Here is a 112,754-nt window from a genome sequence, read left to right as displayed (position 1 = left end):
CGTCGACCAGCAGGTCGGGGGCGTCGTGGGCGGCCCAGTGACCACCCCGGCGGTCCATGAGTTCGGCCCACGCGTCGGCGGTACGGGCGGCGTTCCAGCCCTTCGTGCGGGTGCGACCGGAGAAGCCGAAGCCCGGAAGGGAGGGGATCACCACGTCGAAGGCGTCGGCCGGGTCGCCGCCGTGCGCGGCCGGGTCGGTCAGGGGGCCGATGAGCTCCAGGTACTCCACGAAGGTGTTGGGCCATCCGTGGGTGAGGATGAGCGGCGTGGCCTCCCGCTCGGCCGAACGGACGTGCACGAAGTGGATGGTCTGGCCGTCGATCTCGGTGGTGAACTACGGGAAGGAGTTGATCTTCGCCTCCCGGGCCCGCCAGCCGAAGCCCTCGAGCCAGCGCGCCACCAGGTCGCGTACGAAAGAGAGGCCATGCCGTCGCGCCTGCGCGGCCGGATCGGCACGTTGCAGGCCGCCATGGTGGCCGTGCCCAGGGACCGCCGGGGACCGGTGGTGGACCCGGACGTCCTGACGGCCGTGGCCCCGGCCTGCCGCGCCCACGAGCGCCTCCGCTTCGACTACACGGCCCATCCCGGTGCCGCCACCCGCCGCGAGGTCGAGCCGTACCGCCTGGTCAACTGGGGTCGCCGTTGGTACCTGCTGGCCTGGGACCTGGGCCGCGCCGACTGGCGTACGTTCCGCGTCGACCGCCTTCGGCCGCGCGTGCCCACCGGCCCCCGCTTCACCCCCCGCGACCTTCCCGAGGAGGACGTCGCCGAGCGCGTCACCCCGGCCGTCGGCACCGTCGAGTCCGTCGACGACCACACCTGCGTCCTGCACACCGGCGCGGACGCCATCGAGACTCTCGCCGTCTACCTGGGCATGCTGAACGCCGACTTCCACGTCGCCGACCCTCTGGAGCTGGTCGCCCACCTCCGGACCCTCGCCGCCCGCTACACCGCCGCCACGCCGTGAGGGCCGGTACGGCGAGGAACGCGCCGGACGTGGCGGGCGATCTACGCCTACTCTTGGCGCGTGAGGGATTTCTTCGCCGGCGTGCGCTACTTCGCCCGCGGTCTCGGCTGGGTGGCGCGGCGGCCGGGGCAGTGGCTGTTCGGCCTGATTCCGGCGCTGATCGTCCTGGTGCTGTACGTCGTCGCGCTGACGTTCCTCGGCGTCTACCTCTCCGACCTGGTGAAGGCGGCCAGCCCGTTCGCCGACCACTGGTCGAGCGGGCTGCGCGACACCGTACGCCTGCTGATGGGCGTCCTCGTCTTCGCCGCCGCCGTGATGCTCTCGATCGTCACGTTCACCGGCGTCACGCTCCTGGTCGGCGAGCCGTTCTACGAGAGCATCTCCGGCCGGGTCGAGGAGTCGGCGGGCGGCCGGCCGGCCGAGGTGGACGTCCCGCTGTGGCGGCAGCTCCTGCGCGGTCTCGGGGACGCGGTCGTCGTCGGGCTGATCACGGGCCTGTTCGCGGTGCTCTTCTTCGCGCTCGGGTTCCTGCCGGTCGTCGGGCAGACGGTGGTGCCGGTCGTGGCGGCCCTCGTGTCGGGGTACTTCCTCACGCTGGAGCTGACCTCGATCCCGCTCGAACGGCGTGGCCTGCGCCGACGCGAGAAGTTCGCGCTGCTGCGGCGTGAACGCGCGCTCTCCGCCGGCTTCGGGGCCTCGGTTTTTGTGGTGTTCCTCATTCCGCTGGGCGCGGTGCTGGCGATGCCCGGTGCCGTGGCGGGAGGCACGCTACTCGCCCGGGAACGCCTCGCTCACCAGGACGTTCTCGCACGTCAGGGCGTTTCTTCGGTCGATGTCGGGTGAGACGGCCGTAACCTGAGGGGCACGCGGGGGCTAAGAAGCTGTGGCCTGAGCGTAATTAGTGACGTAAGCGAGAAATGTTGATCTTCACGTACCCTGTGCGGCATGTCGGATCAGGGGGACGCCGGGACGTGGCGCCCGGCCACCAGCCAGAACGACCAGAATTCCGCGCCTGAGGAGACGACCGGGCCGCTACCGAAGATCTCTAAAGACGAGTCCGGCGGCCAGGGCTTTCCGTCCGTGAAGGGTTCGTCGTCCGGAGGCGGCACCTCTCCGTCGTGGTCCGCCGCGGATGACGAGGCGTCGACCGGGGGCTTCCCGGCCGTCTCGCCGTCGGATGAGCCGCCGGCTCCGGCGTCGCGCTCATCGCGCTCGCCGTTCGAGCCCAGCGAGAGCCCGCGCGAGCCCGTGGAGGAGATCGAGGACCCCGGGCCGAACGGCCCGACGCCGAAGTTCGGCACCGAGGTGCCCGACCCGAGACCGGGTGCGCGGCCCTACGGATCGTTCGACGACTCCTCCTCCTACGGCGACACCTCCTCCTACGGCGACGCCTCTTTCCGGAACACCTCCTTCAGCGACGCGTCGTTCGGCGACACCTCCTTCGACAACAGCTCCTTCGGCTCCTTCGGGTCCGGGTCGTTCGGCCCGACGAGCTTCGACGACAAGCCCGGCGGCGCCGCCGGATCCTCGAACGAAGCTCCGTACGGGCGCGAGGCGTTCTCCGCGGAGTCCTCCAACGAGTCCCCGTACGGGCGCGAGACGTTCTCCGCGGAGTCCCCGAACGAAGCTCCGTACGGGCGGGAGAGCTTCTCCGCCGAGTCCGCCGCGTCCCCGGGCGCCGGGGCGCCGGAGGGTGTCTCCTCGTCCACCGGCTCCTTCTCCCTGCCGCGCGCCGAGAAGCGCCCGACCGCCGCGGACGAGGCGGCCGAGGAGGACTTCTTCGCCCCCGACGACCACCCGCCCATGTGGGACAAGGTCGTCGCGCCCTCCGGCCCGCCGCCCAAGCCCGGTAAGCCGAGCAGCGGCAACCTGCGGCTCCCGGAGTGGATGCGGGAGGAGGGCGCCGCCGGCGGCGGTGGCGGAGAAGCGGGCGGCGCGCTCATCTCCTCCTACGAGGACGAGGACGGCCACTCCCGGCGTCCGCTCCTCATCGGGGTCGGCATCCTGGTCGCCGGTCTCGTCGCGGTCGCGGGCGTGTACTTCATGAAGAACAACGGAGGCAGCAAGGCCTCCACCGCGGCGGCCCCCACGACGGCGAAGACGCCCTCGCAGGGCCCGTCCCAGCCGGCTCAGGAGCAGCAGCCGGCGCGCAAGGCGCTCCCGCGGTTCAGGGGCGTGCACACGAAGGCTCTCGGCCGGGTCACGGACGTGCGGTCCGGCCTGTCGTACGCCCGGCTCTCCAAGCCGTGGGCCGCTGCGGCGAAGAACAGCCCGATGAACGAACTGGGCTTCACCGCGAGCCAGTTCGCCGTGACCGAGAAGGCCGGCGGGCAGCCCAAGCACTGGGCGCGGCTGATGAGCGCCGAGCTCTCCGGCGCGGCCAAGGACGCTTACACCGGCCCCGGCACCGAGCAGACCGCCGCGGCCGAGGCCGCGCGGGTGTACGAGGCGCGGATGTTCGGGTTCCAGCACAAGAAGCGGGTCCTGGCCAACCAGCCGCTGACCGTCGGCGGCCACAAGGGCTGGCTGGTCAGCGACTACCTGACGTACCGCCGTCCGGGAGTGAAGGCCACCGGTGACATCGTGGCCGTAGCCCTGGTCGACACCGGGAAGAAGACTCCCGGGATCGTGTTCATGACGCTGCCCAACACCAACAAGAAGCTCTGGCCGGACCTCAACTTCGTGGTCCGCTCACTGCGGGTCGGCTGACTCTCGCTCTGATACGCCCCGGTGGTCCTCCGCGACCGCCGGGGCGTTCGCGTGCGCGGCCGGACCCCCGTGAACCGAATCGCGTTCGTATCACACCGAATGCCATTCCAATACCCGCCCGGCGGCCTCTAGGGTAGGCCTCAGAGGACGTCGCGAATGGGGTGTTTCACATGGGGATCGGGCTGACCGAGGAGCACGAGGCACTGGCCGACGCGGTGCGCGGCTGGGCGATGCGTTACTCACCCGTCAGCGTCGTACGCGCGACGCTCGACGCCGAAGAGGAGACCCGCCCCGGCTTCTGGGCCGGCCTCGCCGAGCAGGGCCTGCTCGGGCTGCACGTCCCGGAGGAGTTCGGCGGGCAGGGGGCCGGGCTACTGGAGCTCGCGGTGGCCGTCGAGACCCTCGGGCGCGCGATGGTGCCCGGGCCGTTCCTGCCGACCGTGCTGGCCGGCGCGGCCCTGCTGCGGGCCGACGAGTCCGCCAAGGCCCGCGCGGAGCTGCTCCCCGGCCTCGCCGACGGCAGCGTGATCGGCGCCCTCGCCCTGGCCACCGGCCTGACCGGGCACCGTACCGACACGGGCCTGACCGTCAGCGGCACGGTCGAGCCGGTTCTCGGCGGCGCCCTGGCCGACGTGATCGTGGCGCCGGTGAGCACCGACGACGGCGAACGCTGGGTCGCCGTGGACGCCTCCGCGCTGACCGTGACCCCGCTGGCGAGCCTGGACCGTACGCGCCGGGTGGCCCGGGTCGAGGCGGCGGACGTGGCCGTGCCCGCCGACCGGGTCCTGACCGGGCTGGAGGGCCAGGAGGTGCTCGACCTCGCCGCCCTGCTGCTCGGCGCCGAGGCGGCCGGCATCGCCGCGTGGTGCGTCGACACCGCCTCGGAGTACGCCAAGGTGCGTGAGCAGTTCGGCCGGCCGATCGGGCAGTTCCAGGGCGTCAAGCACAAGTGTGCGCGGATGCTGATCGAGCTGGAGAAGGCCCGCGCGGTCGTGTGGGACGCCGCCCGCGCCTCCGACGACCCCGCCGATGAGTCGGGCTTCGCGGCGGGCGTCGCCGCGGTCATCGCCCCCGACGCCGCGCTCCGCTGCGCCCGCGACTGCATCCAGGTGCTCGGCGGCATCGGCTTCACCTGGGAGCACGAGTCCGGTCTCTACCTGCGCCGCGCCTCGACGCTGCGCGTCCTGCTGGGTCCGGCGAAGGACTGGTCCGGCTCCGTCGCGACGCTCGCGCTCGACGGCGTACGCCGCGCGGTCGAGGTCGAGCTGGACGAGGACACCGAACCCCTCCGCAACCGCATCCGCGCCGAGGTCGCCGAGCTGGCCGCGATCGAGGACAACACGGCACGGTTCGCCCGGATGGGCGACGAGGGCTGGGTGTTCCCGCACCTGCCGAAGCCGTGGGGCAAGGCGGCCTCGCCGATGGAGCAGGTGCTGATCCTGCAGGAGCTGCGCGCCGCGAAGGTCAAGGGCCCGCAGCTCGGGATCGGCGCGTGGGTGGTCCCGTCGCTGGTCACGTACGGCACGCCCGAGCAGCAGGAGCGGTTCCTGGCCCCGACGCTGCGCGGGGAGATGGCGTGGTGCCAGCTGTTCAGCGAGCCCGGCGCGGGCTCGGACCTGGCGTCCCTGCAGATGAAGGCGGAACGCGTCGAGGGCGGCTGGAAGCTGACCGGCCAGAAGATCTGGACGTCGGTGGCCCGGCAGGCCGAGTGGGCGATCTGCATCGCCCGCAGCTCGAACGAGCCGAAGAAGCACGACGGCATCACGTACTTCATCGTCGACATGAAGTCCGAGGGCGTCGACGTGCGCCCGCTGCGGGAGCTGACCGGCGAGGCGATGTTCAACGAGGTCTTCCTCGACGGCGTGTTCGTCCCCGACGACCGGGTGGTCGGCGAGGTCGGCCAGGGCTGGAAGGTCGCCCGCAACACCCTGAGCAACGAGCGCGTGCAGTTGTCCAGCGGCTCGGGGCTCGGCGCCGGTGTGAAGGAGCTGCTGAACTTCTTCGGCGCCCGCGAGCTGGACCAGGTCAAGCGCGCCGAGCTGGGCGAGTACCTCTGCGAGGGCCAGGCGATCGACCTGCTCGGCCTGCGCCTGACGCTGAAGCAGATCTCCGGCCACGAGCCGGGCGCGGAGGCGAGCGTCCGCAAGCTGCTGGGCGTGCAGTTCAACCAGCAGGTCGCCGACTTCATCTGGGAGTCCCAGGGCGCCGTCGCGGCGGTGGAGGACATGACCGGCGCGACCGGCCTGTGGGCGCGCTACATGCTGTTCAGCCGCTCGATGACGATCTACGGAGGTACGACGGAGGTCCAGCTCAACGTCATCGCCGAGCGCATGCTCGGGCTGCCCCGTGACCCGGAGCCCGGCAAGTAGTTCGACGCCCGGCCCGTACGGAACCGGCCCAGGATGGGCGAATGCCGGGAATTCGGCCGCCGCTCGTATCATCATGTTCCCGGAACGCGACGGTTGCCGGCAGCGTCGGATCAACGGTCGCGCAGGGCGGTGAGCGGGAAGGGACGGCGGTCGATCGGGGATGCTGACGCGTGTGATCGCCGGCTTCCGTAAGGAGGTTCCGGCCCGGACGCTGGAGTCGATCCAGCGGGCCGGTGTGGGGGTCTATCGCGCGCTCGACGACGCCGAGGCCGTACGCCGCGAGCTGGCCGGCCAGGGAGTCAGCGCCTGGCGCATGCCCGCCGCGGCGGCCGCACAGCAGCTGTACGCCTGGAACGCCTACGTCCTGCAGACGCTGGGCGACAAGATGATCGACGCGGACTACCGTGGCGACTCCCGCACGGCCGGCTACCTCCCCAAGGTCACGGCCGAGCAGGTGTGGGCGTTCTTCGGCCAGGTCGAGCGCTGGCTGTCGCTGAGCCGCCAGGCCGCGGCCAACCCCGGCTACCGGGTGGAGGAGCCGAGGTACCTGCCGGCCGACCTGCCCGGCTGGGTGGAGATCGAACCCTGCCCGGCCGCCCACCTGGAGGCGATGATCGCGGCGTGCGCCTCCGTACGGGAACACGCCGAGGTCGCGCTGGGCACCTTCGAGATCACCGCGTCCCAGGACGGCCGTCACGCCGAGATCGCCCGGCTGCGCCAGCTCGCGGCGGAGGCGGCCACGTCGTCCGACTACGCCATGCAGGCGTTCGACCGGACCGCCGGCCGGCGGTTGCACGAGGTCGTCGAAGAACGCCTGCGGCGAGCGCTGGAGATCTACTACCACCTCGGGCAGCTCATCGCGATGCCGATCCTGCTCAAGACCTACGGCCGGGGTCACGGAGCCGGGCCGATGGCCGGCCGGCTGCCGCTCCCGGGAAGCGGCGACTTCGACCCGTGGTGCCTGACCGAACGCGACGCGGTCCGACGCTGGCAACGCGATCCGCAGGCACGCCGGGTCATCAACGACCTGTGGCGGGGCGATCCCGATCCGGCGGCGACCCTGGCGATCCAGGAGCAGCTCAACGCCGCGCTCCGGCGCGACGACATCAGGCGTACCGGTGCCATGTACTACGCGCCGCCGTGGGCGCCGATCTATCGGGCGCAGCGCCCCGTGGTGATCGGCCGGCGCTGGTTGCAGCCCGGGCAGGACTTCACCTTCGAGGTCTCCGCCGAGCCGCTCCGCTACAACCGCCCCTTCCTCCGCCAGATCGTCACCGGCCCGTTCCACCAGGCCCGCCGGTAAGGCCTACATGCTCAGGGTTGACGATCTTCTGGGCGGACAAGGCCGGGAAGCTCAAGCCGGACGCTTCGCGGGACGTTCTTGAGCACCTTGTCGGCAAGCTGTTGGTCGTGACCAGCGGGCCGATTTCTTCGTAAATCTTCTTTAATGCCTGCTGCGCCTTCACCGACAGTGTTCAGGTCGACCATGAAGCGGTTGGCCATGGTCTGCAATTCCTGGTGACTGACCTCAAAGCCATTGGCCATATTGCCATCCTCGCCGGGCCAATTGTGCGTATCGATAGGCGCGATGCTGCCGTTTTGAGCCTGGGCGGGGCTTCGCCTTCGAGGTCTCCGCCGGGTCCCTCGGGGTGTCAGCACAGTAAGTAAAGATGCGATAACGCTGTGCGACGAACCGCTCTCCTGGGCCGTACGACCAGGAAAGACTGCTATCCGGCAAAGAACCGTCATGCTTGAGGGGGCTGATCGTGCCTTCGTCACGGCCGAAGCGGATCGGCGCACGGCGGCGAGCGGCGAGAACGGCTGTGCGGAAGCCTTGGTACAAGCGGGCGACCACGCGACTATTGGCCGCTGCGGGGGCAATAGCGTTGAGCGTCGCCACGTCTGTGATCACCGGCGTCGCGCAGAAGTTGGTCGATGGCGACTCTCAGGCCTCGCCCGCGACGTCGCCGGCGCGCTCGGCGGCCAAGATTCCGCTGGTCACCGCCGCGGCAAGGGTGCTGGAGGACCTCGACCAGGACATCTGGGTGGCGGGTTCGCCGGTCGAACTCACCCCGGCCCGGATCGCCCGCATCCAGCAGGCGAGGAACAGGGGCGGAACACAGGGCGACCTCCACGACTACCTGTCCAGCATGACGCAGGTGGGAGCCGTCAAGTCCGATGGCATCGCCATCGATCTCAACTTGGCCACCCGGGCGGCGAGCCAGGTGCGCGTCGACCGGATCAGGCTCGCGTCCCAGTGCCGGGATCCGCTCGCCGGAACCGTCTTCTACTCTCCGCCCGCCGGTCCGGCGATGCCGATCGGCAAGATCGGATTCGATCTCGACAGTCCGGCGCCGGTCGCTCGCAAACTGGTCGACGGTGACTCCGGGCAGCAACTGGGTGCCGACTATTTCGCCGACAACGTGCAGTACCTGAAAAAGGACGACGGGTTCGCCTATCGCGTCGTCGCGCGGACCAGCAAGCACTATTGCGAGTTCCGCATCCTGGTGGACGCGAGCGCCGATGGGGTGTCGCAGACGACGACCGTGGACGACCAGGGCCGGCCCTTCCGGGTGTCCGCCCTGGTCTGCGGCGACGGGCCGGTCCCGTGCCCGAGGTTCTCCGCCTACCGGCGGGTGTACTCGGGTGGCGTCGCGAACGCCGATGGAAACGGCTCCTGGACGGCCAAGGATCCGAAGACCTACAACGGTCTCTAGAGGTCGCGAGGCCCGCGATCAGGCGGCCTCGATCCGCAGGAGGGTCCGGCCGCTCTGGAGCACCACCTCGGCCTTGATGACGCCGGGGACGCGGACGGGCTGGACCCCGATGACGCAGCTCCTGCCGTCCAGGGCCATCACGGGGGGACTCACGGCCGCGATGCCGTGTCTTGTCTTCAGCCAGCCGTTCACGGTCTGGCACGCCGCATACGTGGCAGAGGTCGGGCATCCCGCGCCGCACGTGTTCTCGGCGGTGAGCGTCACCTGCGCTCGGCCGCCCCCGGTGTTCTTCTCCGACGTGCGGGTGTAGCCGCTGGGCGCGCCCAGGTCCTTGGCGATGCGCAGGTTGTGGTCGTAGGTGGAGTCGGCGCCGGTACGGAACACGAACGCGAACGCCGCCGCGGCCACCACGAGGGTCACCGCCGCGACGGCCAGTACGGGCCAGAGACGCCGGTCGCGCCGGGTCGAGGGTGGCGGAGGCGGCTGGTGGACGGGCGCCTGGCCGTGTGCCGGGTGACCGGAGACGAGCCCGGTCAGTGCGGCGTGGAGCTGGTCGCCGGTCGGGCGTTGAGCCGGATCCTTGCGCAGCAGAGCGCTGATGACCGGTTCGAGGAGGCCGGCGTGGACGGCGGTGGCGGGGTCCTCGGTCGCGACGGCGACGAAGGCCGCTCCGGAGCTGCTGCCGCCGAACGGGGGACGGCCTTCCACGGCCGTGTAGAGGGTCGCGCCCAGCGACCACAGGTCGGAGGCGGGGCCGGCCGGCAGGCCGCGTACCTGCTCGGGTGACATGAAGGCGGGGGTCCCCATGATCTCGCCGGAGCGGGTCAGGGTGGCGTCGTCGTCGACGGCGGCGATGCCGAAGTCGGTCAGGACGACTCGATCGCCCTCCAGCAGGACGTTGGCGGGCTTGATGTCGCGGTGGGTGACGCCCACCTGATGCGCCGCGCGAAGGGCGTCGAGGATCCGCAGGCCGATCCGGGCGACGCGCTGAGGCGGCAGCGGTCCTTCGGTCTTGAGGAGGTCGTGCAGGGACCGGCCATGGACCAGTTCCATGATGATCCAGGGCCGTTCGTCATCACCGACGACCAGGTCGTGGACGGTGATGATGCCGGGGTGTTTCAACCGTGCGGCCGCGCGTGCCTCGCGGTCCAGCCGCGCGATCCAGGTCTGCCGCTGGGCGGCGCTCAGATGCTCGGGGAACCGGAGCTCCTTGACGGCGACTTCCCGGTTCAGCTGCTCGTCGCGAGCGCGCCAGACGGCTCCCATGCCGCCCTGCCCCAGGAGATCGGTGAGCCGGTATCGGTGAGCGAGGAGCCGGCCGAGATCGTTCACGCGCCGACCCTAGCCGTCCCGCTCTCAGATGGACAATTGTGTATGTCAGCCCGCGGGGGTGCCGTCGTGCGGGAGGCGGAACAGGGCGATCGTGATGAGCGCCAGGCCCGCCAGGCGGAGGGTCAGGTCGGCCGGGTCCGGCGGGAGGTGTTCGCCGAACATCGGGGTGCCCGCCACCACGGTGTAGAGCGTGGAGACCACGGTCGACACCGGAGCGACGATCGACGCGCGTCCGCGCTGCAACGCCGTCTGGAAGACGACGAAGCCCGTCAGGGTCACCGGCACCAGCAGATACAGGTACGGCGAGGCCAGCGCCGAGGTGACGATCGGCGCCGGGCCGTGGAAGTCGATCGACGCCGACAGGCCCTTGGAGACCATCCCCGCGACGCCGTACACGATGCCGGCCGCCAGGCCGTACGGCACGTCATCGGCCGGGCGGGGCCGCGCCCGCCCGCGCGCGAACACCGCCACCCCGGCCAGCGTGGACGGCACCGCGACCAGCAGCACGCGTACCAGGTGGCCGCCCGTCCCGGGGACGTCCGTGCGCGGGTCCAGCGACGCGATGACGCAGGCGACCCCGGCCGCGATGCCCGCCAGCCCGGTCCACTCCCGCCCGGTCAGCCGCTCGCCCAGGACCGTCATGCTCAGCAGGAGCAGGAACACGATCCCGGAGGCGAACACCGGCTGCGCCACGGTCAGCGGGACGCGTGTCAGGACCACGAGCTGACCGGCCAGCCCCGCGAGGATCAGCCCGAACCCGGCCAGCCAGCGGGGGGCGGTCACCAGCGCCCGGACCAGCGTCAAGGGCAGCCGCACGTCCAGTGGCGGCAGCGCGGACAGCGCGCCCTTCTCCAGTACGAACCCGGCGTTGTAGGCGAGCGTGGCGACGAGCGCCAGCACCACGCCGAGGATCACGGTCGTTCCGGGCGCCGCGCCTGGACGAGCAGGATGCTGGCGGCCGACGGCCACCGGCACAGGAGCAGGTCCAGCGGGCGCAGGACGCCGGGCACGACGTGGGACGGCGCGCCGTCCACGCGCTCGCAGACGAAGCCCCGCGCGGTGAGGAACTCCGTCAGCGCCCGCTTGGTGAACATCCGCAGGTGACCGGCCACCTGGCGGCCCGGCCGCCCGTACACGCCGCGCATGCTGACCTCGGAGAAGATCGGCTGGACGCCGAGGGCGAGCAGGCCGCGGTTGTACCAGGCGGCGAGGTTCGGCGTGGAGAGGAGGAGCCGGCCGCCGGGGCGCAGCACGCGGTGGAGTTCGTCGACCGCGGAGTCGGTGTCGACGAGGTGCTCGATCACCTCGCTGAAGATGACCAGGTCGACGCTGCCGTCCGCCAGAGGAAGGCCGGGCGCGTCGAGCCCGCCGCGGATGAGCAGGAGGTCGTGGCGCCGGGCGGTCCGCAGCGCCGTCATCGACCAGTCGACGCCCACGACCGTGTGCCCGAGCCGCCGTACCAGGCGGGTGGCCGCGCCGTCGCCGCAGCCGACGTCCACGATGACCTGGGGCCGGTCCGCCCCGGCGAGAACGGCCTCGACCATCCGGAGCTGCCGCCGGGCCCGGCCGGCGCCGGAGCTGAGGGGAACGCCCGGGTCCTCGTAGAACCGCTGCAGCGCGCCGTCGCCGGTCGTCACCCTGACCGCTCCCTCCCGCGCACCTGGGCGGTCTCGTCGCGGATCGATCGAGCCGTGGACCGATTTGCGCCATTCTGTGGCGGTTATCATCCACTGTCAACGCCGTCCCTCCACCCCCACCGGCCTCGACAGGAGAGAGCGCATGGCCGCACCCCGGACGCTTCCGCGCCGGCCGGTCGGGTCCGTCGCGCCCGGCCGGTTCCGCTCGTTGCGGCTGTTCCGCGGCTTCCTCGGTGAGCAGTCCGACCCGGACGGCTTCTACGCGCTGCTCGCCGGCGACGCGGTACGGCAGATCGAACGCCACGTGGACCTCGCGGGCCGTACGGTCCTGGACGTCGGCGGCGGCAGCGGGTACTTCACGGACGCCTTCGACGCCCGCGGCGCGCGCGGCCTCCTCGTCGAGGTGGACCCCGGCGAGCTGTCCGGACGCGGTGGCCCCCGGCCGGGCGCCCTGGTCGGCGACGGCTGCCGGCTGCCGCTGCGTGACGCCGGCGTCGACGTCAGCTTCTCCTCCAACGTGCTGGAGCACGTGCCGGATCCGGCCGCGTTCATCGACGAGCTGGTGCGGGTCACCCGGCCCGGCGGCATCGTCTACCTGGCGTACACGCTCTGGCTCTCGCCCTGGGGCGGTCACGAGACCTCGCCCTGGCACTTCCTCGGCGGGGGGTACGCGGCGCGCCGCTACGCCCGGCGGCACGGGCATCCGCCCAAGAACCGGTACGGCACGAGCCTGTTCGCGGTCGGCGCGGGGCGGGTGCTGCGGCTGGTCCGCGCCCGCGACGACGTCACGGTGCTGGAGGCGCGGCCCCGCTACTACCCGCGCTGGTGCGGCTTCCTCGTCCGGCTGCCGGGGCTGCGCGAGCTGCTGACCTGGAACCTCCTGCTCATCCTGCGACGCGAGCCGTGACGGCCACCGAGCCCCGCCGCGAGGAGGCCGCCACGCTCGACGCCCGGCTGCTCCCGCTGCTGGCGTGCCCGGTGGACAAGGAGGCGCTGCTGTACTTCCCCGGCGACGGCCTGCTCTACAACCCGCGCCTGCGCCTCGGGTACCGGGTCGAGGACGGCATCCCGGTCCTGCTCGCCGGCGAGGCCGAGCAGGCCGGCGCCGAACGCCACGCGACGCTGACCGCCCGCGCCCGGCGCGGCGAGGCGGCGGCCACGCTCGGACGGGGCGAGACGACCGGACGCGGCGAAAACGGCATCGAATAGCATTTCCCTCGTACGTACCGTTCCCTTGACGACGGTCGCCGATGTTCCGAGCACCTGACGCCTGGATCCTCGCGTGCGCCGCGGCCCTGCTGGCCGGGTGCTCGCCGGGCGGAGGGCGGCCCGCGGCGGTGCCGGACCGCGCGGTGAACGCCCAGTGGCGGCGGGCCGGTGACAGGGCCGGGCCGGGGCAGTGGGACGGCGCCGACGGCACCACGTCGGTACGGCTCCCCGACGGCCGGATCGCCTGGTTCTTCTCCGACACCTACCTCGGCCCGGTGAACGCCGACGGCTCGCGGACCTCAGCCCGCCTCGTCCACAACTCCGTCGTCGTGCAGGGCCGTGACGGGTTCACCACGGTGTCCGGCGACAGCCCGGTCAACCCGCCGCCCGGCGTCCCGGGCTGGTACTGGGCCGGGGACGGCCGCGTGCGGAACGGCAGGGTCGTGGAGTTCTACCACCGGCTGAACGGCTCCGGCGCGGCGTGGGACTTCACCGAACAGGGCGTGGCGGTCGCGACGTTCTCGCTGCCCGGCCTCCGGCTTGAGAGCGTGCGCGAGCTGCCGGCCGGCCCGGTCCCGCCCGGGCGTACGCCGGTCATGTGGGGTGCGGCGTTGTCCGACGACGGGCCGTGGACCTATGTCTACGGCTACCGCGGCCATCTCGACCGGCCCGGCCGGCCCAAGTGGCTGTACGTCGCGCGCGCCCCGCGCGGGCGGCTCGCCGACCCGGCCTCCTGGTGGTACGACACCGGGCCCGGCTGGTCGGCGGACCCGGCCCGCGCCGCCGAGCTGCCGACCCGGGTCGACAGCGGGTTCGGGATCGCCCGGGTCGGCGACCGGTACGCGCTGGTCACCCGCCGCCCCTCGGCGGACCTCGGCGACGGCGACATGGTCGCCTACCTGGCCGGCTCGCCGGCCGGCCCGTTCCGCGCCGCGGACAGCGCGGTCGTCTACCGGGCGCCGGAGACCGCCTCGGGCTGGTTCGTCTACCAGGCGCGCGTCCATCCGGAGCTGAGCGGGCGGGGCCGCGTCGTGTTCTCCTACAACGTGAACACCTCGCTCGTGGACCGGCGGTGCGTGCCGCAGAACCTCCGGCAGGCGTCGGTCTACCGGCCGAGGTTCGTCTCCGCTCCGCTCGGCGTCTTCCGCCGTGGTTACTCCGCACCACCCGCGCGTCCGACGTCGATCGCCCCCGGCTGGTACCGCGCCTGCTGAGGACCGAATGGCATTCGGATTTGATCTATCGTGGGCGCATGGGCATAGGACTGACCGCCGAGCACCAGGAACTCGCCGCATCCGTACGCGCCTTCGCGGCGCGGCACATCCCGCGCGAGGCCGTCCGCGCGGCCCTCGGCCCGGACGCGAACGGGCGGCCGGACCACTGGAGCGCGCTCGCCGGTCAGGGCCTGCTCGGCCTGCACCTGCCGGAGGAGCACGGCGGGCAGGGCTTCTCGCTGGTCGAACTGGCGGTCGCCGTCGAGGAGATGGGACGCGCCCTCGCCCCGGGCCCGTACGTCCCCACCGTCTGGGCGAGCGCGGTGCTGCTCGCGGCCGGGGCCGGCGACCTCCTGCCCGGCCTCGCCGACGGCACCCGCTGCGGAGCGGTGTCCCTGGCGGGCGGCCTGACCGGGCGCCGCGACGGCGGCGCGCTCGTCGTGGACGGGGTCGCCGAGCCGGTGCTGGGCGGCCTGGCAGCCGACCTGTTCGTGCTGCCCGTCGCGACCGGCGACGGCGAGGAGTGGGTCGTGATCTCCGCCGCCGAGGTCGCGGCCGAGCCGCTGGAGAGTCTCGATCCGGTACGCCGGGTGGCGCGGGTCCGGCTGGACGGCGTGCCCGCCTCACGGGTGCTGACCGGGCTCGCCCGGCCGGACGTGCCGGCGATCGCCGCCGTGATACTCGGCGCCGAGGCCTGCGGCGTCGCCGGGTGGGCGGTCGACACGGCGGCGGCCTACGCGCGGACGCGGGAGCAGTTCGGCCGCCCGATCGGGCAGTTCCAGGGCGTCAAGCACAAGTGCGCCCGGATGCTGGTCGAGCTCGAACGCGCCCGCGCCGCCGTCTGGGACGCGGCGTACGCGGCCGGCCACGACTCCGGCGACCAGGTGGCGTACGCGGCCGGAGTCGCCGCCGCGCTGGCCCCCGACGCGGCCGTCTCCGCCGCCCAGGACTGCATCCAGGTGCACGGCGGCATCGGCTACACCTACGAGCACGACGCGCACCTGTACTACCGGCGGGCGCTGACCCTGCGGGCGCTGCTCGGCCGCGCGACGGAGCACCGCGCGTCGGTCGCCGCCCTCGCCCGGTCCGGCGTGACCCGCGACCACGAACTCGACCTGCCCGCCGAGGCGGAGCCGTTGCGGCGCGAGATCCGGGCGGAGGTCGCGGCGCTTGCCGCGCTCGGCGAGGCGGAGCGGGTCGAGGCGCTGGCCGCGGGCGGCTGGGTCCAGCCGCACCTGCCCCGGCCCTGGGGCCGGGCGGCCTCGCCCCTCGAACAGGTCGTCATCCACCAGGAGCTGCGCGTCGCCGGAGTACGCCCGCCCGCTCTCCTCATCGGCGCCTGGGTGGTGCCCTCGCTCGCCGCGCACGGCACGCCCGAGCAGCAGGAACGCTTCCTGCCTCCGACCCTGCGCGGGCAGATCGTCTGGTGCCAGCTCTTCAGCGAGCCGGGGGCGGGCTCGGACCTGGCCGGGCTGCGCACCCGCGCGGAACGAACAGAGGGGGTGGCGGGGCGTAGCCACGGGGGTGAGACGAGCGGCTGGAAGATCACTGGGCAGAAGATCTGGACGTCGCTCGCCCAGTACGCCCAGTGGGGCATCTGCGTCGCCCGTACCGACCCGGACGCGCCCAAGCACCAGGGCATCACCTACTTCCTGGTCGACATGGCGGCGCCCGGCATCGAGGTGCGCCCGCTGGCGGAGCTGACCGGGGAGCAGATCTTCAACGAGGTGTTCCTCGACGAGGTGTTCGTGCCGGACGCGATGGTGGTCGGCGCGGTGAACGCCGGCTGGCAGGTCGCGCGCGGCACCCTCACCGCCGAGCGCGTGAACCTGTCCACCGGCTGGCAACTCGGCGCCGACGTGCCGGGCCTGTTCGCGCTCGCCGAGGACCTCGGCGTCGCCGAGGACCCGGTCGTCCGCGACGCCCTGGGCCGGTTCGCCGCCGACGCGCACGTGTTCGCGCTGCTCGGCGACCGGGCCGTCCTCAAGCAGCTGTCCGGCGTGGAAGCCGGGGCGACCGCGAACGTCGGCAAGCTCGTCGGCATGGAGCACGGCCAGCGGGTGACGGAGTACGGCTTCGGGCTGCTCGGCGCGGAGGGTGCGCTGACCGGCCGGGACACGGACGGGCGGCGAAGGCACTGGACCCGCCTGCTCCTCGCCTCGCGCGCCATGACCATCGGCGGCGGCACCACCGAGGTCAACCTGAACGTCATCGCCGAACGCCTGCTCGGCCTGCCGCGCGACCCGTGAGATCCGGGCATTGTGCTCAGATCGGACGCACTCGCGTGTTTGGATGGCCGGGTGAGTAACGAATGTTTCCGGCTCATCGACCCCCTCCCCATGGCTGAGGCCGCGCCGGCCTGGGCGCCGCATTTCGAGCAGTTCGACATCGTCGTCGGTTACTCGGATCTGGGCCACGTCTTCATGGCAGGCCGCGACACCGGCGAGCACGGCGTGCTGCACCCGTACCGGTCGGCGGCCAAGAGCTACGGGGAGTTCGCGGATACGACGGAGTTCGCGAACACGATCCTGCGCGAGCCGGGCTTCGCGGAATACGTCCTGCGCCCCGACCACGTCCAGGAGATCCGCGACCGCCTCGGCTCCCTCGGCCCGGACCAGGTCTACATCGCCACCCCGTACCCGTTCGTCGGCGGCACCGAGGCCCCGGAGACCTACGACATCGGTGACGTCTGGGTGTTCCTCGACCTCGTCGCCCAGTTCCAGGCTCAGGTCGGCGGCTGAGCCGGCACACGGCGGTCGCGGCCGGCGCCGGGCTCCTGCTCGGCGCGCTGGCGCTGGGGCCCGCGCTCGCCCCGGGGTTCGTGCTCGCCTACGACATGGTCTTCGTGCCGCGGCCGGCCCTGTCCGAGGCGACGTTCGGGCTGACGGGCATGCTGCCGCGGCACGTGCCCAGCGACGCCGTCGTGGCCGCGCTGTCCCATCTCGCGCCGGCGGACGCGGTGCAGAAGGCGATCCTGCTGGCGATCTTCGTGCTGGCGGGCGCGTCCGCGTCCACGCTGGTGCCCGGCGACCGGCTCCTGCCCCGGCTCGCCGCCGGTGTCGTCTACGCCTGGAACCCCTACGTCGCCGAGCGCCTCCTGCTCGGCCAGTGGGCGCTCCTGCTCGGCTACGCGGCGCTTCCGCTCGTCGTGACGGCGGCGGCGCGCGGGGATCACCGGCGGCTGGCGCTCGCGCTGCTCCCGGCCGCGATCGGCGGCTTCGCGGCGCTGGCCGTGTCCGGCCTGGTCGCGCTCGTCGTCGCGGTGGCGCGCCGCCGGGGCGTCCGGCCGGTTCTCGCCACGGCGGTGATCCTGCTCCTGCTCGCGCTGCCGTGGCTCGTGCCGAGCCTGCTGCGCGCGTCGAGCGCGCCGGCCGACCCGGCGGGTGTGGCCGCCTTCGCCGCGCGCGCCGACACGCCGTTCGGCACGCTCGGCAGCCTGCTGCTGCTCGGCGGCGCCTGGAACGCCGAGACCGTGCCGGGCGGCTACGGCGGCGGGCTCACGGCGGCGATCTGGCTCCTCGTGGTGGTCGTCGCGATCGTGGCGTACGCCCGTGGCCGGCGGATTCCCGGGCTCGCCGCGGCCGCCGTGCTGGGGTTCGCCCTCGCGGCGCTCGGCGCGGTCGTGCCCGGCGTGCTGCGCGGCGCGATCGGGCTGTGGCCGGGCTTCGCGTTCCTGCGGGACGGCCAGCAGTACGTCGCGCCGCTGGCGGTGCTGGTCGCCGCCGGGGCGGGCCGGGCCACCGCCCGACTGCCCGGCTGGACGGCGCCCGCGCTGCTGGTCCCGCTGCTCCTGCTGCCCGGACTGGCCTGGGGCGCCGGCGGGCGGCTCCACGCGGTGCACTACCCGGCGGACTGGGCGCGGGCCCGTACGGCGGTGGCCGCCGACCCCGGCGACGTGCTCGTACTGCCCTGGGCGGCCTACCGGAGCTACCCGTGGAACGGCGGGCGGCGCGTGCTGGACCCGCTGCCGCGGTACCTGCCCGCCCGGGTGATCGTCGACGACGGCGTGAGCGTCGCCGTGTCCGGCGGGCGGGACCTCGGCCTGGCCGCCGAGGAGCCGCGCGCCCGCGAGCTCGACGCCCTCGTGCGCTCCGGCGACCCGCTGACCGCGCCGCTGGCCGCGCACGGCGTGAAGTACGTCGCCGTCGACGCCGGAGCGCCGGACGGCCGGCTCGCCGGCGCCGAACGCCTCGTCGCGGGCCCGGGCCTCACGCTGTACCGCCTCCCGGGCGCAGCCCCGGAGGATTCGTCCCACGTACCGCGATTGCCGGTCTACATTGCGTGGTTTATTACGTTTGCGACATTTATCTGGTCCGGGCGAGTACCGACTAGTAACCTCGAAAAACGATCAATTCCGAAGGAGTCATGATGCGGATCGCCGCCGCCGTGCTCGCCGGAGCCGTCCTCGCCCTGCTGACCTCTTTCGGCGTCGTGCGGGTCGTCACGACGTCCGAGAAGGATCCGGTCGCCAAGCCGCTGTACAACTACGGCACGCGGTGACCGGTGGGTCCGCGTCGCCGGCCCACTGAGGGAGCGCTGGACGTCGTCATCCCGGCGAGGAACGAGGCGGCGCGGCTCGCCCATGGCCTGGCGACCCTGTCCGGCGCCCTCTCCGAGCTCCCCGTGCCCGCCACCATCACCGTCGTGGACAGCGCCAGCACCGACGCCACCGCCGAGATCGCCCGGCGATGGTCCGGGCCGGTGCCGGTGCGCCTGCTGCGCTGCCCCCGGCCCGGCAAGGGCGCGGCGGTACGGGCCGGGCTGCTCGCCACGACCGCGCCGTACGTCGGCTTCTGCGACGCCGACATGGCCACCGGCCTGGACGTCCTCCCGGACGTGCTTGCCATGCTCCGCTCCGGCACCGAGGTGATCATCGGGTCCCGTCGCCATCCGGAGTCGGACGTGGAGATCTACGGCCGCCCGCTTCGCCGCGTCGGCGCCCTCACCTTCAACCGGCTCTGCCGCGACCTCACCGGCGGCGTCACCGACACCCAGTGCGGCTTCAAGTTCTTCGCCGGGCCGCTGGCCCGGGCCGCCGCCGCGGAGCTGCGCACGGCCGGGTTCGCCTTCGACGTCGAGCTGCTGGTGCACTGCCGCCGGCGCGGCGCCGCCATCACCGAGATCCCGGTGACCTGGCGCGACATGCCCGGATCGACGTTCTCGATCACCCGGCACGCGGCCGGCTGCCTGCGGGACCTGCTCCACGTCCGCGCGGCGGCACACCGGCCGGTGGCCGCGCCGCCACTGGTCCCGATCGCCGACGAACTCCGGGCCGGATGAGACGGGCGAAGAACCGGAACAGTGTCGCGGTCGTGAACTGGCGCGATCCGTGGCACCCGGCGGCGGGCGGCGCCGAACGCTACGCCTGGGAGCTGGCCCGGCGGTTCGCCGCGGACGGCAGGCGGGTCGACTACGTGACCGGCCGGGCGCGCGGGCAGCGCCGCCGGGAGACGGTCGACGGCGTCCGGATCGTACGCCTCGGCGGCCGGTTCACCATCTACCCGCTGGTGCTCGCGTGGATGCTGGCGCGGCGCCGGTCCTGGGACGCCGTGCTCGACTGCCAGAACGGCATCCCGTTCTTCACCCCGTGGGTGCTGCCGCGCGGCGTGCCGGTGTTCTGCGTGGTCCACCACGTGCACGACGAGCAGTTCGGCATGCACTTTCCCGCCGGGCCGGCCCGCGTGGGGCGGTTCCTGGAGGGCCCGGTGGCCCGCCGCGCGTACCGGCGTCACGCCTGCGTCGCCGTCTCCCCGTCCACGGTCACGGCCATGCGGGAGCGCCTCGGCTGGACCGGCCCGGTGTACGTCGTGCCGAACGGCGTCGTCCCGCCCGCGTCGCCGCCCGCGCCCGGAGACGGCGCCGGGCTGGTGTGCGTCAGCCGGCTCGTGCCGCATAAGCGGCTCGGCCGCCTCCTCGACCTGGCCGAACGCCTCCAGACGCCGGTGCACATCGTCGGCCGCGGACCCGATGAGGACCGGCTGCGGGCGGACGTGGCCGCGCGCGGCCTCGGCGACCTGGTGACCCTGCACGGCTACCTGCCCGAGGCCGAGAAGAACGCGCTGGTCGGCCGCTCCCGCCTGCACCTGAGCACGTCGCGCGGCGAGGGCTGGGGCCTCAGCGTCACCGAGGCGGCGGCGCTCGGCGTGCCGACCGTGGCCTACGACGTGGACGGCCTGCGCGACGCGGTCCGCGACGGCCTGACCGGCTGGCTCGTGCCCGCCGGGGAGGACGTCGAGGACACGGTCGAGCGCGCCCTGAAAGAGCTGGCCGACCCGCGGCGGCGCCGGGAGACGGCCGCCGCCTGCCGCGACTGGGCCGGCCGGTTCGACTGGGCGCGCAGCGCCGCGCGGATGGCCGCGCTGGTCGACGCCGCGGTCCGCCGCGGCACCGCGCACAGCGCCCGGCCGGAGGCGATCGTGGTCCGCGACGCGGACGGGGAGCGGGTCGTGGAGGGGCCGGTCCGCGACGAGGTGCTGGAGCGGTGCGAGGCGGAGCCGGTCCGTACGGCCACCGAGCTCGAGCGGCTGCTCGGACGGGCCGGTGGATGGCCGCGGTGACGCAGACGGCGGTCGCGGAGCGGCCGTCACGGGAGGAGGCCGGCGAGCCGGATCCGGTGCTGCGCGAGCGGCTGCGCGTCCTGCTGTGCTGCGCCTGCCTGTGCCTTCTCGCCACGGCCACGCGGCCCGGAAAGATCATCCCGGACACCAAGATCGACCTGCCCATCGACCCGGCGCGGTTCCTGGGCCGGGCGCTGCACCTGTGGGACGTCGAGCAGTTCGGGCAGCTGCAGAACCAGGCGGCCGGCTACCTGTTCCCGATGGGGCCGTTCTACGTGCTCGGACACCTGATCGGCCTGCCGGCCTGGATCGTCCAGCGATTCTGGCTCGCACTGCTGCTGTGCGCGGCGTTCCTCGGCACGCGGCGACTCGCCGAACGGCTCGGCATCGGCTCGCCGGGCGCCCGGCTCGCGGGCGCGATGGCGTACGCGCTGAGCCCGCACGCGCTGGCCGTGATGGGCATCAACTCCTCGGAGTACCTGCCCCTGGCGATGCTGCCCTGGATCATCGTGCCGCTGGCCACCGCCACCCGCCGCGACGGCGGCCGGATCCGGGCGGCGGCGCGGTCGGGACTGGCGGTCGCGTGCTGCGGCGGCATCAACGCCACGGCCGTCCTCGCCGTCGTGGTCGTGCCCGCGCTGTTCGTGCTCACCCGGCCGCGCGGCACCGCGCGGGTCCGGCTCCTCGCGTGGTGGGCGGCGGCGGTCGTGTGCGCCACCGCGTGGTGGTCCGTGCCGCTGGTCCTGCTCGGCCGGTACGCCTTCTCCTGGCTGACCTACACCGAGAAGGCCGTCACCACGACCTCGTCCACGAGCCTGGCCGACATCCTGCGCGGCACCGAACGGTGGACGAACATGCTCCTGGTCGATGGGAGCCCGTGGCTGCCGCTCGGCCACCTGTTCCTGAGCCGGACCCTGCCCGTCCTCGCCACGGCCGCGGTGGCCGCGCTCGGCGTCGCCGGCCTTTCGCGGCGCGGGCTGCCGGAGCGCACGTTCCTGCTGGTCACGCTGCTGCTCGGTGTCACCGTCATCGTCTCCGGCCACGCCGGGCCGTTCGCGGGCGAGGTCCGGCAGTGGATCGACGGGCCGCTGTCGCCGCTCCGCAACCTGTACAAGTTCGACGGCCTGGTCCGGCTGCCGCTCGCCCTGGGCCTCGTCCACCTGCTGACGCCGCTCGGCGGAGAGAGACGCCGGACCCGGCCCGTGGCGGCGGCACTCGTCGCGCTCGCCGGGGTCGGCGTGTCCGCGCTCGGCACCGGCCTGTCCGTCAGCGGCGACTTCACGTCCGTGCCGCCGTACTGGCGTCAGGCCACGTCCTGGCTCAACGCCCACGCCGGGAACCAGGGCGTGATCACGGTCCCCGGCTCGCGCTTCGCCGAGTACCTGTGGGGACGGCCGCTCGATGAGGTCACCGAGCCGCTGATGACCGCCCGGTGGGCCGAGCGGCAGATCGTGCCGGCCGGCTCGGCCGGGCTGACCCGTCTGATGGACGCGATCGACCAGCGGCTCACCAGCGGCCAGGGCTCGGCCGGGCTCACCGAGGTGCTCGGCCGCATGGGCGTCCGGTACGTCCTGGTGCGCAATGACCTCAAGCGTGACGACCTGCGCGGAGCGTGGCCCGCCCGCGTCCACGAGGCGCTGTACTCCTCGCCGGGCATCAGCCGCGTCGCGTCGTTCGGTGGCGCCGCGGGCACGACCCTGCCCGGCGACGCGGTGAACACGGTCGACCAGCCGTACCCGGCCGTGGAGGTCTTCGAGGTCGCGGACGCGGACGGCGTCGTCGGCATGACGGGTGTCGACCAGGCGCTGCGGCTGTACGGTTCGCCGGAGGCCATGCTGACCCTGGCCGACAACGGGCTGCTGGACGGGCGGCCCGTCCTGCTGGACGACGACGGCCCGGGGGCGCCGGGACGTACGGCCGTGTCCGACTCGCTGCGCCGCGTCCAGCGCAACTTCGGTGAGCTGCGCGGGCAGACCTCCCCGACCATGACCGCGGACGAGAGACCGGGCCGGCCGGGCGACGAGCGCGACTTCATGGAGAACGCCTGGGACCGCTACTCGACGGTCGCCACGTACACCGGAATCAAGGACGTCACCGCGTCCTCCTCCGCCTCCGACATCGACTCGATCGCCCAGATCGACGACCCGGGCGCCCTGCCGTACGCCGCGATCGACGGCAACCCCTGGACCCGGTGGGAGACCGGCGGCTGGAACGGCCCGGTCGGGCAGTGGCTCAAGGTCGACTTCGGCCGGTCGGTGACGCCGAAGAACGTGACGGCGGCGTTCAGCCAGGACTCCTGGCTCGGACCGCCGCCCAGCCGGATCGAGATCCTGACGCAGAGCGGCCGGGTCGAGCAGAACGTCGCGCGCACCTCGGCCGCCCAGCCGCTGGCGGTCGCGCCCGGCCCGACGACGTGGCTGCGCGTCCGCGTCCTGGCGCTCGCCGAGCAGCCGCTCGTGCCGTCCGGGGCGCGCGTCGGCCTGTCCGAGCTGCACGTCGACGGCGTCCAGGCGCTCCGCCAGTACCGGCTGCCCGCGGTGACCGGCGGCGGCACGGCCGTCATGACCCGAGCCCCGGGTCGGGTGCCCGCCTGCATGCCGGGACCGATCCGCTGGGTCTGCTCGCCGCAGTTGCAGCGGCAGGACGAGGAGGGCTTCGCCTTCGACCGGACCTTCACCGCGCCGGCGGCGGCCAGGGCGCGGCTGACCGGCACCGCGGCGCTCACCGACACCGCGCTGATCCAGCGGTACATGAGCACCGATCCCCGCGTCACGGTCGCGGCCAGTTCCGCGGCCACGAACGAACCCGCCGGGATGGCGCGCTCGGCCTTCGACGGCGACCCGGCCACCACCTGGATCCCGGCCGACGGCGACACCGACCCGGCGCTGGCCCTGAGGTGGCGGCGCGCGACCGTGGTGCGGAAGATCACGATCAGACGTCCGCCGGGCGCGAGCGGCCTGCTGACGGTGCGCGTCGAGGGCGACCGCGGCCAGTGGCGGGAGGGCGTGATCGGCGCCGACGGCGTGCTGACCATCGCCCCGATGCGCACGGCGCGCCTGACCCTGCGGTTCCCGGGGGAGACGCCGCAGGTCACCGACATCGTCATCCCGCACGTGCCGAACCTGCGGCGGCTGCCGGCGGCGAACCTGTCACTGCGGTGCGGACTCGGGCCGAAGCTCCGGGTGAACGGGAGGACCGTGCCGACGCGTGCGAGCGGCGGTTTCGCCGACGTGCTCGCCGGGCGGCCCCTGCGCTTCACCGCGTGCCGCACCGTGCGGCTCAGGGCCGGCGCGAACACCCTGGACCCGGCCGCCTTCGACTCCTTCCGCATCGACTCCGCGGTCGTGGACCCGGCGGCCGGCATCGCCTCGGTACCGCCCGCACGGCAGTCGTACGTGCGGGTCACGCGGTGGACCTCCCAGGCCCGCACCGTGGAGGTCGACGCCGAGGAGGAGTCGTACCTGACCGTCGACGAGAACTACAACGCGGGCTGGCGGGCGACGGTCGGCGGGCGGACGCTGCGCCCCGTACGGCTCGACGGCTGGCGGCAGGCGTGGATCGTCCCGCAGGGCACGGCCGGCACCGTCCGGCTCACGTACGGGCCGGACCGGGTCTACCGGGCGGCCCTGTTCTCCGGGATCGGGCTGTTGCCGCTGCTCCTCGTCGCCGCGCTGTGGCCGATCCGGCTCACGCCCCGTACGGTCGTGGCCCGGCGCCGAGTGGGCGGGCGCGCGGGTGAGGCGGCGGCGGTGCTGGTCTCCGCGGCGATCGGCCTGTGGTCCGGAGGGGTCGTGGGCGTGTGCGTGGCGGCGGGCGCGGCGGCGGCGTTCGTGTGGACGCCCCGGCGGTGGCGGGCCTGGCCGCTGTCTCCGTGGGCGGCGGGCGGAGCGCTGTTCGCCGCGAGCGTGGTCGCGCTGGCCGGGGCACGGATGGACGGCCCGCACGCGGAGGTGTTCGCCGAGCTGCTGCCCCGGCTACTGTGCCTGGCCGTCGTCGCCCGCCTGGCCGTCGGGCTCAGCGGTGCTCCCGACCGGAGCGGCGCGCCACCGCCGCGAGGCGAGCCGGAGGATCGGCCGCTCGATGAAATAGAAGGAGACCGTCGCGACCGCGACGGTCAGCAGGGCGACCACGGGGAACTCGGTGACGAAGTGGCCGGTGAAGGGAGTGTGCCCGACGAGCTCGCTCCAGCCGATCAGGACGGGCACCTGCCAGAGGAAGACGCCGTAGGAGACGCGGCCGAGGAAGCGCATGACGCGGTTGCCGAGAACGGCGCGCATGACGGGATCGCCGGCCGGGGCGAGGGCGACCGGGCCCACGGCGAAGACGGCGACCAGCCCGTACAGCAGGAGACGGAACTCCGACGTCCAGACGGTGTCGATGGAGGTGAGGTCGGCCGGCCCGGTGAGCGGTGACGCGGCGATGCCGTACAGCACCGCGGCGATGAGCCAGCACGTGCCCCACGACCGCGCGACGGTGCGCGCGAACCGCGCCGCGCGGGCCGACCCGGTGCGGGCCCGTACCGACACGACCGCCAGGGCCATGCCGATCGCGAACCACGCGAAGTAGCGCGGCAGCCAGGCGCCGAGCAGCGGCCGGTAGGCCGGGTGGAACATGAGGACCGAGTAAATGAGCGACAGCGCGGCGTAGGCGGCGATCGCCCACAGCAGGCGCCGGGCCCGCCGGCCGGCGTCCGGCGCGCCGCGCTCGCGGAGCCGGGCGTACCACCCGAGGACGGCGGCGGTCACCGGCAGCAGGGCGTACCAGGCGACCTCGACGGTGAGGCTCCAGATCTGCCACAGGCCCTCCGGCCCGAGGCCGTTGCCCCACCACGGATGCGGGGCGTAGGTGTAGGTGAGCGTCAGCAGCCGCAGCCAGGTCCACACGTCGCCGAGGTGGGCGCCCAGGTAGACGATCATCACGTACAGGACGAGCGTCCAGTACGCGGGCAGGATGCGCAGCGCCCGGCGCCGGTAGTACCCGCCGACGCTCACTCCGCGGTCCGTGGCCACGTCGAGCGACCGCACCGCCCACGGGCGGTAGAGCAGCAGGCCGGAGAGCGTGAAGAAGATCGTCACAGCGATCGCGCCGCCGGACAGCAGCCACGCCCCGGCGTCGTGCCTGAGCGTGCCGCCGGTGTCGGCCCCGATGTGCAGCACGAGCACCCCGAACGCCGCGACCGCGCGCACGCCGTCCAGCGCGTCGTAGTGCTCCTCCGGCCCGGGACGGCCGGTCGCGCGCACGCCGGACGCGGACGGTGCGGGAGCTGTCACGGACCACCTCCGGGGACGAAAAGGGTAAGCCTACGCGTAGGTAACATGATCGTCACGAAGGGCGGCCCGTCTGCCGACAAATGCCGCATTCCCCTATGATTCAGGCAATTTCCCCTTGGAGGTGCGCGGTGCGTCGCAAGGTGGGCTTGATCCTCATCGGGGCCGGAGCGTTCTTTCTCGCACTCGCCCCGCTGGTGCGCTTCTACGTCGCGCGGCAGGTCGTCGCCGCGCCGCTCAACGTGTACGAGAAGACCACGCTCCGCGCCGACAACGCCACGTATCTGGACACCTCCAAATGGCGGATCCAGAAGGGCGCCACCGTCACCGCGACCAACACCACCCGCGGCGACGTCCGCGCTGGTGACGGCAAGATCGCCGTCTGGGACTCCTTCACCTCCATCGAGGACCCGGCCGGCAACGCGAAGATCGAGACGCAGTCCCAGCGCGCCGTGTTCGACCGCCGCACCGCCGAGATGCGGAACGGCCGGGGAGCCGCGGTGAACAGCGACTCGGGCGTTCGCCAGTCGGGCGTCGGCCTGTTCTGGCCTATTGGCGTAAAGCGGAAAACCTATCCCTATTTCGATATCACTACGAAGCGCACATGGCCGATGACCTACGAGGGTGAGGAAAAGGTCCACGGCATCACGACCTACCGCTTCGTACAGCAGATTCCGCCGACCATCACCGACTCGATCAAGCCCGGCGTGCCCGCCTCGCTCCTCGGACTGCTGGCCAAGCAGGTCGCGCGACTGCCCGGCTACGACAAGAAGAACGACGCGGTCGCGGTGAACCGCGTCTACCAGGCGACCACCACGGTCTGGGTCGACCCGCGCACGGGCGCCCCGGTCAACCAGGAGCAGAAGGTCACCCAGACGCTGCGCACGAGCGACGGCGTCGACCGGCTCACCGTCGCCGACCTGGACCTGAAGATGGTCCCGAAGAGCCAGCAGGATCTCGTCGACCTGTCCGGTAGCGAGGCCGACAAGATCGCGCTGGTCAGGACCTGGCTGCCGTACGGCGGCGGCACCCTCGGCATCGTCCTGCTCGTCTCCGGCCTGGCCTTCGCCGTCTCCGGCCGCCGCGAGCCCGCACCGGGGGAGAGCACGGACGCTCCCCGGCCCGCCGGCGAGAAGCCGTCCGCCTGACCGCTACCCGGGCACCCGGCGCGGGGCGTCGCGGCCGTACGGGGTCAGCGCGCGCAGGCCCGCGCCGCGCATGGGTGTCTTGTCGCTCAGCTTCGTGGGGTCGATGCCGAGCGGCTCGTCCGTGTCGATGCCCTTGGTCGGGTCGGCGTCGCCCCAGTCGTCGTTCTGGGTGACCTCTCGCTCCCAGATGATCTCGCCGTTCTTGGCGCAGGCCCACGCGGCCGTGCCGCCGTAGCCGCGCCCGGCGAATCCCCACGCGACGCCGAACCGGTCGCTCAGCCGCCGCAGGGCGTCGCGCGTCCGGGCATACCACTCGTCGTCCCACGCCGGGTAGCACCAACCGCTGACGACGAGCGTCCAGCCGTCCACCTCCGGCGTCACGAACGCCTCGGCGCGCTCCTCGTGCTCGACCTTCGGCACCGTCCACCACGATCCGCTCGCGACGGCCAGCCCCAGGTCGAAGTACATCGGACTGGCGTCGGAGAAGTCCAGGATCTCCAGGATGGCCTGCTGGTCGCCGCCGGGCACGGTGACGCAGCTGTTCTCCCAGATCTCCTGGGGACGGTCGGCGACGGCCTTCGCGCCGAGGTGGCGCCGCCAGAGCTCCTGGTCCTTGCCCGACAGGGCCGCCGGCCCGCCGATGTTCATGATCGCGCTGAAGGCGTTGGCGCGATACGCGCCCGGGCCGGACCTCCGCACCTCCCGCAGCGCGTCCAGCGTCCCGGGCCCCAGCTCCTCCAGGGCCCAGATCGCCCGCTGCTGTACGTCCGGGTCCGGGTCGCCGAACAGCCGGATCAGCGCGCCGGTCGCCGGCAGCGCCTCCGCGCCCATTCTCTGCAGGCACAGGGCCGCGCACTCCCATACGTCGGCCGAGGGATGTTCCAGGGACTCCAGGAGACGTTCCCAGTACTCGCCGAAGAAGCCGCCGAACGTCCAGCGGGCCCTACGGGCCGGCTCTTTCGGCAGGTCGGCGGCGACCGCGTCACGTATCGCGCAGAACGCCGCGTCGCCCAGCTCTCTCAACAGGAAGCCCGCCTGGGCCCAGTCGAGCGGCGACTCCTCATCGAGGAGCTCCGCCATCAACGCGGGAACCCCGGCGTCCCGAGCTCCTTGAAGGTGCTCCGGGCCGGCCTCCAGATCGCCTCGTCCGGCGACGCGAGGTCGCTGATCAGTCCCTCGAAATCCATTGCAGGGATCATAGGGAGCGGCTCCCCGCCGCCGTGACGGGGAGCCGCGCCGCGGACCGCTCCGGTCAGCCGTCGATGCGGTGCTGCGTCCAGAACGACGTCAGGTCGGTCGTGGTCAGGGACTGCGCCGCCGCCTTGAACTCGGCGGTCGTCGAGACGCCGTACCAGTGCGACTGGGCGTAGTCGTGGGTCAGCTTGGTCATGGCCGTGGTGCCGAGCACCCGGCTCAGGTCGTGCAGCGCGCACCTGCCGTAGCCGTACACGACCGTGGAGTACCGGCCGGAGTGGGCGTCCCAGTACGCCATCGAGTTGGTGATCTTCTCGGCCGACGACGCCCAGGACACGCTGTTCCAGCAGCCGTTGCCGGTGTTGCCCTGGTACAGGTCGGTGGCGTAGTCGGCGAAGGACTCATCCAGCCAGGGGCTGTTGTACTCGTCGTCGCCCACGATGCCGTACCACCACTGGTGCGCCAGCTCGTGCGCCAGTGCCGTGGAGCTGACCAGGTCCAGCACGAACCCGGGGTACTCCATGCCGCCGAACCAGAAGTTGTTGTCCAGGACGACGTCGGCCTCGCCGTACGGGTAGGCGCCGAACCGCTGAGCGTGCGCGTCCAGCGCCGCCGTGGCCGTGTTCAGCATCGACGTGGCCGAGGTGGAGGAGATGCCGCTCACCCGGTACACGTTGACCTTCACGCCGCCCGGTGAGGTGCCCGACGTCACCGCGAACGGCCCGGCCGCCCACGCGAAGTCACGTACCTTCGCCGCGGTGGCGGTCGTCACCGTACGTCCCGACGTGCCGGCCCGGTCCGTGGAGGTGCCCGTCGCCGGGACCTTCAGCGAGGTCGGATGGTCGAGCGTGACGGTCCAGTCGCTCGCGAGCGAGTAGAAGGACTCGCCGTTGTTCGTGTACGGGTCCAGGTGCCAGCCCGACGCGTCGCGCACCGCCAGGACCGGCAGCGCGTTGCCGAGGAAGTAGTACGACCCGTCGTGGCCGAACCGGTCGGCGCCGCTCGGCACGACGATGCTCAGGTCGAAGCCCACCGTCCCCGACGCGCCCTGGGCGAGCGGCGCGGGCAGCGTGATCTTCAGGGCCGTGCAGCCGACCTCCAGCGCGCCGGCCGTGCCGCCGGTCACGTTCGTCACCGTGACCGGTGTGGACGGGCAGCTCCCGTGGTAGTTGTCCCACAGCCGCAGGTAGACCTCGGTCAGCGGCGTGGCGGCGGCGTTGGTGAAGCTCACCGACTCGTGCCCGGTCCAGGTGCCGCCCGTGGCGTTGCCGGTCAGGCTGACCGTGTACGACGGGGAGGCCGGCGTACGGGTCGGGTCGGCGGCGGCCTGGTGCGTGGTGGTCGCGACGCTCACGGGGCTCGCGGCGCGCGCGGCGGTGAGCGGCGCCATCGCCGCCACGACGGCGGCGACGATCGCGATCTTCGTTCTCAACATGAACTCCCGGGGATGCGAGGGGCTGGGGTGACAGTGCGTCCGGAGCCCTGCCGGATTACGGTCAGGACGTGTTCACCGTGACGCTGTGGTGGGCGAGCGACTCCCCATGTGTTGGTGGGGCGGGCCGCGGCCGGCCAGGGGACCCCTGATGCGGTGCCGTGATGGGGGGACTGCCTGGGGCCACGCCGGGACCGTCCGGCACCGAGCAGGTGCCCGGTCGTGGTGTCCAGCTCCCCGAACGTGCCCGGGCCCGCCGCCGACAGCTCCCGGCACAAACCCGCCGAGACCAGCGACCCGAAACACCGCCGTCGCCGCCCGGTCGAGACTCGCAGACCGACCTGGGCGGTCCGCGGCACCGCCCGCCCACCATCAAGAGCATCGTCACGTCGAGGCACCAGGTGATTACAGCAGGTGTCCACGACGAAACCAGCCACGTCGAGGTCCTCTCTCGGCCACATCTGATCGAGAAGGCCCGGTGAGCCGCACCGCGGCGACTCGCGCGCGGCTCACCGGGCCGTTCGTCCAGGGCCCTTCAGGCCGTACGGGTCAGGACGCGTTCACCGCGACGTCGTCGAGGACGAAGCTGGTCTGCAGGGACGAGTCCTCGGTGCCGCTGAACGACAACGTGACCGTCTGGCCGGCGTAGGAGGACACGTCGAAGGTCCTGGCCGTGTAGCCGGAGGCGGCGTTGGCGTTGCTGTAGGTGGCGAGGGTCGTTCCGCCGATCTTGACGGTGAACTTGTCGTAGGCGGTGGATCCGGATTCGCTCGTGTCGATGTGCAGGTAGAACGTGAGCGATGCGTGGCATCCGGACGGGATGCTGATGGATTGGGTGGCGGTGTCGGTGTGGGTGGTGCCGTAGCCGTCGAACCACGCGAAGTAGCCGCCCGAGTGGGCGCTCTCACCGCTGCCGTTGGCCGAGACGACTCCGGAGCTCGTCGTCCACGGCGACGTGCCGCTCTCGAAGCCGCCGTTGGTGACCTTGTTGCCGGTCGAGGAGCAGCCGCCGCCGACCGGGTTCACCGTCCACGTGAACGTCGTCGAGCCGGTCGCGTTCGAGGTGTTCTTCGCGGTCACCGTCACCGACGAGGTGCCCGCCGTGGTCGGCGTGCCGGAGATCAGGCCGGTCGAGGCGTTGATCGACAGGCCGGCGGGCAGGCCCGTGGCGCTGTAGGTGAGCGTCTGGCCGCCCGGGTCGCTCGCCTGGATCTGCAGGCTGACGGCCGTGCCGACCGTGCTCGTCTGGCTACCGGGGTTGGTCACCGACGGGCTGCCGGGCTGGCCGGGGCAGGTGCCGGGGACCGGGTCGGTGCCGGTGACGCTGACGGCCGCCCAGGCGGCGTCCACGGTGTTGTACTCGGTGCAGTGGGTGCCGTACAGGTCGGCGGCGGCCTTCAGCGAGTCGGTGCGCGCGCGGGAGTAGTTCTCGCTGCTGGTCGCGTACGAGGCGAGCGCGCGGTACCAGATCTTGGCGGCCTTGTCGTTGCCGATGCCGGTGACCGTCGAGTTGTTGCAGGTCGGGCTGTTGCCGTACCCGTGGTTGCCGCTGCCGACGGCCAGCAGGAAGAACCAGTGCGCCAGCGGACCGAGGGAGTAGTGCGGGTCCAGCGAGCCGTTGCTGCTCGTGTAGCAGTTCGGCGACGCGCCGTCGAGCGAGGGCTGGTACATGTACCGCAGCGGCGTGCCGTCACCGTTGATGTTGATCAGCTCGCCCATGGTGTAGTCGGGCGTGTCGTGGGAGTTGTTCGCGTAGAACTCCACCATCGTGCCGAAGATGTCGCTGGTGCCCTCGTTCATGCCGCCGGTCTCGCCGGTCTCGTCCCAGCCGGTGAGGGCGCCGCTGACACCGTGGCTCATCTCGTGCCCGGCGACGTCGATCTCGACGAGCGGACGGGCGTTGCCCGAGCCGTCGCCGTACGTCATCTGCGAGCCGTCCCAGAAGGCGTTGACGTACGCGTTGCCGTAGTGCGTCCGCGACGGCACGCCCGCGCCGTTGCCGAAGATGCCGTTACGGCCGTGCACGTTCTTGTAGTAGTCGAACGTCTCCGCGGCGCCGAAGTGCGCGTCGACGCCGGCCGACGCGGCGTCGCTGTTGGTGCCGTTGCCGAACGTCCCGGTGCTGTTGCTGAAGATCGTCCCGGTGCCGCTCGTGGAGTGGTTCAGGTTCGTGGTGTACCCGTTGCCGTGCGACGGGTCCTTCATCTGGTACGTGCTGCCCGACTGGGTCAGGTCGATCGGCACCGAACCGCTGTAGATCGAGTTGCCCGTGCCGGCGACCAGCGGCGTGACGCCCCTGCGCGCGGCGGCGGCCTTCTGCTGGGCGGGCGAGAGCAGGGTGTCGACCTCGTCCCGCTGCGTCACGACCTTGCCCTTGACCGCGTCGACCAGGACGTGCAGGACGCTCGGCGTCTGGTCGGCGCGCACGCCGCGTACGACGGTCTCCCAGACGAGCTGGGAGGAGCGTCCGGTGGCCCAGACCGCGAGGTGCGGCCTGCCGACCGAGGCGACCGTGCCGTGCAGCCGCGCGCGGGACGTGCCGGCGGCGGCGGACGCGGCGACCTTCGGGGTGGTGGACACCGAGGCGGCGGGCGTCGCGATGTTCAGCGCACGGTACGAACCGCCGGGCTTCAGGTGGACGACCAGGTCGCCGCCGTACACCGGCAGGCCGTGGAAGGTCCGGTCGAAGCGGACGTCGGCGGCCCCGTTCTTGGCGACGACGACCGTACGGGGCGTGAACGCGTCCCCGGACTTCACGTGGGCAGTGCCCTTGTGCGCCGAGAGAGCCTTGCGCGCGTCGGCGATCGCCTGCTTGCGCGTACTCGCGGACGGATCGGTGGTGAAGTCGTCCGGCGTGAACGCCGAACGGCCCGCGTTCGGCTTGGGCGCGGCGGGCCGCTGCGGTGAGGCACCGGCGGCCGGGGTGGCCAGTAGCGCGGCCGCGACGGTGAGTACGGCGGTCGCCGACACCATCGCGATGCGAGGTCTGGACATGGGCGGAGGGTTCCTTTCGCCGTTGAGCGATGCGCCCGCGGTGGCGGGCAGACGGAACGGAGCAGGGGCCGGCGGCCGTCCCGGAGGACGGCCGCGGTGCGGGGCCTGGCGGTCCTGCCCGATCCGGAGGGCCTTGGCGGGGAAGGTCCACGGGAGCGGGCGCCGCGGCGGCGACCCGGACACCACCCGCGACCCCGGCGCGCGATCCGGGCCCGGCGGGCGTGTTCCGGCGGCGAGACCTCCTTCCGGGTTTCGGCGAAGTGTCGCTTTCGCCGCCTCCTGGTCAGGAGTTTCCGTACGAAGGCCGGGCGGGTGAACCCCCTCGGGAGAGCCGTAGGGATATCCCTACGGCGGAGGGACCGATGCGGACGGCCGGGGTCAGGCGCCGGAGTGCGGGTAGGCGGCCCACAGCGAGGGGGTGATGGGGAGCGGGCCCACCTGGAGCGGCGACCGCATCACCTGGAGGATCGTGGAGACGGTGAGGTGACCGGCCACATGGACGACCAGCGGGTGATCGGCGTCGACGGGTGCGCGGGCGGATGGGTGGGCATCGCTCTCGACGGCGGTCGTCCGGCCGCGTACTTCGCCACCGGCATCGAGCGGCTCCTCGCGGACGCGGTACGAGACGGACCGGTCGCGGTCGTGGGCGTCGACATGCCCATCGGCCTGCCCGACCGCGGGCCACGGCAGGCGGACCTGCTCGCGCGCGAGTACGTCGGCGCGCGGCGGGCCTCGGTGTTCATGACGCCCGTACGGGCCGCCATCGAGGCGGAGACGCATGCCGAGGCCGTCCGGATCAACCGCGGTCTGGGCGGTGCGGGAGTGTCGGCGCAGGCGTTCGCGCTGGCAAGGAAGATCCTGGAAGTGGACGTATGGGTGCGGCAGGTCTCGTTCCGCGTCGTCGAGGTGCATCCCGAGGTCTGCTTCGCCCGCATGGCGAACCGCCGTCCGCTGGCCCGCAAGATGACCTGGGCGGGCGCGGAGACCCGCCGGGAGCTGCTGGCCGACGACGGCGTCGTCCTCGCCGGCGACCTCGGACCGGCCGGTGCGGCCGCCAAGGTCGACGACGTCCTCGACGCCGCCGCGGCCGCCTGGACGGCACGGCGCGTCCTCGCGGGAACCGCCGAGAGCCTGCCGGGCACCCCGGAGGTCTTCGGCGACGGGCTCCCGTGCGCCATCTGGGTCTGAGCGTCCGCGCTGTCGTACCCCCGGGATAGAAATGGAGTCCGGGGGGCGCCGGCCGCCCGTGTCGAGACCCGAGGTGGATGCGCCATGGCCTACGTCACCGATCCCCGCGTCGACGCCTACATCGAGGCCCTGCCGGGCTGGCAGCAGGCCGTCTGCCGTGAGGTCCGCGAGCTCGTCCACGCGGCCGACGAGGAGGTGGCCGAGACGATCAAGCGCACCGACCGGCCGTACTTCGTGCTGCAGGGCAACATCTGCGCGCTGCTGGCGACCAAGGACCACGTCAACGTCTTCCTCTACGACGGCGCGATCGTGCCCGACCCCGAAGGCATCATCACCGGCGGCCACGACAACAAGACCGCCCGTACGGTGGCCTTCTACCAGGGCGATCCCATCAACGCGCCCGCCCTCACCGCCATGTTCAAGCAGATCATCGCCAACAACCGGGCGGGTGGCTGGCGCAGGCTCAAGCGCGAGGGGCTGACCCGGTCGTGACGGTGGAGAGCGGCCCGTCGCGGGGGTAGCGTCGGCCGCGTGCGTACGGTGACGCCGGTCACGGCCGGGGACGGGTTCCGGGTCGAGCGGGTGGTGATCCGGGCCACCACCGAAGACTGGACCGACCCGGATCCGCCGTCCGGTCACCGGCTGACGCTCGTGTGCGGCGGCGTGTTCCGGGCGAGGGTCGGCGGTCACGCGTTCCTGGCCGATCCGGTCACCGCCTATCTCGGCGGGCCGGCCGACGAGCAGAGCATCGCCCACCGCGTGGGGGCCGAGGACGTCTGCACCGTCCTGTCGCTGTCGCCGTCATTCATGATCGAGCTGACCGGCGGCGTCCCGGTACGCCCGACCGCCGCGGTGACCGGCCGCCTCGCCGTCACGCACCGGCTCCTGCTCGCCCGGGTCCGCCGCAGCGCCGACCCGTTCGCGCTGGCCGAACTCACCGCGGACCTGGTGGGCGGCCTGTTCGACGACCGGCGGGCGCACGTGGCCGAGCCGTCCACCCGCCCCGCCACGGGGGCGGCGCGGCGCGCCCTGGCGGACGCGGCACGGGAACTGCTGACCCTCGACCCGGTCGCGCTCGGCCTGCGGGAGACGGCACGGCGCCTCGGCTGCTCGCCGTACCACCTGAGCCGGGTCTTCCACCGGCAGACCGGGCTGACCCTGAGCGCCTACCGCACCCGCGTCCGCGTGCTGCGCGCGCTGGACGCGATCGAGGCCGGCCGTGCGGACCTGGCCGGCCTCGCCGCCGACCTGGGGTTCGCCGGCCACGCCCATTTGACCCGCACCGTACGCGAGGAGTGCGGCCACACGCCGCGTGCGCTGCGCCGACTGCTCGTCGCGGACTGAGCAACCATCTTCAAGCGCCGCTCTCGCGCGCGGGCCGAGACTCGTCGGCAGACGGCCCGTACGAGAGGAGAAGGCGCGGCATGATCGCACGCATCTGGCAGGCACGGACCCGCGGCCCCGAGGACGCCGAACGCTACCGCGAGGTCTTCACGACGGAGGTGCTCGGCCACCTCCGCGGCCTGGAGGGCTTCCGCGGCGCGTACCTGCTCGCCCGCGAACACGACGAGGCGATGGAAATCCGCACGCTGACCCCGAGGATGAGAACGGTCACCCCGATGCCCGCACCGGCTTGCCGATCCTCACTCTTCGCACCGCCGTGTCAGGCCGGACGGTCGCCGGTGCGGTGGGCGGCGGCGAGGCGGGCGAGGTCGACGCGGGAGCGGATGCCCAGTTTCCGGTACGTCCGGGTGAGAGCGGCCTCCACCGTCTTCACGCTCACGAACAGGCGGGTCGCGATCTCGCGGTTCGTCGCGCCGTCGGCGACCAGCATCGCCACGCGTCGTTCGACGCCGGTCAGTGTGTGCAGCGCGTCCGCCTCGGCCGCCGGCCTGGGGGCGCCCACGTCCAGGTGGTCCAGTTCGGCGGTCACCGCCGCCACCCACGGTGCGGCCTTCGCGCGGGTGAAGACCCGGTGCGCCGCGCGCAACGACTCGCGTGCGGGCGCCGGGGCGTCCATCCGGACGCGCAGGCGGCCGAGTTCCAGGCGGGCGCGGCCCTCCTCCAGCGGGTACGGCGAGGCGGCCAGCGTCTCCACGGCCCGGGTCAGGCCCTCCACCGCGCCGTCCAGGTCGCCGCGTGCCGCGGTCACCAGGGCCGACGCGCGTTCCAGCACCGCCAGCACTCCGCGCCGGCCGAGGCGTACGGCGTCGCGCCGGGTCTCCTCGATCACCTCGGCCGCCTCGCCGGACGCGCCGGTGGCGACGAGTGCCTCGGCCAGGTCGGCGTGCCAGCGGCGCATCGCCGGTTCGACCAGGCCCTGCCCGCGCTCCAGCCGGCGGACGCGGCGCAACGCGTCGGCGGCTCCGGCCGCGTCGCCGCGCAGCAGCCGGATGTGCCCGGCCGCGTGCAGCGAGTGCGGCAGGAAGAGCAGGTCGCCGTCGTCCTCGCTGTGCGCGACGGCGCGCTCGGCCGCGGCCAGCGCGCGGTCGAGCGCGCCGCCGGCGGCCTCGGCGAAGGCCACCGCGCACCAGGCCGGCCCCCGGCTCAGCTCACTGTCCTCGGCGAGCCGCAGGCACTGCTCGGCCAGGTCGATCGCCCGGTCGCAGCGGCCACGGAAGATCTCCACCTGCGCGGACCCGTACAGGCACATGAACAGGTCCTCCACCGCGCCCCGCTGCCGCACCGCGTACGTCAGCGAGCGCAGTTCCGCCCGCGCCTCCTCCAGCCGGTCGTGCAGCAGGTGATGCCGGTGGCGGAGGTACACCGGGCCGTTGTGGTCGAACCGGATGGCCGGGTCCTGCGGGCCGCTCAGCGCGCGTTCGAGGGTCCGTTCGGCCTCCAGCCGTCCGGTGTGGAACTCCGCGAGGGCCTGCTTGGTCAGCGCCAGCACCTCGGTACGGCGGTCGCCCGCCTCGGCGGCGAGCCGGGCCGCGGTGGCCGCCTCGTCGCGCGCCCGTGGCGCCGAGCCCTTCACCAGCCACGCCCGCCAGGCGAGCCGGTAGCGCAGCGGGGCGAGCAGCGCGGGGTCGTCGCGCGCGTCGGCGAGGGCGCGCGGGAAGACGTCGTCCAGTTCGGCGAGTGCCTGGCCGCCGGAGTCGAGCAGCACGATCCAGGCCCGTACGCGCTCGGCCGGGATCGAGGCGTGGGCGAGGACCTCTTCGGCGATGCCGCGGGCCAGCGCGAACTCACCCGAGGCGAGGGCGTCCTCGGCGGCGGTGAGCCGCAGCCCGGTCTCCTCATCCGCCCGCGGCGTACGGTCGGCGGCCAGCAGGCCGAGCCGCGCCGCCGCCGCGGGGGCGCCACGCCGCCGGGCGGCCGCGGCGGCCTCGTCCAGCGTGGCGGCCACCTCCGCGTCGCGGCCGGGCGCGACGAGGGCCAGGTGGCGGGCCCGTTCGACCGGGTCGGTGACCACGTCGGCCAGCGCGGCGTGCACGGCGAGCCGGTCGCGTTCGGGCGCCTCGGCGTACAGCACGGCCGCCAGCAGGGGATGGGTGAACCGCACGACCTCGCCCGGCGCGACGATGCCGGCCTCCCGCGCCTCGGCGAGGTCGGCGTCCGCGTCGGGGCGCCCGGCGCCGCGCAGCAGGGCCAGGGTCGGGCGGGCCGCCGCGCAGGCGGTGAGCAGGGTGCGCCGGGCCCCGGAAGACAGGGCCAGCAGCCGGCCGAGCATGAGGGAGCGCAGGCCGTCGGGTACGGGCAGCGGCGCCGCCGGGTCCAGCGGCCCGTCGTGTTCGGCGAGCGCGCGGCCCAGCTCGACCGCGAAGAACGGGTTGCCGCCGCTGGCGCGGTGCACCTTCGCCAGGACGGCACGTGGCAGTTCGAGCTCGCCGAGCAGCCGCGTGACCTCGGCCGCGGTCATCGGCGGCACGTCGAACGCGCGAACCGGCGGGGGACACAGGCGGGGCTCCGGCCGGGAACCTCCCGCACCGGTGCGCTGCCCGACCAGGGCCCGCAGCGGCAGCCCGTGGGCGCGGCGGGCGATGAACGCCAGTAGCTCCGCGCTGGGCGCGTCGAGCCACTGGGCGTCGTCCACCACGATCAGCACCGGGCCGCTCGCGCACAGGGCGCGGAAGGTGGCCAGCACGGCCATCCGCAGACTGAGGCCGTCGCGTTCGCCGACCGGGTCGGTGCGCCGGAGCAGCGCGGACTCCAGGGCGGCGCGCTGCGGCGCGGGCAGCGTGTGTAGGATCTCGTCGCCGGTGTCGGCCAGCAGGTCGATGAGGCCGAGGAACGGCAGGTGGTGCTCGGTCTGCGACAGCGAGCAGCGCAGGATCCGGTGGCCGGTGACCTCGGCGGCCAGCGCGGACAGGAGAGTGGACTTGCCGATGCCCGCCGGGCCGGTCAGCAGCACGCTGCCGGCCGCGAGCTGTGCGCGAGCCGCCTCCAGCAGCGGTCCGCGGCCCACGAGGGCATGCGCCGAGAGCTCGCCGACCGGTCCCGCCACCTGCGGGCCGGCTCTGCCCCGGACCACTCCGATCGCTTCGGTCATCCGCGTCGGCCCTCCGGACGCCGCACTCTCAGCGAGAGCCCAGGCGCGAAAGTTAACAACGGGTCATACCGCCGTCAACACCCCAGTTGCGGACAGATGGCGCATAGGTTTCTGGTACGTGTTCCACCTGGCCTACGGGCGCACGCTCCGGCTGGCCACGATTGGAACTAGAACACGTTCCACTTCTGTGTGTATTGTCGGAGACGTGCGGACACGAGTCACCGAGCTCTTCGGCATCGAGTATCCGATCTTCGCGTTCAGTCACTGCCGCGACGTGGTCGCGGCGGTGAGCCGCGCGGGCGGCATGGGCGTCCTCGGCGCCCTGTACTTCACCCCCGACGAGCTCGAGACCGAGCTGGCCTGGATCGACGAGCACGTGGGCGGCCGGCCGTACGGCGTCGACGTCGTCATGCCGGCCAAGTACGAGGGCGCGGACCTCGGCGACGCGGGCGAGATGCTCAGCGGGCTGCAGAGCATGATCCCCGAGGGGCACCGGCGATTCGTCAACGACCTGCTCGAACGGCACGGCGTCGCCCCGCTCACCGAGGAGGGCGTCGGCCGTTACCTGCTCGGCTGGACCGACGCCACGGCCCGTCCCCAGGTCGAGGTGGCGCTGAAGCATCCGATCGCGCTGCTCGCCAGCGCGCTGGGCCCGCCCCCCGCGGACGTGGTCGAGGAGGCGCACCGCCACGGCGTGACCGTCGCCGGCCTGGCCAGCAGCGCCCGGCACGCGCGCAAGCAGGTCGACGTGGGCGTCGACGTCATCGTCGCCCAGGGCACCGAGGCCGGCGGCCACACGGGCGAGATCTCCACGATGGTGCTGCTCCCCGAGGTTGTCGACGCCGTCGGCCCGGACACGATGGTGCTCGCCGCGGGCGGCATCGGGCGGGGCCGTCAGATGGCCGCCGGGATGGCGCTCGGCGCCGACGGAGTCTGGACCGGCTCGGTCTGGCTGACCGTCGAGGAGGCCGACACGCCGGAGGCGTCGCGCGACCGGCTTCTCGCCGCGACCTCACGCGACACCGTACGCTCGCGCTCCTGGACGGGGAAGCCGGCGCGGATGCTCAGGACGGCGTGGACCGACGCGTGGGAGTCGCCCGAGTCGCCCGGCACGCTTCCGATGCCGATGCAGTTCATGCTGATCTCCGACGCGCTCCAGCGCATCAACCGCGCCGGCGCGGGCGATTTGACGACCTTCCCGGTCGGCCAGATCGTCGGCACCATGAACCAGGTGAAGCCCGTCTCACGGGTGATCTACGAGATGGTCGAGGAGTACATCGAGACCATGGAGCGCCTCCGCGCGTTCACCGAAGACTGACCTGTCGACTGCCCGGGTTATTCGTCATTGCGAGATATCCCACCAAATGCGTGACTGGCGTCGTTAGCATGATCCTTTTCAGGATCGGGTCGGCCTCCGCTGCCGCCCGCCCGGCAGAGATGGAACCGATGGGCAAAGCTTCCGAGCGCCAGGACTCGCCGGTCACCGGGACCGCGGCCGACGGCATGGTCCGCGTCTCCTTCGGCGCCGACGGTCTGATCAAGTCCGTGACCATCGCTCCCCAGGCGAAGCGCCTCGCCATGGGCGACCTCGCCGACGCCGTCCTCGAGGCGCTGTCGGCCGCGCAGGAGGAACTCCTGCGGCGAGTCGCCGACGGCAGACGCGAGGCGGATCAGGAGGCGGCGCAGCGCCTGTCCCGCGAACTCGAGGAGATCAACGCCGAGTACCTCCGCCAGACGGCCGTCTACCAGCAGATGGGCGCCGAGATCCTCAAACGAATGGACGGTTGACGCAATGGGAGATCACGGGCGGTCGTTGACCAACGACCCGGAGATGCTGCGGAACACGAGCGACGCGGTGATGTGGGGGGTGGACGGCAACTACCTGGAAAATCAGAACGACCTGCTGGCCATCGAGATTCCGTACTATCCCGAGTCGAACACGGAGTTCGCCTCCGACAAGGACGCCAGGACGCAGAATTTCTCGCAGGCCTACAGTCGTCTCAGCTACAGCCTTTTCCGGGCCGATCAGATTCTGACCATCAATGAGCGGCTGGAGATAAAGGACTGCTTGGAAAAGATGGCGAAGATCTTCGAGGCCACCGAAGACGACAATAAGCGTGATGTCTTCAATGTGAAACTCCCGCCGAGACTGGACGGCTGAAGGGCTGCCTGATGATCAAGATGCCGGATGATCTCGTCGAGACGGCACGTCTCGTCGGATACACGCCGATCGCCATCAACGAGGACAAGCTCACGTCTCTGGCCAAGAGCTGGGGTGTGGCCGAGAAAACGTTCAAGAACATGGTGGATCAGCCCATGAAGGCGCCCGGGAGTGTTTGGGACCCCACCACCACCTGGGAACGAGGGAACGATCGCCCGCTCGACGCGTTCACCGATTTCTGGGAGAACTACCCGCGTAAGCATTTCCACACCGTCGCGGCGCAGGGGCCGGTGGTGGCCGGAGCACTGAACAACATCGCCGGTATCATCGCCGGCCACAAGAAGGCCGCGTACGAGACGCTGAAGTCCACCAAGGACGTGCTCTCTCGCGGCGGGCACATGCTGGGCGGCGCCTACCACACGGTGCTCTTCTTTCACGTCAAGGGCGAAAGCGAGTCCGACGTCGACACCGACTCGGCGGCGATCAATGCCGCGATGGACTCGCTCAAGAAGCTGAATCAGCACACCCAGGACCTGATCGACGCTCAGGTCAAAATCATCACCGCCGCCACGAGCGCCCTGGACGGGGTCTCCGACAACGCCACGAAGACGACCGGTGCGCTTCCCGGCGGATCCGACTACGCGAAGAGCACGCCTGACGACTACCAGTACTGGGTCTCCTCCGGCGGCCGTTAGCGGCCGTGCTCCACCCAGTGCTCGTAGCTGCTGGGAACGCCGGACGAGACGTACTCCGGCCCGTTCGGCAGTGGGGCGGTCGCCTTGGCCGCGTTGTCGGCGACCCGGTCGAGCGCCGCGCCGGCCTGGTCGATGATCTTCACCTGCGCGTTGATCGACTGTTGCGTCTGCTGGTTCAGCCGCCCGAGCTGGTCCTTCAGGGCGTCGACCGTCCCGAAGTCCTCGTCGACGAGGTCGCTGTCCTCGCCGGTGAGGCCGGGAAGGTAGAGGTGCATGCCGAGGACGGTGACGTACTTGGCGCCGAACATGTGGCCGTCGCGGGAGAGATTCTTCCGGGCGGCTTCGAGGGCGGCGTAGGCGGCCTTCCGATGGTTGAGGATGATCCCGGCGATGCTGTTCAGCGCCCCGGCCACCGGCCCGGTCTGGGCGGCGACGGTGTGGTAGTGCTTGCGCGGGTAGTTCTCATAGAAGTCGACGAACGCGTCCAGCGGCCGGTCCTTGCCGCGTACCCACGACGTGTTCGGATCCCACACCGTTCCGGGCTGCTTCATGGGCCAGTCGGCGTTCGCGGTGAAGTCACCGGCCGCCGACGTCCAGGCCGTGGCGAGCCCACGCAGGATGTCCTCGTCGACGCCCGGAGGCTGGTACCCGGCGAGTTTCGCCGTCTCCGCCAGTTCGTCCGGCATCTTCAGCACCGCGTCCTCCTCAGTCGGTCAGCTTCGGCGGCAGCGGCACGTCGAACACGGCGCGCAGGCTCTGGTCCTCGGCCGCCGTGTACCGGGAGCCCATCAGGCGAAGGCTGTCGGCGGTGATGAATCGTTCCTGGAAGATCCGCTGGTCGGCCCAGTAGAGGCTGTAGAGCAACCGGCTGTACCGCTGGGAGAAGTGCTGCGTACGGAAGTCGGGGTCGGACTCCCAGGTCTCGGTCCCGTATCCCTTGTGAGTCGGCAGAGCGGCGCGGGTTGCGGGGTCCTCGATGGTGGTCAGCGCGACGTGCGCGTCATAGGTCCCCTCGGGGGTGCTGCGAAGCGCCCATTCGGTCTTGCCGAGCATGGTCTGGTCGGCGGTGAGCGTCCGCTGGTCCTCTCCCATCCCGTCAGCCCTCCATTCGCTTGAGGATCTCGGTGCCGAGAGCGTCGTAGACCGCCGTCCTGCGCAGGTACTCGGCGTTGATGTGGTCGAACTCCGCCGACAGGCGCTCGGCCGCGTCGCGGCTCGCCTCGCGCCGCGCCTCGGCGGCGCGGCGGAGGAGCTCTTGCTGCGCCGTCGACACCGCCTCCACGATCGCGTCGGCGAGCTCGGTGACGGGAAGGCGCTTCACCTGCGGGGCGAGCTTGATCGCCTGGACGCGGCCGTCGGTGCGCAGGGCGACGCGCACGAGACCGCCGGCCGCGGTGGCGGTGATCGATGAGTCGCTGACGGCCTCGGCCACGGTTCCATCCCGGTAGGTCGGTGATTGGAGGTGACGCTAGCGACGTATCCGGGCGGACAGTGACATTTCAAATTTTCTTCGGGCATCCCGGCTCAGGGGGATGCCGGCCTCACTCCGCCCCGGCGGCCTCACTCCGCCCCGGCGGCCTCGATCGGCCCGGCGGCCCGTACGGCGTCCAGCTCGTCGAGGATCGCCTGCTTGCGGTCTTCGGCCAGGAACGACGCGCGTACGGTGTTGCGTGCCAGTTCGGCCACGCCGTCCGCGCCGAGACCGAGGTCGCGCGCGGCGACGCGGTACTCATTGGTCAGCGTCGTGTTGAACATCGGCGGGTCGTCGCTGTTCAGCGTGACGTACAGCCCCTCCTCCAGCAGCCGGGGGAGCGGATGCGCGGCGAGGGAGGGCACCTGCCGGGTGCACACGTTCGAGGTCGGGCAGACCTCCAGGGGCAGCTGCGTCTCCCGCAGGTGGGCCATCAGCTCCGGGTCCTCGACGCAGCGGATGCCGTGGCCGATCCGCTCGGCGCGCAGCTCGCGGACGGCCTCCCAGATGGTCTCCGGCCCGCTCATCTCGCCGGCGTGCGGCACGCTGTGCAGACCGGCCGCGACGGCGGCGCGGAACGCGTCGCGGATCGCCTCCTCGTGCCCGGCCCGGTCCTGCTCGACGCCGCCGATCCCGAAGCCGACGAGGGCGCGCGGCGGATGGGTGAGCGCGTGGTCGATCGTCGCCCGCGCCGCCTCGTCGCCGTACTCGCCGGGGATGTCGAAGACGTACGCGACCTCGATCAGGTCCGCGACCTCACGGGCGGCGATGTCCAGTGCCTCGGTGACCCCGGTCGCCGGCATGCCCATCGTGACGACGTGCGTGTACGGCGTGACGGTCAGCTCGAAGTAGCGGACGTTCTGCGCGGCGAGGTCGCGGGCCGCGCCGACGACGAGGGCGGCGACGTCCTCCGGCTCGCGGATGAGGCCGTTGACCGCGAGGTAGACCTGGGCGAAGTGCGGGAAGTCGCGGAACTCATAGAACCTCCGCAGCGACTCCTCATCCGTCGGGATCATGTGGCCGGTGTGCCGGCGGGCCAGTTCGAGCACGGTCGGCACTGAGGCGGAACCGACCAGATGAACGTGAAGTTCTACTTTGGGCAGGGCGTCGATGAAGGCGTCCAGCGCCGTCGCGGGCGCTCCCTCGCTGGCTGTCATGGAATCCGAAGCTAACAGCGGCAAATCCGCCTAGGCGAGGGAAAAGCGCCCTATCTGACACAAAGATGGCAGATTCCCGGAGGCGGAGATCAGTCGAGCTGCCGGACCTGCTCGATCATCTCCGGGGACCCCTCGTTGGTGCGCTTCAGGTAGTCGAGGATCACCGCGAGGTGCTCGTCGGAGTAGGACTCGAGGAGCTTGCCGTACTGCTCGGCCACCGGCGCGAAGCGGGCGCTCAGCGCCGCGGTCGCGCCGCCCTCGGCCGCCTCCACGATGACCCGGCGACGGTCGTCCTCGTCGCGGCGGCGGCGCACCATGCCGGCCTTCTCCAGCCGGTCGATCACCGCCGTGATCGCCCCGCCCGTGGTGAGGAACATCGCGTCCGCCAGCTGCCCCGGCGTCATCGGGCCGCGCAGCTGGAGCAGGTTGATGCACTGCATGTCGGTGACGTTGATCCCCGACCTGCTGGCGATGGCGTTGTGGAGCAGAACCGTCCACAGGGTGCTCGCGCGCGCTTGGTGGCCCAGCTCTTCGATGAGGCGCTCCCGGTCGGGCGCCGGCATGGGACCCACCTCGTCTCTCGGAGATAGAGAGTGTCGCCTTCGAGTTTACCGGCGTGCGGACCGCTCCGAGTGCACGCGCCCGTACGGTGCGTCGCCCTCGCAACCGTGGTCTCTGACCCCGCTCGGGTCACGCTGTCGGCGGAATATCCGCAGGTCAGTGCCGGTTATGTTAATTAGGCTGCCTAACTGAATCGAGGTGCGTCGCATGACCCGACCCATCACCCTCACCGACGATGTGACGTCCGCCACCTGGCTGCCCCTGAACGGCGTCGAGCCCGGCAAGCGCGGTGCCGTCTCCGTCACCGTCACCTTCAACGGCCCCGCCGACGCCGGCGTCGCGATGTACTCCCAGGGCGACGCGACCGGCCCCCTCGCTCAGCGTCTGCGGCTCTCCATCTTCGAGAGCACCCCGTCCCTCATGCCGTTCCCCGTCTTCACCGGAACCCTGGCCGACTTCACCGGCCGGACGTGCTACGACCAGGGCGTCGGCCGCTGGACCGGCCACGGCGACGGCCGCGACCACACGGTGACGTACGAGGTGATCTGGAGCCTGCCGAAGGACGCCGACGTCCCGGACGACGAGCCGAAGCTCGGCCTCGTCTGGGAGGCCCGCGCCGCGGAGGCGACCGCCGCCTGAGCGCCGGCCCCCGGTTCAGGCCGGTGGCACGAGGCGCCCGGCGATCGTGGCCAGGCGCTCCAGCGCGGCGTCGACCTGGTCGAGTGGAACGCCGGGCACCGGTCCGGCCCAGGTCCACGTCAGGATGGCCGTACCCGAGATCCGCCACGCGGGCCCGTCGAGCAGGACCGGGGCCAGGCCCCGCAGTGCCGAGCCCGCCCACGCGGGGTCGTCGGTGTGGACGTGGAACCGCTCGTCCACGCGCGGATCGCCGATCGTGACACCCGGCCGCGCGGGGAGCACCGCTGTGCGCGGCGTCACCTGCAGGCGTGGTACCGGAGCCGGCAGGTCCAGCAGGGCGGCGATCCAGTGACGCGAGTGCTCCCACCCGCGGCGCCCGAAGCCGTCATCGAGGATCTCCTGCTCACGCGTGTACGCGAAGACGACCGCGGACCGGTCGCGGTACGCGCCGCGCATCACGTCCGACAGCCGGTGGCGATGACGGCCGGGCACCGGGTACGGGAACGCGTCCGGAGGCCACTCGGGCGGGTGGAACGGCTCGCCCCGCAGCTGATCGAGGAGCACGCCTTCGTCCGCGCCCGAGGCGGCCAAGGTCCAGCCGCGCTCCGCCGCGAACGTCCGTGTCGCGCGAAGTCTCCGGCCGAAGCCGTCCATGCGTCCCCGTCCACTCGCGGTGTCACGCCTCTTCGGCGACCTTACGGGCCCAGCGGTAGTCGGCCTTGCCCGCGGGGGAGCGTTCGATCCGCTCCACGAAAGCGTACGTGCGGGGGACCTTGTAGCCCGACAGCCGGGCACGGCAGTGGGCGTCCAGGTCCGCCGTCGCGGGCGCCTCGTCGTACGGCTGGACCACGGCGGCGACGCGTTCGCCGAAGCGGTCGTCCGGTATCCCGGTGACGACCGCGTCGAAGACCGACGGGTGGCCCTTCAGCACCGCCTCGACCTCTTCGGGGAAGACCTTCTCCCCGCCCGTGTTGACGCACTGCGACCCCCGTCCGAAGATCGAGATCGTCCCGTCGGCCTCGACCGTGGCGATGTCGCCGGTCAGCAGCCAGCGCGTGCCGTCGACCTCCACGAACGTCCGTGCCGTCTTCTCCGGGTCGTTCCAGTACCCCAGGGCGATCGGGCCGCTCTTGGCGACCTGTCCGATGACGCCCGAGCCGGGCGCGACCGGGCGCAGGCTCTCGTCCAGCACCTGAATATGCGCGTTGTTCGGCCGGTATCGCAGGCCCGACTCGGGCGTGGAGCCCTCCACCCCCGAGGCCGTGTAGCCCGACTCCGACGAGCCGAAACTGTCGATGATCATCACGTTGGGCAGCAGGGTCTGCAGCCGTTCCCGTACGGCGCCGGACAGGATCGCGCCGGTCGAGCTGATGGCCGCCAGCGAGGACAGGTCGTACTCACCCGTGGCGATCTCCTCGGCGAGCGGCCGGGCCATCGCGTCGCCGGTGATGCCGACCGTGACGACCCTCTCCCGCTCGACGGTCCGCAGCGTCTCCGCGGCGGTGAACCGGCGGTTGAAGACCATCGTCCCGCCCATCCACCAGGTCAGGAACGTCGTCATCTGGGCCGCGCCGTGCATGAGCGGCGCGGTCGTCATCATGGTCACGCCGCCCGAGGCGCGCGCGGCGTCGATCACCTCCTGCGGCGTCGCGCGGGGCTCCCCGTACGGGTTGCCGCCGCCGAACGCCATGAACAGGTCCTCGGACCGCCACATCACGCCCTTCGGCATTCCCGTCGTGCCGCCGGTGTAGATGATGTAGAGATCGTCGCCGCTACGCGCCGCAAAGCCGCGCGCGGCGGACGACGAGGACAGCGCGTCCGCGTACCGGACCGCCGACGGCGACGACCCGCCGCAGACCACCCGGTGCCGCAGGGTCGGTGCCTCCCGCGCCGCGGCGGTCACCCGGTCCTCGAACACCGTGTCGTAGACCAGCGACACCAGCGACGCGTCCCGGTACAGGTACGCCAGCTCCGCCTCGACGTACCGGTAGTTGACGTTGACCGGCACGGCGCGGATCTTCAGGGCCGCCAGCACGGTCGCGACGTACTCCAGCCCGTTGTACAGGTGCACGCCGACGTGGTCGGCGGGGCCGACGCCCGCCTCCGCCAGATGGTGGGCCAGCCGGTTGGCGTGCGCGTCCAGCTCGCCGTAGGTCAGGCGGACGACGCCGTCCGCGGCGTCCGGCCGACCTACGGCGACCAGAGCCGTACGGTCCCCGATCGCGTCCGCGAGTCCCTCGAACAGGTCGGCGTGGTTGAACTCCATCGCGTCCTCCGCCGGTCGCTCAGGGCCGGTCCGAACCGACCACCCACATCGCGTAGAACTGCGCGCCGCCGCCGTACGCGTGGCCGAGCGCCCGTCGCGCGCCGTCCACCTGGTGCTCGCCGGCGAGCCCGCGCACCTGCTGCGCCGCCTCGGCGAAACGGATCAGCCCCGACGCGCCGATCGGGTTGGAGGACAGCACGCCGCCGGAGGGGTTCCAGGGGATGTCGCCGTCGAGCGCGGTCGCGCCGGCCTCCGTCAGCTTCCAGCCCTCGCCCGCGCCGCAGAAGCCGAGGTTCTCCAGCCACATCGGCTCGTACCAGGAGAACGGGACGTACACCTCGGCGCAGTCGAGCTCGTAGCGCGGGTCGGTGATGCCCGCCTGGGCGTACACGTCGGCCGCGCAGTCCCGTCCGGCCCGCGGGCTCACCGTGTCGCGCCCGGCGAAGAAGATCGGCTCGGAGCGCATCGCCCCGCCGTGCACCCACGCGGGCGGGTTCGGCGCGCGGCGCGCCGCGTCCGCGGAGGCCAGCACCATCGCGGCGGCTCCGTCGCTGGACGGGCACGTCTCCAGGTAGCGGATCGGCTCCCACAGCATCGGCGTCGACTCGACCATCTCACGTGAGATGCCGGGGATGCGCAGATGGGCGTACGGGTTCTTCAGCGCGTTCTGCCGGTCCTTGACCGCGACGAGCGTGCCGATGTGGGCGGGCGCGCCGGTGCGCCGCATGTACGCGCGGATGTGCGGTGCGAAGTAGCCGCCGGCGCCCACGACGATCGACGGCGTCAGCGGTGGATGCGTCGACAGCGCCCAGGTGGCGTTCGACTCCGACTGCTTCTCCCACGCGACGACGAGCACCCGGTCGTGCACCCCGCCCTGGACCAGCCCGGCCGCGACCAGCGCGGTGGACCCGCCGACCGAGCCCGCCGTGTGCACGCGCATCATCGGCTTGCCCCGGGCCCCGAGGGCGTCCGCGAGGTAGGACTCGGGCATCATCACGCCCTCGAACAGGTCGGGCGCCTTGCCGACCACGACGGCGTCGATGTCGCCGAACGTCAGCCCGGCGTCCTCCAGGGCCCGCAGCGCCGCCTCCCGTACGAGCCCGGCCATCGAGACGTCATTGCGCCGCGACCGATAGTGGGTCTGCCCGACGCCGATCACGGCGCACGCCTCACCCATGGTTCTGCGCCTCCATCACGCACACGAGGTTCGACTGCAGGCAGGGTCCGTGCGACGCGTGGGCCAGGACCCGGCCCGCCTCACCGCTCCGGATCCGGTTCGCCGCCTCGCCGATCCGGATCAGGCCCGTCGCCATGACCGGGTCGGCGGCCAGCGGCCCGCCGGACGGGTTGACGCGCACGTCGTCGCCGAGGCCGAGCGCGTCGCGCAGGATCAGCTCCTCGTGGCTGAACCGCGCGTGCAACTCGGCCACCTCCACGTCACGGGCGCCCGCCCTCTCCCCGGCGCGCGCGGCCGACTCCGACCGGGCCAGGTCGCGGGCGCCGAACGCGTGCGCGTCCGTACGGTGGTCGATCCCGCGGATCCAGGCGGGCCGTTCGCACAGCTCGCGGGCCCGGTCGCCGGCGGCCAGCACGATCACGGCCGCGCCGTCGGTCACCGGCGGGCAGTCCGACGGACGCAGCGGCGCGACCTCGTACTCCTCCTCACCCGGCTCGGCCAGGTCGAGCGCGTACGGGTTGGCGCGCCCGGCGGCGCGCGAGCGCACGGCGACGGCGCGCAGGTCGTCCTCCTTGTGCCCGGCGTCGAGGTACGCCCGCGCCTGGAGTGCGGCCAGGGAGGTCTGGTCGGGGCCGAGCGGCGCCAGGTAGTACGGGTCGAGCTGGAGCGTCATGAGCTCCGGCAGGCCCGATTCGCCGTCCTCGCGTACGACCTGCGAACACTTGCCGAACCCGTACAGGAGCGCGGTGTCGACGTCGCCGTGCCGCAGCCGCACCCATGCCTCGTACAGGGCCCAGGCGGCGTCCATCTCGACGTGGCTCTCGGAGATCGGCGGCCACGCGCCGACCGCGTCGAGCGCCGAGACGAACGAGAACGGCGCCCCTGCGAGGTAGTCGAGCGACCCGGAACAGGTGAAGCCGAACCGGCTCAGGCCGGTGCTCTGCTTCACCTCGGTGATGACCGGGGCGAGCAGCTCGACCTCCGACAGCCCGGAGTCCTCGCCCTGGTGCTCGGTCTGCGCGAACGCCACCACCGCGATGTCCCTCATAGATGGTCCTTGATGTCGTCGAACGGGACGTCGGGTTCGCCGGTGGGTTCGAACCACTTGATGTTCGCCATCGTCTGGCCCCACTCCTCGCGCGGGCGCCACGCGGCGCGTACCCGCATGCCCATCCGCACCTCATCGGCCGGTAGGCCCGCCACCAGTGCGACCATCGCGATGTCGGAGCCGTCGAGGAGGACGTACGCCGACACGAACGGCACGTCGGGAGCGCGCGGGTCGGGGATGTTGTTGACCGCGAACGTCGTGACCGTGCCGGTGTCGGGCACCTCCACCTCCTCGGTGGTCGGTACGCCGTCGACCGGGCACATTCCCTTCATCGGCACGTAGACCTTGCCGCAGACCCCGCAGCGGTGGCCCAGCAGGCGGCCCTCGGCGACGCCGCCGAGGAACCGGCTCAGCGCCCGCCCCGCGCTCAGCCGGTAGTCCGCGCGGACCGGAGCGTTGATCATCGTCACGTCGGGGCGGAAGGACTCGATGTCGCCGACCGTGCCGGTACGCTCCGCCCGCCACTTCGGGCGCACGCGCAGCCCGGCGCGCAGCGTCTTCGGCGGCTTCGCCCCGGCCTCGAAGACGCCGAGGTCCAGCACGTGCAGCATCGCGGTGTCCGCGCCGTCCGGGGTGATCAGCGCCCACGCGAACGGCCGGTCGAGGGGATGACCGGGGCGCGGACGCGGCACCCAGGCGTACGCCCCGACCGTGCACTCGGGCCCGACCTCGACGAACTCCCCGGTGACCGGAGTGCCGTCGGTGTCGTACTCCACGGGCGGGAACAGCACCCGGCCGCCGGCCGTACGGACCCCGACGAGCCGCCCGTCGCGCAACTCGGTCAGGAACCGCCCGATGACCGGCCCGACCGAGCGCGTGTAGCCACCGGGGAATTCGAGCGCGTGATCCGCGGTCAGCGAGTCAAATTGGGGCATCCCGATCCTTCCAGTACGGATCGCGCAGGCGGCGCTTGAGGAGTTTGCCGTTGGGTTCGCGTGGCATGTGCTCGACGAAGTCGAACGATCTGGGCCACTTCATCCGGGCCAGCCGTCCTTCGAGCGAGGCGAGGATCTCCTCGGCCAGCGCCGGGCCGGGCGGTACGCCGGCGGCCGGCTCGACCACGGCCTTGATCTGCTCGCCCCAGTCCTCATCGGGGATGCCGAAGACCGCGACGTCGGCGACCTTGGGGTGGACCATGATCTCGTTCTCGATCTCGGCCGGGTAGATGTTCGCCCCGCCGGAGATGATCAAGTCGGCCTTGCGGTCGGACAGGAACAGGAAACCGTCCTCGGTGAGATGGCCGATGTCGCCGACGGTGAAGTGGTCCTTGAGCCGGCTCGCCCGCGTCTTCTCCTCGTCGCCCTTGTACTCGAACTCGATCCCGGCCATCTTCATGTAAATCGTCCCGGGCGTCCCGGTGGGCACCTCGGCGCCGTCGTCGTCCACGATCAGCAGTTCGCTGATCGGCCACGCCTTGCCGACGGTGCCCGGATGCTCCCGCCAGTCCTGCGGGCTCGCGATGGTGCCGCCGCCCTCGGTGGCCGCGTAGTACTCCCAGACGCAGTCGCCCCACCAGTCGAGCATCGCCTGCTTGATCGGTACGGGACAGGGCGCGGCGGCGTGGATCGCCCACCGCATCGAGGAGACGTCGTAGCGCTCCCGCACGTCGCGGGGGAGGGACAGGAGCCGCTTGAAGTGGGTCGGCACCATGTGGGTGCTGGTGATCCCGTACCGCTCGATGAGCCGGAGGGTCTCCTCGGCGTCCCACTGGTCCATGTAGACGAGCGTGTGGCCCATGTGCAGCGCCGAGCCGCCGAACTGGGTCACCGCCGTGTGGTAGTTCGGCGAGGTCACCAGGTGCGCGTTGGGCGGGCCCGGAGTGAAGCCGAAGAACGTCAGCAGGAACGTCATCAGCTCGGCCGCGTCGTCGGGGTCGATGCCGGACAGCGCCCGGCGTACGCCCTTCGGCCGTCCGGTGGTGCCGGAGGTGTAGTGCATGGTCGCGCCGGCCGTACGCCGGTCCGGCGGCGTGTCGGGCCGTCCGTCGACCAGGTCGTCCAGCGGCCGGAACCCCGGCAGCTCACCCGCGATCGCGAACCGGCTCTCGATCCCGGCCGCGCCGGATACGCCCTGGGCGGCGTAGCGCGTGTGCACGAAGAAGGCCTTGGCCTCGCTGTCGGCGACGATGTACTCGATCTCGGGCCCGGTGAGATGCCAGTTGATCGGGGTGTAGTACCAGCCGGCCTGGAGCGCGGCGAGGTAGAGGACGAGACCGTCGACGCCGTTGGGCACCAGACCGCAAATGCCGTCGCCGTCTCTCAGGCCGAGGCCGCGCAGGCCGTGGACGAGGCGGTTGGCGCGCGCGAGGAGCTCTCCGGCCGTGTACGTGGTGCCGTCCGGATCGACCGCCGCGACCCAGCCGGGATCGTTCGCGGCCAGCCGCCAAAAGCCCAGCGAACCCATCGAATCCCTCCCACGCGTGGAGGTGCCTGGAACCGCAGTAGATCACGTTCTCGTTTTGGTGAGCAAGGCCTGTTCGATGCGCATGCCTAATACTAGAATCCGTTCTTGTTTGCCGGGCGGCGAAGGAGACGGGCATGGCCGAGCTGCTGCCGATCAGCACCGCACACTGCACCGTCGAACGCGATGGGCACGTGGTCACGGTGACGATGCGCCGCCCCGAGGCGCGCAACGCGCTCAGTACCGAGATGCTCGTGGGCATGGCCGACGCCTGGGCCTACATCGACGCCACCGACGAGGTACGCGTCGGCATCCTGACCGGCGCGGACGGCCAGTTCTGCGCGGGCGCCGACCTGAAGGCGATGGGAGAGCCCCCTGCGGACGAACGGGTCCGCCGGCGGGCGGCGGAGCTGACCGACTTCCACTGGAAGGGCCTGCTGCGCGACACCCGGCCGGGCAAGCCGTTGATCAGCGCGATCGAGGGCCACGCGGTGGCCGGCGGCACCGAACTCCTGCTGGGCACGGACATCCGCGTGGTCGCCGAGGGCGCGACGCTGGGGTTGTACGAGGCGAGACGCGGCCTGTTCCCGATGGGCGGCTCGGCGGTGCGGCTGCCGAGGCAGATCCCGTACACGTGGGCGATGGACATCCTGCTGACGGGCCGCTCGGTGACCCCGGAGGAGGCCTTGAGGATGGGCCTGATCACCCGCGTGGTGCCGGCCGGGGAGGCACTGCGGGTGGCGCGGGAGGTCGCGGACCAGATCGCCGCCTGCGGCCCCCTGTCGGTCCAGGCGATCCTGCGCACCCACCGCCGCACGGAGGGCCTCGACGAGGACGCGGCCCTGAAGATCTCCGACGAGATCGGCTGGCCGGTCTTCGCCTCGGAGGACGCCAAGGAGGGAACCCGCGCCTTCCGCGAGAAACGCCCACCCGACTTCAAAGGCCGGTGAACGCGAGGGCTATTCGACCCTGGAAAGGGTCGCGATATGCGACCGGCCGCCCATGGCCGGCCCGGAAATCCTCGCTACGCGCCAGTCCGCACCGGCGAATTCGAAGACATCCCCTTCGTGCCGCCGGATGCTGCGTTCTCCGGCATCATCCTTGATGGCGAGACGGATCTCCAGCCGGCCCTCATCGTCAACATAGGTGTCCCCGCCAATGACAACTCCACGCCCGAGCCGGTCTGGAACGGTTTCGCGAAGTTCGATCGTGTCAGGCAGATGATCGGTCATCATCGCTCATTTCAGTGTCGTGTAGTTGCCATCGCGAGTGCCGTCGGGGTTGTATCCACGGTAGTACTCCCAGAAGGTCTCCGGAGTCATCGGCTCCGGGTGATCAGAGCCCCAAGGATTGCGCACATGGATCCTGCCGTTCTCCACTTTCGTCACTTCGTACGCGTGGCCGGCGATGATCCCATCCGGCAGTCGCTCCGTGGCCGCGCGTCGGTTTCGCGTACCGACGAGCACGGGTTTGCCCGCGTCCAACTGGTTTCCGAAGGCTCCCAGCAGCGCGTCTTCGCCCTGCCGTTCGCCGGGGATCGGGCGTACTTCGGCTTCTTCGCCGGTCAGCCTGGTGAGAAGGTCGGCGCGTTCGTAAGCGGTCGAGCCGATGTCGAGACGGTTGTACCCCGTCGGTGCCTCGTCGGGGGCCGGGCCCAGTCCGGCCTCAGCCCGGTCCCGATCGACCGAGAGCTTGTGCCATCCGGTCCACGCCTGATCCCAGTCGTCTTTCTTCGGCGGGTCCCAGGTCTGATCCTCCGCGGCGATCACCTTCTCCATCAATGCGGGCCATCCGCATGACTCCACGTCGATTCCGGCAGGCGGCCGAGTGGAGCGGTCGGTCCTGACGGGGAGTTCGTCGTTCACCAGAAAGGTTCTCGTTCGCCCGGCGGGCCGGGCGACGGGATCGCCGGGAGTGGCTTCGGCTATCTCATGCAGAGTGATCTCGTACGTACCTTCACCGATCTGCTCAATGGCGTTTCTGATCGCCTCAGGCCGGTGCGCGGCCACCGCACCGATGGTGGCGACGACGCCGCAATCGCCGACCTGGCCTTGGATGACTTGGTCGCGTGACGGGTCGCCGTCGAACAGCGGCACCGGGTTCAACTGGTCGCGGACGAAATAGCGGTCCTGCGCGGTGGGCGGTATCTCCGGGTAGTAGTCACGGACGATCTCCGGAGGCTTGACCTCGTACGGCTCGTCGGTTCGTTCCAGGGGCCGATCTTCAGCCCGGGCGTCCGGCGGGCCTCCTGGGGCCGGCCGGTCGTTTTCTCGGCTCACGCCCTCTGCGGCGGCCAGGGCTCTGCGGGTCTCCCGCCGGGAGGGGACGCCTTCTGGTTCTTGGCCGGGGTGATCTGGTGGGGGCGGTGGGCGATCGGCTGCTTTGCCGTTTTCGACCTGCTCGGCGTCGGTGGTGCCGTCTGTCGCCGCCATTTCTCCCCCGGGGGTACGAATGGAGCGGGACACCAACGTAAGTGCACCGGCCCCGGGTCGTCACCCGGCCGGGGACCTTCACGGGTGCGGGAGTTCGGCCGCGGCGGCGTACCGGTGGGCCAGGCGGGCGAAGGCGTCCTTGAGTTCGGGTGGTCCGACGACCTCGATGTCGGCGTCGAATCTGCCGATGGCGGCGGCCAGGCCCGGCCAGGACCACGAGCCCAGGATGAGCCGGCAGTGGTCCGGACCGAGTTCCTCCACGACTCCGTCGCGGACGTAGGGGGACACGTCCGCCGCGGGGAGGCCGAGGATCACCTCGCCGCGGCAGGGCGAGCCGCCGGAGTCGTGGGAGCCCTGGAATCTTCCGGCCACGAAGGCGGCCACCTCTCCTCCGGGCAGTTCGCGTGGAGTGAAGCGAGGGCCGGTGGGAGTGCGCGGGGTGATCCGGTCGGCGCGGAAGGTGCGCCAGTCGTCGCGGTCCAGGTCCCAGGCGACGAGGTACCAGCGTCCGCCCCAGGTGACGACATGGTGGGGCTGCACCCGGCGCGGGGGACCGTCGGCGTCGTCCTCGCCCGCCGGGAACGCGGGGGCGTAGTCGAAGCGCAGCACCTCGCACGCGTGGACGGCGGCGCTGAGCGCCATGAGAACCCCGCTGCCGACCTGCGGACGGGCCGCGGGCCGCTCGACGGCGGTGACCCTGAGGGTGTCGATCCGCCGGCGTAGCCGTGCGGGCATGACCTGCCGGACGGTGGTCAGCGCGCGCGCCGCGGCCTCCTCGATTCCCGCGCCGCTCGTGGTGGCGACCTGCAGCGCGACGGCGAGCGCGACGGCCTGCTCGTCGTCGAACAGCAACGGGGGCAGATCCGTGCCGGCGCCGAGCCGGTACCCACCGTCGGGGCCTTTCGCGGCCACGATCGGATAGCCGAGTTCGCGCAGGCGGTCGACGTCGCGGCGCACGGTACGCGGGCTGACCTCCAGCCGTTCGGCCAGCAGCGCCCCCGGCCAGTCGCGGCGCGCCTGGAGCAACGAGAGCAGTGACAGCAGGCGGGCTGAGGTCTTCGGCATGTCTCCGATATTGCCGCGAGTAGCGGCCACACCCTGTCCTCTTCCCCTGCGATCGTCCTCTCGTGCCGGACAACGACAACGACCAGAAGGAATCGATCATCATGGACGCCGAACGCACCGACCTGCTCGCCCAGCTCGCGACCGCGCGGGCCGCGCTGATCAACACGACGCGTGGGCTCGATGACGAGCAGGCCGGCGAGCGCCCGACGGTCAGCGCGCTGTGCCTGGGCGGCCTGATCAAACACGTCGCGTCCACCGAGGAGGCCTGGACACGCTTCGTGCTGGAGGGCCCGTCGGCGATGCGCTACGACCTGCCCTCAGGTGTCACCTGGGCCGACATCGCAGCCGGTACGGCACGCGAGTTCCCGCAATGGATGATCGACCACCAGAACGAGTTCCGGATGCTGCCCGGCGAGACGCTGGCCGGGATCCTCGAGCGTTACGAGCAGGTCGCCGCCAGGACCGAGGAGGTCATCGCCACCGTCCCCGACCTGTCGGCGGCGCACCCGCTGCCGGAGGCCCCCTGGCACGAGTCCGGAGCGGCACAGAGCGTACGCCGGACGCTCATGCACATCATCGCGGAGACCGCCCAGCACGCCGGACATGCGGACATCCTGCGCGAAACGCTCGACGGGCAGAAGTCCAGCTGACCGGAAGGACGTCACCGTGAAAACACGCGCGCTGGGACGGACCGGCATCCAGGTCAGTCCCTACTGCCTGGGCACCATGATGTTCGGGCGGTCCGGCAACACCGACCGCGACGCCTGCGTCCGCATCATCCACCGGGCACTGGACTCGGGGATCAACTTCATCGACACCGCCGACGTGTACTCCTACAGCGAGTCCGAAGAGATCGTGGGCGAGGCCCTGAAGGGACGGCGCGACGACGTCGTGCTGGCCACCAAGGTCAACGGCCCGATGGGCGAGGACCCCAACCGCGGTGGCAGCTCACGGCGCTGGATCGTCACCGCCGTCGAGCACTCGCTGCGGCGCCTGCGGACCGACCACATCGACCTCTACCAGATCCACCACCCCGACCCGCGGACCGACATCGAGGAGACCCTCTCCGCCCTGACCGACCTCGTGCGCAGCGGCAAGGTACGCGCCATCGGATCCTCGAACGCGCCGGCCGCGGAGATCGTCGAGGCGCAGTGGGTCGCCGACCGGCGCGGACTGCAGCGCTTCCGCACCGAGCAGCCCACGTACTCGATCCTCAACCGGGGCATCGAGCGTGAGGTCCTGCCCACCTGCCAGCGCTACGGCATGGGCACGCTGGTGTGGAGCCCGTTGGCGATGGGCCTGCTCACCGGCCGCTACCGCAAGGGCCGGACGAACCCGCGGAACGCCCGGATGAACTGGGTGCCCCGGCACCTCACCGACGAGCGCAAGCTCGACGCCGTCGAGCGGCTCATCCCGCTGGCCGAGGAAGCGGGTCTGTCGCTGACCCACCTGGCGATGGCGTTCGCCATCACCCACCCCGGTGTCTCGTCGGCCATCATCGGGCCCCGCACCATGGAACACCTCGAGGATCTCCTGGCCGGCGCCGCGACCACCCTCGACGATGAGGTCCTCGACCGGATCGACCAGATCGTGCCATCCGGCACCGACGTCGGCCCGATCGACGTGTCCTACACACCGCCGGCCATCGAACGCCCCGCACTACGCCGGCGACCGCCCACCGACCGCGCCGCGACGTGACCGAGCGGAGCGAGGGAGCCGGAGGGCGTGGTCTGGTGGCTTCCGTCGGTGGGGGTGGGCCCGTGACCGGGCGAAGCCCGGGAACCGAGGACACGCCCCCGGCGGAGGAGGAGCCGTGACCCGGATTCTCGATGCACGGACGCTGGGGCGGGCGACGCTCGCCCGGCAGTTGCTGCTCGACCGCGCCGACGTGCCGGTTCTCGACGCCGTCGCGCGTCTCGGGGGACTGCAGGCGCAGGAGCCGCAGGAACCGTTCGCCGGGCTCTGGTCGCGGCTGCGCGCGTTCGACCCGGTGGTCCTCTCGGACCTGCTGATCCGGCGGAGGCTGGTGCGGACCCACCTCATGCGCCGCACCGTCCACCTCGTCACCTCCGAGGACGCCCTGGCCTGGCGCGCCCGCCACGACGCCATGCTGCGGCAACGGGTGCTCGGGAACCATCGCCGCGAGCTCGACGGGGTCGACCTCGACGAGCTCGCGGCGGCGGGCCGGGCGGTGATGGCCGACGGCGAGCCCCGCTCGATGGCCGAGCTCGTACGGGAGCTCGCCGGGCGCTGGCCGGCGCCGGCGCCGCGGGCCCTGGGCGAAACGCTGGTCGCCGCCCTCGTCCCGGTGGCGCAGGCGCCGCCGCGCGGGCTGTGGCGCACCAGGGCGGGAGTGCGGAACGTCCTGCTCTCGTCCTGGCTGGGGCGCGAGATCGACCCGCCGGCCCCGGACGGATCCGACCCGGTCGGCCAGGCGCTGGTACGGCGCTACCTGGCCGCGTTCGGCCCGGCGACCTCGGCCGACCTGCGCGCTTGGTGCGGCCTGGCCGGACTGCCGGCCGCGGTGACCGCGCTACGCGAGGAGCTGGTCACGTTCCGCGACGCTCGCGGCCGTGAGCTGTTCGACCTGCCGGACGCGCCACGTCCGGACGCCGGCACGCCCGCCCCGGTGCGGTTCCTGCCGGCGTTCGACAACGCGATCCTCGGGTACCACGACCGCGGCCGGATCATCGACGACGCCTACCGCGGCCTCTCGGTCGCCGGCGAGCGCGTCGTACTGGTCGACGGCCGGGTCGCCGCGACCTGGCGCGTCGACGCCGGGACCGTGGCCGTCACCCCGTTGCGCCGCCTTTCCGGCGCCGACCGCGCCGCCGTGACCGTGGAGGGGCGGGAGCTGGCGGGGTTCCTCTCCGACGGTGAGAGCCACCGCGTGCGAGTCGCCGTGTAACGGCTACCTGACGAAGGCGCCCGCTCGGGCCGCCTGCTGGGAGTTCGCCCCTTCTCTCGGTGACCGGACCACTACTGCGGTCACGCTCTCTGGCCGAGAAGGGCAGAAGGTCTCGGAGCTGATCCTCGGGGAACCGCCACGGTTCGGCGGACAGCATCGGCACCGCCAGATGATTCCTTCATCCGTCGCCAGGCGTCCTTGCGGATCTGATCCCACCGGGAGGGGCCGAGCATCTGCCCGCTGTGCCCGAGCGAGCTGAAGGAAGTGCGCAAGAAGCTGAAGGCCAAGACGGCCGAGTGCGCTGACTATCAGGGTTCGTAATTATCTCAGAGTGCACTATTCTCTTGTTGAGTGTGATCGATGACATCTCCAGATGCCGAATGCTTCTCTTCTTCTGGACCATGGGGAGCGTTGGCGTGATCGATGGAACTTAGGATCTGACTGTATTTCAAGTTCACTGATGTTAATGTTGCTAGGTATTCTGTGAGGAGAGCATCTGCTTCTGGTTCTCTGGAGAGAGCCCCGGACTTTTTTCCTGGGCCTCCGAGGAGGACTCTCTGTGCTGCTTCTGCGATTTCTGCGATTTCCTTGAGGCGACGTGATTCTATATTGGCCTGAAGGTCGGCTACGGCTGCGACGAGCATCGCGGCTGAAGCGGACACGAGTAGGATCATCGGCGGGATTTGATGGACAGTTAGGAAACTGATGAATATCCCGGCCGTCAGCAGTGCGCTTGTTATCGTACGATGCCGCGAGAGGCATTTCCGGGCCGATCGGTGCAGCTTCGACACAAAAACCATCGAAACGCCGACTTCCTCTGAGGGGGCTTCGGCCTCATCGAGTTGCTCGGTGGACGGCGCGAATTCTTCCCGTCGTGCTTTCTGCTGGCTGGACTGCGGAGTGCCCGGGTCCTCTCCCTCCATCCAACTTCCAAGCCGGCCGAGTTCGACGTCGACGTCATAGGGTGTTGCGGTCTCGGAGAAGTGATCGTCCAATTGCCGGTAGAGGGCTGACATGGGCACCCTTTTGGCTGCCTTGCCGGCATCGTGGTGCTCGCTGTTCATCACGCTCCCCCTTCCCGATACTCGTCTTCGTCGTCCGGCTCGTCGACAAAGATGATCTCTTTGCCGACCTCCTTATTTAACTTGTCGCGGGCGTTTTTCAGATGTACTCGCACGGTGGACTGGGAGATTCCAAGCTCGGTGGCGATCTCTTTCGTCTTCCACTCTCTATTCCACTTAAAATATGCGGCTTTTTGCTGCATAGGGGGCATCTTCTTGATCACCTCCATGCAGTGATCTATTACAAGCTTCGACAGAACGGTGCTCTCGGCGCTCGGTGAGTACTGATCATCCGGCATGTTCGCGGCCAAGTCCAGGCGCCTTGTTTTTCGGAAGTCGTCTATCCGCTTGTTGATCACCGCTCGGCAAAGCCACGCTGTCTTTTTCTCCACACTCCAGTTACGTGCCGTGGCCCACGTAAGCGCGATCGCCTGAAATGCCTCCTGAACGAGGTCTTTGGCTCTTTCTTCGTCACCGTTTGTGATGGACACCGAGAAACGAAACACTATTGCGGCCACATTCCGGAACAGTTGCTCTACCTCGGCGGCGTGATCTTCCGGAACCCGTCTTCCCATCAGTCGCCGAGCCGATGGACATAGGGCGGCGAGATCTGCCGTGGACCGTGTCCGATCTGCACCCACATCGCAGGTCCCCCCACGCCCCGTTCCTGCACAACGACCGTCCCGCCAGGCGCATGCTGGACCAAAGCGATCAAGGTCCTCCGGCGCTGCCACTCAGCCAAGCACCGGGCACCGATCCCGGCCAGCAGCATCATCGCCACCGCCCCTACGGTGGCCCAGGAGACCAAGTTCGGCAGCAGGCCCGGCATCCAGTCCGGCCAACTGTGCCCCCAGTGTTTCGCGGTCATACCTCTAACTCGTGGCGCCGGCCGAAACCGTTTAGCCGGACCCAGCGCGGCAACCCGTGGCCGTTACCCCGTTGCGCCGCCTCTCCAGCGCCGGCCGCGCCGCCGTGGCCGAGGAGGGGCGGGAGCCGGCGGGGTTCCTCTCCGAGGGTGAGAGCCACCGCGTCCAAGGCGCTGTGTAACGGTCACTTGACGAAGGCGCCCGCTCGGGCGGCCGCCACGGCGGCGTTCGCCGCCTGGTCGGCGGTGGCCTCGTCCAACGGGCCGCCGGCGGCCAGCAGGCGGTAGTACAGCGGGGCGGAGACCGCCCGGACGACCTCCTCGGCGTCCGTGCCCGCCGGGAGTTCGCCCCGGTCGATCGCCTCCTCGACACACGGGGCCCACTCGCGGACGCGCGTGTCGTAGAAGCGGTGCAGGGCCTCGGTCGTACGGGGCTCGCAGGTGGCCGCCGCGATGACGGCGCGGAACAGATTGCCCTGGCGTGGGTCGGCCAGTGTCCGTTGGACGAGGCGGGCGTTCGCCCGCAGGTCGCCTTCCAGCGAACCCGTCCGCGCCCGGGGCAGGGACTGGTCGGCCATGTCGGTGAGCAGGTCGGCGACCAGGCCGGTCACCGTGCCCCAGCGGCGGTAGACGGTCGTCTTGCCGACCTCCGCGCGGCGGGCGACGTCGGTCAGGTCGAGGTGGGCGAAGCCGCGCTCGGCCAGGATGTCGCCGGCCGCGCGCAGCACCGCCGCCCGGACGCGGGCCGTACGGCCGCCGGGGCGGATCGAGCCAGGTTCCTCCATAACGGGTCCATAGTTCCATTAAGAGCCTCCTCCGTGCTACCGTCCAGCGTTAACGGGACCAGAGAACCGTTAAGGGAGAAGACATGGAATATCGACGGCTGGGTGCGTCCGGGCTTCAGGTGCCCGCGCTGAGCTTCGGCGCGGGCACGTTCGGCGGCCGGGGTGAGCTGTTCGGCAACTGGGGCGACACGGACGCGCGGGAGGCGCGGCGGCTCGTGGACATCTGCCTCGACGCGGGCGTCACGATGTTCGACACCGCGGACGTCTACTCCGATGGCGCGTCGGAGGAGGTGCTCGGTGCGGCGATCAAGGGCCGCCGCGACCAGGTGATCATCTCCACCAAGACCGGCCTGCCGATGGGCGAGGGCCCGTACGACGCCGGCACGTCGCGCTCCCGGCTGATCAGGGCCTGCGAGGACGCGTTGCGCCGGCTCGGCACGGACCACATCGACCTGTTCCAGCTGCACGCCTTCGACGCCGGCACCCCGATCGAGGAGGTGCTCGCCACGCTGGACGACCTCGTACGCGCGGGCAAGATCCGCTATTCGGGCGTGTCCAACTTCTCCGGCTGGCAGCTGATGAAGTCCCTCGCGGTCGCCGACCGCGACGGCCGTTCCCGGTACGTCGCCCACCAGGTCTACTACTCGCTGGTCGGGCGCGACTACGAGTGGGAGCTGATGCCGCTCGGGCTGCGGGAGGGCGTCGGCGCGGTCGTGTGGAGCCCGCTCGGCTGGGGCCGGCTGACCGGCCGGGTCCGCCGGGGCCGGCCGCTGCCGGAGGGCAGCCGCCTGCACCGTACGGCCGACTTCGGGCCGCCCGTGGACGAGGAGCGGCTGTACGACGTCGTCGACGCGCTCGACGAGATCGCGGAGGAGACCGGCCGGGCGATCCCGCAGATCGCCATCAACTGGCTGCTCCGGCGCCCGACCGTGGCGTCGGTCCTCATCGGCGCCCGCGACGAGCACCAGCTGCGCCAGAACCTCGGTGCCACCGGCTGGTCCCTGACGCCGGACCAGGTCGCCCGCCTCGACCGGGCCGGCGCGACGCCCGCTCCGTACCCGTACTTCCCCTACGAGCGTCAGGAGGGCTTCGCCCGCCTGAACCCTCCGCTCATCGGCGGCGGCACCCGCTGAGCGCGGCCCGTCAGGCGGAGGGGAACCCGCCGGTCGCGGCGCCCGCCTCGGCCAGCGCGTCGAGCAGGGCGACGGTGGCCGGGGGCTCGGGCGGCTCGCCGTACGTCGCGGCCAGCACGTGGCGGGTCGAGCCGGGCAGCACGGCCGTGTGCACCGCGTCGTTGCGGGCGGCCAGCAGCGGCAGGCCCGGCAGGGTCGTCACGCCCAGGCCCGCGGCGACCATCGCCTGGACGGCGACGAAGTCGTCCGTCGTGAACGACACGCGTGGGGTGAACCCCGCCCGCGCGCACATGGCGAGCAGGTGGGTGCGGCAGCGGTCGCAGCCGGCGATCCACTCCGCGTCCGCGTGGGCCGTCAGGTCCGGCGTGGTCTCCTCCGCCGTGACCAGGTAGCTCGGCTCGTCGAGCAGCCGGCGGGCGGTGATGCCGTCGTCCTCCTCCTCCCGGTCGTACCGGAAGATCACGGCGACGTCGACGTACCCGGCCCGCAGCATGCGGACGGCCTCCGGCGGCTCGGCCTCGCTCAGGCTCAGCCGCAGGCCGGGATGGCGGCCGGCCAGCAGCGCCGCCGCCCGTGGCACGAACGTGCCCAGCGCCGACGGGAACGCGGCCAGCCGTACCCGTCCCTGGCTCAGGCCGACGTGCGCGGAGAGCTCGGCCTCGGCGGCGTCCAGGCGGCCCAGGATCTCGGCGCCGCGCTCGGCGAGGGTGCGGCCGGCCTCGGTCAGCCGGATGCCGCGGCCCGCCCGGCGTACGAGCTGCGCGCCGGTCTCGGCCTCCAGCCGGGCGAGGTGGTGGCTGATCGACGGCTGGGAGTAGTGCAGCTCCTTGGCCGCCGCCGTCACCGACCCCGTACGGGCGATCGCCACGAGCACGCGAAGGCGGGAAACATCCAGCACAGAGCCAACATATCAATCATGTCTATCGTTCGGCCCGGATGTTGGCATTGGACCGATGATTGGCCGTGGAGGGACTATGAGGTGAAGAAGGAGGTGTCCGAAATGGCAACCCTGGTGCGCGGAGACGTACGGCCCGGACTGCGGGACCTCGTGACGGGCGTGCGCGGCGCCGTGGACCGGCACGTCGGCTGGCGGGAGACCGCACTGATCGTCGGCGGCGAGCTGCGTCGGCACCTGCCCACGCCCGACGTGCTGACCGCCGAGGAGCGGATCGGCGACCCCGACCAGTATCAGTGTCACACCCTGTACGCGGCGCCCGACGGCGCGTTCTCCATCGTCGGGCTCGTCTGGCGCCCCGGCCAGATGACGCCCATCCACGACCACGTGACCTGGTGCGTCTTCGGCGTGCTCCAGGGCATCGAGCACGAGGAGCTGTACGTCCACGAGGGCGACCACCTGCTCAGCGCCGGCGTGAACGACAACCTGCCGGGAGACGTCAGCGGCTTCGCCCCGCCCGGCGACATCCACCGGGTGCGCAACTCCGGCGACACCACCGCGATCTCGATCCACATCTACGGGACCGACATCTCCCGCATCGACTCCAGCGTCCGGCGCGTCTACGAGCTCCCCGTACGCGGCTGAGCGCGCGAAACGATCAGGCGTCGAGGCGTATGAACCGCTTGGACTCGGTCAGCTCGTCCAGGTAGTCCATGATCGGCTCCACTCCGAGCCCGGGCCCGGACGGTACGGTCATCAGGCCGTCCACCAGCCGGAACGGCTCGGTGATGTCCCGCGTGTAGTAGCGCTCGGAGGCGGAGACGTCGCCGGGCAGGGTGCATCCGGGCAGCGCGGCGAACGCCAGGTTCGCCGCGCGGCCCAGGCCGGTCTCCAGCATGCCGCCGCACCAGACGGGCACGCCGTGCGCGGCGGACACGTCGTGGATCCGGCGCGCCTCCAGGTAGCCGCCGACCCGGCCGGCCTTGACGTTGACGATCGAGCACGCGCCGAGCGCGAGCGCGTCCGCGGCGGCGCGCGCCGACACGATCGACTCGTCCAGGCAGATCGGCGTGGTCAGGAGAGAGGCGAGCTTCGCGTGCCCGAGCAGGTCGTCCTCGGGCAGCGGCTGCTCGATCAGCAGCAGCCCGAACGGCTCCAGCTCCGCGAGGTGCCGCGCGTCGGCCCGCGTGTACGCGGTGTTCGCGTCCACCTGTAGCAGGATGTCGCCGAACCGCTCGCGTACCGCCCGTACCGGCTCGACGTCCCAGCCCGGCTGGATCTTGAGCTTGATCCGCGCGTACCCCTCGGCCAGGTAGCGGTCCACGTGGTCCAGCAGTTCGGGGATCGAGTCCATGATCCCGACCGACACCCCGGCGGGCACCCGGGCGACCGTGCCGCCGAGGTAGGTCGCGTACGACATGCCCGCGGCGCGCAGCTCCGCGTCCAGCACCGCCATCTCGACCGCGGCCTTGGCCATCTCGTGCCCCTTGACCGGCGCGAACGCCGGACCGAGCGCCCCGGCGGTGACGTCCGCGGGCAGGCGGGGCAGGAGGAAGTCGCGGATGACCTGCTCGGCGCCGTCGACGTACTCGGGGGAGTACAGCGGCTCGGTGATGGCCACGCACTCGCCCCAGCCCTCGGTCTCCGTCCCGACGACCCGTACTAGCAGGATCTCCCGCTCGGTCTCGGTCGCGAAGGATGTGCGGAACGGCGAGACCAGCGGGAGACGGATCCGCCGCAGCTCGACGCCGGAAAGCTTCATCGGGAGACCTCCAGCAGGTAGTGGCCGGACCGGTCGAAACCGGTCACGTGGTATCCGGCGTCCAGCGCCCCGGCGAGCGCCGTCCGCTGGGCCCGCCGCCACGCGAGGGCGAGCGGCGGATCGCCGGCGCGCAGCGCGGCGATGTCCGCGGGTGTGCCGACCGCGATCCGGGTCACGCCGCCCGGGTCGCGCTCGACCGGTCGGCCCTCCGCGTCGTCGGTGAGCGCGGTGACCTCGGCGGGCTCCGGCTCGGCCGGCGGCCCGCCCTTCATGGCCGCGGCCACCTCCGGGGCGTCGAGGTCCCAGGAGAGCAGCAGGCGGTCGCTCGGATCGCCCGCGTTCAGCTCGTCCGGCATCTCGCCGTAGAAGTCCGGCAGGTACTCGGTCGGCCGCGCCGCCAGCTTCGCCAGGTTGAAGTACGCGTTGCGCCGGACCAGCGGATCGAACGTCCAGGTGATCGTCCGGATCCCGTGGGCGAGCGCCCACTCACGCTGGTGCCGTTTGATCGCGAAACCGGCGCCCCGGCCGCGGGCGGCGACGCCGGTGATGTGGGAGTGCAGGCTCCCGTCGGCCGCCGGGAAGGCCGCGCAGGCTCCGACCATCGCTCCGCCCTCGAACACCCCCGAGATATATCCGCCCAGGTGCTGCAGGACGCGCATCATCTCGTACGGCATCGGGTCGGTGGGCCGCCAGATCCCGGCGAGCACCTCTGAGGCCGTGCGCAGGTCATCGGGCGTGGTCAGCTCGCGTACGTCCATAACCCGATCGTGCCGCGTCAGCGGATCGAGCGCACGACCGGGCTCACTTGTTGGCTTCCTCCCCCTCGTGAACGTGAACGAGGGGGATTCCTACGGCTCGCGCCGTAGGGTTTCCTGCTTCCGTGCCGACAGCCCCGACGGGAGGAGTCCCGTCCGAGGTCTTACCGCGGCTCCACAGGCCGACACCGCCCGCCCGGCGGCCAGAATGTTCTTCGCCGCGTTCACGTCTCGATCGTGGGTCGTGCCGCAGTCGTACGTCCAGGTGCGGGCGTTGAGGGGCATCGCCTCGGCCACGGTTCCGCAGGCCGAGCACAGTTTGGAGGAGGGGAACCAGCGGTCGACCACGATCACCTCACGGCCATACCAGTGCGCTTTGTACTCCAATCAGCGGCTCTGCCATCTTGGCGAGGGTGAGTGTCCCCTCCCGGAACCGGAACCCGCTGGCGGTGTATTCGGCGGATTTTCGGGACTTCGGCACTGGACGCCGGATCGCCGTGACGGCGATCCGGCTAGCCATGCCCTGATCCGCAGGGGTCCGATTCGTCCCCGCCCTGAACTGAACGGCGAAGTCTCCTCGGAGGATTCACTTGATGATGGGCAGCGGGTTGCCGTCCGCTGGGCTGGACGGGCGCGGAGTGGCCGTGGACCTGCTCTTTCCGCTCGACGCGCCGGGGAGCTTCACCGACGCCGGCAGCGGGATGAGGTTCTGCAGGTAGACGTCGAACCAGCGCCCGGTGCCGGTGAAGTCGGCCACCTCACCGGTGAACGGCGCCATCGCCTTGAGGCTCTTGTCGAGGTTCTCCTGGTTGCGCGTCAGGATGTTCACCGTGCGGTGGAGGTTCTTCAGCGCGGGGCCGAGCGTGGCCTGGTTCTCCTGGATCGTTCCGGTGATCTGCTGCGACAGCGTCACCGTGCCGGCCAGGAGCTGGCTGATCACCTGCCGGCGCTGGTTGATCTCCTGGAGCAGCAGGCCGCCGTCGCTGACGAGCGCGGCAAGGTCGCCGCTGCGGTCGGCGAGCAGCTTGGTCACGTTGTTGGAGTGCTGGAGCAGCTGGGACAGCTCGTCGTCGCGGGAGGCGACCGCACGCGAGATCTTCTGCAGCCCCGCCAGGGTGCCGCGGACGTTCTCCGAGGACCCCTGCATCGTCTGTGACAGCGTGTCGAACGACTGGGCCAGCTGCTTGGTGTCGATCTTGCCGAGCTGTTGGCTGGCGTCCTGGAGGGCGGGCACCACCTCGTACGGCGCGGTGGTGCGCGACACCGGGATCTCCCGGCCCGGCGACTGGCGTCCGGGACCCTTCGGCTCCAGCGCCAGGTAGTGCGAGCCGAGCAGAGTCTTGATCTTGATCTGCGCGCGGGTGTCGGTGCCGAACGACCGGCCGCTGGTGAACTTCACCTTCACGTGGTCGCCTTCGAGGCCCACGCTCTCGACCTTGCCGACCTTGACGCCCGCGATGCGCACCTCTTCGCCCGACTTGAGCCCGGCGGCCTCGCTGAACGCGGCGGAGTAGGTGGTTCCCCCGGAGAAGTGCTGGAGATTGAAGGCGAGCGCCGCGAGGACGCCGACGGTCGCCAGTCCGGCGATACCGATCGGCAGCGGGTTGCGTTCACGGAAGGGACGCATGCGGGGGCACCTCGCGTCGATTCTCAGAGCCAGCGACGCGGCGGGGACCCGCCCGGTGACGTGAGCCCTTCACGCCCCGTCGCGGTCACCATCGCGTCCGTGAACCCTACTGACGCGTATTTTCTCACGACAAGGACGCGAGCCAGGAAAAATGCGAAAGAAAGTGAGGGCGCGGCGTTCGTCCAGGTCAGCAAGCCTTTACTGGCATAGGGAAGTGATGGACATCACGCTCGTCCGGCCTCCGACGCGACCGTGTCCGGCGTTCGCGCCCGGCTCCCACCGGCGGAAACGCGCACTCCCAGCGCCGCGACGAGGGCGACCGCGAGCAGCGCCACCCCGTACCCGACGGTCGCCGGCCAGTGTCCGTGCTCGTACGCCAGGCCGCCGGCCGAACCGCCGACGCTGCTGCCGAGGTAGTAGGCGAACAGGTAGAGCGCGGACGCGTGGGCCTTCGCGGCGGCCGCGCGGCGCCCCACCCAGCCGCTGGCGACCGTGTGCCCGGCGAAGAAGCCGGTGGTCATGATCAGGAGACCGGTGGCCACCACCGGCAGCGAGTCCGGCAGGGTCAGCAGCAGCCCGCAGGCGGTGAGCGCGCACGCGCCGAGCAGCACCCGCCGCCGTCCGATCCGGTCGGCGAGCGAACCCGCGGCGGGCGAGCCGAACGTGCCCGCGAGGTACATGACGAACACCAGCGCGACCACCGACTCCGGCAGGTCGAACGGCGCCGCGATCAGGCGGTACCCCAGGTAGTTGTAGACGGTGACGAACATGGCCATCAGGACGAGCCCCACCACGTACAGGCGGCGCATGCCCGGGTCGGCCAGGTGGCGCGCCAGTCCGCCGAGGCCCGGCCGCGACGGCGTGAAGAAGCGCGAGCGCGGCAGCAGGGCCCAGAACGCCACGGTGAGCAGCGTCGCCGCGACCGCCGTCGCGGCCAGGCCCCAGCGCCAGCCGGCCAGATCGGTGACGAAGCCGGGCAGCAGCCGCCCGGCCAGCCCGCCGACGGTGTTGCCGGCGATGTAGCGGCCCATCGCGCCGCCGAGCGCCTCCGGATGGACCTCGTCCGCCAGGTAGGCCATGGCGACCGCCGGGACGCCCGCGAGGGCGACGCCCTGCACCGCGCGCACCGCGGCCAGCGCCGGGAACGACGGGCAGAGCGGGATCAGCAGGCCCAGCGGTGCCGCGATCGCCGAGGAGACCAGCATGACCCGCGTCCGGCCGAACCGCTCCGACAGCGCGCTGACCGGGATCACCGCGAGGGCGAGCGTGCCGGTGGTGAGGGAGACGAGCAGGCTGGAGGTGGTCGGGGAGACGCGGAAGGACTGGGAGAGGGCCGGCAGCAGCGCCTGGGTGCAGTACAGCGACATGAACGTCGTCAGCCCGGCGACGAAGAGCGCCAGGTTGACGCGGCGCAGCCCGGGGGAGCCGCGGCGGTGCCGTTCGCGGGGTTCGTCGAGGCGGAGGGCGGGAGACGAGAGCACGTCCTCCACGGTGCGGCACTCAGGGTTGATGCGTCCAATGAAACTTCTTCCGGAAAGCTATGCTTCGTGCGCATGGATCTGGTCACCGTTCGCTGGTTCCTCGCCGTGGCGGAGATCGGCAACGTCACGCGGGCGGCCGAGGAGCTGCGCATCTCCCAGCCGGGCCTGTCCCGCGCGCTGGCCCGGCTCGAACGCGAACTGCACGCCCCGCTGTTCGACCGGGAGGGCCGTACGCTCCGGCTCAACGCGTACGGCGAGATCTTCCGCGCGCACGCCGAGCGGCTCGTCGACATCGAGAAGGCGGCCCGGCGGGCGCTCGCCCAGGCCGCCGACCCCGAGCACGGCGAGGTCGGCCTCGCGTTCCTGCACACCCAGGGCACCGCGCTCGTCCCGGAACTCCTCCGCGCCTACCGGTCCGCGCACCCGAGGGTGGGCTTCCGGCTGACCCAGGGCAGCGCCGAGCACCTTGAGGCGGAGGTCGTCCAGGGGCGCGCGGACATGGCGATCACCAGTCCACGCCCGGAGGGGCTGGCCTGGCACCCGCTGACCGTCGAACGGCTGCGCCTGGCGATGCCCGCCGGTCACCGGCTCGCCGAGACGCCCCGCGTGAGCCTCGCGGAGGTGGCGGAGGAGCCGTTCATCGCGATGCGGCACGGGTACGGCCTGCGCTCCATCGCCGATGCCCTGTTCCGCGAGGCCGGGATCCGGCCGGAGATCGCCTTCGAGGGCGAGGAGGCGACGACTCTGCGCGGCCTGGTCGCGGCGGGCCTGGGCGTCGCGCTGGTGCCGCCGGGCGACCCGGTGGCGGGGGTGGTGGAACGCGAGATCCCGGGCGCGCGGCGGACCATCGGCCTGGTGTGGGTGGACGGGCGCACCCGTCCGCCGGTGGTGGAGGACTTCCGCCGCTTCGTCATCGAACGCTCCGAGCAGGCGCGCCCGGCTACCGGGTGAAGTAACGCCGCGGGTTGTCGACCAGCATGGTGTCGATGTCCTTCTCGCTCACGCCGGCCTCGCGCAGGGCCGGCAGGACGTCGTCGTGGATGTGCTCGTAGTGCCAGTTCGGCATCAACTGGTCCCGCATTCCGGTGAAGTCCTCGCCGAACCAGTCGATCCAGCACATCGCGTCGTGACTCAGCACCATCCGCTCGGCGTAGCCGCGCTCGCACAGGGCCGTGATCGTCTCGACGCGTTCGGGTGTCGTGCGGAACACGTCGAGGCCGAACCGGTCCATGCCCAGCAGCGCGCCCGAGTCGGCCAGCCACGTCAGGTAGTCCAGGTCGCCCGAGTCGCCGCTGTGCCCGATGACCACCTTGGTCAGGTCGGCGTGCTCGGCGCGGAGCAGGTCCACCAACCAGCGGCCGGTCTGCCGGTGGGCGTTGGTGTGCACGGTGATCGGCGCGCCGGTCTCCCGGTGGGCGTACGCCACGGCGCGGCAGACGCGTTCGACGCCCGGGGCCGGGTCGGGGTGTTCGACGGCGCACTTGAGGAACGCGGCCCTGACCCCGGTGTCGGCGATCCCCTCGGCGATGTCGCGGACGAACTCCCGGCCGAGCGGGTCCGGCGTCTCGTCGAAGAGCAGGCCGGGCCCGCGGTTGGAGAACTGGATCGGCGCGTCGGTGTAGTGGTAGTAGCCGGTCGCGGCGATGATGTTCAGCTCCGGGACCTGCTCGTTGATCCGCTGGATGCGGGGGATGTAGCGGCCACCGCCCCACACCGTCGGGTCCACGAACGTACGGACGCCGCGGGCCGCCACCGACCGCAGGCGCTCGATCGCGTCCGCGACCCGCTCCTCCTCGTCCCACCAGCCGGAGCCGTAGTTCTGTAGATACTCCGTGCCGACGAAGAACACGTGCTCGTGCATGAGCGTGGGCCCGAGCTCGGCGACGTCGACGGCTCCGCGGACGGTCTCGACCGTGGGCATGCGGCCTCCTTGATCCAGAACTACTCCCGATTCTGGACTCCGGCCACCATTCTGCGAAGGCCCGCGAGCCAGCGATCGTGGTCGGAGGCCTTCCGCCGCACGTACTCGGCCACCTCCGGATGCGGCAGGATCAGGAACCGCTCCGCCTCCAGCCCGGCGATCACCGCGTCGGCCACCTCCTCGGGCTCGAGCACCTTGCCCGCCGCGGCGACCGCCTTGGCCGCGAGGTGCCCGTCGAGGCCGCCGGTGAGCAGCGGCGTCCGCACGCCCTGCGGGCACAGTGCGCTCACCCGTACGCCCTGGTCGCCGTACGTCAGCGCCAGCCACTCGGCGAACGCCACGGCGGCGTGCTTGGTCACCGCGTACGGCGCGTCGCCCGGCTGGCTCAGCAGGCCCGCCGCCGAGCACGTGTGCAGCAGGTACCCCTCGCCGCGTTCGAGCATCGCCGGCAGCACGGCGCGCGCGGCGTAGACGTGGGCCTGGACGTTGACCGCCCACGCGGCCGCCCACTGCTCGGCCGTGGCCTCCAGCCCGGCCCCGGTGCCGATGCCCGCGTTGGAGCACAGGAGGTCGATCGGGCCCAGTTCGCCGGCGGCGGCCTCGACCATGGAACGCACCTGGGCCTCCTCGCCCACGTCGGTGCGGCACACGACCGTACGGCATTCCAGCCCGGCGGCGACCCGCGTGGCGGCGTCCTCGTCGAGGTCGGCGAGGCAGATCCCGGCGGCGCCCTCGGCGGCGAACCTCCGGGCCAGCGCGGCGCCGATCCCGCTCGCGGCGCCAGTGATCACGATGTTCTTCCCAGTCACCCGCATGGCAGGAACGTAACATTTGTCACTAGGCTGAACCCGATTCGGGTATCAGCCTGAGAGGCCTGAAGCGAGAGGGCGGAAGCATGGGACTGGAGACCGGCCTGGCGGGCAGAACCGCGCTGATCACCGGGGCGTCACGCGGCATCGGCAAGGCGACCGCGGTGGCGCTCGCCGCGCAGGGGTGCAACGTCGTCCTGTCCTCGCGCAAGCAGGACGCGCTGGAGGAGGTCGCGGCGGAGATCCGGGCCGCGCATCCGAACGCCGGGGTGCTGCCCAAGGCCGCCCACGTCGGCGACGAGGACGCCGCGCGGGCCTGTGTGGGGGCCGCCGTCGAGGAGTTCGGCGGCGTGGACATCCTGGTCAACAACGCGGCCACGAGCCCGTACTACGGCCCCATGGTCGACCTGGACGCCGCGCGGGCGGCCAAGACCGTGGAGGTCAACCAGTTCTCCATCGTCCTGTGGACCCAGCTCGTGTGGAAGCTGTCGATGGCCGAGCGCGGCGGGTCGATCGTCAACATCGCCTCGGTCGGCGGCATGGTGACCGAGCACGGCATCGGGTACTACAACGCGACGAAGGCCGCCGTCATCCACCTCACCCGGCAGTTCGCCATGGAACTGGCGCCGAAGGTCCGCGTCAACGGCGTCGCCCCCGGCCTCGTACGGACCCACCTGGCCAAGGCGCTGTGGGAGGAGAACGAGGCGCAGATCAACAAGTTCATGCCGCTCGGCCGGATCGGCGAGCCCGAGGACATCGCGAACGCGATCGTGTTCCTCGCCGGGGACGCCTCGGCCTGGATGACCGGCCAGACCATCGTCGTCGACGGCGGCGGCACGGTCCGCCCCACGATCGCCTGAGGAGGCCCCGCATGTCGCGATGGGGACTGACGATCCCGCTCACCGGCGTGCCGCTCGCGCGGCACCAGAAGATCGTCGCCGAGCTGGAGGACCTCGGCTACACCGACGCGTGGTCGGCGGAGACCAACGGCGCCGACGCGTTCACGCCGCTCGCGCTGGCCTCGCAGTGGGCGCCCGGGCTCCGGCTGGGACCGGCCATCGTCCCGGTGTACACCCGCGGCCCCGGCCTGCTCGCCCAGCAGGCCGCGACGCTCGCGGGCCTCGCGCCGGGCCGGTTCGTGCTCGGTATCGGCACGTCCTCGCCGGCGATCGTGCAACGGTGGAACGGCATCCCGTTCACCGAGCCGTACCAGCGGGTGCGCGACACCCTCCGGTTCCTGCGCCGCGCGCTGGCCGGGGAGAAGGTCACCGACGAGGCCCTGAACGTGAAGGGCTTCAAGCTGGACAACGTCCCGGAGACCCCGCCGAAGATCGCACTCGCCGCGCTGCGGCCCGGCATGCTGCGCCTCGCCGCCCGCGAGGCCGACGGCGCGATCACCAACTGGCTGTCGCCGGCGGACGTACGCCAGGTCCGGGCCGAGGTGGGCACGGAGAAGGAACTGCTCGCACGGATCTTCGTCTGCCCGACCTCGAACGCCGACGAGGCGCGGGCCCTCGGCCGCTGGATGATCGCCGCGTACCTGACGGTGCCCGCGTACGCGGCCTTCCACGAGTGGCTCGGCCGTGGCGACCGCCTCGCGGCGATGAACAAGGCGTGGGCGGAGGGCGACCGCAAGGCGGCCCTGGCGGCCGTGCCGGACGACGTCGTGGACGAGCTGATCGTGCACGGTCCGCCGGAGGCCTGCCGGGAACGGGTCGAGGAGTACGCCGCGGCGGGGCTGGACACCCCGATCCTGGCCGTCCTACCCGCCGAGGGCGTCGACATGGTCGAGGCGGTGCGCGCGCTCGCGCCACGAACGTGAACCCCGTCACTGATTACGGGGAGGATTCCGACGTTTGCGGGTCGTGATGCGGGGCATGGCAGGCGCAAGCACGGCCCCGGTCGTGTAGCTCACGAAATCGACCAGAAGGAGCTGTTGACAGTGCTGACTCTGACCGACTCGGCGGTTCAGGTGATCCGTACCGTCACAAGCCAACCCGAGCTCTCTCCGCAGACCGGGCTGCGGATCGCGACACAGTCCGAGCCAGAGCAGGCGGGCACACTGGCCCTCGCGGTGGCCGAGGGACCTCAGGCGGGCGACGAGGTCGTCGAGGAGCAGGGCGCAAGGGTCTACCTGGAACCGGACGCCGCGTCGATCCTCGACGAGATGACGCTCGACGCGAGCGTCGACGAGCAGGGAGACGTGACGTTCCGCCTCGCCGACAAGGCCGTCTGACCGAAACGGAGCCGATCGCCCCGCACCGCCGCAGCGGTCCGGGGCGATCGGCTTTTCCCGGCCGTTAGGAACGCGTCAACGATGGGCCCGCGGGCGTGAAGGACCCGTACGCGGCCGTCTGATCTGCCGGTTTCGTCCCTAACGTCGAGCGCATGGACGTCATGGGACCGCCGATCACGCTGGAGGCGCTGGTCCGCGTACGGCTGGTGGGCGGCGCCGAGCACGAGGTGTTCGAGAAGCACCTGCGCGCCGAACCCGCCGTCGTGGACGCCTGGCGCCTCGCCGGCGACTGCGACTACGAGGTACGGCTCACCTGCCGGGCCCTCGCCGACCTCGACAGCGCCGTGAACGAGCTGCGGCACGCCGGCGGTCACACGTCCACCACCCTGGTCCTGCATCGCGTACCCCTGGACGACCGATGAACATCTGGCCCCTCACCGCCGAGCCCGCGCGGTCCGTCGGCGGCATGCCCCTCACCGAGATCGCCGAGCGCTTCGGCACGCCCGCCTACGTCCTCGACGAGGAGCACGTACGGCACCGGTGCCGCGAGTACCGCAAGGCCCTGCACCCGCACCGCGTCGCGTACGCGGGCAAGGCGTTCCTGTGCCGGGCCATGGCCCGCTGGGTGGATGAGGAGGGCCTGTGGCTCGACGTGTGCTCCGCCGGCGAGCTCGCCGTGGCCCGGTCGGCCGGCTTCCCGGCGGACCGGATCCTGCTGCACGGCAACGGCAAGACGCCGGAGGACCTGACCGCCGCGCTGGAGTACGGGGTCGGGCGGATCGTGGTCGACTCGGCGGGCGAGGTGGCGCGCCTGGCCGCGCTGGCCGGCGGCCGCCGTCACCCGCAGAAGGTCCTCCTGCGGGTGACACCCGGCGTCGACCCGCACGTCCACCGCGCCGTGGCGACCGGGGTCGAGGACCAGAAGTTCGGCCTGTCCCTCGCCTCGGGGGCCGCCGCCGACGTCGTACGCCGCGTGCTCCTGCAACCCTCGCTCGTCCTCGCCGGACTGCACTGCCACATCGGCTCCCAGATCGGCGAGCCGGACGGGTACGAGACGGCGGCGCGGCGGCTCGTCGCGTTCATGGCGGAGTTCGGCGGCCTGCCGGAGCTGGACCTCGGCGGCGGTCACGCGGTGGCGTACCGGCCGGAAGAGCACGGCCTGGACGTCCCGGCGTTCGCCGACCGCGTGGAGACGGCCGTCGCGGAGGAGTGCTCCGCACGCGGGATCCCCGAGCCGTCGCTGACCGTCGAGCCCGGCCGCGCGATCGTCGCGGCCGCGGGCGTGACGCTCTACCGGGTCATCGCGGTCAAGCACGGCGCTCGGACGTTCGTCGTGGTCGACGGCGGGATGAGCGACAACCCCCGGCCCGCCCTGTACGGCAGCCGCTACTCGATCGCCCGGGTCGGACACCGTACGGGCGCGGCCGAGACCCCGGTGACGGTCGTCGGGCGGCACTGCGAGGCGGGTGACGTGATCGCCGTGGACGTTCCGCTGCCCGCGGACGTGCGGCCGGGCGACCTGCTCGCGGTGCCGTGCACCGGCGCGTACCACCACTCCATGGCGTCCAACTACAACCAGGTCGCCCGCCCGCCGGTCGTCGCCGTACGCGGCGGACGCGCCCGTCCGCTGGTCCGCCGCGAGACGCCGGAGGACCTGATGCGCCGCGACGTCGGCTGAGCCGGGGCCGGAGCGGCGTGAAAAGATCGTTGGAGCCGAAGGATGAGGTGAGAGGAATGCAGCTGACCAAGCTGGGCCACTCCTGCGTGCGCCTGCGCAAGGACGATCGCACTCTCGTCATCGACCCCGGCGGCCTCACGCCGGAGGATGACGCGATCACGGGAGCCGAGGCCGTGCTGATCACGCACGAGCACTTCGACCACCTGGAGGCCGAGCGCCTGCGCCGGGCCCTGGTCGAGGATCCGCGTCTCACCGTCTACACGTGCCGGGCCGTCGCCGACATCCTGAGCGACGTCGGCGACCGGGTCCGCACGGTGGGGGAGGGCGACGCGTTCACCGCCGCGGGCTTCGACGTGGCCGTCGTCGGGCAGAAGCACGAGATCGTCCACCCCGACGTACCGCCGGTGGAGAACGTCGGCTTCCTCATCGACGAGGAGGTCTTCCACCCGGGTGACGCGTTCACCGTCGTACGGGCGCCGACGCTGCTCGTCCCCGGCCAGGCGCCGTGGATGAAGGCCCCGGAGATGATCCAGTACCTGCGGGAGGTCTCCCCGAGGCGTGCGTACGCGGTGCACGACGGCCTGCTGAACGATGCCGGCCTCGGCCTGCTGGAGAGCCAGCTCTCCGGCGAGGGCAAGCAGCAGGACGCGGAGTTCCGCCGCCTGAAGCCGGGCGAGTCGGTGCCGCTCTAGCCCGGGGTCGCCGGGGTTCGTTCCGTGCCGGGCGCGAGCGACGCCGGCGTCAGCGTCCGACGGCCAGCACCGTCTTGGGTGGCGCGGAGCGGTTCTCCAGCGCCCGGTGGACGCCGGCCACGTCCTCCAGCCGTACCACCGACGGAGCCGGCTCGCGGAGCACGCCTCGGTGCGTCGAACCGACCACGGCCGAGATCGCCGTCTGGACCTGTTCGGGCACAAGGTGGGCGACCGTACCGAGGCTGAGCCCGATCAGCTGCCGGGTGCCGTGCCAGACCGCGTCGCCCGACAGGGCCGGATCCCGGCCACTGGCGTTGCCGAGTACGAGAAGACGGCCGAAGGGAGCGAGCCGTTCGAACGCCCGGGTGCGCAGTTCGCCACCGACAGGGTCGACGACGACGTCGACACCACGGCCATCGGTCAGTTCGTCGACGGCCGCGGCGAGATCGGCTGCCACGATCACGTCGGTGCACTCCTCGGCGGCGGATGCGCGTCTGGCCTCACTGCCGACGACGCCGATCACCCGGCGGGCCGGACGCACCGCGGCCAGGCGGCTGATGGTGTTGCCGAGCCCACCGCTCGCCCCCAGCACGAGCACATCGTCGTCAACGCCGAGGCGGGCCAGGTCGTGCAGGGCCATCCAGGCGGTGACACCGTTGACCAGGACGCCCGCGACGCCCGCGAGGTCGGCGCCCTCGGGAAGGGGGACCGCCATCGAGGCGTGCGCGACGGCGATCTCGGCGTAGCCGCCGGCCCGTGGGCCTCGGCCGAAGTCGTTGAGCAGCGCGCCGACCGGCTGCCCCACCGCGAATCCGGTCACCCCGGCGCCGACTTCGCGTACCCGCCCACTGACCTCGATCCCCGGGACGAACGGCGTGGGCAACGCGAACACGCCGGCGCGGAACAGGGTGTCGACGAAGCCGACTCCGGCGAATTCCACGTCGATCGACAGCTCGCCCTGGGCAGGGACGGGATCCGGCACGTCGACGATCTCAAGCGACTCGGCCGGGCCGGGCGTCTTGACGACGGCAGCGCGCATCATGCTCCTTCGATACTGATCAGCTCCCGATGACCGCAACTCGCATCGGCCCCCAACGATTCCTGCCGGGTGGCCCTGATCCGTGCCCGGCGGTGGGCGGTTCAGGCGGCCTCCCGGCCCGTGGCGGGGAGTCGCTCGGTGTGGATGAGGACGCGTCGCAGCACGCCCGCGCGGGTGGCGTTCTCGCGGAGGCGCGGCGCCCACAGCGTGAGCGCCGCCGTGACCGCGGCGGTCAGGCCGTACGCGACCAGTGCGGCGACGAGTCCGCCCGCCAGGACCAGAACGGCCATGACCGCGCCGGTCAGCGCGACGAGCGGGGGAACGGTGAGCCGGGGCTCGGCCGAGGCCCGCCGGGTCCGCGGGTCGGACGGGCCCCAGGGATCGTCGCCGAGGGCGGACACGAGAGCCCGCAGCCGGGGAAGGCCCCACGCCAGAGTCACGGTGGCGGGAACCACCAGCAGCGGCGCGGCGGCCAGGGCGCGCGGCGTCGACACGAAGGCGCTCGCGACGGCGGTGAGCGGCCCGGCGGCGGCCGCGGCGAGCAGCGTCGCACGAGCGCGGGAGGCGTTCCGCCGCACCGCCATCCGGCCCCGGCGTACGGCGAGCGAACAGGTCTGAACGGCCGCGACCGCCCAGAGCGCGGCGACGGCCCACACGGCCGTGATCAGCGCGGACATCGAACTCATACCCTGAGAGTGAGCGCGCCCGGTGACGCGGGGAAGACGTTGAGGCTCATGTTAGGGAAAGCTAAGGGCTCGTCCCGGAGAAGTCGCTGGGGGCCGCCCCCCGATCCGTAGTGCGGCTACCTCCACCCCGGCTCGCGGAAACTTCGAACCTTCGCTGCGGGGACCGTGCTCGGCGGGCCGTTGGGCGGAGGTCAGGCTTCCGGTGGGAGGCGCCAGACCTCGGGGAGGCTCTGGTCGGCGTCCGAGTAGTCGTGGATCACGTCGAGGTAGCCCGCCATGCGTGCCTGCCAGGCGACGTTGACCGGGAGGTTCTCCAGGGCGGCGAGCATGGCCGCGTAGTCGTCGCAGTCGATCACGTGGAACAGGTCCAGGCCGTCGCGCCAGATCGTCCAGTCGTGGGCGCCCGCCGCCCTGATGGCGGCCACGAGTTCGGCCGGCACCGACCGGTGGGCCTCTTCGTACTCCTCCTCACGCCCCGGTGCGAGGCGTGTGTGCAGCGCGATCCGCAACGATCCTCCTTCACTCGGTCTCTGACGGGTCCTCGTTCGCCTGGCGGCGGGCCCATTCCTCGACCGCGCCGATGTGGACGGCCGCCGCGACGCGGGCGCCGTCCGGGTCGCGTTCGGCCAGGGCGCGGTAGATCTGGTCGTGCTCGTGGAACGTCCGGGGGAACACGCCGTCCTCCCGGTACCCCCGCCAGACCCGGGCGCGGAACGTACGGCTGTTCAGCCCGCCGAGGATCGCGGCCAGCACCGGGTTCGCGGCGGCCTCGGTGATGATCCGGTGGAACTCCAGGTCGTGGCCGACGATCTCCTCGGCGGTCGTGCCGCGCTCCATGGCGTTCATCTCGGCGCGGAGGCGGGCCAGGCCGGTCTCGTCGATGCGCGCCGCCGCGGCGGCGGCCGCCGCCGGTTCGAGGATCTTGCGGACCTGGACGAGGTGCAGCAGCGTCGAGCCCCGCGAGATCTCCGCCACCACGCCGAACGTCTCCAGCAGGTCGCCCGGTTCCAGCCGGGTGACGTAGATGCCGGCGCCGTGCCGGGCCTCCAGTACGCCCATGACGGTCAGCGCGCGGATCGCCTCGCGCATCGAGCTGCGCGACAGGCCGAGTTCGGCCGCGAGGTCGCGTTCGGTCGGCAACCGCTGCCCAGGTTCCAGCTCCCCGGTCGCGATCTTGGCCTTGATCTCCTCGATCGCCCGCTCGGTAACCGTGGTCCTGGCGGCGGTCTCATCCGGCACTCGCTCCTCCGTTCCTGCGCCTGATCTGCATTCTGTACGAGCGTGACAGATCCGACCAATCCGCACAATGTAACAAGTCAGTAACGAGGTATTGCCAGAAGATCGGCGGTTGATGGTGTCATGTCCGTATGAATGGTCCGATGACTCGGTCAGAGGTCGGACCAGTAACCGATCCAGGAAGGACGGCTCCGTGAAGCTGCTGCGTGTCGGACCGGAAGGTGCCGAACGGCCCGCGATCCTGGCCGAGGACGGGACGCTCCTCGACCTGTCCGGCGTGACCCGCGACATCGACCCCGCCTTCCTCGCGACCGGCCTGGACGACCTGCGGGCCGCGTACGAGGCGGGTGAGCTGCCCCGGATCCAGAACACCAAGCGGGTCGGCGCCCCCGTCGCACGGCCCGGCAAGGTCGTCTGCATCGGCCTGAACTACCGCGACCACGCGGAGGAGACCGGCGCCGAGATCCCGGCCGAGCCAATCATCTTCATGAAGGCCGTCAACACCGTCGTCGGCCCCGACGACGACGTCCTCATCCCGCGCGGCAGCACCAAGACCGACTACGAGGTCGAGCTCGCCGTCGTGCTGAAGGGCCGCGCCCGCTACCTCGACTCGCCGGACGAGGCGCGCGCCCTCATCGCGGGCTACGCGATCGCCAACGACGTCTCCGAGCGGGAGTACCAGCTCGAACGCGGTGGCACCTGGGACAAGGGCAAGTCGTGCGAGACGTTCAACCCGCTCGGGCCCCACCTCGTCACCGCCGACGAGGTTCCCGACCCGCAGAACCTCGGCCTGCGGCTCTGGGTCAACGGAGAGCTGCGCCAGGACGGCAACACCAAGAACATGATCTTCGGGATCGACCACCTGATCTGGTACCTCAGCCAGTTCATGGTGCTCGACCCCGGCGACGTCATCAACACCGGAACCCCGGCCGGAGTCGCGATGGGCCGCCCCGGCACCTCGTACCTCCGCACGGGCGACGTCGTCGAGCTGGAGATCGACGGGCTCGGCCGGCAGCGGCAGAGGCTGGCATGAAGGTCACCGCGCTCGACGTCCACGACGTCCGGTTCCCGACCTCGCGCCGGCTCGACGGCTCCGACGCCATGAACCCCGACCCCGACTACTCCGCCGCGTACGTCGTGCTGCACACCGACACGGGCGCGGAGGGTCACGGCTTCTGCTTCACCATCGGGCGCGGCACCGAGCTGTGCACGGCGGCGATCGAGGCGTACGCGCCCCTCATCGTGGGCCGTGAGCTGGACCCGGCCGACCTTGGGGAGTTCGCCCGGCGGCTGACCCACGACTCGCACATGCGCTGGCTCGGCCCGGAGAAGGGCGTCGTGCACATGGCCGCCGCCGCCCTGATCAACGCCGCGTTCGACCTGGCCGGGCGCGTGGCGGGCGCGCCGGTCTGGCGGCTGCTGGCGGACCTGTCGCCCGAGCAGGTCGTCGACCTGGTCGACTGGCGGTACCTCACCGACGCACTGCGCCCGGACGAGGCCCTCGACCTGCTCCGGACGGCACGGAACGGTCGGGCCGAACGCGAGGCCGCGCTGCTCGCCACCGGCTACCCGGCGTACGCGACCACGCCCGGCTGGCTCGGCTACACCGACGACAAGCTCGTCCGCCTCTCCCGCGAGGCGGTCGCTGAGGGCTTCACCCTGATCAAGCTCAAGGTCGGCAGCGACCTGGACGACGACCTACGCCGCATGCGCCTGGCCCGCGAGGCGGTCGGCCCGGACATCCGGATCGCGATCGACGCCAACCAGCGCTGGGACGTCGAGCAGGCCATCGCGTGGGTCAGGGCGCTCGAACCGTACGACCCGTGGTGGATCGAGGAGCCGACCAGCCCCGACGACGTCCTCGGCCACGCCGCGATCCGTACGGGCGTGCGCCCGGTGCGGGTCGCGACCGGCGAGCACGTCGCCAACCGGGTGATCTTCAAGCAGATGCTCCAGGCCGACGCGATCGACTTCCTGCAGCTCGACGCCTGCCGGGTCTCCGGCGTCACCGAGAACGTCGCGATCCTGCTGCTCGCCGCCAAGTACGGCGTGCCGGTCTGCCCGCACGCCGGCGGCGTCGGCCTGTGCGAGGTCGTCCAGCACCTGTCGATGTTCGACCATCTCGCGGTCAGCGGCTCCACCGAGGACCGCGCGATCGAGTACGTCGACCACCTGCACGAGCACTTCACCGACCCCGTACGGGTGCGCGACGGCCACTACCTCGTGCCGGACGCCCCCGGGATGTCGGCCGAGATCAAGGCCGAGAGCCGAGCCGAGTACGCCTATCCCGACGGCCCCGTCTGGAGGTCATGACGTGGAGTTCACCGGCATGAGAGCGCTCGTCACCGGAGGTGCGTCCGGCATCGGGCTCGCCACCGCGCAGCTGCTCGCCGAACGCGGCGCCTCCGTCGCCTGCCTCGACCTGTCCGGCCCGCCCGAGCCGCTGTACGGGGTCAAGGCGGACGTACGGGACGACGCGCAGGTCCGCGCGGCGGTCGAGGACGCGGCCGGGCACCTCGGCGGCCTCGACGTCCTCGTCAACAACGCGGGCATCGGCGCGCAGGGCACGGTCGAGGACAACGACGACGACGAGTGGCGCAACGTCTTCGACGTGAACCTGTTCGGCATGGTGCGGGTGAGCCGGGCCGCCCTGCCGTACCTGCGCCGGTCCGAGCACGGCGCGATCGTCAACACCTGCTCGATCGCGGCCACCGCCGGCCTGCCGAGCCGGGCGCTGTACTCGGCGACCAAGGGCGCCGTGCTGTCGCTCACCCGCGCGATGGCTGCGGACCACCTGCGGGAGGGGATCCGCGTCACCTGCGTGAACCCCGGAACGGCGGACACACCGTGGATCGGCCGGCTGCTGGACGCGGCCGACGATCCCGAAGCGGAACGGGCCGCGCTGGCGGCCCGCCAGCCGACCGGGCGCCTGGTCAGCGCGCAGGAGGTCGCCGCGGCGATCGCCTACCTGGCCAGCCCGCTCGCCTCGGCGACGACAGGAACGGCGCTGGCGGTCGACGGGGGCATGGACGGCCTGCGACTGCGACCGGACAACTCCTGAGAGGAATCGCGATGAAGCGGAAGACCCTCGCGGCCTGCGCCTCGCTCGCCGCCGCCGCGTTGCTGGTGTCGGCCTGCAACGACAACAGTGGGGGCGGCGGAGGCGGCAAGATCGTCGGAGTCGACTACCCCCGCTCGGACACCGACTTCTGGAACTCCTACATCAAGTACGTTCCGCAGTTCGGCAAGCAGCTCGGCCTCGACCTGAAGACGACCAACTCCGAGAACGACATCGCCAAGCTCACCGCCAACGTCCAGACGCTCATCGGCCAGGGGGTGAAGGGCGTCGTCCTCGCCCCGCAGGACACCGCCGCGGTCGCCCCCACCCTCAGCCAGCTCAAGCAGAAGAAGATCCCCGTCGTCAGCGTCGACACCCGGCCCGACAAGGGCGACGTGTACATGGTCGTCCGCGCCGACAACGTGGCGTACGGGCAGAAGGCCTGCAAGTTCCTCGGCGACACGCTGAAGGGCAAGGGCAAGGTCGCCATGCTGGAGGGCGACCTGGCCTCGATCAACGGCCGCGACCGTACCGACGCCTTCAACCAGTGCATGGCGCAGAACTACAAGAACATCAAGGTCATCGGCCTGCCCACCGAGTGGAAGGGTGACGTCGGGGCGAACAAGCTGCAGACCGCGCTCGCCGCGAACCCCGACATCAACGGGATCTACATGCAGGCCGGCGGCGCGTTCCTCGCCCCCACGCTGAACGTGCTCAAGCAGAAGGGCCTGCTGGTCCCGCCGGGCGACCCCAAGCACATCGCGATCATCTCCAATGACGGCATCCCCGAGGAGATGAAGGCGATCGCCGCCGGGCAGATCGACGCGACCGTGTCCCAGCCCGCCGACCTGTACGCCAAGTACGCGCTGTTCTACGTGAAGGCCGCCATCGCCGGGCAGAAGTTCGCCCCCGGCAAGACCGACCACGGCTCGACGATCGTCGCGCCGCGGCCCGGCGTGCTGGAGGACCAGCTGCCCGCGCCGCTGGTCACCAAGGACGGGTCCTACCCGGGCTCGCTGAAGTCCACCGACCCCTCGCTCTGGGGCAACCAGATCAAATGACGGCTCCCGAAGGCGCCCCGGCCGGCCGTGCGGAGACGACACGGCCGGTCGCGGCGGCACACGCGATCAGCAAGCGGTTCGGGGTGACCGTCGCGCTGGATGAGGTGTCGCTGGAGGTGACCGGCGGGCAGGTGCACGCGCTCGTCGGCCGCAACGGCGCGGGCAAGTCGACGCTCGTGTCGGTCCTGACCGGCCTGGTGCCGCCGGACTCCGGATCGGTGGAGTTCGGCGGCGAGCCCGCGCCGCCGGTGGCCGACCGCGAGGCGTGGCGAAGCCGTGTCGCCTGCGTCTACCAGCGGTCCACCGTCATCCCCTCGTTGTCCGTCGCCGAGAACCTTTTCTTGAATAGGCAGGGCTTGAACAGGCAGGGGTCGGGGCTGATCTCCTGGGGCGGGCTGCGCCGCCGGGCCCGCGAGCTGCTCGACGCCTGGGAGGTCGACGTCGACGTACGGGCCCCGGCCGAGCGGCTCAGCGTCGAACAGCGCCAGCTCGTGGAGATCGCGCGGGCGCTGTCGCACGGCTCCCGCTTCATCATCCTGGACGAGCCGACCGCGCAGCTCGACGGCAGCGCGATCGAGCGGCTGTTCACCCGCATGCGGTCGCTGCGCGAGGCCGGGGTGACGTTCCTGTTCATCAGCCACCACCTCGACGAGGTGTACGAGGTGTGCGACACCGTCACGGTGATGCGCGACGCGCGCCACATCGTCACCTCGCCCGTGGCCGAGCTGGACAAGCCGGCGCTCGTCGCCGCGATGACCGGAGAGGCGACCGGCCTGATCGAGCCGCCCGCCGAACGCCCGGCCCCGCCGGAGGGCGCCACACCGGCGCTGCGGGTCGACGGCCTCGGCCTGCCGGGCGCCTTCCACGACGTGTCCCTGACGGTCGCGGCCGGCGAGATCGTCGGGCTGGCCGGGTCCGGCGGCTCGGGGAAGATGGCCGTCGGCGAGGCCATCGTCGGCCTGCGCCGCGCCGGGTCCGGCACCGTCGAGATCGGCGGCGTACGGCCCCGGCCGGGCAGCGTGCCCGCCGCGCTGCGGGCCGGCGCCGGGTTCGTCCCGCAGGACCGCCACCGCGAGGGCCTCGTCCCGGAGCTGTCCATCGCCGAGAACGCCACGCTGACCGTGCCCGAGCGGCTCGGCCGGTTCGGGTTCGTCGGCGCGCGGCGGCGCGACCGGCTCGGCGCCGAGGCGATCGAGCGGCTGACCATCAAGGCGGCCGGCCCCGGGCAGCCCGTCGCCGCACTGTCCGGCGGGAACCAGCAGAAGGTCGTCATGGCCCGCGCGCTCGCGGGCGACCCGACGGCGCTGGTGCTGCTCCAGCCGACCGCCGGCGTCGACGTACGGGCCAAGGAGACGCTGCTCGGCGCGGCCTCGGACGCCGCCGGGCACGGCGCCGGCGTGCTCGTCGTCTCCGACGACCTCGACGACCTGCGGCCGTGCGACCGGGTGATCGTCCTGTTCAAGGGCGAGATCGTCACCGAGATGCCCCGGGGCTGGGCCGACCACGAGCTGATCGCCGCAATGGAGGGCATCCGTGACGGAAACTGAGACGGTCGTCGCCGCACCGGCCGGGAGCCGGATCGCCGCGCCCCGGCTGGCGCGCCTACGTGACCTCGCGCTGGTGCCGGCGATCATCGTGATCGCGATCGTCGGCTACTTCGTCAGCCCGGTGTTCCTGCACTGGGACAACCTCGTCAACGTGCTGCAGCAGCAGTCGGAGATCTCGCTGCTGGTACTGGCCGAGGCGCTCGTGCTGATCTGCGGGCGGATGGACCTGTCGCTGGAGTCGACGTTCGGCCTCGCGCCGGGCATCGCGGCGTGGCTGACGCTCGCGCCCGGCGTCGCCCACGGCCTCGGCTGGCTGTCCGGCGCCTGGTCGATCCCGCTGACGCTGGTCGTCGGCGCGGTCATCGGCACGGTGAACGGCCTGCTGATCGTGCGGTTCCGCCTCAACGGCTTCATCGTCACGCTCGGCATGCTCATCGTGCTGCGGGGCCTGCTCACCGGCATCACCGGCGGCAAGACGTTCTTCAACCTGCCGAGCTCGATGATCTACCTGGGCAACGCCGTGTGGATCGGCCTGCCGGCCTCGGTCTGGATCTGCCTGATCCTGTACGCCGTCGCGATCGTGGTGACCGGCTACACGCGGTTCGGCCGGTCGCTGTACGCCGTCGGCGGCAACGCCGACGCATCGCGCGCGGCCGGCATCCGGGTCGACAGGGTGCTGTGGTCCACGCTCGTGCTCGGCAGCGTGCTCGCCGCGCTCGGCGGCCTGCTCCTCACCGGCCGTCTCGCGTCGGTCGCCGCGAGCCAGGGCAACGGCGCGATCTTCACGGTGTTCGCGGCGGCGGTCATCGGCGGCGTGTCGCTGAACGGCGGGCGCGGCACGGTCTTCGGCGCCTTCACCGGCATCCTGCTGCTCTACATGATCCAGAACGTGCTGACCCTGGCCGGTGTCCCGGCCCAGTGGATCAACGCGCTGAACGGCGCGATCATCCTGATCGCCCTGATCATCAGCCGGATCACCTCGGGCCAGGCGCAGGAGTAGCGATGGAACAGCGCCGACTCGGTGACACGACGGTCGAGGTCAGCGCCTTGGGCCTCGGCGGTGCCGGGATCGCCGGCCTGTACCAGGGGGTCTCCGACGCCGAGGCCACCGCGACCGTACGGCGGGCGTACGAGCGGGGGATCCGGTACTTCGACACCGCGCCGCACTACGGCGCCGGGCGGAGCGAACGCCGGCTCGGCGCCGCCCTGCCCGGCGACTGTGTGATCTCCACGAAGGTCGGGCGGCTGCTCGTCCCGCTGGGTCCCGGCGAGCCGCCGGAGCCGGAGGGTTTCGCCGACCCGCCGCCGCTGCGCCGCGTCTGGGACTGGAGCGCCGAGGGCGTCCGGCGGTCGCTGTGCGGGTCGCTGGAGCGCCTCGGGGTCGACCACGTGGACGTCGTCTTCCTGCACGACCCCGACGACCACGAGGAGGAGGTGTACGCCTCGGCGTACCCGGCGCTGGCGGCGCTCCGTGAGGAGGGCGTCGTCCGCGCCATCGGAGCGGGCATGAACCAGTCCGCGATGCTGACCCGGTTCGTCGAACGCCTCGACCTCGACGTGGTCCTGTGCGCCGGCCGCTACACGCTCCTGGACCGGTCGGCGCTGGAGGACCTGCTGCCCGCCTGCGAGCGCCGCGGCACGTCGGTCGTGGTCGGCGGCGTCTACAACACCGGGCTGCTCGCGGGCGGCACCCAGTATGACTACCACCCGGCCCCGCCCGAGGTGCGGGCGCGGGTGGCCCGGCTGGAGGAGGTCTGCGCCGGGTACGGGGTGCCGCTGCGCGCGGCCGCCCTGCGGTTCCCGCTGCGGCATCCGGCCGTGGCGTCCGTGCTGGCCGGCTGCCGGTCCGCCGCCGAGGTCGACGACAACGCCGACCTGCTCGAACTCGACATCCCCGACGCCCTCTGGGACGAACTTTGATTGCTGTGGACGCGCATCACCACCTGTGGGACACGGCCGTACGGGACTACTCCTGGATGGACGGGCCGTGGGCGGACCCCATCCGCGGACGCTTCGACCTCGCCCGCTACGCCGAGGCCGTCCCGGCCGCGCGGAGCGTCGTCGTGCAGGCGGTGGCGGACGAGGCCGAGACCCGTGAGCTCCTGGCCGCGCCCGTGGCGGGCGTCGTCGGCTGGACCGACCTGACCGCGCCGGACGTGGCCGAGCGCCTCGCGGAGCTGAAGGCCGCCGGGCCGCTCGTCGGCGTCCGGCACCTGGCGCAGGACGAGCCGGACCCCGAGTGGCTGACCCGCCCGCCGGTGATGCGCGGCATCGCGGCCGTCGGCGCCGCCGGGCTCGTCTACGACCTGCTGGTCAGACCGCCGCAGGCGGCCGCGGCCCTCGCCGTGGCGCGCCGGCTGCCGGAGGTGTCCTTCGTCCTCGACCACGCCGGAAAACCGGACATCGCGCATGGCATGTGGGAGCCGTGGGCGGGCTGGATCGCCGAGATGGCGGCCCTGCCGAACGTCACCGTCAAACTGTCCGGCCTGGTCACCGAGGCGGCACCGGGCTGGGAGCCGGCCGACATCCTGCCGTACGCGCGTCACGTGCTGGCCGCGTTCGGCCCGAGCCGGACGATGTACGGCTCCGACTGGCCGGTGTGCACACTGGCGGCCACGCCCGCCCAGGTGACCGCCCTGGTCGAGGAGGTGATCTCGGCCGACGAGGCGGCCGAGGTCATGGGCGGAACCGCCCGCCGCGTCTACCGGCTAGGTTGATCTCATGCGCGTCGCGCTCTTTCTCACCTGCGTCAACGACACGCTGTTCCCCGAGACGGGGAAGGCGGTCGTGCGCCTGCTGGAGCGGCTCGGCTGTGAGGTCGACTTCCCGGCCGGCCAGACGTGCTGTGGCCAGATGCACTTCAACACCGGCTACCGCGACGACGCGCGGCCGATGGCCCGGCGTTTCGTCTCGACGTTCGGCGGTTACGAGGCCGTCGTCGTGCCGTCCGGCTCGTGCGCGGCGATGGTGCGCGAGTGGTACCCCTCGCTCGGGGTCACACCGCCCGGCGGGGTGTTCGAGCTGACGGAGTTCATCGTCGACGTGCTCGGCGTGACCGACGTCGGCGCGTACTTCCCGCACACCGTCACGTACCACCCCACCTGCCACTCGCTGCGCTCGCTGAAGGTCGGGTCGCGTCCGCTGGACCTGCTGGCCTCGGTGCGCGGGCTGACGCTCGTGCCGCTCGGCGGGGCGGAGGAGTGCTGCGGCTTCGGCGGGACGTTCGCGCTGAAGAACCCCGCCGTCTCGGCCGCGATGTGCTCCGACAAGGTGCGCGGCGTCCTCGACACCGGCGCCGAGGTGCTCTGCGCGGCCGACAACTCCTGCCTGATGCACATCGGCGGCGCGCTGTCGCGGCAGCGTACGGGCGTCCGAGTAATGCACCTCGCGGAGATCCTCGCCGCCACCGAGGAGGCCTCGTGAACACCTTTGTGGGGATGCCCGCTTTTCCCGAGGCGTCGTCGGCGGCCGTGTCGGACGCGCAGCTGCGGTACAACCTGCGCAAGGCCACCCATACGATCCGCGCCAAGCGGGCCGCCGTCGTCAGCGAGCAGCCCGACTGGGCCGCCCTGCGCGCGGCGGGCGCCGCGATCAAGGACCGTACGCTCCGGCATCTGGACGTGTACCTGGAGCGGCTGGAGGCCGCGGTGACGGAGGCGGGCGGCACCGTGCACTGGGCCGCCGACGCCGCCGAGGCCAACCGCATCGTCACCGGCCTGGTGCAGGCCACCGGCGAGACCGAGGTCGTCAAGGTCAAGTCGATGGCCACCCAGGAGATCGGCCTGAACGAGGCGCTGGAGGCGGCGGGCATCCGGGCGTACGAGACCGACCTCGCGGAGCTGATCGTGCAGCTCGGCGACGACCTGCCCTCCCACATCCTCGTCCCCGCGATCCACCGCAACCGCTCGGAGATCCGCGAGATCTTCCTGTCGAAGATGGCGGCGTGGGGAAGGCCGGCGCCGGCGGGCCTGGCGGACGACCCGCGCGCGCTCGCCGAGGCGGCCCGGCTGCACCTGCGCGAGCGCTTCCTGTCCGCGAAGGTCGGCATCTCCGGGGCCAACTTCGCCGTCGCCGAGACGGGCACCCTCGTGGTGCTGGAGTCGGAGGGGAACGGGCGGATGTGCCTCACGCTCCCCGAGACGCTGATCTCGGTGGTCGGCATCGAGAAGATCGTGCCGACGTGGCGCGACCTCGAGGTGTTCATGCAGTTGCTGCCGCGCTCGTCCACCGGCGAGCGGATGAACCCTTACACCTCGACGTGGACCGGCGCCACCGAGGGCCAGACGTTCCACCTCGTACTCCTCGACAACGGGCGCACGTCGGTGCTCGCCGACGAGGTGGGGAGGCAGGCGCTGCGGTGCATCCGCTGCTCGGCGTGCCTCAACGTCTGCCCGGTGTACGAGCGCGCGGGCGGCCACGCGTACGGGTCGGTCTACCCCGGCCCGATCGGCGCGATCCTGACGCCGCAGCTGCGCGGCATGGCGAGCCCTCTGGAGGAGTCGCTGCCGTACGCCTCGACGCTGTGCGGAGCCTGCTACGAGGTGTGCCCGGTGGCGATCAACATCCCGGAGGTGCTGCTCGACCTGCGCTCCAAGGTGGTCGCGCACGGGCACGTCGGGCAGCGGGTCGCGATGGGTGCGGCCCGGCGGGTGCTGAACTCCCCGCGGTGGCTGTCGGTGACGCAGCGCTCGGCGGGCCGCCTGCGCCGCTGGACGCCGCGTCGTCTTCCCGGCCCGCTGTCGGCCTGGTCCGACACCCGGGACGTGCCCCGGCCGCCGAAAGAATCATTCAGGCAGTGGTGGGCGGCGAACCGATGAGCTCTCGCGACCGCATCCTGGCCCGCGTACGTTCGGCCCTGTCGGACGTACCACGCGAGGAGAATCCCGGCGACGTGCCGGTGCCGCGCGAGTACGAGCGCTCGCGGACCGGCGTGGACGTGGTCGAGCTGCTGGTGGACCGGCTGACCGACTACCGGGCGCAGGTGCACGAGGTTTCCGACGTCGCGGCGGCCGTGGCGGAGGCGCTGACCCGCCGGGAGGCGCGGCGGCTGGCCGTACCTCCGGGCGTGCCGGACGCGTGGCTCGGCTCCGTCGAGGCGATCCACGACGACCCGCCGCTGCCGAACGTGGAGCTGGACGGCCTGGACGGCGTGCTGACCGGCTGCGCCGTGGCCATCGCCGAGACCGGCACCATCGTCCTGGACGCCGGCCCGGACCAGGGCCGCCGCGCGCTGACCCTGGTGCCGGACTACCACCTGTGCGTGGTGCGCCGCGACCAGATCGTCCGCACCGTCCCAGAGGCGGTCGGACGCCTCGACCCGTCTCGCCCGCTGACCTGGATCAGCGGTCCTTCCGCGACCAGCGACATCGAGCTGAACCGCGTCGAGGGCGTCCACGGCCCGAGAACCCTCGAAGTCCTCATCGTGTGACGCTCAGCCGGTCTGCAGCGCGCGGAACTCGTCGGCCCAGGTCCGGTTCTCTCCGATTTTTCCGTACTCGTCGGGCTGGACCGTGTACGGGCAAAGGAGGCTGTTGAGGAGCCACGGCGTCGACTCGGGGCCGAAGTCCTTCGCCATGGCGGAGTCCTGGGCCATGCCGTAGGCGGCCACCGCGAGCCGTCCCGTCGCGCGGAATCTCGTGACCTGGTCGGACAGGAAATTCTTGTTTTCGGCGAACCACGGACACGCCAGCAGGAAATCGTTCCATTTCCGCTGCGGGAACGGGCGGGCGACGGCCTGGCGGATGACCTGCCACACCGGGATGCCCGGCCGCATGCCGTAGCGGCGGGTGAACTCCGGCGGGGCGGCGTCGCTCAGGTGCTTCTTCCAGAACAGGACCAGGGAGAACTCGGTGGCCAGGAAGCTCTGGTCGGCGCGCATGCGAGGGAGGACGTAGTCGAGGTAGGCCCGGCCGGCCCGCGGGGCGGGCAGGTGCGGATGGATGTCGACGCCGTCGACGGCCGGGGTGCCGCGCACGAACTCCATCCAGCGGTCGGTCGCGGGTGTGCGCCAGGCCGGCCGGTCGAGGTGGTTGAGCGCCCCCATGTAGATCCGGGTCCTGCACCGCGCGCCGAAGTGCCGGTTCCGGTGGTCGATGATGTGCCGGGCGAGCGCCTGGTAGAAGGCGTTCAGACGGCCGTGGTCCTCGACACGGCTCTCGATGAACGGCTCATTGCCGACGGCCAGGATGTCGACCTTGTTCATCACGGCCGGGAGCAGCCTGTCCAGGCGCCCGAGTTCGGTGTTCATGGCGGACCCACCGGGCGACGGGAGGGGCCGGTGGTTGTAAGGGAACTTCAGCGACAGGACGGTGCCGTAGCCGCGTTCGCCGGCCGTCAGCAGGTTCCGGATCGCGGCCTGCCCGGCCGGGTCGCTCCGGTCGGCTTCGGGCATCGGGAAGAAACCCCGCAGCCATGTCGCCGACACGTCCCGCAACGCGGCGAGGTTCACGCTGCCGAGGGTCCCGTTGACGTTCGCCGCGAGGACGCCGCGCGCCGCCGGTGACGGAGCGGCGGAGCCCTCCTTCCGGGAGGCGCATCCCGCCGCGAGACCGGCGGCTCCGGCCAGACCGAGCAGCCGGCGCCGCGAGAGCCCGGGTCCGTCCGGCCGTACAGTCAAAGCGCCATTTCCTTCCCGTGGGCTGCCCGGCCGTCACGTTACCCATGTGACGGCCGTGATCTCGAACCGGTCAGCGCAGCCCGTGGCGGTCGGCCCAGGCGGACAGGGCCAGGGCGATCTCCTCCGGGCGGTCCTCGGCGGCGTGGTGGCCCGCCTTGCCGCAGTGGACGGTCTCCAGGGCGGCGATGGTGTCCGCGCACCAGCCCGCCATGTCCTCGCCGATCAGCAGGGTGGGGGAGCCTTCGAAGGTCATGAGCAGTTTGGGCACGTCCGGGCTGGTCGCCAGCCACCTGTCGTACGCCTCGATGCGGGACACCAGCTCGGCCGGTTCTCCGCCGAGCGGCATCTGGCGGGCCCAGGCGAGGATCGGCCGGCGGCTCTCGCGGGTCGGGTACGGGGCGAGGTAGCGCGCCAGGTCCTCCTCGCTCACCGGGTTGAGGACGCCGCCGGTGAACGCCTGGCGGACGAAGAGGTTCTGGTCGAGCACCAGTTCCTCGCCCTTGCCGGGGGTGCGGATGGTCTCCGAGCGCTGCCGTGCCTGCGGGGAGAGATCCTCCCAGGCCATCGGCTTGACGATGCTCTCGAAGAACGCCAGGCCGGCGACCCGCCCGGGATGCCGCGCCGCGTGGTCGAAGGCGAGCGCGCCGCCCCAGTCGTGGCCGACGAGGACGACGCGATCCAGGCCGAGGGCGTCGAACCAGGCGTCGAGGTAGCGGGCGTGGTCGGCGAAGAGATAGGGGATGTCGGGCTTGCCGGAGCGGCCCATCCCGATCAGGTCGGGAGCGAGCAGCCGGCCGCCGCCCACGGCGGGCAGCACCTTGCGCCACAGGTGTGAGGAGCCGGGGTTGCCGTGGAGGAACACGAACGTCGTCTCCCCGGCACCGGAGTCTTCGTAGTGGATGGTCGAGTCGAGCACATTGATCTCGGGCATGAGGGGTCCTCTCGTCAGAGTGGGGCGTCCAGCAGGGTCTCCAGGTCGCGGACGAACTGTGCCGCGCGCGGAGCGTCCCGGCCGCCCAGCGGTCGCAGGAGCCGGTCCAGCAGCGCCTGGACGGTGCCGATGGCGGGGGTGACGGCCTCCCGGCCGCGAGCGGTGAGGCTGAGCCGTACGGTGCGCGTGTCGCCCGGGTCGCGGGCGCGCTCGATCAGGCCGTCGGCCTCCAGCGCGCGGGCCAGCTTGGAGATGTAGAGCGCCTCCAGGCCGGTGTGGTCGGCCAGTTCGCGCTGGCTGGGCCGCGCTCCGGCTCGCTCTCTGCCGTACAGCGAGGCGAGCAGGACGTACTGGGCGTGCGTCAGCCCCAGGGGGGCCAGCGCGCGGTCGACCGCGACCCGCCACCGGATGGAGAGCCGCCAGACCAGGTAGCCGGGCGTGGGTCCTTCGGACGTCATGGCCGATACTGTACATGGCTATAGTAGCCATGGCTACTAATTAGGCCGTCACGACGACCGCAGGTCGGAGAGCAGGGCCGGGAGCAGCCACTCCTCGCGGGCGGCGCGGCGTTCGCGGGCCATCGCGTCCGCCAGCCCGGGGTCCCAGGGGGTCGTCGTCCGGCTGCCCGCGAGGGGCTCCCCGCCGCCGGCCGCCAGGGCGTCGGCGTAGTCCCCGGCGCCCATCCGCCACGGCGTCGCGGCGTACCGCTCCGTCGCGGCGGCGGTCATGCGGACGCCCGGCCAGTCGAAGTCGTTCCGCCAGTGGATCCGGGCGCCCTCCGCGGCGCCGAGCAGCCGGTCGCAGGCCGCCGACGGCCGGCCCTCCGTGCAGACCAGCGCGGCGCCCGCGCCGCCCGGCTCCGCCGCCGCGCGCACCACCGCGGGACTCTCGCAGACGAAGATCAGGCGGTCGCGCGGGGTCACCGGGGCGGCCATCAGCTGCTGCAGAGTCAGCCGGAACGGCATGCCCGCCGCGGCGGCGTCGTCCAGCCACCGGGCGACGGTGTGCTCCTCCCGCGCCCGCAGGCCGAGGACGAGCACCTGGCTGGCCAGGTCGTCGGGGACCACCCCGGCGTCGCGCCAGATCCGGCGTTCGTCCTCGCGACCGGCCGGCGGCGGCGCGCCCTGCCAGAGCACGAGAGCCCGCATCACCAGGCTCGCCAGCGGCGTGCCGGACAGCGCGGCGGCGTCGCCGGTCGCCCACTCGGCGAGCACCGGCAGCGGTACGTCACGCGCGGGCAGCCGGTCGAGCACCGCCGCCGCCCAGCCGGGCAGGTCGCCCCGCCCCTGCCGCACCAGCCGCCCGACCGTGCCGTCGCGGGTCAGCGCGCCGAGCCAGGCCGCGAACCAGCCCTCCGCCGCGTGCCGGCAGCGCATCGCCGCCGCCAGCGCCGCCCGTACGTCCTCGGGCCGGCCGGGACCGTCCAGCCACGCGAGCACACGGCACAGCCCCGCGCCGTACGCTCGGCGCAGCGCCCCGTCGAGCTCGCGCAGCGACACGACGGCTCGCCGGGAGGACTCCCGCCGCCCGGTGATCCGCGTGACCACACGGGACTCGGCGTCGGAGGGGTAGGCGAGCGTGACCGAGCCGGTCACCTCGCCGCCGGTCTTGGCGAGCCTGCGGCGTGCCGCGGCGAGCAGCCGCCGCCACTCGTCGCCGCGCAGCTCGTCCAGCCCCGCAGGTCCGCGAGGCGACGGCGTGTCGTCACCCGGTTCCGTGCCGCCGGCTGCGGCCGCGTCCCGAGCCTCGTCGTCCACGCCGCGTCCGTACCCAGGGTCCGCGCCCGCCAGTCGCCGGTTCCGTGGCACCATCGAACCCGGACCACGGGAGGCGACCATCGCGGCACGACACCAGATCCGGCCCCTGGCACCCGCCGCGGCCGACGACGACGCCATCGTCACCGCGCTCACCGGCCTGGTCAACGAGGTGTACGCGGAGTCGGAGAAGGGCCTGTGGGCCGACGGCGCCGTCCGGACGACCGAGCGGGAGCTCGCCGGGCTCGTCCGCGCCGGCGAGATCGCCGTGGCGCGCCTCGACGGCCGGATCACCGGCTGCGTCCGCGTCCACCGGCTCGACCCCGCGACGAGCGAGTTCGGGCTGCTCGCCGCCGACCCGCGCCATCGTGGCCTCGGCGTGGGCCGGGAGCTCGTACGCTTCGCCGAACGCCGTGCCCGCGCACAGGGCGCGGGCCGCATGCGGCTCGAACTCCTCGTGCCGCGGGAGCGGCCGCACCCGTCGAAGGAGTTCCTGGCGGCCTGGTACGGCCGTCTCGGCTACGTGGTGGCCGGCAAGGGCACGATGGAGGACTCCCACCCGCACCTCGCGCCGCTGCTGGCCACACCCTGTGACGTGATGATCTACGAGAAGGACCTGCGGGCGGGGACGCCGATCGACGACCTCGCCGCCCGCCTGCGGGAGTTCGCGGCGGACCGGGAGTGGGAGCCGTTCCACACGCCGAAGAACCTCGCCATGGCCGTGGCGGGGGAGGCGGGCGAGCTCCTGGCGGAGTTCCAGTGGCTGACCCCGGAGGAGTCGGCCGCGGTGATGACCGACCCGGCTGCCGGCGCCCGCGTACGCGGGGAGCTGGCCGACGTGATGACCTACCTGGTCCGCCTGGCCGACACCCTGGGCGTCGACCTCGTCCAGGCCGCCCACGCCAAACTGGATGAGAGCGAACGCCGCTACGACCCGGAGACCTACCGCGGCACGGCCCGTAAGGCCCCGCCGCTGCCCTGAGGTCTCATCAGTCGGTGATCAGCTCGTAGGTTCTGCCCTTCGCGGCGTGCGCCGCGGCGAGGGCCTCGGAAAGCGGCGTGTAGTACGTCTTCTGGTCTTCGGCCTTGACGCACGGGCCGGTGTCGTCGCCCTCCACCGCGCTCTCGATGCCGTACGCCTTGTGCGTGGACTGGTCGAACAGTGGTGATCCGCTGTCACCGCTCTTGGCGCAGATGTTGGTCTGGATGCCCCCGGCCGGCTTGTCGGTGATCTCGCCGCAGCGGGTGCCCGGCTTGACGTCGCCGATGCGCGGGCTGGCGCCGGCCATGCAGACCACGTCGCCCTTGATCATGCCGCCGTACGGCTTGATGCCGGTGATCCGGAAGGTGGGGTCCTCATTGCGCGTCTTGCACTTCTTCGGCTGCGGCTCGGTGCTGCACTTGAAGTAGAGCGCGTTCTTCGAGTGGCCGGACGGGAACCAGATGCCCGGATCCGTCACCCGGGCGAACGCGTAGTCGAGGCGAGGGGTGCGGGTGTTCGCGTAGACGGAGCGGTCGTTCTTGATGTCGCCGATGATCGCGTGGTCCTTCGCGCTGACGATCGTGGCGGGCTTCTTTCCCTTCCGCTCCAACTCGGTGAAGCAGTGGCCGGCGGTGGTCGTGTAGAGGCCGCCGTCGTCGTCCTTGAGGTTGAAGGCGGAGGAGCAGTAGTCCAGGCGCCGTCCGCTCTTCTTGCCGATCCCGATCGAGATCCCGGCGCGCATCGGCGGGTCGCATTCGAAGACCGAGCACTCGGTCAGGGTCTCCTCCGGCTCCGTACGGACCACGACGGGACCGAGCCCGGTCAGCGCGCGCGTGACGCGGGCCCGGTGGGCGGTCCACACCTCGACCCGGTTCGACGCCTCGTTCACCTGGGCGTACGCCTCCCTGCCGGTCAGGGCGGCGGCGCGGTCGCGGACGCGCGCCAGGTCGCGCAGCGAGTACGCGGCCGGCACGACCTTGATCTCGTCGTGGTGCTCCAGCCCGTGGACGACCCGGCGGGCCCGGGCCGGCCGGGTGGCCGCCACGACCAGGACGCCGCCGTCGCGCTGATCGATCCGCGCGCCCGCGTACTCGTCGGGCAGCGCGGCCGAGAGCCGCCGGATCAGGCCGTCACCGGCCGCGGCCAGCCGCAGCCGCCTCATCGCGTCGGCCGCGCTGACGTGGTACGCCGCGGTGAGATAGCCGACGGACTCGCGGATCCCCGCCGGAACCGGGGCGTCCACGGTCCGGCCGGCGGGTGCGCAGCCGGACGCGAGGAACGCCGGGAGCGCCAGGGCGAGTCCGGCCGAAGAAACGGCGCGGACCCCCGCGCGGCGGGTACTTGTGATCATCGGCCTTCTCCCCTTCACGGCTTCACGGTCGAGTGCGACGCCCGATGAGTAAAAGCGATGACCAACGTCCTGCGGAGCACAAACGCGCTGGTGGGGCGCGTGTCGCTGCGCGATGCCGGTAATGGGGCGATAGGCCGGGGCCGCCGGTGCGGTGCGCGGGAGTCGTGGTGGCCGGCGCCTCCGGCCCGCCGGACGCGGCCGTGTACGCCCGCGCGACCACCACGGACACCGAGTCCGCGGCGGAGATCGAAGACGTCTCACCGGACGGGACCGCGCGGCCGCTGACCGAGGGCGCGCTGCTGGGGTCGTTCCGCGCCGTGGCCGCGGCCAGGAGCTGGACCGGCGGCGACGGGCACGATCTGATGCCGTACCACCCGTACACGAACACGTCCGCGAGGCCGGTCGTGCCCGGCGCGGTCACCCGTTACGACATCGAGATCTTCCCGACGTTCGCCACGATCGCCGAGGGCCCCTCGCTGCGGGTGACGCTGTCCACCGCGGACGTGCCGCACCTCCTGCCCGACCTCGCGCAGATCGGGCGTCGGGTGGGCGGCGTCTACAGCGTCCAGCGCGGTGGTGGCGCGGCGTCCGCGCTGGAGGTGCCGCTGCAGCCGTCGACGTAGCCCCCGGGCGGGGCCGGGTTACTCCTCGTCCAGGGAACCGTCCCACGCCCAGGCGAGGGCCCGGGGCAGGCCCCAGCGGCCCAGAGGTGTCAGGCGGCGGTGTTCGTCGAGCGCGCCCAGGGCCTCCCAGATCGGCACCATCAGCTCGAACGCGAACTCGATCGGCTCACGGTCGTCGTCCTCGTAGGAGCCCTCGATCTCCGGGCACTTGTCGGCCAGCTCGAACAGGTCTCCCGGCCAGGCACGCGTGCCCACGCCCGCCCGGGCCAGGCCGATGATCGCGCCGGCCCAGTCGGCGTGCTGGAGGGCCATCAGCGAGCTCTCCTCGTGGCTGCCCAGCCCGGACTCGCCGTGCATCGACACGAGCGCGCCGGCGGCCTGGACCCAGAGGGTCTCGTCGTCGGCCGGGAGCCGGCGGCCCCAGTCGGCGGCCGAGGCGAGGTGGCGGTACGGCCAGTCGGTCAGGTGCTCGCGGACGCGCTGGACCGCCGTGGCCAGCGCCTCCTGCGGCGCGGTGGCCTCGACGACGTCCGGCAGCGCCTCGCGGATCAGCTCCACCGCGGTGCGGTCGGCTTCCTGCCACTCCTGCAGGAATCCGTCGGCGTCGAAGTCTTCGAGGTCGTCGTAGCCGTCCAGGTCGGCGGCCGGCGTCGGTGTGACGTTTCGCTCAGAGTCACTCACGCCTGACGACTGTAGTGGCGTCCGGGCCGTGCTGCGTGCGGTCGAACCTCAGGATCCCGGCCGAGTCAGGGGGAACGCGATGGTGTCGCGGATGTTACGGCCGGTGAGCGTCATGATCAGCCGGTCGACGCCCATGCCCATGCCGCCGGCGGGCGGCATGCCGTACTCCAGGGCGCGCAGGAAGTCCTGGTCGAGGTCCATCGCCTCCGGATCGCCGCCGGCGGCCAGAAGCGACTGCTCGGTGAGGTTGCGCCGCTGGACGATGGGGTCGATCAGCTCGGAGTACGCCGTGCCGAGCTCGAGGCCGAACACGATCAGGTCCCACTTTTCGGCCAGTCCCGGCGTGTCGCGGTGCGGCCGGGTCAGCGGCGAGGTGGCGGCCGGGTAGTCGCGGACGAAGGTGGGCGCCCGCAACGTGGACTCCACCAGCGTCTCGAACAGCTCCTGCGTCAGCTTCCCCTGGTCCCACTCGGGATCATGGCTCAGGCCGACCCGGTCGGCGTGTTTCTGCAGCGTGCGCAGTGACGTGGTCGGCGTGACCTGCTCGCCGAGGGCCTCCGACACCGACTCGTACACGGTGATCTCCCGCCAGGGCTCGGCGAGGTCGTACTCCACCCCGTCGCGTACCACGACGGTGCCGCCGATGCCCGCGCGCGCCGCCGCGAGGACCAGGTCGCGGGTCAGCGCCGCCATGGTGTTGTAGTCGCCGTACGGCTCGTAGGCCTCCAGCATCGTGAACTCGGGGTTGTGCCGAACCGAGACGCCCTCGTTGCGGAAGTTGCGGTTGATCTCGAAGACCTTGCCGATGCCGCCGACGAGCAGCCGCTTGAGGTACAGCTCGGGCGCAATGCGCAGGAAGAGGTCCAGGTTGTAGGCGTTCATCCGGGTGGTGAACGGCCGGGCGGCCGCGCCGCCGTGCACCGGCTGGAGCATCGGCGTCTCGACCTCGAGATAGCCGCGTTCGCGCAGCGAGTCGCGGAGCGAGGTCACGACGTCGCCGCGAAGGCGCAGCATCCGCCGCGCGTCGTCGTTGACGATCAGGTCGACGTACCGCTGGCGGACCCGTGACTCCTCGTTCAGCGCGTTGGAGGCGTGCGTCGCGGGCAGCGGATGCAGGCACTTGGCGGTGAGCCGCCAGGAGGAGACCAGCACCGACAGCTCGCCGGTACGCGAGGTGATCACCTCACCGCGCACGCCGACCTGGTCGCCGAGGTCGATGAGCTGCTTCCACTGCCGCAGCGCCTCGATGTCGACGGAGTCGGCGGCCAGCATGAGCTGGATGTCGCCCGACTCGTCGCGCAGCCGTACGAAGATCAGCTTTCCGTGTTCGCGCGCCAGCACGACCCGGCCCGCGATCGACACGGTCTCGCCCGTGTGGGTGTCCGGCGCGAGGGCGCCGAACCGCTCGCGCACCTCGGCCGCCGTGGCGGTGCGCTCGAAGCCCAGCGGGTACGGGTCGATGCCGGCCTCGCGCATGCGGTCGAGCTTGTCGTGGCGTACGCGCTCCTGCTCCGACAGGCGGCGCGCGGGCAGCCGGGCGGCGTCCGCGGCCTCCTCGATCTGCTTGATCTTTCCGACCAGCGTGGGCGACGGCGAGGGCGTGTCCAGCCGCGGCTTGAACAGCGTCGGCAGGAACCCCTCGGCCCGCGCGGCGGCGAGCCCGATGCGGACCAGGTCGCGGCTCTGCGGGAAGCACATGAACCGCGGCGTCCAGACCGGGTTGTACTTGGCGTTGGCCAGGAACAGCGACTCGAGCTGCCAGAACTTCGAGGCCACCGACAGCAGCCGGTACAGCAGCCGTGAGATCGGCCCGGCGCCGATCGCCGAGCCCCGCTCGAACACCGACCGCAGCATGGCGAAGTTCAGCGAGACACGCGTGACGCCGACCGCGGCGGCGTTCTCCGCGAGCTTGGCCACCATGAACTCGTTGAGGCCGTTCTCGGCGTCGCGGTCGCGGCGCATGAGGTCGAGGGAGAGGCCGGGTCGGCCCCACGGCACGAAGCTCAGCAGCCCGCGCCGCGCCCCGGCGCCGTCGAACGCCTCCACCATGACGCAGCGCTCGTCGGTCGGGTCGCCCAGGCGGCCGAGCGCCATCGAGAACCCGCGCTCGGTGTGCCCGTCACGCCACCGGTCGGCGTCCGCGACCAGCTCGGCCATCTCCTCACGGTCGATCGCGCCGTGCCGCCGGATCCGCACGGTGTAACCGGCCCGCTCGACCCGGCGTACGGCCTGGCGCACCTGGCGCATGTCGCGGCCCTCGAGGTTGAACTCGCGCAGGTCCAGGATCGCCTCGTCGCCCAGTTCGAGGGCGTCCAGCCCGCAGCGCCCGAAGGCGGCCGCGGCGCGCTCGCTGGCGCCCAGCACGCCGGGGATCCACGCGTGCGCCCGGCACTCGGCGAGCCAGGCGCTGATCGCCGCGTCCCAGGACTCCGGATCGCCGAGCGGGTCGCCGCTGGCGAGGCTGACCGAGCCCTCGACCCGGTACGCGATGGCGGCCCGGCCGTTCGGCGAGAGGATCACGTCCTTGTCGCGGCGGAGGGCGAAGTAGCCGAGCGAGTCGCGCTCGCCCCACTCGGCCAGGAGGGCGCGGGCCGGCAGCTCCTCGTCGGGCGTGAGCACGGCGAGCCGCTGGCCGGGCCGGAACAGCGCCCAGACCGTGATCACGAGCAGGCCGCTGCCGAGGATGCCGAGGATGCCGTCGACCCAGACCGGGACGTCGACGTTGAGATCCCAGCCGTTGTCGCCGGCGCCGAGGAGGGTCTGCAGCCCGGCGTAGACCAGGTGGGTCCAGGCGGCGCCGCGCGGGTCGCGGTCGGTGAGGAAGACGAGGTTGGTGCCGATCACGCCGCCGACGACCAGGAGCACCGAGAAGACGACGAGCGCGAGGCGCCGGTTGGCGCGGTCCGGCAGCGCGTAGAACTCCTGGCGGGCCGCGACGAGCAGCGCGACGACGAGGCCGAAGGCGCCCGCCGTGACGAGCTCGCCCCACCCGCCCCAATCCGACAGCCCGGCCAGCGCCCACACCGCGAAGAACAGCAGGAACAGCACGACGCTGATCCGCCAGGCGGCCTTCTTCCGGCGCCTGACGCCGACGGACACGAGGATCAGCAGCAGACCGTACGGGAGGCTCGGGTACCAGCCGAAGTAATTGATGGAGCGGAGTACCCAGACGTTGAACATCCACTCGATCAGGCCGTAGGAGAACCAGGCCAGGACGGAAAGGATTCCGGAGACGCGGAGGTACCAGAACAGGACGTTCGGGACGGCCTCGACGACCCGCCGAGCCCATGGCCGTCCCGCGCCCGCCGCCTTCGTCGTCATCTCGCTCCTGAGGTCGCGCGCCATATTCTTTCTTTGTACCGGTGATTGGGTGAGCGTCAGGCCAACGGAGGCCTCGCGGTGGGTATCGTGGGCGAACTATGCCGGAAAACCCCCTTCTTGCGCAGCGTTATCGCCTGCTCACCGAGGTAGGCCGCGGTGGCATGGGAACCGTCTGGCATGCCCGGGACGAGGTTCTCGGCCGTGACGTCGCGGTCAAGGAAGTGATCCTCCCGCACGGCTTCTCCGACGAAGAGCGCGAGGTTCAGCACAAGCGCACGTTCCGGGAGGCGAGGACCGCTGCGCGGCTGAGCCACCCGGGCGTCGTCACGGTCTATGACGTGGTCGAGGAGGACGGCCGGCCCTGGATCGTCATGGAGCTGATCCGCGCCCGTTCGCTGCACGAGCAGATCAAGAAGGACGGCCCGCTGCCGCCCCGGCGTGTCGCCGAGATCGGGCGTCAGATGGCCGGCGCGCTGCGCGTCGCGCACGAGGCGGGGATCCTGCACCGTGACGTCAAGCCGAGCAACGTCCTCGTCGGCGGCTCCCGAGCGGTCCTCACCGACTTCGGGATCGCGCGGGCGCAGAGCGACGCGACGCTCACCCAGACGGGCATGCTCATCGGTTCCCCGGCCTACATCGCGCCCGAGCGGGCGCGCGGGCGCGTCGCCGTGCCCGCCTCGGATCTCTGGTCGCTCGGCGTCACGATGTACGCCGCGGTCGAGGGCAAGTCGCCGTTCGAGCGCCCGGACGCGATGGCGAGCCTGGTGGCCGTGCTCACCGACGATCCCGAGCCGGCGCCGAACGCCGGTCCGCTGCGCCCCGTCATCGAGGGCCTGCTGCGCAAGGACCCGGCTCAGCGCCTGACCGTCGACGAGGTCGCGGTGATGCTCGACCGCGTCCTGGCCGGTGACGCCGAGGCCGAGCCCGACGATCCGCCCGCGGACGCGCCCGACGGGGCCACCCGGCGGCTGCCGCCGAGCGTCCTGAGCGCCGTGAAGGACGCGGAGCCCTCGCCGGCCGAGGCGCACGCCGACGACGTCGATGAGGAGGCCGAGCCGCCGACGGCGGCGGTGACGGCGCCGGATCCGGGCGCGCAGATCGGCGCGTCGCCGTATCCGATCCGCTCGATCGTTATCGTCGCCGCAGTGCTGCTTGTCCTTTTTGGCGTGTTCTTTTTCGCGACATTTAGCTGAATTACGCGGTCAACACGGCCGAACCGTCACCGACGGTCGGTATGGTCCTCAGCTATGCCGTTCGGGGAGGGTTCGGTGCTCGCGCGCCGCTATCGACTGCTGGGCCAGGTCGGTCGTGGTGGCATGGGCCGGGTGTGGCGCGCACACGATGACCTGCTGCACCGCGAGGTCGCGGTCAAAGAGGTGATATTTCCGCCGGGGTTGACGGACTCCGACCGCGAGGTGCTGGTCGAGCGCACCCTGCGCGAGGCCCGGTCGGCGGCCCGGCTGTCCCACCCCGGCATCGTGACCGTCCACGACGTGGTCGAGGAGGACGACCGCCCGTGGATCGTCATGGAGCTCGTGCGCGCGCGGTCGCTCCAGGAGGTCATCGACGACGACGGCCGGCTGCCGGCCGCGAAGGTGGCCGACATCGGGTCGCAGATGCTCGCCGCGCTGCGGGTGGCGCACGCGTCCGGGGTGCTGCACCGTGACGTCAAGCCCGCCAACGTGCTGCTCGACGCCGGCCCGGACGGCACCAACCGCGTCGTGATCACCGACTTCGGCATCGCCCGGGTGTCGGGCGACGCCACGCTCACCCAGACCGGCCTGGTCCTCGGCTCTCCCGCCTACATCGCGCCCGAGCGCGCCCGCGGCGAGGGGGCGAGCCCGGCCTCCGACCTGTGGGCGCTCGGCGCCACGCTCTACGCCGCCTGCGAGGGCCGCAGCCCGCACGACCGCGTCGACGCGATGGCGGCGCTGGCCTCCGTGCTGCACGAGCAGGCCCCGCCGCCGCGCTACGCGGGGCCGCTCACGCCCGTCCTCGTGGGCCTGCTGGCCAAGGAGCCGACCGAGCGGATGACCGCCGACCAGGCGGCGGCCGACCTGGCGCGCGCCGCGCGTGGCGAGACGCACGCCTCCGGCGAGACGCGGCGCGACGGCCCCGGCTCCACGGTTCGCGTGTCCCTGCCGACGCCGGCGGACCCCGCGGCCCAGAACGGCGACGCGACCCGGCACGCGTTCGGCGGGCCCGCGCCCGGCCCCGCGAGCGGACGCTCGAAGACGTGGCTGATCGTCGTGGCGGCCGTGCTGGTGGTGGCGGTGGCCGCCGCGGTCGTGCTCATCACGCACCATTCCGCGGGCGGCACGAAACCGTCGCCCACCCCCAAGCCGACGACTCCGACGACTCCGGCGCCCACACCCACACCGACGCCCAGCGCGACCGTGCCGGCCGGATACCACCGTTCCGCCGGCCCGGTGGGCTCCTCGATCGCCGTGCCCGACGGCTGGACCCACCAGCCGCGCGGCACCTCGTCGGCGCTGTGGAAGGACCCGTCCACCGGCGCCTACATCCAGGTCGACGCGATCCCCTGGGGCGTCGAGGACCCCGTCGAGCACTGGCACATCTTCGAGCAAGAGGTGCAGGCCAAGCACGTCCTGCCCAACTTCCGCGAGATCCGCCTCGGCGGCCGTTTCTCCCCGCGTGGCTGGCCCGCCAGCGACCTGGAGTACACCTGGACGACCGCCGACCACGGCACCATGCGGGCGGTCGACCGCGGGTTCACCGCGAACGGACGGCAGTACGCCATCCTCGTCGCCGCCCCGGAAGGCCAGTGGGGGCAGCACTCCCAGGTCATGAACAAGGTATTCGGGTCATTTCAGCCCGCTGGGGGCTGACCTTCGTCACTCTGGGTGACCGGCGGCGCGGTCCCGGCGGTCCTGCGCCTCTTGTTTTCCTCACAATGTGTAATCGGTGGCCCGCGTTCTGTCACGATGGGGAGCGAGAGACGTCGACCGAGCGGCACATCTCGCGAAGGGAGCTCCCGTGCATCCCATTGTGCGGGCGGCCTACCCGGCGGACCGGACCGCAGTCGCGCAGGCACGCCGGTTCGTCCGGGAGACGCTCATCGGGTGGGGCGCCGATGACGCGATCGACGACGCGGTCCTGCTGACCAGCGAGCTGGCCACCAACGCCGTCATCCACGCGCGTACCCCGTTCGAGGTGGTGTGCCGGGCCGCCTGCGCGTCGGTGCAGATCGAGGTCGTCGACGGCGACGCGACGCACGTGCTGCCCGCGCCGGGCGCGGGCGACGACCCCGACCGCGTCAGCGGCCGTGGGCTCCTCATGCCCGTCATGCTCGCCGCCGAGTGGGGCGTGTCGTACGCCGCCGGGACCAAGACGGTGTGGTTCCGCCTGCGCACGCGGGCCGTGCCGCCGCCGTCCGAGACGCCGGCGTACGCCCTGCCGAGGATCCCGGGCGTCGAGCACAGCCTGGTGCGCCGGCCGCGGGACGAGACGTACGACGGCGGCCTGTACGACGTGTTCGAGGCGGCGCCGGACCGCTGGCGCTTCGCCCTCGGCGGCGCGTGCGGCACCGGCCCGGAGGCGGCCGCCGTCACCGGCCTCGCCCGGCACGGCCTGCGCCTGCTCGCCGCCGAAGGCCACGGCGTCGCCGACGTCGTCACGCGCCTCAACCACGCCGTCGTCCGCGAGGGCGTGCACGGCCGGCTGATGACCCTCGTCCACGGTGAGCTCGTACGCCGCCGGGACGCCGGCGTGCGGGTGACGCTGGTCTCCGCCGGTCACCCGGCGCCGCTGCGGCTGAGCTCGTCGGGCGAGGTGACCTCGGTGACGGCCGTACAGCTGTCCCTGGGAGCGGTCCGCGACACCCGGTTCGAGGAGCACACCGTCGACCTCGACCCCGGTGACGCGCTGCTGTGCGTCACCGAGGGGAGCGCCGACGGGGTCGTCCAGGGCAACGGGGACACCGAGCCGGGCCCCGGCGCCGGGACGCGTGCGGACGGCCTGGCGCGCCTCCTCGCCGGCCGTACGGACCTGAGCGCCGAGACGGCGGCCGAACACCTGTCGTACGCCGGCGATCTCGCGGTGCTCCTCCTCCGCGTCCTGTGACCCCCACAGGCCCTAGCCCAGCCAGCCGGGTTTCACGAGGCCGGTCTCGTAGGCGATGACGACGAGCTGGGCGCGGTCGCGGGCGTGGAGCTTGATCATGGCACGGCTCACGTGGGTCTTGGCGGTGGCCGGGCTGACGACCAGGCGGCTTGCGATCTCCTCGTTCGACAGGCCCTCGGCGGCCAGGGCCATGACCTCGCGTTCCCGCTCGGTCAGCCCGGCCAGCGCGGTGGTGGCGGCGTGCGGCTTCTTCGCCTTGGCCGCGAACTCCGCGATCAGCCGGCGGGTCACTCCCGGCGACAGCAGCGCGTCGCCGGCGGCGACCTCGCGTACGCCGCGGACGAGTTCGGCCGGCTCGGTGTCCTTGACGAGGAATCCGCTGGCCCCGCCCCGCAGGGCCTCGAAGACGTACTCGTCCAGCTCGAACGTCGTCAAGATGATGATCTTCGTGTCGGAGAGCCGCTCGTCGGCGATGATCCGCCGGGCGGCCGCCAGCCCGTCGAGCACGGGCATGCGGATGTCCATCAGGACGATGTCGGGGCGCTCCCGCCGCGCGAGGCGTACGGCCTCCTCGCCGTCGCCGGCCTCGCCGACCACCTCGATGTCCGGTTGAGCGTCGAGCAGCGCGCGGAACCCCGCGCGGACGAGTGCCTGGTCGTCGGCCAGCAGTACGCGGATCAACCGTGTCCTCTTCTCATCTGGACCTCGCCTGCCATCATGACCGCGGTTCCGGGCTTCCGGCGGGGTGCGGGACAGGCAGCCGGGCCCGTACGTGGAAGCCGCCGGCGTCCGTACGGGGACCGGTGGAGATCTCACCGCCGAGCGCGGCGACGCGTTCGCGCATGCCCGGGATGCCGTTGCCGCCGCGGGGCAGGTCGCCGGGCGCGCCGCGTCCGTCGTCGAGGACCTCGACGAACAGACCCTCGTCGCCGTACCGCAGGCGTACGGTCGCCGTCACGCCGGGGCCGGCGTGCCGGGTGACGTTCGTCAGCGCCTCCTGGATGATCCGGAACGCGGCCAGGTCGACGCCGGCGGGCAGCGGACGCGGCTCGCCGCTGGTCTCGGTGTGCACGGTGATGCCGGCGACGCGTGCCCGGGCGAGCAGGTCGTCCAGCCGCGCCAGGCCGGCGGCGGGCGAGCGGGGCGCGCTCTCGTCCACCTGGCGGAGCACGCCGAGCACCGACCGCACCTCGGTGAGGGCCTCCTTACTGGCCTCCTTGATCGCGCTGAGCGCCGTACGGGCCTGCTCGGGGCGTTCGTCCATGAGGTGCAGCGCCACCCCGGCCTGGACGTTGATCATCGAGATGTTGTGCGCGAGCACGTCGTGCAGCTCGCGTGCGATGCGCAGCCGTTCCTCGCTGGCCTGCCGGCGTTCCTCCTCGGCGCGCGTGCGGCGGACCTCGTCGGCGCGCTCGCGGCGGACCCGGAGGATCTCCGCCCCGGTCAGCAGCACCACCAGCCAGGTGAAGACCACCAGAGTGTGGCCGAACGACCAGTACGCGAGCCGGAACGGGCCGAACGGCGTGAACCGGCTCACCACCCCGAGCACGGTGAGCGCGCCGCCCGGGATCGCCCAGGCGGCCACGCGGCGCCCCGCGCCCACGGTCGCGACGATCGCGACGACCGGGCTGAGGAAGACCGGGCCGAAGACGTATCCGCGCAGGAGGTACAGCACGGTGGCCGTCATCACCACGGAGAGTGCGACCGTGGGGTAACGGCGACGGAAAAGGAGGGCGAAGGGCCCGGTGGCCAGCAGCGCGTACGCCAGGACGTCGAGCAGCATGTGGGGGTACGGCATGTGGACGTCGGCGCCCGACGACCCCACCAGCTGGAGGAAGCCGACGAAGATCGGCACGACGAAGACCGGAAGGTCGCCAGGGCGCCATCGGGTCCCACGTTCGCCGGTCACATGTGAACTTTAGGAGGCCGGTGGGCGTCAAAACATCGTGCGCCGGTGGACATCGCGACTACGCCGCCGGGAGTAGCCGCCCACTGACCTGGTATTTACCAGTCGTTTGCCGGCCATCCACAACACTGTGGGCCGGACACGTGTCGCCATTTTCGGGAGGAGTGTGCGGTCTTCACGGCGACTCGGGCGCGTTGAGTGGACGGGAACGGTCGGTTTGGCGGATACCGTAATCCGGCCGGGGTGTGCGTGCGCCCCTTCCCCTTCCTGAGCCCTGGTGCGTTCCCCGTCGGGAACGAGCCGGATCCTGAGAGGACATCGGTGGGACTGACGAGCGGGGTCCTCCTCGCCTTTTTGATTCTGGTGGCCGTCGGTCTGGGTGCGGTCACGATCTGGTGGTGGCCGAGGTTCGCCGGGCCGGGACCGCGCATGCTGCTCTCCCGTCTCGGGCTGTTCGCCGGTGCTCAGTTCACGCTGTTGATGGTGCTGCTGGTCGCGGTGAACAACTACTTCCTGTTCTACGCGTCCTGGTCGGACCTGCTGGGGACGAACCACCAGCCGGTACGCGTCCAGGCCAACAACAGCATCGTCGCGGTCAAGCCGATGGGCACGGGGCAGCCGCTCGCCCGCCAGGCCACCACCTTCGCCAAGAAGAAGTCCGACCCGGCGCACGACGGTCAGATCGAGCAGGTGCAGATTCAGGGCCCGCGCACCGGCCTGACCACCGACGCGTACGTTTTCCTTCCGCCGCAGTACTTCCAGAAGCAATTTGAGAAGCGCCATTTCCCGGTGATGTACGACTTCACCGGATTTCCGGGCCTGCCGCAACAGTTGGTGACACGCCTGAAGGTGCCCGCCACCGCGGCCGAGGAGATGAACGCCGGGCTGGTCCAGCCGATGATCATCGTGATGATGCGGCCCTCGCCGACCTCGGTCATGCCCAAGGACACCGAGTGCACCGACGTGCCGGGCGGCCCACAGGTCCTCTCCTTCTACACCCAGGACGTCGCCGAGGCCCTGATGTCGACGTACCGGGTGGCGGCCAACCCGCACGCCTGGGGCGCGATGGGCGACTCGACCGGCGGGTACTGCGCGGTCAAGCTCGCGATGAAGGCCTCGGACCGGTTCACCGCGGCGGTGTCGATGGCGGGCTACTTCTACCCGCGCCAGGACTGGCAGACCGGCGACCTGTACGCCGGAAACAAGCAGGTCAAGAACGACAACAGCCTCATCTGGCGGCTCCAGCACCTGCCGCCTCCGCCGATCTCGGTCCTGGTCACCACCAGCCCGGACGGCGAGCGCGACTACGGCGAGGCGCGCAAGTTCCTGCAGGCCGCGCGGGAGCCGCTGATGACGGACAAGATCCTCGTGCCGGGCGGGGGCCACAACCCCCGCACCTGGCGCCGCGTCCTGCCCAGCGCCCTGCAGTGGATGAGCCGGCATCTGGTGCACGAGGGCGTCTGACGCGAGGAGAGAACGCCCGGGGAGGCCTCGCGGCCTCCCCGCGGGCCACCGCTCACGACCAGGGCGACTCCGGGCGCTCCTGTGGCTCGCCGTCGACCTCGATGTCGGTCCGCTCGTTCCAGAAGCAGACCAGGTCACGGATCGGCTCGGCCTCGCGGAGCGGCCGCTCGTACGTCCAGGCGACGTCCTCGCCGCCGTGGCTCCAGTAGGTCGCCTCGCCCTTGTAGGCGCAGTGGCTCGTGGTCTGTGACGGCTCCAGGAGGTCGAGCCGTACGTCCTCGCGCGGGAGGTAGTAGCGGACCGGCAGCCCCGTCTCGAACAGCATGACCGGGCGGGAGGACTCCGCCAGCACCTCGCCGTTGAGGCTCACCTTCACGCGGCGGGAGCTCCGGAGGACGTCGATGCGGTGGTACGGGTCGTGCGGATGCCCGAAGACCTGTTCGTCCTCCTCGTACCAGGCGTCCATCGAGTCCCAGTAGAACGCGACGTAACCCTTGAGCCAGGGTGCGATCGGGTCCGGGTAGCCCCAGACGGCGTTCTCGGCGGTACGCCCGCCGGCCGACACCGTCCAGTAGGCGGCGTCGCCCTTCACCGGGCAGTGCGACGAGTGGTCGGTGCGCGTCAGCAGGTCGGTCCGTACGTCGCCCTCGGGGACGTAGTAGACGGGCAGGTTCCTGGTCTCGAACAGCAGGCGGGCGCCGGTGGTGTCGACGATCGTCTCCCCGCCGAACTCGGCCCGGATCCGCTTGTGCACCGGCTCGAAGTACAGCAGATGCCGTGGGGCGTTCACGTCTCCGTTGAACACGCCCGCCGGTCGCCCCGACAGGGGTGCTCCAGGCAAAGTGAGGCTCATACCTGCGGCAACCCCCGGCGACGGCGGCGCATTCCGTTCCTCTTCCCCTGCGTCCTGAACCGGCCTTGGTCCGAGCGCCGGATACGGGTTACGGTCCTTAGACGCGGGAGGAAAAAGATGACTCAACGGCGAGTCAGCCGTCCGATCTCCGACACGGAGCTGATCTACAACCCGGACACCTACGTACGCTCCGTGCCCCACGACGCGCTCACCCGGCTGCGGCGGTCGACCCCCGTCGTCTGGGTCGAGGAGCGGCCCGTCGACGACTGGCCGGCCGGACCGGGGTTCTGGGCGGTGCTGCGGCATGCGGACGTACGCCACGTGCTGCGCGACCCACGGCTGTTCTCCTCACACCTGGGCGCCACGCAGATCCGCGACGCCGAGGACCTCGACTACGTGCGCCGCATGATGCTCAACATGGACCCGCCGGAGCACTCGCGGCTGCGGCGGCTGCTGACCAAGGCGTTCACGCCGCGCGCGGTGGCGCGGCTGGCCGCGGGCATCGAGCGGCGGGCGCGCGCCCTGGTCGACGCGGTGGCCGAGAAGGGTGAGGCGGACTTCGCCAAGGAGATCGCCGCCGACCTGCCGCTGCTCACGCTGGCCGACGTGTTCGGCATTCCCGAGTCCGACCGGTGGCTGCTGTTCGACTGGTCCAACCGCGTCATCGGCTACCAGGACGCGGAGTACTCCATCAGCTCCGCGTTCGACCCCTCCCAGGCCACCGACATGGCCCGCCGGGCGATCGCGCTACGCCCCTCCGGCCCCGTGAACCCGCGCTCGCGCGCCGGCATGCCCGACCTGTACGCCTACGCCCACGAGCTCGGCGAGTACAAGCGGCGGCGTCCCGGCGACGACGTCATGACCGCGCTGATGCACCACGTCGACGACGAGGACGGCGCCGTCGCGGTCGAGGAGTTCGAGAACCTCTTCTGGCTGTTCGCGGTGGCCGGCAACGAGACGGTGCGCAACGGCCTGCCCGGCGGGATGTTCGCGCTGCTGAAGAACCCGGCCGAGCTCGCCCGGCTACGCGCCGACCGCTCCCTGCTCGACACCGCCGTCGAGGAGATGCTCCGCTGGTGGACGCCGGTGATGAACTTCCGGCGCACGGCGACGGCCGACACCGTCGTCGGCAACGTCCCGGTGCGCAAGGGCGAGAAGGTGGTCGTCTGGTTCTCCTCGGCCAACCGCGACGAGGAGGTCTTCGACCGGCCGTCCCGATTCGACGTCGCGCGGGCCGGCGGCGACCACCTGACCTTCGGGCACGGCCCGCACTTCTGCCTCGGCGCGCACCTGGCGCGGCTGCAGATGCGCGCGATGTTCACCGCCGTCCTCGACCGCCTGCACGACATCGAGCCGGCCGGCGAGCCGATGCGCCTGCGCTCGAACTTCCAGAACGGCATCAAGCGCCTGCCGATCCGCTGGAAACCGCACGGCTCACCCGCCGGCGACGATCTCCCGTAGCGCGGGCGAACGCGGTTCGAAGACCGCCGGCCGCGCCGGAGGGCCGCGCACGGGCTCAGGCGCGGACGACCTTGATGCCGGCCTCCTCGTACGGGCGGGTGTCCGCCTGTTCGTCGGTGACGAGCATGTCGACCTCGCCGATGCCGCAGATCTTGGCGAACGCGCGCTCGCCCAGCTTGGACCCGTCCGCGACGACGACCACGCGCTCGGCGCGGACCGCCATCTGCCGGTTGATGCTTGCCTCGTCCTCATTCGCGCAGGTCGCCCCGCGCTCGATGTCCAGGCCGCTGACGCCCAGGAACGCCATGTCCAGCGTCACCTGGTCGAACACGCCGTTCGCGAGCGGGCCGACCAGCTCGTACGACTGCGGCAGCGCCACGCCGCCGGTCAGTACGATCTTGATGTGCGGGCGTACGACGAGTTCGCCGGCGATGTTGAGGGCGTTCGTCACGACGGTGACCGCCGGGGAGCCGCCGTCGGCGGGCAGGTCCGGGCGGGTGGCCAGGGCGCGGGCCACCTCGGTGGTGGTCGTGCCGCCGTTGACGCCGACGACCGCGCCGGGCTCGACCAGGTCGGCGGCGACCGCCGCGATGCGCTGCTTCTCCGACGCGCGGCGGGCGCTCTTGTAGCGCAGCGGGAGGTCGTAGGTGACGGTGTGGGCCACGGCACCGCCGCGGGTACGGGTCAGCATCTGCTGCTGGGCGAGCTGGTCGAAGTCGCGGCGGATGGTCGCGGCGGAGACGCTCAGCTCGTCGGCCGCCTCCTCGACGCTGAGCCGGCCGCGGCTCGCGAGCAGCGACAGCAGGCCGTTCCACCGCTCGTAACGGCTCACGACTCCTCCGGAGGAAGAACCACGGCGTCGCCGGTCCGCTCACTGCGTTCGCTCATGAGTCCTCCTTCGGCGGAGGAGGGACCAGGTGCGCGCGCAACCACGTCTCCCGTCCGCGTGCTCGGTCGTGGAGGCAGGGTCCAGGTCAGGGATTAGACCAGCTGCCGCCGATGAGCTTTACTGATCGTACATCCCTCGCACCGCGCACGAATGTGCATGAGCGACCAGGCATCACTTTCAATGCCGAAAAGGTAGGCAAAAGGGCCGTCAGCCCAGCAGCCATTCCCCGGTGTTGACGCTGACGAGGCCATAACGGGCGGCGGCGATCACCGCCTCACGCTGGGAGTGCACGCCCAGTTTGGTCAGCACGCTCTGCACGTGGCTGCGGGCGGTACTTCGAGTGATCTTCATGGTGCGCGCCAGGGACGCGGTGCTCTCGCCGCGGACGAGCCGGGTCAGCACCTCGCGTTCACGCGGGGTCAGGTAGTGCGCGAGCCGCTGCGCCTCGCTTCGCGGGCGCAGCGGCATGCGCGTGCCGGCGGCCGAGTCGACCACCACCTCACCGGCGTGGACGCGGTCCAGCATCGCGACGATCTCGTCGGCCTGCTGACCCTTGTGCGCGAAGCCGCACACGCCCCCCGCGAGCGCGGCGTCGAGCAGCTCGGCGTCCATCGATCCCGACAGGACGACGAACCGCGTCGCGGGCGCGGTGCGCAGGAGCTCGGGCAGGCGGTCGAGCGCCGAGCCGCCGGGAAACTGCAGATCGATCAGGCATACGTCGGCCGGTGCCGACGACAGCAGGCGCAGCGCCTCGTCCGGGGAGTAGACCACGCCGACCACGTCGTGCCCGGCCTCGGCTAACACGAGGGCGAGCGAGTCCGCGAACACCGCGTGGTCGTCGCAGACCACGACCTTCATGGGCCGGTCGCCGACGGCAGCAGGATCCGTACGCGCGCGCCCCCGAGCTCGCACCGGCGGACCTCCAGCCCGCCGCCGTAGCCGGTGACCAGGTCGTGCACGATGCCCAGCCCCAGCGAGGCGAGCCCCCCGGCACCGCCGCCGAAGCCCGGCCCGTCGTCGTCGACCTGGACGACGGTCCAGCCGTC

106 protein-coding genes and 2 pseudogenes (2 of these 108 cut by a window edge) are annotated in these 112,754 nt (G+C 71.9%); 56 read left to right on the top strand and 52 right to left on the bottom strand.

All coding sequences use genetic code 11. From position 1 onward, the window contains the following. Positions 1-298 carry the 5' portion of an alpha/beta fold hydrolase gene (locus tag ACQEV1_RS46995; protein WP_433404000.1) on the bottom strand. Its footprint begins 98 nt before the window's first position, so only the first 298 of its 396 coding nucleotides appear in the window; it begins with the start codon at positions 296-298; its stop codon lies off the left edge, out of view. A 126-nt stretch (positions 299-424) separates the two neighbouring features. On the opposite strand from ACQEV1_RS46995, the gene ACQEV1_RS46990 reads away from it, so the two are divergent. From ACQEV1_RS46990 to ACQEV1_RS46970, 5 genes are all read left to right on the top strand, one after another. After that, positions 425-967, top strand: a complete 543-nt coding sequence (locus ACQEV1_RS46990; RefSeq protein ID WP_433403997.1) for a helix-turn-helix transcriptional regulator — start codon at positions 425-427, stop codon at positions 965-967. Positions 968-1,027: 60 nt separating this feature from the next. Then, a complete protein-coding gene (locus tag ACQEV1_RS46985; protein WP_433403995.1) occupies positions 1,028-1,810 on the top strand; it encodes an EI24 domain-containing protein in 783 nt (260 codons plus the stop codon). A 102-nt stretch (positions 1,811-1,912) separates the two neighbouring features. Beyond that, positions 1,913-3,676: a hypothetical protein gene (locus ACQEV1_RS46980; RefSeq protein ID WP_433403993.1), complete on the top strand. Its 1,764-nt coding sequence runs from the start codon at positions 1,913-1,915 to the stop codon at positions 3,674-3,676. 170 nt (positions 3,677-3,846) lie between these two features. Continuing rightward, positions 3,847-6,045, top strand: coding sequence for an acyl-CoA dehydrogenase (locus tag ACQEV1_RS46975; RefSeq protein WP_285635597.1), 2,199 nt, complete (start codon positions 3,847-3,849; stop codon positions 6,043-6,045). 160 nt (positions 6,046-6,205) lie between these two features. Beyond that, positions 6,206-7,348, top strand: coding sequence for a hypothetical protein (locus ACQEV1_RS46970; protein ID WP_285635594.1), 1,143 nt, complete (start codon positions 6,206-6,208; stop codon positions 7,346-7,348). A gap of 11 nt (positions 7,349-7,359) precedes the next feature. Here the strand turns inward: ACQEV1_RS46970 and ACQEV1_RS46965 are convergent, their stop codons facing one another. Next, a complete protein-coding gene (locus ACQEV1_RS46965) occupies positions 7,360-7,590 on the bottom strand; it encodes a hypothetical protein (RefSeq protein WP_433403990.1) in 231 nt (76 codons plus the stop codon). Between the two features lie 206 nt (positions 7,591-7,796). Between ACQEV1_RS46965 and ACQEV1_RS46960 the strand changes: the two genes are divergently transcribed. Further along, complete coding sequence (locus ACQEV1_RS46960) at positions 7,797-8,762, top strand: hypothetical protein (protein WP_433403987.1); 966 nt, start codon at positions 7,797-7,799, stop codon at positions 8,760-8,762. Positions 8,763-8,780: 18 nt separating this feature from the next. Here ACQEV1_RS46960 and ACQEV1_RS46955 read toward each other — a convergent pair whose 3' ends face one another. Genes ACQEV1_RS46955 through ACQEV1_RS46945 form a run of 3 tightly spaced genes read right to left on the bottom strand, consistent with a single transcriptional unit; the run spans position 8,781 to position 11,731 of the window. After that, positions 8,781-10,094 (bottom strand): serine/threonine-protein kinase, encoded by a 1,314-nt coding sequence (locus ACQEV1_RS46955; protein WP_433403984.1) that lies wholly within the window; start codon positions 10,092-10,094, stop codon positions 8,781-8,783. Positions 10,095-10,139: 45 nt separating this feature from the next. Continuing rightward, a complete protein-coding gene (locus ACQEV1_RS46950; RefSeq protein ID WP_433403981.1) occupies positions 10,140-11,009 on the bottom strand; it encodes a DMT family transporter in 870 nt (289 codons plus the stop codon). Next, positions 11,006-11,731, bottom strand: coding sequence for a class I SAM-dependent methyltransferase (locus ACQEV1_RS46945; RefSeq protein ID WP_285635582.1), 726 nt, complete (start codon positions 11,729-11,731; stop codon positions 11,006-11,008). Before ACQEV1_RS46945 ends, ACQEV1_RS46950 begins: the two co-directional genes overlap by 4 nt. 142 nt (positions 11,732-11,873) lie before the next feature. Between ACQEV1_RS46945 and ACQEV1_RS46940 the strand changes: the two genes are divergently transcribed. The 10 genes and pseudogenes from ACQEV1_RS46940 to ACQEV1_RS46895 all read left to right on the top strand — a co-directional run. Next, a complete protein-coding gene (locus tag ACQEV1_RS46940; protein ID WP_285635579.1) occupies positions 11,874-12,638 on the top strand; it encodes a class I SAM-dependent methyltransferase in 765 nt (254 codons plus the stop codon). Continuing rightward, complete coding sequence (locus tag ACQEV1_RS46935) at positions 12,635-12,940, top strand: Trm112 family protein (RefSeq protein ID WP_285635577.1); 306 nt, start codon at positions 12,635-12,637, stop codon at positions 12,938-12,940. The genes ACQEV1_RS46940 and ACQEV1_RS46935 overlap by 4 nt, the downstream gene beginning before the upstream one ends. Before the next feature lie 41 nt (positions 12,941-12,981). Next, entirely contained in the window at positions 12,982-14,154 is a 1,173-nt protein-coding gene (locus ACQEV1_RS46930; protein WP_433403978.1) for a hypothetical protein, read from the top strand. Positions 14,155-14,192: 38 nt separating this feature from the next. Then, the gene (locus ACQEV1_RS46925; protein ID WP_433403976.1) at positions 14,193-16,403 is read left to right on the top strand and encodes an acyl-CoA dehydrogenase; all 2,211 of its coding nucleotides are present in this window, start codon (positions 14,193-14,195) and stop codon (positions 16,401-16,403) included. 90 nt (positions 16,404-16,493) lie between these two features. Then, a complete protein-coding gene (locus ACQEV1_RS46920) occupies positions 16,494-16,895 on the top strand; it encodes a T6SS immunity protein Tdi1 domain-containing protein (protein WP_285635571.1) in 402 nt (133 codons plus the stop codon). 80 nt (positions 16,896-16,975) lie between these two features. Further along, positions 16,976-18,523 (top strand): hypothetical protein, encoded by a 1,548-nt coding sequence (locus ACQEV1_RS46915; protein ID WP_433403972.1) that lies wholly within the window; start codon positions 16,976-16,978, stop codon positions 18,521-18,523. Beyond that, positions 18,523-18,654, top strand: coding sequence for a hypothetical protein (locus tag ACQEV1_RS46910; RefSeq protein ID WP_285583051.1), 132 nt, complete (start codon positions 18,523-18,525; stop codon positions 18,652-18,654). The genes ACQEV1_RS46915 and ACQEV1_RS46910 overlap by 1 nt, the downstream gene beginning before the upstream one ends. Before the next feature lie 3 nt (positions 18,655-18,657). Continuing rightward, the gene (locus tag ACQEV1_RS46905) at positions 18,658-19,434 is read left to right on the top strand and encodes a glycosyltransferase (protein ID WP_433403970.1); all 777 of its coding nucleotides are present in this window, start codon (positions 18,658-18,660) and stop codon (positions 19,432-19,434) included. Between the two features lie 32 nt (positions 19,435-19,466). Next, a complete protein-coding gene (locus ACQEV1_RS46900) occupies positions 19,467-20,711 on the top strand; it encodes a glycosyltransferase family 4 protein (RefSeq protein WP_433403967.1) in 1,245 nt (414 codons plus the stop codon). After that, positions 20,699-22,702 (top strand): annotated as a pseudogene (locus ACQEV1_RS46895) (alpha-(1->3)-arabinofuranosyltransferase domain-containing protein); the annotation flags it as partial. The gene ACQEV1_RS46900 and the pseudogene ACQEV1_RS46895, both read left to right, overlap by 13 nt. Before the next feature lie 1,983 nt (positions 22,703-24,685). Here ACQEV1_RS46895 and ACQEV1_RS46890 read toward each other — a convergent pair. Then, complete coding sequence (locus ACQEV1_RS46890; RefSeq protein WP_433403965.1) at positions 24,686-25,981, bottom strand: acyltransferase family protein; 1,296 nt, start codon at positions 25,979-25,981, stop codon at positions 24,686-24,688. Between the two features lie 128 nt (positions 25,982-26,109). Here ACQEV1_RS46890 and ACQEV1_RS46885 point away from each other — a divergent pair, with 128 nt between their 5' ends. Continuing rightward, a complete protein-coding gene (locus ACQEV1_RS46885; RefSeq protein WP_433403962.1) occupies positions 26,110-27,126 on the top strand; it encodes a DUF3068 domain-containing protein in 1,017 nt (338 codons plus the stop codon). 3 nt (positions 27,127-27,129) lie between these two features. Here the strand turns inward: ACQEV1_RS46885 and ACQEV1_RS46880 are convergent, their stop codons facing one another. From ACQEV1_RS46880 to ACQEV1_RS46870, 3 genes are all read right to left on the bottom strand, one after another. Further along, positions 27,130-28,206, bottom strand: a complete 1,077-nt coding sequence (locus ACQEV1_RS46880) for a HEAT repeat domain-containing protein (RefSeq protein ID WP_433403959.1) — start codon at positions 28,204-28,206, stop codon at positions 27,130-27,132. A 172-nt stretch (positions 28,207-28,378) separates the two neighbouring features. Then, a complete protein-coding gene (locus tag ACQEV1_RS46875) occupies positions 28,379-29,755 on the bottom strand; it encodes a M1 family metallopeptidase (RefSeq protein ID WP_433403957.1) in 1,377 nt (458 codons plus the stop codon). A 546-nt stretch (positions 29,756-30,301) separates the two neighbouring features. Next, entirely contained in the window at positions 30,302-32,746 is a 2,445-nt protein-coding gene (locus ACQEV1_RS46870; RefSeq protein WP_433403956.1) for a M4 family metallopeptidase, read from the bottom strand. 495 nt (positions 32,747-33,241) lie between these two features. Between ACQEV1_RS46870 and ACQEV1_RS46865 the strand changes: the two genes are divergently transcribed. The 3 genes from ACQEV1_RS46865 (at position 33,242) to ACQEV1_RS46855 (ending at position 35,278) form a co-directional block, all read left to right on the top strand. Next, entirely contained in the window at positions 33,242-33,934 is a 693-nt protein-coding gene (locus ACQEV1_RS46865; RefSeq protein ID WP_433403953.1) for a DUF429 domain-containing protein, read from the top strand. An 84-nt stretch (positions 33,935-34,018) separates the two neighbouring features. Further along, the gene (locus tag ACQEV1_RS46860) at positions 34,019-34,426 is read left to right on the top strand and encodes a DUF1801 domain-containing protein (RefSeq protein ID WP_285635537.1); all 408 of its coding nucleotides are present in this window, start codon (positions 34,019-34,021) and stop codon (positions 34,424-34,426) included. A gap of 39 nt (positions 34,427-34,465) precedes the next feature. Further along, positions 34,466-35,278 carry a helix-turn-helix domain-containing protein gene (locus ACQEV1_RS46855; protein WP_433403950.1) on the top strand — a complete coding sequence of 271 codons (813 nt, stop codon included), beginning with the start codon at positions 34,466-34,468 and terminating at the stop codon, positions 35,276-35,278. Between the two features lie 319 nt (positions 35,279-35,597). On the opposite strand, the gene ACQEV1_RS46850 is transcribed toward ACQEV1_RS46855, so the two are convergent. After that, complete coding sequence (locus tag ACQEV1_RS46850) at positions 35,598-38,426, bottom strand: AAA family ATPase (RefSeq protein ID WP_433403947.1); 2,829 nt, start codon at positions 38,424-38,426, stop codon at positions 35,598-35,600. Positions 38,427-38,631: 205 nt separating this feature from the next. Between ACQEV1_RS46850 and ACQEV1_RS46845 the strand changes: the two genes are divergently transcribed. The 4 genes from ACQEV1_RS46845 to ACQEV1_RS46830 all read left to right on the top strand — a co-directional run bounded on the left by ACQEV1_RS46845 (position 38,632) and on the right by ACQEV1_RS46830 (position 41,282). Then, positions 38,632-39,744, top strand: a complete 1,113-nt coding sequence (locus tag ACQEV1_RS46845; RefSeq protein ID WP_433403944.1) for an NAD(P)H-dependent flavin oxidoreductase — start codon at positions 38,632-38,634, stop codon at positions 39,742-39,744. A 128-nt stretch (positions 39,745-39,872) separates the two neighbouring features. Beyond that, positions 39,873-40,214 (top strand): YbaB/EbfC family nucleoid-associated protein, encoded by a 342-nt coding sequence (locus tag ACQEV1_RS46840; RefSeq protein ID WP_433403941.1) that lies wholly within the window; start codon positions 39,873-39,875, stop codon positions 40,212-40,214. Between the two features lie 4 nt (positions 40,215-40,218). Then, on the top strand, positions 40,219-40,587 hold the full coding sequence (locus tag ACQEV1_RS46835) for a hypothetical protein (protein ID WP_433403938.1): 369 nt from the start codon (positions 40,219-40,221) through the stop codon (positions 40,585-40,587). 11 nt (positions 40,588-40,598) lie between these two features. After that, a complete protein-coding gene (locus tag ACQEV1_RS46830) occupies positions 40,599-41,282 on the top strand; it encodes a hypothetical protein (protein WP_433403936.1) in 684 nt (227 codons plus the stop codon). Here the strand turns inward: ACQEV1_RS46830 and ACQEV1_RS46825 are convergent. The 5 genes from ACQEV1_RS46825 to ACQEV1_RS46805 all read right to left on the bottom strand — a co-directional run bounded on the left by ACQEV1_RS46825 (position 41,279) and on the right by ACQEV1_RS46805 (position 44,473). Further along, complete coding sequence (locus tag ACQEV1_RS46825) at positions 41,279-41,977, bottom strand: hypothetical protein (protein WP_433403933.1); 699 nt, start codon at positions 41,975-41,977, stop codon at positions 41,279-41,281. The two genes, ACQEV1_RS46830 and ACQEV1_RS46825, sit on opposite strands and share 4 nt — an antisense overlap. Before the next feature lie 10 nt (positions 41,978-41,987). Further along, positions 41,988-42,374 (bottom strand): hypothetical protein, encoded by a 387-nt coding sequence (locus tag ACQEV1_RS46820; RefSeq protein ID WP_433403931.1) that lies wholly within the window; start codon positions 42,372-42,374, stop codon positions 41,988-41,990. Positions 42,375-42,378: 4 nt separating this feature from the next. Beyond that, the gene (locus ACQEV1_RS46815) at positions 42,379-42,714 is read right to left on the bottom strand and encodes a YbaB/EbfC family nucleoid-associated protein (protein WP_433403929.1); all 336 of its coding nucleotides are present in this window, start codon (positions 42,712-42,714) and stop codon (positions 42,379-42,381) included. Between the two features lie 128 nt (positions 42,715-42,842). Continuing rightward, positions 42,843-43,910 carry an adenosine deaminase gene (gene add, locus ACQEV1_RS46810; protein ID WP_433403927.1) on the bottom strand — a complete coding sequence of 356 codons (1,068 nt, stop codon included), beginning with the start codon at positions 43,908-43,910 and terminating at the stop codon, positions 42,843-42,845. An 89-nt stretch (positions 43,911-43,999) separates the two neighbouring features. Beyond that, positions 44,000-44,473 (bottom strand): MarR family transcriptional regulator, encoded by a 474-nt coding sequence (locus ACQEV1_RS46805; RefSeq protein ID WP_433403925.1) that lies wholly within the window; start codon positions 44,471-44,473, stop codon positions 44,000-44,002. Between the two features lie 205 nt (positions 44,474-44,678). Here ACQEV1_RS46805 and ACQEV1_RS46800 point away from each other — a divergent pair, with 205 nt between their 5' ends. Further along, entirely contained in the window at positions 44,679-45,110 is a 432-nt protein-coding gene (locus ACQEV1_RS46800) for a hypothetical protein (RefSeq protein ID WP_285635507.1), read from the top strand. A gap of 15 nt (positions 45,111-45,125) precedes the next feature. Here the strand turns inward: ACQEV1_RS46800 and ACQEV1_RS46795 are convergent, their stop codons facing one another. Genes ACQEV1_RS46795 through ACQEV1_RS46770 form a run of 6 tightly spaced genes read right to left on the bottom strand, consistent with a single transcriptional unit; the run spans position 45,126 to position 52,064 of the window. Next, positions 45,126-45,764 (bottom strand): hypothetical protein, encoded by a 639-nt coding sequence (locus ACQEV1_RS46795; RefSeq protein ID WP_433403922.1) that lies wholly within the window; start codon positions 45,762-45,764, stop codon positions 45,126-45,128. Positions 45,765-45,786: 22 nt separating this feature from the next. Further along, positions 45,787-47,376 carry an acyl-CoA synthetase gene (locus ACQEV1_RS46790; protein WP_433403919.1) on the bottom strand — a complete coding sequence of 530 codons (1,590 nt, stop codon included), beginning with the start codon at positions 47,374-47,376 and terminating at the stop codon, positions 45,787-45,789. A 19-nt stretch (positions 47,377-47,395) separates the two neighbouring features. Beyond that, a complete protein-coding gene (locus ACQEV1_RS46785; protein ID WP_285635499.1) occupies positions 47,396-48,553 on the bottom strand; it encodes a thiolase domain-containing protein in 1,158 nt (385 codons plus the stop codon). Further along, positions 48,546-49,601: a thiolase domain-containing protein gene (locus tag ACQEV1_RS46780; protein ID WP_433403917.1), complete on the bottom strand. Its 1,056-nt coding sequence runs from the start codon at positions 49,599-49,601 to the stop codon at positions 48,546-48,548. The genes ACQEV1_RS46785 and ACQEV1_RS46780 overlap by 8 nt, the downstream gene beginning before the upstream one ends. Then, positions 49,598-50,536: an OB-fold domain-containing protein gene (locus ACQEV1_RS46775; RefSeq protein WP_433403914.1), complete on the bottom strand. Its 939-nt coding sequence runs from the start codon at positions 50,534-50,536 to the stop codon at positions 49,598-49,600. Before ACQEV1_RS46775 ends, ACQEV1_RS46780 begins: the two co-directional genes overlap by 4 nt. Next, positions 50,523-52,064 (bottom strand): acyl-CoA synthetase, encoded by a 1,542-nt coding sequence (locus ACQEV1_RS46770; RefSeq protein WP_285635489.1) that lies wholly within the window; start codon positions 52,062-52,064, stop codon positions 50,523-50,525. Before ACQEV1_RS46770 ends, ACQEV1_RS46775 begins: the two co-directional genes overlap by 14 nt. 134 nt (positions 52,065-52,198) lie before the next feature. On the opposite strand from ACQEV1_RS46770, the gene ACQEV1_RS46765 reads away from it, so the two are divergent. Then, positions 52,199-53,011: a crotonase/enoyl-CoA hydratase family protein gene (locus ACQEV1_RS46765; protein WP_285582984.1), complete on the top strand. Its 813-nt coding sequence runs from the start codon at positions 52,199-52,201 to the stop codon at positions 53,009-53,011. Positions 53,012-53,020: 9 nt separating this feature from the next. Here ACQEV1_RS46765 and ACQEV1_RS46760 read toward each other — a convergent pair whose 3' ends face one another. The 3 genes from ACQEV1_RS46760 to ACQEV1_RS46750 form a co-directional block, all read right to left on the bottom strand. Next, positions 53,021-53,293: a DUF6406 domain-containing protein gene (locus ACQEV1_RS46760; RefSeq protein ID WP_285582982.1), complete on the bottom strand. Its 273-nt coding sequence runs from the start codon at positions 53,291-53,293 to the stop codon at positions 53,021-53,023. 6 nt (positions 53,294-53,299) lie between these two features. Next, positions 53,300-54,493 (bottom strand): hypothetical protein, encoded by a 1,194-nt coding sequence (locus tag ACQEV1_RS46755; protein WP_433403911.1) that lies wholly within the window; start codon positions 54,491-54,493, stop codon positions 53,300-53,302. Between the two features lie 78 nt (positions 54,494-54,571). After that, the gene (locus ACQEV1_RS46750) at positions 54,572-55,558 is read right to left on the bottom strand and encodes a helix-turn-helix transcriptional regulator (RefSeq protein ID WP_433403908.1); all 987 of its coding nucleotides are present in this window, start codon (positions 55,556-55,558) and stop codon (positions 54,572-54,574) included. Positions 55,559-55,620: 62 nt separating this feature from the next. On the opposite strand from ACQEV1_RS46750, the gene ACQEV1_RS46745 reads away from it, so the two are divergent. The 3 genes from ACQEV1_RS46745 (at position 55,621) to ACQEV1_RS46735 (ending at position 58,466) form a co-directional block, all read left to right on the top strand. Next, positions 55,621-56,208: a DinB family protein gene (locus tag ACQEV1_RS46745; RefSeq protein WP_433403905.1), complete on the top strand. Its 588-nt coding sequence runs from the start codon at positions 55,621-55,623 to the stop codon at positions 56,206-56,208. A gap of 16 nt (positions 56,209-56,224) precedes the next feature. Beyond that, the gene (locus ACQEV1_RS46740) at positions 56,225-57,256 is read left to right on the top strand and encodes an aldo/keto reductase (RefSeq protein WP_433403903.1); all 1,032 of its coding nucleotides are present in this window, start codon (positions 56,225-56,227) and stop codon (positions 57,254-57,256) included. A 115-nt stretch (positions 57,257-57,371) separates the two neighbouring features. After that, a complete protein-coding gene (locus ACQEV1_RS46735) occupies positions 57,372-58,466 on the top strand; it encodes a winged helix DNA-binding domain-containing protein (RefSeq protein WP_433403900.1) in 1,095 nt (364 codons plus the stop codon). A 326-nt stretch (positions 58,467-58,792) separates the two neighbouring features. On the opposite strand, the gene ACQEV1_RS46730 is transcribed toward ACQEV1_RS46735, so the two are convergent. The 3 genes from ACQEV1_RS46730 to ACQEV1_RS46720 form a co-directional block, all read right to left on the bottom strand. Continuing rightward, on the bottom strand, positions 58,793-59,530 hold the full coding sequence (locus ACQEV1_RS46730) for a hypothetical protein (protein WP_433403897.1): 738 nt from the start codon (positions 59,528-59,530) through the stop codon (positions 58,793-58,795). Continuing rightward, positions 59,530-60,102, bottom strand: a complete 573-nt coding sequence (locus ACQEV1_RS46725) for an RNA polymerase sigma factor (protein ID WP_433403894.1) — start codon at positions 60,100-60,102, stop codon at positions 59,530-59,532. Before ACQEV1_RS46725 ends, ACQEV1_RS46730 begins: the two co-directional genes overlap by 1 nt. Positions 60,103-60,577: 475 nt before the next feature. After that, positions 60,578-61,177, bottom strand: a complete 600-nt coding sequence (locus tag ACQEV1_RS46720; RefSeq protein ID WP_433403892.1) for a TetR/AcrR family transcriptional regulator C-terminal ligand-binding domain-containing protein — start codon at positions 61,175-61,177, stop codon at positions 60,578-60,580. An 83-nt stretch (positions 61,178-61,260) separates the two neighbouring features. Between ACQEV1_RS46720 and ACQEV1_RS46715 the strand changes: the two genes are divergently transcribed. Then, complete coding sequence (locus ACQEV1_RS46715; protein WP_285635470.1) at positions 61,261-62,310, top strand: aldo/keto reductase; 1,050 nt, start codon at positions 61,261-61,263, stop codon at positions 62,308-62,310. Positions 62,311-62,320: 10 nt separating this feature from the next. Here the strand turns inward: ACQEV1_RS46715 and ACQEV1_RS46710 are convergent, their stop codons facing one another. Then, positions 62,321-63,208: a LysR family transcriptional regulator gene (locus ACQEV1_RS46710; protein ID WP_285582963.1), complete on the bottom strand. Its 888-nt coding sequence runs from the start codon at positions 63,206-63,208 to the stop codon at positions 62,321-62,323. A gap of 102 nt (positions 63,209-63,310) precedes the next feature. Between ACQEV1_RS46710 and ACQEV1_RS46705 the strand changes: the two genes are divergently transcribed. Then, positions 63,311-63,850 carry a cysteine dioxygenase family protein gene (locus ACQEV1_RS46705; protein WP_285582962.1) on the top strand — a complete coding sequence of 180 codons (540 nt, stop codon included), beginning with the start codon at positions 63,311-63,313 and terminating at the stop codon, positions 63,848-63,850. Between the two features lie 13 nt (positions 63,851-63,863). On the opposite strand, the gene menC is transcribed toward ACQEV1_RS46705, so the two are convergent. From menC to ACQEV1_RS46680, 5 genes and pseudogenes are all read right to left on the bottom strand, one after another. Next, on the bottom strand, positions 63,864-64,967 hold the full coding sequence (gene menC, locus ACQEV1_RS46700) for an o-succinylbenzoate synthase (protein WP_285582961.1): 1,104 nt from the start codon (positions 64,965-64,967) through the stop codon (positions 63,864-63,866). Continuing rightward, on the bottom strand, positions 64,964-65,725 hold the full coding sequence (locus tag ACQEV1_RS46695) for a GNAT family N-acetyltransferase (protein ID WP_285635464.1): 762 nt from the start codon (positions 65,723-65,725) through the stop codon (positions 64,964-64,966). Before ACQEV1_RS46695 ends, menC begins: the two co-directional genes overlap by 4 nt. Positions 65,726-65,815: 90 nt before the next feature. Then, a pseudogene (locus ACQEV1_RS46690) lies at positions 65,816-66,109 on the bottom strand (zinc ribbon domain-containing protein); the annotation flags it as partial. A gap of 199 nt (positions 66,110-66,308) precedes the next feature. Beyond that, the gene (locus ACQEV1_RS46685) at positions 66,309-67,349 is read right to left on the bottom strand and encodes an MCE family protein (protein ID WP_433403887.1); all 1,041 of its coding nucleotides are present in this window, start codon (positions 67,347-67,349) and stop codon (positions 66,309-66,311) included. Between the two features lie 224 nt (positions 67,350-67,573). After that, entirely contained in the window at positions 67,574-68,830 is a 1,257-nt protein-coding gene (locus ACQEV1_RS46680) for an MFS transporter (RefSeq protein WP_433403884.1), read from the bottom strand. A 72-nt stretch (positions 68,831-68,902) separates the two neighbouring features. Between ACQEV1_RS46680 and ACQEV1_RS46675 the strand changes: the two genes are divergently transcribed. Next, the gene (locus ACQEV1_RS46675) at positions 68,903-69,781 is read left to right on the top strand and encodes a LysR family transcriptional regulator (RefSeq protein ID WP_433403881.1); all 879 of its coding nucleotides are present in this window, start codon (positions 68,903-68,905) and stop codon (positions 69,779-69,781) included. Here ACQEV1_RS46675 and ACQEV1_RS46670 read toward each other — a convergent pair. Beyond that, on the bottom strand, positions 69,771-70,751 hold the full coding sequence (locus tag ACQEV1_RS46670) for a phosphotriesterase family protein (RefSeq protein WP_433403878.1): 981 nt from the start codon (positions 70,749-70,751) through the stop codon (positions 69,771-69,773). The two genes, ACQEV1_RS46675 and ACQEV1_RS46670, sit on opposite strands and share 11 nt — an antisense overlap. A 20-nt stretch (positions 70,752-70,771) precedes the next feature. Then, a complete protein-coding gene (locus ACQEV1_RS46665) occupies positions 70,772-71,566 on the bottom strand; it encodes an SDR family oxidoreductase (RefSeq protein ID WP_433403875.1) in 795 nt (264 codons plus the stop codon). Between the two features lie 80 nt (positions 71,567-71,646). Here ACQEV1_RS46665 and ACQEV1_RS46660 point away from each other — a divergent pair, with 80 nt between their 5' ends. The 6 genes from ACQEV1_RS46660 to ACQEV1_RS46635 all read left to right on the top strand — a co-directional run bounded on the left by ACQEV1_RS46660 (position 71,647) and on the right by ACQEV1_RS46635 (position 76,166). Then, entirely contained in the window at positions 71,647-72,420 is a 774-nt protein-coding gene (locus tag ACQEV1_RS46660; protein ID WP_433403872.1) for an SDR family oxidoreductase, read from the top strand. Between the two features lie 11 nt (positions 72,421-72,431). Further along, positions 72,432-73,382 (top strand): LLM class F420-dependent oxidoreductase, encoded by a 951-nt coding sequence (locus tag ACQEV1_RS46655; protein WP_433403870.1) that lies wholly within the window; start codon positions 72,432-72,434, stop codon positions 73,380-73,382. Positions 73,383-73,502: 120 nt separating this feature from the next. Beyond that, the gene (locus ACQEV1_RS46650) at positions 73,503-73,796 is read left to right on the top strand and encodes an iron-sulfur cluster biosynthesis family protein (protein ID WP_285583159.1); all 294 of its coding nucleotides are present in this window, start codon (positions 73,503-73,505) and stop codon (positions 73,794-73,796) included. A 152-nt stretch (positions 73,797-73,948) separates the two neighbouring features. Next, a complete protein-coding gene (locus ACQEV1_RS46645; RefSeq protein WP_285635444.1) occupies positions 73,949-74,218 on the top strand; it encodes an Lrp/AsnC ligand binding domain-containing protein in 270 nt (89 codons plus the stop codon). Further along, positions 74,215-75,474, top strand: a complete 1,260-nt coding sequence (lysA, locus tag ACQEV1_RS46640; RefSeq protein ID WP_433403867.1) for a diaminopimelate decarboxylase — start codon at positions 74,215-74,217, stop codon at positions 75,472-75,474. The genes ACQEV1_RS46645 and lysA overlap by 4 nt, the downstream gene beginning before the upstream one ends. A gap of 56 nt (positions 75,475-75,530) precedes the next feature. After that, positions 75,531-76,166, top strand: coding sequence for an MBL fold metallo-hydrolase (locus ACQEV1_RS46635; protein WP_285635438.1), 636 nt, complete (start codon positions 75,531-75,533; stop codon positions 76,164-76,166). Between the two features lie 49 nt (positions 76,167-76,215). Here the strand turns inward: ACQEV1_RS46635 and ACQEV1_RS46630 are convergent, their stop codons facing one another. The 4 genes from ACQEV1_RS46630 to ACQEV1_RS46615 form a co-directional block, all read right to left on the bottom strand. Continuing rightward, the gene (locus ACQEV1_RS46630) at positions 76,216-77,205 is read right to left on the bottom strand and encodes a quinone oxidoreductase family protein (RefSeq protein ID WP_433403863.1); all 990 of its coding nucleotides are present in this window, start codon (positions 77,203-77,205) and stop codon (positions 76,216-76,218) included. 101 nt (positions 77,206-77,306) lie between these two features. Beyond that, positions 77,307-77,891 carry a hypothetical protein gene (locus ACQEV1_RS46625; protein ID WP_433403861.1) on the bottom strand — a complete coding sequence of 195 codons (585 nt, stop codon included), beginning with the start codon at positions 77,889-77,891 and terminating at the stop codon, positions 77,307-77,309. A 191-nt stretch (positions 77,892-78,082) separates the two neighbouring features. After that, positions 78,083-78,400, bottom strand: coding sequence for an L-rhamnose mutarotase (locus tag ACQEV1_RS46620; RefSeq protein ID WP_285635429.1), 318 nt, complete (start codon positions 78,398-78,400; stop codon positions 78,083-78,085). A 10-nt stretch (positions 78,401-78,410) separates the two neighbouring features. Further along, positions 78,411-79,130 carry a FadR/GntR family transcriptional regulator gene (locus ACQEV1_RS46615; RefSeq protein WP_285635425.1) on the bottom strand — a complete coding sequence of 240 codons (720 nt, stop codon included), beginning with the start codon at positions 79,128-79,130 and terminating at the stop codon, positions 78,411-78,413. A gap of 190 nt (positions 79,131-79,320) precedes the next feature. On the opposite strand from ACQEV1_RS46615, the gene ACQEV1_RS46610 reads away from it, so the two are divergent. Genes ACQEV1_RS46610 through ACQEV1_RS46560 form a run of 11 tightly spaced genes read left to right on the top strand, consistent with a single transcriptional unit; the run spans position 79,321 to position 90,221 of the window. Beyond that, a complete protein-coding gene (locus ACQEV1_RS46610) occupies positions 79,321-80,160 on the top strand; it encodes a fumarylacetoacetate hydrolase family protein (protein ID WP_285635422.1) in 840 nt (279 codons plus the stop codon). After that, positions 80,157-81,440, top strand: coding sequence for an enolase C-terminal domain-like protein (locus ACQEV1_RS46605; RefSeq protein WP_285635419.1), 1,284 nt, complete (start codon positions 80,157-80,159; stop codon positions 81,438-81,440). The genes ACQEV1_RS46610 and ACQEV1_RS46605 overlap by 4 nt, the downstream gene beginning before the upstream one ends. A 16-nt stretch (positions 81,441-81,456) precedes the next feature. Then, positions 81,457-82,188, top strand: a complete 732-nt coding sequence (locus ACQEV1_RS46600) for an SDR family NAD(P)-dependent oxidoreductase (protein ID WP_285582938.1) — start codon at positions 81,457-81,459, stop codon at positions 82,186-82,188. An 11-nt stretch (positions 82,189-82,199) separates the two neighbouring features. Next, the gene (locus tag ACQEV1_RS46595) at positions 82,200-83,246 is read left to right on the top strand and encodes a sugar ABC transporter substrate-binding protein (RefSeq protein WP_285635413.1); all 1,047 of its coding nucleotides are present in this window, start codon (positions 82,200-82,202) and stop codon (positions 83,244-83,246) included. Next, positions 83,243-84,793: a sugar ABC transporter ATP-binding protein gene (locus tag ACQEV1_RS46590; protein ID WP_433403856.1), complete on the top strand. Its 1,551-nt coding sequence runs from the start codon at positions 83,243-83,245 to the stop codon at positions 84,791-84,793. The genes ACQEV1_RS46595 and ACQEV1_RS46590 overlap by 4 nt, the downstream gene beginning before the upstream one ends. After that, positions 84,780-85,793: an ABC transporter permease gene (locus tag ACQEV1_RS46585; RefSeq protein WP_285582935.1), complete on the top strand. Its 1,014-nt coding sequence runs from the start codon at positions 84,780-84,782 to the stop codon at positions 85,791-85,793. The genes ACQEV1_RS46590 and ACQEV1_RS46585 overlap by 14 nt, the downstream gene beginning before the upstream one ends. A 2-nt stretch (positions 85,794-85,795) precedes the next feature. Next, positions 85,796-86,713: an aldo/keto reductase gene (locus ACQEV1_RS46580; protein WP_433403853.1), complete on the top strand. Its 918-nt coding sequence runs from the start codon at positions 85,796-85,798 to the stop codon at positions 86,711-86,713. A 5-nt stretch (positions 86,714-86,718) separates the two neighbouring features. Next, positions 86,719-87,510 (top strand): amidohydrolase family protein, encoded by a 792-nt coding sequence (locus ACQEV1_RS46575; RefSeq protein WP_285635404.1) that lies wholly within the window; start codon positions 86,719-86,721, stop codon positions 87,508-87,510. Positions 87,511-87,514: 4 nt separating this feature from the next. Continuing rightward, on the top strand, positions 87,515-88,216 hold the full coding sequence (locus tag ACQEV1_RS46570; protein WP_285635401.1) for a (Fe-S)-binding protein: 702 nt from the start codon (positions 87,515-87,517) through the stop codon (positions 88,214-88,216). A 14-nt stretch (positions 88,217-88,230) separates the two neighbouring features. Continuing rightward, entirely contained in the window at positions 88,231-89,610 is a 1,380-nt protein-coding gene (locus ACQEV1_RS46565; RefSeq protein WP_433406126.1) for a lactate utilization protein B, read from the top strand. Next, the gene (locus ACQEV1_RS46560; RefSeq protein WP_433403848.1) at positions 89,607-90,221 is read left to right on the top strand and encodes a LutC/YkgG family protein; all 615 of its coding nucleotides are present in this window, start codon (positions 89,607-89,609) and stop codon (positions 90,219-90,221) included. The genes ACQEV1_RS46565 and ACQEV1_RS46560 overlap by 4 nt, the downstream gene beginning before the upstream one ends. Before the next feature lie 3 nt (positions 90,222-90,224). Here ACQEV1_RS46560 and ACQEV1_RS46555 read toward each other — a convergent pair whose 3' ends face one another. From ACQEV1_RS46555 to ACQEV1_RS46540, 4 genes are all read right to left on the bottom strand, one after another. Beyond that, entirely contained in the window at positions 90,225-91,409 is a 1,185-nt protein-coding gene (locus ACQEV1_RS46555; RefSeq protein WP_433403846.1) for a twin-arginine translocation signal domain-containing protein, read from the bottom strand. 70 nt (positions 91,410-91,479) lie between these two features. Next, positions 91,480-92,340 carry a haloalkane dehalogenase gene (locus ACQEV1_RS46550; RefSeq protein WP_285635392.1) on the bottom strand — a complete coding sequence of 287 codons (861 nt, stop codon included), beginning with the start codon at positions 92,338-92,340 and terminating at the stop codon, positions 91,480-91,482. 14 nt (positions 92,341-92,354) lie between these two features. Next, on the bottom strand, positions 92,355-92,798 hold the full coding sequence (locus tag ACQEV1_RS46545) for a MarR family winged helix-turn-helix transcriptional regulator (protein ID WP_285635390.1): 444 nt from the start codon (positions 92,796-92,798) through the stop codon (positions 92,355-92,357). 48 nt (positions 92,799-92,846) lie between these two features. Then, the gene (locus ACQEV1_RS46540; protein ID WP_285635387.1) at positions 92,847-94,097 is read right to left on the bottom strand and encodes a TIGR02679 family protein; all 1,251 of its coding nucleotides are present in this window, start codon (positions 94,095-94,097) and stop codon (positions 92,847-92,849) included. Here ACQEV1_RS46540 and ACQEV1_RS46535 point away from each other — a divergent pair. After that, positions 94,057-95,076 (top strand): GNAT family N-acetyltransferase, encoded by a 1,020-nt coding sequence (locus ACQEV1_RS46535; RefSeq protein WP_433403843.1) that lies wholly within the window; start codon positions 94,057-94,059, stop codon positions 95,074-95,076. The genes ACQEV1_RS46540 and ACQEV1_RS46535 overlap by 41 nt on opposite strands. Positions 95,077-95,083: 7 nt before the next feature. Here ACQEV1_RS46535 and ACQEV1_RS46530 read toward each other — a convergent pair whose 3' ends face one another. Next, positions 95,084-96,427, bottom strand: a complete 1,344-nt coding sequence (locus ACQEV1_RS46530; protein ID WP_433403839.1) for a hypothetical protein — start codon at positions 96,425-96,427, stop codon at positions 95,084-95,086. A gap of 167 nt (positions 96,428-96,594) precedes the next feature. On the opposite strand from ACQEV1_RS46530, the gene ACQEV1_RS46525 reads away from it, so the two are divergent. Further along, the gene (locus tag ACQEV1_RS46525; RefSeq protein ID WP_433403836.1) at positions 96,595-97,050 is read left to right on the top strand and encodes a CocE/NonD family hydrolase C-terminal non-catalytic domain-containing protein; all 456 of its coding nucleotides are present in this window, start codon (positions 96,595-96,597) and stop codon (positions 97,048-97,050) included. Positions 97,051-97,068: 18 nt separating this feature from the next. Here the strand turns inward: ACQEV1_RS46525 and ACQEV1_RS46520 are convergent, their stop codons facing one another. After that, positions 97,069-97,731 carry a hypothetical protein gene (locus ACQEV1_RS46520; protein ID WP_285635379.1) on the bottom strand — a complete coding sequence of 221 codons (663 nt, stop codon included), beginning with the start codon at positions 97,729-97,731 and terminating at the stop codon, positions 97,069-97,071. Positions 97,732-97,779: 48 nt separating this feature from the next. Next, a complete protein-coding gene (gene lysX, locus ACQEV1_RS46515) occupies positions 97,780-101,052 on the bottom strand; it encodes a bifunctional lysylphosphatidylglycerol synthetase/lysine--tRNA ligase LysX (RefSeq protein WP_433403832.1) in 3,273 nt (1,090 codons plus the stop codon). Between the two features lie 161 nt (positions 101,053-101,213). On the opposite strand from lysX, the gene ACQEV1_RS46510 reads away from it, so the two are divergent. The 3 genes from ACQEV1_RS46510 (at position 101,214) to ACQEV1_RS46500 (ending at position 105,135) form a co-directional block, all read left to right on the top strand. Next, positions 101,214-102,245, top strand: a complete 1,032-nt coding sequence (locus ACQEV1_RS46510; protein WP_432705673.1) for a serine/threonine-protein kinase — start codon at positions 101,214-101,216, stop codon at positions 102,243-102,245. Between the two features lie 54 nt (positions 102,246-102,299). After that, positions 102,300-103,901 (top strand): serine/threonine-protein kinase, encoded by a 1,602-nt coding sequence (locus ACQEV1_RS46505; protein ID WP_433403830.1) that lies wholly within the window; start codon positions 102,300-102,302, stop codon positions 103,899-103,901. Positions 103,902-104,049: 148 nt separating this feature from the next. After that, the gene (locus tag ACQEV1_RS46500; protein WP_285582915.1) at positions 104,050-105,135 is read left to right on the top strand and encodes an ATP-binding SpoIIE family protein phosphatase; all 1,086 of its coding nucleotides are present in this window, start codon (positions 104,050-104,052) and stop codon (positions 105,133-105,135) included. A gap of 12 nt (positions 105,136-105,147) precedes the next feature. On the opposite strand, the gene ACQEV1_RS46495 is transcribed toward ACQEV1_RS46500, so the two are convergent. After that, on the bottom strand, positions 105,148-105,816 hold the full coding sequence (locus ACQEV1_RS46495; RefSeq protein WP_285582913.1) for a response regulator transcription factor: 669 nt from the start codon (positions 105,814-105,816) through the stop codon (positions 105,148-105,150). Positions 105,817-105,850: 34 nt separating this feature from the next. Continuing rightward, a complete protein-coding gene (locus tag ACQEV1_RS46490) occupies positions 105,851-107,044 on the bottom strand; it encodes a sensor histidine kinase (protein WP_285626201.1) in 1,194 nt (397 codons plus the stop codon). A 318-nt stretch (positions 107,045-107,362) separates the two neighbouring features. On the opposite strand from ACQEV1_RS46490, the gene ACQEV1_RS46485 reads away from it, so the two are divergent. Then, positions 107,363-108,505: an alpha/beta hydrolase gene (locus tag ACQEV1_RS46485; protein WP_285626204.1), complete on the top strand. Its 1,143-nt coding sequence runs from the start codon at positions 107,363-107,365 to the stop codon at positions 108,503-108,505. A 52-nt stretch (positions 108,506-108,557) separates the two neighbouring features. Here the strand turns inward: ACQEV1_RS46485 and ACQEV1_RS46480 are convergent, their stop codons facing one another. Next, positions 108,558-109,295 (bottom strand): DUF427 domain-containing protein, encoded by a 738-nt coding sequence (locus tag ACQEV1_RS46480; protein ID WP_285626206.1) that lies wholly within the window; start codon positions 109,293-109,295, stop codon positions 108,558-108,560. A 180-nt stretch (positions 109,296-109,475) separates the two neighbouring features. Here ACQEV1_RS46480 and ACQEV1_RS46475 point away from each other — a divergent pair, with 180 nt between their 5' ends. After that, positions 109,476-110,819 carry a cytochrome P450 gene (locus ACQEV1_RS46475; RefSeq protein ID WP_285626208.1) on the top strand — a complete coding sequence of 448 codons (1,344 nt, stop codon included), beginning with the start codon at positions 109,476-109,478 and terminating at the stop codon, positions 110,817-110,819. 55 nt (positions 110,820-110,874) lie between these two features. Here the strand turns inward: ACQEV1_RS46475 and ACQEV1_RS46470 are convergent, their stop codons facing one another. From ACQEV1_RS46470 to ACQEV1_RS46460, 3 genes are all read right to left on the bottom strand, one after another. Then, the gene (locus ACQEV1_RS46470) at positions 110,875-111,651 is read right to left on the bottom strand and encodes a DeoR/GlpR family DNA-binding transcription regulator (RefSeq protein ID WP_285626210.1); all 777 of its coding nucleotides are present in this window, start codon (positions 111,649-111,651) and stop codon (positions 110,875-110,877) included. Between the two features lie 264 nt (positions 111,652-111,915). Continuing rightward, positions 111,916-112,566 (bottom strand): response regulator, encoded by a 651-nt coding sequence (locus ACQEV1_RS46465; protein ID WP_285626212.1) that lies wholly within the window; start codon positions 112,564-112,566, stop codon positions 111,916-111,918. Further along, on the bottom strand, positions 112,563-112,754 hold the 3' end of the coding sequence (locus ACQEV1_RS46460; protein ID WP_285626214.1) for an ATP-binding protein. Its footprint extends 525 nt past the window's final position; only the last 192 of its 717 coding nucleotides appear in the window; the start codon falls outside the window, past its right edge; its stop codon occupies positions 112,563-112,565. Before ACQEV1_RS46460 ends, ACQEV1_RS46465 begins: the two co-directional genes overlap by 4 nt.

Source organism: Actinoallomurus sp. CA-142502 (assembly GCF_050936355.1).
GTDB classification, from domain to species: domain Bacteria; phylum Actinomycetota; class Actinomycetes; order Streptosporangiales; family Streptosporangiaceae; genus Actinoallomurus; species Actinoallomurus iriomotensis.
This window is presented reverse-complemented; position numbering and strand designations above follow the sequence as displayed.

Excerpts from the sequence above, each read along its gene's own strand:
- ACQEV1_RS46990 (WP_433403997.1), top strand. The coding sequence starts at position 425 with ATGCCGTCGCGCCTGCGCGGCCGGATCGGCACGTTGCAGGCCGCCATG.
- ACQEV1_RS46980 (WP_433403993.1), top strand. The coding sequence starts at position 1,913 with ATGTCGGATCAGGGGGACGCCGGGACGTGGCGCCCGGCCACCAGCCAG.
- ACQEV1_RS46975 (WP_285635597.1), top strand. The coding sequence starts at position 3,847 with ATGGGGATCGGGCTGACCGAGGAGCACGAGGCACTGGCCGACGCGGTG.
- ACQEV1_RS46970 (WP_285635594.1), top strand. The coding sequence starts at position 6,206 with ATGCTGACGCGTGTGATCGCCGGCTTCCGTAAGGAGGTTCCGGCCCGG.
- ACQEV1_RS46965 (WP_433403990.1), bottom strand. The coding sequence starts at position 7,590 with ATGGCCAATGGCTTTGAGGTCAGTCACCAGGAATTGCAGACCATGGCC.
- ACQEV1_RS46940 (WP_285635579.1), top strand. The coding sequence starts at position 11,874 with ATGGCCGCACCCCGGACGCTTCCGCGCCGGCCGGTCGGGTCCGTCGCG.
- ACQEV1_RS46930 (WP_433403978.1), top strand. The coding sequence starts at position 12,982 with ATGTTCCGAGCACCTGACGCCTGGATCCTCGCGTGCGCCGCGGCCCTG.
- ACQEV1_RS46925 (WP_433403976.1), top strand. The coding sequence starts at position 14,193 with ATGGGCATAGGACTGACCGCCGAGCACCAGGAACTCGCCGCATCCGTA.
- ACQEV1_RS46920 (WP_285635571.1), top strand. The coding sequence starts at position 16,494 with ATGGCTGAGGCCGCGCCGGCCTGGGCGCCGCATTTCGAGCAGTTCGAC.
- ACQEV1_RS46910 (WP_285583051.1), top strand. The coding sequence starts at position 18,523 with ATGCGGATCGCCGCCGCCGTGCTCGCCGGAGCCGTCCTCGCCCTGCTG.
- ACQEV1_RS46880 (WP_433403959.1), bottom strand. The coding sequence starts at position 28,206 with ATGGCGGAGCTCCTCGATGAGGAGTCGCCGCTCGACTGGGCCCAGGCG.
- ACQEV1_RS46875 (WP_433403957.1), bottom strand. The coding sequence starts at position 29,755 with ATGTTGAGAACGAAGATCGCGATCGTCGCCGCCGTCGTGGCGGCGATG.
- ACQEV1_RS46870 (WP_433403956.1), bottom strand. The coding sequence starts at position 32,746 with ATGTCCAGACCTCGCATCGCGATGGTGTCGGCGACCGCCGTACTCACC.
- ACQEV1_RS46865 (WP_433403953.1), top strand. The coding sequence starts at position 33,242 with ATGGACGACCAGCGGGTGATCGGCGTCGACGGGTGCGCGGGCGGATGG.
- ACQEV1_RS46860 (WP_285635537.1), top strand. The coding sequence starts at position 34,019 with ATGGCCTACGTCACCGATCCCCGCGTCGACGCCTACATCGAGGCCCTG.
- ACQEV1_RS46850 (WP_433403947.1), bottom strand. The coding sequence starts at position 38,426 with ATGACCGAAGCGATCGGAGTGGTCCGGGGCAGAGCCGGCCCGCAGGTG.
- ACQEV1_RS46840 (WP_433403941.1), top strand. The coding sequence starts at position 39,873 with ATGGGCAAAGCTTCCGAGCGCCAGGACTCGCCGGTCACCGGGACCGCG.
- ACQEV1_RS46835 (WP_433403938.1), top strand. The coding sequence starts at position 40,219 with ATGGGAGATCACGGGCGGTCGTTGACCAACGACCCGGAGATGCTGCGG.
- ACQEV1_RS46830 (WP_433403936.1), top strand. The coding sequence starts at position 40,599 with ATGATCAAGATGCCGGATGATCTCGTCGAGACGGCACGTCTCGTCGGA.
- ACQEV1_RS46820 (WP_433403931.1), bottom strand. The coding sequence starts at position 42,374 with ATGGGAGAGGACCAGCGGACGCTCACCGCCGACCAGACCATGCTCGGC.
- add (WP_433403927.1), bottom strand. The coding sequence starts at position 43,910 with ATGACAGCCAGCGAGGGAGCGCCCGCGACGGCGCTGGACGCCTTCATC.
- ACQEV1_RS46805 (WP_433403925.1), bottom strand. The coding sequence starts at position 44,473 with ATGCCGGCGCCCGACCGGGAGCGCCTCATCGAAGAGCTGGGCCACCAA.
- ACQEV1_RS46800 (WP_285635507.1), top strand. The coding sequence starts at position 44,679 with ATGACCCGACCCATCACCCTCACCGACGATGTGACGTCCGCCACCTGG.
- ACQEV1_RS46795 (WP_433403922.1), bottom strand. The coding sequence starts at position 45,764 with ATGGACGGCTTCGGCCGGAGACTTCGCGCGACACGGACGTTCGCGGCG.
- ACQEV1_RS46790 (WP_433403919.1), bottom strand. The coding sequence starts at position 47,376 with ATGGAGTTCAACCACGCCGACCTGTTCGAGGGACTCGCGGACGCGATC.
- ACQEV1_RS46785 (WP_285635499.1), bottom strand. The coding sequence starts at position 48,553 with ATGGGTGAGGCGTGCGCCGTGATCGGCGTCGGGCAGACCCACTATCGG.
- ACQEV1_RS46780 (WP_433403917.1), bottom strand. The coding sequence starts at position 49,601 with ATGAGGGACATCGCGGTGGTGGCGTTCGCGCAGACCGAGCACCAGGGC.
- ACQEV1_RS46775 (WP_433403914.1), bottom strand. The coding sequence starts at position 50,536 with ATGCCCCAATTTGACTCGCTGACCGCGGATCACGCGCTCGAATTCCCC.
- ACQEV1_RS46770 (WP_285635489.1), bottom strand. The coding sequence starts at position 52,064 with ATGGGTTCGCTGGGCTTTTGGCGGCTGGCCGCGAACGATCCCGGCTGG.
- ACQEV1_RS46765 (WP_285582984.1), top strand. The coding sequence starts at position 52,199 with ATGGCCGAGCTGCTGCCGATCAGCACCGCACACTGCACCGTCGAACGC.
- ACQEV1_RS46760 (WP_285582982.1), bottom strand. The coding sequence starts at position 53,293 with ATGACCGATCATCTGCCTGACACGATCGAACTTCGCGAAACCGTTCCA.
- ACQEV1_RS46755 (WP_433403911.1), bottom strand. The coding sequence starts at position 54,493 with ATGGCGGCGACAGACGGCACCACCGACGCCGAGCAGGTCGAAAACGGC.
- ACQEV1_RS46750 (WP_433403908.1), bottom strand. The coding sequence starts at position 55,558 with ATGCCGAAGACCTCAGCCCGCCTGCTGTCACTGCTCTCGTTGCTCCAG.
- ACQEV1_RS46730 (WP_433403897.1), bottom strand. The coding sequence starts at position 59,530 with ATGAACAGCGAGCACCACGATGCCGGCAAGGCAGCCAAAAGGGTGCCC.
- ACQEV1_RS46725 (WP_433403894.1), bottom strand. The coding sequence starts at position 60,102 with ATGGGAAGACGGGTTCCGGAAGATCACGCCGCCGAGGTAGAGCAACTG.
- ACQEV1_RS46720 (WP_433403892.1), bottom strand. The coding sequence starts at position 61,177 with ATGGAGGAACCTGGCTCGATCCGCCCCGGCGGCCGTACGGCCCGCGTC.
- ACQEV1_RS46715 (WP_285635470.1), top strand. The coding sequence starts at position 61,261 with ATGGAATATCGACGGCTGGGTGCGTCCGGGCTTCAGGTGCCCGCGCTG.
- ACQEV1_RS46705 (WP_285582962.1), top strand. The coding sequence starts at position 63,311 with ATGGCAACCCTGGTGCGCGGAGACGTACGGCCCGGACTGCGGGACCTC.
- menC (WP_285582961.1), bottom strand. The coding sequence starts at position 64,967 with ATGAAGCTTTCCGGCGTCGAGCTGCGGCGGATCCGTCTCCCGCTGGTC.
- ACQEV1_RS46695 (WP_285635464.1), bottom strand. The coding sequence starts at position 65,725 with ATGGACGTACGCGAGCTGACCACGCCCGATGACCTGCGCACGGCCTCA.
- ACQEV1_RS46685 (WP_433403887.1), bottom strand. The coding sequence starts at position 67,349 with ATGCGTCCCTTCCGTGAACGCAACCCGCTGCCGATCGGTATCGCCGGA.
- ACQEV1_RS46675 (WP_433403881.1), top strand. The coding sequence starts at position 68,903 with ATGGATCTGGTCACCGTTCGCTGGTTCCTCGCCGTGGCGGAGATCGGC.
- ACQEV1_RS46670 (WP_433403878.1), bottom strand. The coding sequence starts at position 70,751 with ATGCCCACGGTCGAGACCGTCCGCGGAGCCGTCGACGTCGCCGAGCTC.
- ACQEV1_RS46665 (WP_433403875.1), bottom strand. The coding sequence starts at position 71,566 with ATGCGGGTGACTGGGAAGAACATCGTGATCACTGGCGCCGCGAGCGGG.
- ACQEV1_RS46660 (WP_433403872.1), top strand. The coding sequence starts at position 71,647 with ATGGGACTGGAGACCGGCCTGGCGGGCAGAACCGCGCTGATCACCGGG.
- ACQEV1_RS46655 (WP_433403870.1), top strand. The coding sequence starts at position 72,432 with ATGTCGCGATGGGGACTGACGATCCCGCTCACCGGCGTGCCGCTCGCG.
- ACQEV1_RS46645 (WP_285635444.1), top strand. The coding sequence starts at position 73,949 with ATGGACGTCATGGGACCGCCGATCACGCTGGAGGCGCTGGTCCGCGTA.
- lysA (WP_433403867.1), top strand. The coding sequence starts at position 74,215 with ATGAACATCTGGCCCCTCACCGCCGAGCCCGCGCGGTCCGTCGGCGGC.
- ACQEV1_RS46635 (WP_285635438.1), top strand. The coding sequence starts at position 75,531 with ATGCAGCTGACCAAGCTGGGCCACTCCTGCGTGCGCCTGCGCAAGGAC.
- ACQEV1_RS46630 (WP_433403863.1), bottom strand. The coding sequence starts at position 77,205 with ATGCGCGCTGCCGTCGTCAAGACGCCCGGCCCGGCCGAGTCGCTTGAG.
- ACQEV1_RS46625 (WP_433403861.1), bottom strand. The coding sequence starts at position 77,891 with ATGAGTTCGATGTCCGCGCTGATCACGGCCGTGTGGGCCGTCGCCGCG.
- ACQEV1_RS46605 (WP_285635419.1), top strand. The coding sequence starts at position 80,157 with ATGAAGGTCACCGCGCTCGACGTCCACGACGTCCGGTTCCCGACCTCG.
- ACQEV1_RS46600 (WP_285582938.1), top strand. The coding sequence starts at position 81,457 with ATGAGAGCGCTCGTCACCGGAGGTGCGTCCGGCATCGGGCTCGCCACC.
- ACQEV1_RS46595 (WP_285635413.1), top strand. The coding sequence starts at position 82,200 with ATGAAGCGGAAGACCCTCGCGGCCTGCGCCTCGCTCGCCGCCGCCGCG.
- ACQEV1_RS46590 (WP_433403856.1), top strand. The coding sequence starts at position 83,243 with ATGACGGCTCCCGAAGGCGCCCCGGCCGGCCGTGCGGAGACGACACGG.
- ACQEV1_RS46580 (WP_433403853.1), top strand. The coding sequence starts at position 85,796 with ATGGAACAGCGCCGACTCGGTGACACGACGGTCGAGGTCAGCGCCTTG.
- ACQEV1_RS46570 (WP_285635401.1), top strand. The coding sequence starts at position 87,515 with ATGCGCGTCGCGCTCTTTCTCACCTGCGTCAACGACACGCTGTTCCCC.
- ACQEV1_RS46565 (WP_433406126.1), top strand. The coding sequence starts at position 88,231 with ATGCCCGCTTTTCCCGAGGCGTCGTCGGCGGCCGTGTCGGACGCGCAG.
- ACQEV1_RS46560 (WP_433403848.1), top strand. The coding sequence starts at position 89,607 with ATGAGCTCTCGCGACCGCATCCTGGCCCGCGTACGTTCGGCCCTGTCG.
- ACQEV1_RS46550 (WP_285635392.1), bottom strand. The coding sequence starts at position 92,340 with ATGCCCGAGATCAATGTGCTCGACTCGACCATCCACTACGAAGACTCC.
- ACQEV1_RS46545 (WP_285635390.1), bottom strand. The coding sequence starts at position 92,798 with ATGACGTCCGAAGGACCCACGCCCGGCTACCTGGTCTGGCGGCTCTCC.
- ACQEV1_RS46530 (WP_433403839.1), bottom strand. The coding sequence starts at position 96,427 with ATGATCACAAGTACCCGCCGCGCGGGGGTCCGCGCCGTTTCTTCGGCC.
- lysX (WP_433403832.1), bottom strand. The coding sequence starts at position 101,052 with ATGACGACGAAGGCGGCGGGCGCGGGACGGCCATGGGCTCGGCGGGTC.
- ACQEV1_RS46510 (WP_432705673.1), top strand. The coding sequence starts at position 101,214 with ATGGGAACCGTCTGGCATGCCCGGGACGAGGTTCTCGGCCGTGACGTC.
- ACQEV1_RS46505 (WP_433403830.1), top strand. The coding sequence starts at position 102,300 with ATGCCGTTCGGGGAGGGTTCGGTGCTCGCGCGCCGCTATCGACTGCTG.
- ACQEV1_RS46475 (WP_285626208.1), top strand. The coding sequence starts at position 109,476 with ATGACTCAACGGCGAGTCAGCCGTCCGATCTCCGACACGGAGCTGATC.
- ACQEV1_RS46465 (WP_285626212.1), bottom strand. The coding sequence starts at position 112,566 with ATGAAGGTCGTGGTCTGCGACGACCACGCGGTGTTCGCGGACTCGCTC.